The sequence below is a fragment of the Clostridium neuense genome, assembly GCF_045310695.1.
GTDB lineage: Bacteria > Bacillota > Clostridia > Clostridiales > Clostridiaceae > Clostridium_S > Clostridium_S neuense.
On the sequence record NZ_JBJIAA010000001.1, the window covers coordinates 382,105 to 497,447 of the forward strand.

The 115,343-nt window shown below is 31.7% G+C and carries 127 protein-coding genes, 2 tRNA genes, 3 pseudogenes, 1 riboswitch and 1 other annotated feature (2 of these 134 only partly in view); of the genes and pseudogenes, 3 read left to right on the forward strand and 129 right to left on the reverse strand.

Annotation, left to right across the window (positions count from 1 at the left end; genetic code table 11):
- The 43 genes and pseudogenes from ACJDT4_RS01625 to cdaA form a co-directional block, all read right to left on the reverse strand.
- Positions 1 to 630: the 5' portion of an Ig-like domain-containing domain gene (locus ACJDT4_RS01625; RefSeq protein ID WP_406785783.1), read on the reverse strand. The gene continues 51 nt to the left of window position 1, outside the view; only the first 630 of its 681 coding nucleotides appear in the window; it begins with the start codon at positions 628 to 630; its stop codon lies beyond the left edge, outside the window.
- A gap of 18 nt (positions 631 to 648) precedes the next feature.
- Positions 649 to 2,223 (reverse strand): DUF5050 domain-containing protein, encoded by a 1,575-nt coding sequence (locus ACJDT4_RS01630; protein ID WP_406785784.1) that lies wholly within the window; start codon positions 2,221 to 2,223, stop codon positions 649 to 651.
- A gap of 119 nt (positions 2,224 to 2,342) precedes the next feature.
- Positions 2,343 to 2,750 carry a hypothetical protein gene (locus ACJDT4_RS01635; protein ID WP_406785785.1) on the reverse strand — a complete coding sequence of 136 codons (408 nt, stop codon included), beginning with the start codon at positions 2,748 to 2,750 and terminating at the stop codon, positions 2,343 to 2,345.
- 11 nt (positions 2,751 to 2,761) lie between these two features.
- Positions 2,762 to 3,418: a hypothetical protein gene (locus tag ACJDT4_RS01640; protein WP_406785786.1), complete on the reverse strand. Its 657-nt coding sequence runs from the start codon at positions 3,416 to 3,418 to the stop codon at positions 2,762 to 2,764.
- Positions 3,419 to 3,444: 26 nt separating this feature from the next.
- Positions 3,445 to 4,296 carry an SLAP domain-containing protein gene (locus ACJDT4_RS01645; protein ID WP_406785787.1) on the reverse strand — a complete coding sequence of 284 codons (852 nt, stop codon included), beginning with the start codon at positions 4,294 to 4,296 and terminating at the stop codon, positions 3,445 to 3,447.
- Between the two features lie 117 nt (positions 4,297 to 4,413).
- Positions 4,414 to 5,493: a hypothetical protein gene (locus tag ACJDT4_RS01650; RefSeq protein WP_406785788.1), complete on the reverse strand. Its 1,080-nt coding sequence runs from the start codon at positions 5,491 to 5,493 to the stop codon at positions 4,414 to 4,416.
- 17 nt (positions 5,494 to 5,510) lie between these two features.
- A complete protein-coding gene (locus tag ACJDT4_RS01655; protein ID WP_406785789.1) occupies positions 5,511 to 5,996 on the reverse strand; it encodes a VanZ family protein in 486 nt (161 codons plus the stop codon).
- Between the two features lie 286 nt (positions 5,997 to 6,282).
- Positions 6,283 to 6,840, reverse strand: a complete 558-nt coding sequence (gene rfbC, locus ACJDT4_RS01660; protein ID WP_406785790.1) for a dTDP-4-dehydrorhamnose 3,5-epimerase — start codon at positions 6,838 to 6,840, stop codon at positions 6,283 to 6,285.
- A gap of 199 nt (positions 6,841 to 7,039) precedes the next feature.
- Entirely contained in the window at positions 7,040 to 7,933 is an 894-nt protein-coding gene (gene rfbD, locus ACJDT4_RS01665) for a dTDP-4-dehydrorhamnose reductase (RefSeq protein ID WP_406785791.1), read from the reverse strand.
- Positions 7,934 to 8,145: 212 nt separating this feature from the next.
- A pseudogene (locus ACJDT4_RS01670) lies at positions 8,146 to 8,409 on the reverse strand (four helix bundle protein); the annotation flags it as partial.
- A gap of 179 nt (positions 8,410 to 8,588) precedes the next feature.
- The gene (gene rfbB, locus ACJDT4_RS01675) at positions 8,589 to 9,641 is read right to left on the reverse strand and encodes a dTDP-glucose 4,6-dehydratase (RefSeq protein ID WP_406785792.1); all 1,053 of its coding nucleotides are present in this window, start codon (positions 9,639 to 9,641) and stop codon (positions 8,589 to 8,591) included.
- Positions 9,642 to 9,656: 15 nt separating this feature from the next.
- Positions 9,657 to 10,529: a glucose-1-phosphate thymidylyltransferase RfbA gene (rfbA, locus tag ACJDT4_RS01680; RefSeq protein ID WP_406785793.1), complete on the reverse strand. Its 873-nt coding sequence runs from the start codon at positions 10,527 to 10,529 to the stop codon at positions 9,657 to 9,659.
- 308 nt (positions 10,530 to 10,837) lie between these two features.
- Positions 10,838 to 11,104 carry a hypothetical protein gene (locus ACJDT4_RS01685; protein ID WP_406785794.1) on the reverse strand — a complete coding sequence of 89 codons (267 nt, stop codon included), beginning with the start codon at positions 11,102 to 11,104 and terminating at the stop codon, positions 10,838 to 10,840.
- Between the two features lie 83 nt (positions 11,105 to 11,187).
- Positions 11,188 to 11,606, reverse strand: a pseudogene (locus tag ACJDT4_RS01690) (P-loop NTPase family protein); the annotation flags it as partial.
- Positions 11,599 to 11,883, reverse strand: coding sequence for a hypothetical protein (locus ACJDT4_RS01695; RefSeq protein ID WP_406785795.1), 285 nt, complete (start codon positions 11,881 to 11,883; stop codon positions 11,599 to 11,601). The gene ACJDT4_RS01695 and the pseudogene ACJDT4_RS01690, both read right to left, overlap by 8 nt.
- A 182-nt stretch (positions 11,884 to 12,065) precedes the next feature.
- Entirely contained in the window at positions 12,066 to 12,323 is a 258-nt protein-coding gene (locus ACJDT4_RS01700) for a DUF2442 domain-containing protein (protein WP_406785796.1), read from the reverse strand.
- A 16-nt stretch (positions 12,324 to 12,339) separates the two neighbouring features.
- Positions 12,340 to 12,534, reverse strand: a pseudogene (locus ACJDT4_RS01705) (DUF4160 domain-containing protein); the annotation flags it as partial.
- Between the two features lie 250 nt (positions 12,535 to 12,784).
- The gene (locus tag ACJDT4_RS01710) at positions 12,785 to 12,946 is read right to left on the reverse strand and encodes a hypothetical protein (protein WP_406785797.1); all 162 of its coding nucleotides are present in this window, start codon (positions 12,944 to 12,946) and stop codon (positions 12,785 to 12,787) included.
- The gene (locus ACJDT4_RS01715; RefSeq protein WP_406785798.1) at positions 12,943 to 13,167 is read right to left on the reverse strand and encodes a hypothetical protein; all 225 of its coding nucleotides are present in this window, start codon (positions 13,165 to 13,167) and stop codon (positions 12,943 to 12,945) included. Before ACJDT4_RS01715 ends, ACJDT4_RS01710 begins: the two co-directional genes overlap by 4 nt.
- Before the next feature lie 197 nt (positions 13,168 to 13,364).
- Positions 13,365 to 14,804, reverse strand: coding sequence for a flippase (locus ACJDT4_RS01720; protein WP_406785799.1), 1,440 nt, complete (start codon positions 14,802 to 14,804; stop codon positions 13,365 to 13,367).
- 2 nt (positions 14,805 to 14,806) lie between these two features.
- Positions 14,807 to 15,907 (reverse strand): UDP-galactopyranose mutase, encoded by a 1,101-nt coding sequence (glf, locus tag ACJDT4_RS01725; RefSeq protein WP_406785800.1) that lies wholly within the window; start codon positions 15,905 to 15,907, stop codon positions 14,807 to 14,809.
- Positions 15,908 to 15,925: 18 nt separating this feature from the next.
- A complete protein-coding gene (locus ACJDT4_RS01730) occupies positions 15,926 to 16,774 on the reverse strand; it encodes a glycosyltransferase family 2 protein (RefSeq protein ID WP_406785801.1) in 849 nt (282 codons plus the stop codon).
- Between the two features lie 39 nt (positions 16,775 to 16,813).
- Positions 16,814 to 17,980: a glycosyltransferase family 4 protein gene (locus tag ACJDT4_RS01735; protein ID WP_406785802.1), complete on the reverse strand. Its 1,167-nt coding sequence runs from the start codon at positions 17,978 to 17,980 to the stop codon at positions 16,814 to 16,816.
- A 31-nt stretch (positions 17,981 to 18,011) separates the two neighbouring features.
- Complete coding sequence (locus ACJDT4_RS01740; RefSeq protein ID WP_406785803.1) at positions 18,012 to 18,893, reverse strand: glycosyltransferase family 2 protein; 882 nt, start codon at positions 18,891 to 18,893, stop codon at positions 18,012 to 18,014.
- Positions 18,884 to 20,200, reverse strand: a complete 1,317-nt coding sequence (locus tag ACJDT4_RS01745) for an O-antigen polymerase (RefSeq protein ID WP_406785804.1) — start codon at positions 20,198 to 20,200, stop codon at positions 18,884 to 18,886. The genes ACJDT4_RS01740 and ACJDT4_RS01745 overlap by 10 nt, the downstream gene beginning before the upstream one ends.
- 6 nt (positions 20,201 to 20,206) lie before the next feature.
- Positions 20,207 to 21,316 (reverse strand): glycosyltransferase family 4 protein, encoded by a 1,110-nt coding sequence (locus tag ACJDT4_RS01750; protein ID WP_406785805.1) that lies wholly within the window; start codon positions 21,314 to 21,316, stop codon positions 20,207 to 20,209.
- Positions 21,317 to 22,435 (reverse strand): glycosyltransferase, encoded by a 1,119-nt coding sequence (locus tag ACJDT4_RS01755; RefSeq protein ID WP_406785806.1) that lies wholly within the window; start codon positions 22,433 to 22,435, stop codon positions 21,317 to 21,319.
- Positions 22,436 to 22,456: 21 nt separating this feature from the next.
- Positions 22,457 to 23,509, reverse strand: coding sequence for a mannose-1-phosphate guanylyltransferase (locus ACJDT4_RS01760; RefSeq protein ID WP_406785807.1), 1,053 nt, complete (start codon positions 23,507 to 23,509; stop codon positions 22,457 to 22,459).
- Positions 23,510 to 23,617: 108 nt separating this feature from the next.
- On the reverse strand, positions 23,618 to 24,307 hold the full coding sequence (locus tag ACJDT4_RS01765; protein WP_406785808.1) for a sugar transferase: 690 nt from the start codon (positions 24,305 to 24,307) through the stop codon (positions 23,618 to 23,620).
- Between the two features lie 168 nt (positions 24,308 to 24,475).
- Positions 24,476 to 25,240: a tyrosine-protein phosphatase gene (locus tag ACJDT4_RS01770; RefSeq protein WP_406785809.1), complete on the reverse strand. Its 765-nt coding sequence runs from the start codon at positions 25,238 to 25,240 to the stop codon at positions 24,476 to 24,478.
- Positions 25,237 to 25,959 carry a CpsD/CapB family tyrosine-protein kinase gene (locus ACJDT4_RS01775; RefSeq protein WP_406785810.1) on the reverse strand — a complete coding sequence of 241 codons (723 nt, stop codon included), beginning with the start codon at positions 25,957 to 25,959 and terminating at the stop codon, positions 25,237 to 25,239. The genes ACJDT4_RS01770 and ACJDT4_RS01775 overlap by 4 nt, the downstream gene beginning before the upstream one ends.
- An 11-nt stretch (positions 25,960 to 25,970) precedes the next feature.
- Positions 25,971 to 26,669, reverse strand: a complete 699-nt coding sequence (locus ACJDT4_RS01780; protein WP_406785811.1) for a YveK family protein — start codon at positions 26,667 to 26,669, stop codon at positions 25,971 to 25,973.
- A 159-nt stretch (positions 26,670 to 26,828) separates the two neighbouring features.
- On the reverse strand, positions 26,829 to 27,707 hold the full coding sequence (locus tag ACJDT4_RS01785; RefSeq protein WP_406785812.1) for an Ig-like domain-containing protein: 879 nt from the start codon (positions 27,705 to 27,707) through the stop codon (positions 26,829 to 26,831).
- Positions 27,708 to 28,059: 352 nt separating this feature from the next.
- Positions 28,060 to 28,278, reverse strand: a complete 219-nt coding sequence (locus ACJDT4_RS01790; protein WP_406785813.1) for a M domain protein — start codon at positions 28,276 to 28,278, stop codon at positions 28,060 to 28,062.
- A 355-nt stretch (positions 28,279 to 28,633) separates the two neighbouring features.
- Entirely contained in the window at positions 28,634 to 29,014 is a 381-nt protein-coding gene (locus ACJDT4_RS01795) for a hypothetical protein (RefSeq protein ID WP_406785814.1), read from the reverse strand.
- 795 nt (positions 29,015 to 29,809) lie between these two features.
- Positions 29,810 to 32,608 carry a beta strand repeat-containing protein gene (locus ACJDT4_RS01800; protein WP_406785815.1) on the reverse strand — a complete coding sequence of 933 codons (2,799 nt, stop codon included), beginning with the start codon at positions 32,606 to 32,608 and terminating at the stop codon, positions 29,810 to 29,812.
- Positions 32,609 to 32,661: 53 nt separating this feature from the next.
- Positions 32,662 to 33,993 carry a hypothetical protein gene (locus ACJDT4_RS01805; RefSeq protein ID WP_406785816.1) on the reverse strand — a complete coding sequence of 444 codons (1,332 nt, stop codon included), beginning with the start codon at positions 33,991 to 33,993 and terminating at the stop codon, positions 32,662 to 32,664.
- 724 nt (positions 33,994 to 34,717) lie between these two features.
- Positions 34,718 to 35,905: an acyltransferase family protein gene (locus ACJDT4_RS01810; RefSeq protein ID WP_406785817.1), complete on the reverse strand. Its 1,188-nt coding sequence runs from the start codon at positions 35,903 to 35,905 to the stop codon at positions 34,718 to 34,720.
- Positions 35,906 to 36,221: 316 nt separating this feature from the next.
- Positions 36,222 to 37,286 carry a butyrate kinase gene (gene buk / locus ACJDT4_RS01815; RefSeq protein WP_406785818.1) on the reverse strand — a complete coding sequence of 355 codons (1,065 nt, stop codon included), beginning with the start codon at positions 37,284 to 37,286 and terminating at the stop codon, positions 36,222 to 36,224.
- A 24-nt stretch (positions 37,287 to 37,310) separates the two neighbouring features.
- Positions 37,311 to 38,216 carry a phosphate butyryltransferase gene (gene ptb, locus ACJDT4_RS01820; RefSeq protein ID WP_406785819.1) on the reverse strand — a complete coding sequence of 302 codons (906 nt, stop codon included), beginning with the start codon at positions 38,214 to 38,216 and terminating at the stop codon, positions 37,311 to 37,313.
- A 115-nt stretch (positions 38,217 to 38,331) separates the two neighbouring features.
- Entirely contained in the window at positions 38,332 to 39,984 is a 1,653-nt protein-coding gene (locus ACJDT4_RS01825; RefSeq protein WP_406785820.1) for an NAD(P)/FAD-dependent oxidoreductase, read from the reverse strand.
- A gap of 96 nt (positions 39,985 to 40,080) precedes the next feature.
- Positions 40,081 to 41,292, reverse strand: a complete 1,212-nt coding sequence (locus ACJDT4_RS01830) for a CdaR family protein (RefSeq protein WP_406785821.1) — start codon at positions 41,290 to 41,292, stop codon at positions 40,081 to 40,083.
- The gene (cdaA, locus tag ACJDT4_RS01835; RefSeq protein WP_406785822.1) at positions 41,265 to 42,110 is read right to left on the reverse strand and encodes a diadenylate cyclase CdaA; all 846 of its coding nucleotides are present in this window, start codon (positions 42,108 to 42,110) and stop codon (positions 41,265 to 41,267) included. Before cdaA ends, ACJDT4_RS01830 begins: the two co-directional genes overlap by 28 nt.
- Before the next feature lie 280 nt (positions 42,111 to 42,390).
- Between cdaA and ACJDT4_RS01840 the strand changes: the two genes are divergently transcribed.
- Together ACJDT4_RS01840 and ACJDT4_RS01845 are read left to right on the forward strand one after the other, a co-directional pair.
- A complete protein-coding gene (locus ACJDT4_RS01840; RefSeq protein WP_406785823.1) occupies positions 42,391 to 43,383 on the forward strand; it encodes a hypothetical protein in 993 nt (330 codons plus the stop codon).
- Between the two features lie 51 nt (positions 43,384 to 43,434).
- Positions 43,435 to 43,555: riboswitch (cyclic di-AMP (ydaO/yuaA leader) on the forward strand.
- A gap of 3 nt (positions 43,556 to 43,558) precedes the next feature.
- Complete coding sequence (locus ACJDT4_RS01845; protein WP_406785824.1) at positions 43,559 to 44,134, forward strand: cell wall hydrolase; 576 nt, start codon at positions 43,559 to 43,561, stop codon at positions 44,132 to 44,134.
- Between the two features lie 53 nt (positions 44,135 to 44,187).
- Here ACJDT4_RS01845 and ACJDT4_RS01850 read toward each other — a convergent pair whose 3' ends face one another.
- The 5 genes from ACJDT4_RS01850 to ptsP all read right to left on the reverse strand — a co-directional run bounded on the left by ACJDT4_RS01850 (position 44,188) and on the right by ptsP (position 49,428).
- Complete coding sequence (locus ACJDT4_RS01850; protein WP_406785825.1) at positions 44,188 to 45,048, reverse strand: NAD(P)/FAD-dependent oxidoreductase; 861 nt, start codon at positions 45,046 to 45,048, stop codon at positions 44,188 to 44,190.
- A 15-nt stretch (positions 45,049 to 45,063) separates the two neighbouring features.
- Entirely contained in the window at positions 45,064 to 45,381 is a 318-nt protein-coding gene (trxA, locus tag ACJDT4_RS01855; protein WP_406785826.1) for a thioredoxin, read from the reverse strand.
- A gap of 311 nt (positions 45,382 to 45,692) precedes the next feature.
- Entirely contained in the window at positions 45,693 to 46,271 is a 579-nt protein-coding gene (locus tag ACJDT4_RS01860; protein ID WP_406785827.1) for a 5' nucleotidase, NT5C type, read from the reverse strand.
- A gap of 77 nt (positions 46,272 to 46,348) precedes the next feature.
- Entirely contained in the window at positions 46,349 to 47,566 is a 1,218-nt protein-coding gene (locus tag ACJDT4_RS01865; protein ID WP_406785828.1) for a tetratricopeptide repeat protein, read from the reverse strand.
- Between the two features lie 233 nt (positions 47,567 to 47,799).
- Entirely contained in the window at positions 47,800 to 49,428 is a 1,629-nt protein-coding gene (gene ptsP, locus ACJDT4_RS01870) for a phosphoenolpyruvate--protein phosphotransferase (protein WP_406785829.1), read from the reverse strand.
- 363 nt (positions 49,429 to 49,791) lie between these two features.
- Between ptsP and ACJDT4_RS01875 the strand changes: the two genes are divergently transcribed.
- Positions 49,792 to 51,798: a sigma 54-interacting transcriptional regulator gene (locus tag ACJDT4_RS01875; RefSeq protein WP_406785830.1), complete on the forward strand. Its 2,007-nt coding sequence runs from the start codon at positions 49,792 to 49,794 to the stop codon at positions 51,796 to 51,798.
- 56 nt (positions 51,799 to 51,854) lie between these two features.
- On the opposite strand, the gene ACJDT4_RS01880 is transcribed toward ACJDT4_RS01875, so the two are convergent.
- The 81 genes from ACJDT4_RS01880 to ilvN all read right to left on the reverse strand — a co-directional run.
- The gene (locus ACJDT4_RS01880; RefSeq protein ID WP_406785831.1) at positions 51,855 to 52,202 is read right to left on the reverse strand and encodes a hypothetical protein; all 348 of its coding nucleotides are present in this window, start codon (positions 52,200 to 52,202) and stop codon (positions 51,855 to 51,857) included.
- 92 nt (positions 52,203 to 52,294) lie between these two features.
- Positions 52,295 to 52,852, reverse strand: coding sequence for a Fe-S-containing hydro-lyase (locus ACJDT4_RS01885; RefSeq protein ID WP_406785832.1), 558 nt, complete (start codon positions 52,850 to 52,852; stop codon positions 52,295 to 52,297).
- An 11-nt stretch (positions 52,853 to 52,863) separates the two neighbouring features.
- The gene (locus ACJDT4_RS01890; RefSeq protein WP_406785833.1) at positions 52,864 to 53,706 is read right to left on the reverse strand and encodes a fumarate hydratase; all 843 of its coding nucleotides are present in this window, start codon (positions 53,704 to 53,706) and stop codon (positions 52,864 to 52,866) included.
- A gap of 473 nt (positions 53,707 to 54,179) precedes the next feature.
- Entirely contained in the window at positions 54,180 to 54,833 is a 654-nt protein-coding gene (gene cwlD / locus ACJDT4_RS01895) for an N-acetylmuramoyl-L-alanine amidase CwlD (protein ID WP_406785917.1), read from the reverse strand.
- A gap of 294 nt (positions 54,834 to 55,127) precedes the next feature.
- The gene (locus tag ACJDT4_RS01900; RefSeq protein WP_406785834.1) at positions 55,128 to 56,126 is read right to left on the reverse strand and encodes an inorganic phosphate transporter; all 999 of its coding nucleotides are present in this window, start codon (positions 56,124 to 56,126) and stop codon (positions 55,128 to 55,130) included.
- On the reverse strand, positions 56,119 to 56,745 hold the full coding sequence (locus ACJDT4_RS01905; protein WP_406785835.1) for a DUF47 domain-containing protein: 627 nt from the start codon (positions 56,743 to 56,745) through the stop codon (positions 56,119 to 56,121). The genes ACJDT4_RS01900 and ACJDT4_RS01905 overlap by 8 nt, the downstream gene beginning before the upstream one ends.
- A gap of 408 nt (positions 56,746 to 57,153) precedes the next feature.
- On the reverse strand, positions 57,154 to 57,546 hold the full coding sequence (gene rpsI / locus ACJDT4_RS01910) for a 30S ribosomal protein S9 (protein WP_406785836.1): 393 nt from the start codon (positions 57,544 to 57,546) through the stop codon (positions 57,154 to 57,156).
- A 24-nt stretch (positions 57,547 to 57,570) separates the two neighbouring features.
- Positions 57,571 to 58,005 carry a 50S ribosomal protein L13 gene (gene rplM / locus ACJDT4_RS01915; RefSeq protein WP_406785837.1) on the reverse strand — a complete coding sequence of 145 codons (435 nt, stop codon included), beginning with the start codon at positions 58,003 to 58,005 and terminating at the stop codon, positions 57,571 to 57,573.
- Positions 58,006 to 58,187: 182 nt separating this feature from the next.
- Positions 58,188 to 58,922, reverse strand: a complete 735-nt coding sequence (gene truA, locus ACJDT4_RS01920; RefSeq protein ID WP_406785918.1) for a tRNA pseudouridine(38-40) synthase TruA — start codon at positions 58,920 to 58,922, stop codon at positions 58,188 to 58,190.
- A 14-nt stretch (positions 58,923 to 58,936) separates the two neighbouring features.
- Positions 58,937 to 59,743, reverse strand: a complete 807-nt coding sequence (locus ACJDT4_RS01925) for an energy-coupling factor transporter transmembrane component T family protein (protein WP_406785838.1) — start codon at positions 59,741 to 59,743, stop codon at positions 58,937 to 58,939.
- Positions 59,736 to 60,599: an energy-coupling factor transporter ATPase gene (locus ACJDT4_RS01930; protein WP_406785839.1), complete on the reverse strand. Its 864-nt coding sequence runs from the start codon at positions 60,597 to 60,599 to the stop codon at positions 59,736 to 59,738. The genes ACJDT4_RS01925 and ACJDT4_RS01930 overlap by 8 nt, the downstream gene beginning before the upstream one ends.
- Positions 60,584 to 61,429, reverse strand: coding sequence for an energy-coupling factor transporter ATPase (locus tag ACJDT4_RS01935; RefSeq protein WP_406785840.1), 846 nt, complete (start codon positions 61,427 to 61,429; stop codon positions 60,584 to 60,586). Before ACJDT4_RS01935 ends, ACJDT4_RS01930 begins: the two co-directional genes overlap by 16 nt.
- 81 nt (positions 61,430 to 61,510) lie before the next feature.
- Positions 61,511 to 61,852: a 50S ribosomal protein L17 gene (gene rplQ / locus ACJDT4_RS01940; protein ID WP_053242575.1), complete on the reverse strand. Its 342-nt coding sequence runs from the start codon at positions 61,850 to 61,852 to the stop codon at positions 61,511 to 61,513.
- Between the two features lie 94 nt (positions 61,853 to 61,946).
- Positions 61,947 to 62,894, reverse strand: coding sequence for a DNA-directed RNA polymerase subunit alpha (locus ACJDT4_RS01945; RefSeq protein ID WP_406785841.1), 948 nt, complete (start codon positions 62,892 to 62,894; stop codon positions 61,947 to 61,949).
- A 64-nt stretch (positions 62,895 to 62,958) separates the two neighbouring features.
- Positions 62,959 to 63,579 carry a 30S ribosomal protein S4 gene (gene rpsD / locus ACJDT4_RS01950; protein ID WP_406785842.1) on the reverse strand — a complete coding sequence of 207 codons (621 nt, stop codon included), beginning with the start codon at positions 63,577 to 63,579 and terminating at the stop codon, positions 62,959 to 62,961.
- 32 nt (positions 63,580 to 63,611) lie between these two features.
- A complete protein-coding gene (rpsK, locus tag ACJDT4_RS01955; RefSeq protein ID WP_406785843.1) occupies positions 63,612 to 64,007 on the reverse strand; it encodes a 30S ribosomal protein S11 in 396 nt (131 codons plus the stop codon).
- A 15-nt stretch (positions 64,008 to 64,022) separates the two neighbouring features.
- Positions 64,023 to 64,394, reverse strand: coding sequence for a 30S ribosomal protein S13 (rpsM, locus tag ACJDT4_RS01960; protein ID WP_406785844.1), 372 nt, complete (start codon positions 64,392 to 64,394; stop codon positions 64,023 to 64,025).
- Positions 64,395 to 64,515: 121 nt separating this feature from the next.
- Positions 64,516 to 64,629 carry a 50S ribosomal protein L36 gene (gene rpmJ / locus ACJDT4_RS01965; protein WP_003720928.1) on the reverse strand — a complete coding sequence of 38 codons (114 nt, stop codon included), beginning with the start codon at positions 64,627 to 64,629 and terminating at the stop codon, positions 64,516 to 64,518.
- A 15-nt stretch (positions 64,630 to 64,644) separates the two neighbouring features.
- Positions 64,645 to 64,863: a translation initiation factor IF-1 gene (infA, locus tag ACJDT4_RS01970; protein WP_053242580.1), complete on the reverse strand. Its 219-nt coding sequence runs from the start codon at positions 64,861 to 64,863 to the stop codon at positions 64,645 to 64,647.
- 7 nt (positions 64,864 to 64,870) lie between these two features.
- A complete protein-coding gene (locus ACJDT4_RS01975; RefSeq protein WP_406785845.1) occupies positions 64,871 to 65,149 on the reverse strand; it encodes an RNA-binding protein in 279 nt (92 codons plus the stop codon).
- 12 nt (positions 65,150 to 65,161) lie between these two features.
- Positions 65,162 to 65,911, reverse strand: a complete 750-nt coding sequence (map, locus tag ACJDT4_RS01980) for a type I methionyl aminopeptidase (RefSeq protein ID WP_406785846.1) — start codon at positions 65,909 to 65,911, stop codon at positions 65,162 to 65,164.
- Positions 65,908 to 66,564 carry an adenylate kinase gene (locus tag ACJDT4_RS01985; RefSeq protein WP_406785847.1) on the reverse strand — a complete coding sequence of 219 codons (657 nt, stop codon included), beginning with the start codon at positions 66,562 to 66,564 and terminating at the stop codon, positions 65,908 to 65,910. Before ACJDT4_RS01985 ends, map begins: the two co-directional genes overlap by 4 nt.
- Before the next feature lie 30 nt (positions 66,565 to 66,594).
- Entirely contained in the window at positions 66,595 to 67,878 is a 1,284-nt protein-coding gene (secY, locus tag ACJDT4_RS01990) for a preprotein translocase subunit SecY (RefSeq protein ID WP_406785848.1), read from the reverse strand.
- Positions 67,879 to 68,319 carry a 50S ribosomal protein L15 gene (rplO, locus tag ACJDT4_RS01995; RefSeq protein WP_406785849.1) on the reverse strand — a complete coding sequence of 147 codons (441 nt, stop codon included), beginning with the start codon at positions 68,317 to 68,319 and terminating at the stop codon, positions 67,879 to 67,881.
- 17 nt (positions 68,320 to 68,336) lie between these two features.
- Positions 68,337 to 68,516: a 50S ribosomal protein L30 gene (gene rpmD, locus ACJDT4_RS02000; RefSeq protein WP_406785850.1), complete on the reverse strand. Its 180-nt coding sequence runs from the start codon at positions 68,514 to 68,516 to the stop codon at positions 68,337 to 68,339.
- Between the two features lie 12 nt (positions 68,517 to 68,528).
- On the reverse strand, positions 68,529 to 69,026 hold the full coding sequence (gene rpsE, locus ACJDT4_RS02005) for a 30S ribosomal protein S5 (protein WP_406785851.1): 498 nt from the start codon (positions 69,024 to 69,026) through the stop codon (positions 68,529 to 68,531).
- 17 nt (positions 69,027 to 69,043) lie between these two features.
- Complete coding sequence (gene rplR, locus ACJDT4_RS02010) at positions 69,044 to 69,406, reverse strand: 50S ribosomal protein L18 (RefSeq protein ID WP_406785852.1); 363 nt, start codon at positions 69,404 to 69,406, stop codon at positions 69,044 to 69,046.
- Positions 69,407 to 69,427: 21 nt separating this feature from the next.
- Entirely contained in the window at positions 69,428 to 69,967 is a 540-nt protein-coding gene (rplF, locus tag ACJDT4_RS02015; RefSeq protein WP_406785853.1) for a 50S ribosomal protein L6, read from the reverse strand.
- A gap of 25 nt (positions 69,968 to 69,992) precedes the next feature.
- Positions 69,993 to 70,397, reverse strand: a complete 405-nt coding sequence (gene rpsH, locus ACJDT4_RS02020) for a 30S ribosomal protein S8 (RefSeq protein WP_406785854.1) — start codon at positions 70,395 to 70,397, stop codon at positions 69,993 to 69,995.
- Positions 70,398 to 70,425: 28 nt separating this feature from the next.
- Positions 70,426 to 70,611, reverse strand: a complete 186-nt coding sequence (locus tag ACJDT4_RS02025; protein WP_406785855.1) for a type Z 30S ribosomal protein S14 — start codon at positions 70,609 to 70,611, stop codon at positions 70,426 to 70,428.
- Between the two features lie 16 nt (positions 70,612 to 70,627).
- Positions 70,628 to 71,170, reverse strand: a complete 543-nt coding sequence (rplE, locus tag ACJDT4_RS02030; protein WP_406785856.1) for a 50S ribosomal protein L5 — start codon at positions 71,168 to 71,170, stop codon at positions 70,628 to 70,630.
- Between the two features lie 22 nt (positions 71,171 to 71,192).
- On the reverse strand, positions 71,193 to 71,513 hold the full coding sequence (gene rplX / locus ACJDT4_RS02035; protein WP_406785857.1) for a 50S ribosomal protein L24: 321 nt from the start codon (positions 71,511 to 71,513) through the stop codon (positions 71,193 to 71,195).
- Between the two features lie 17 nt (positions 71,514 to 71,530).
- Positions 71,531 to 71,899, reverse strand: a complete 369-nt coding sequence (gene rplN / locus ACJDT4_RS02040; RefSeq protein ID WP_406785858.1) for a 50S ribosomal protein L14 — start codon at positions 71,897 to 71,899, stop codon at positions 71,531 to 71,533.
- Positions 71,900 to 71,923: 24 nt separating this feature from the next.
- Positions 71,924 to 72,178 (reverse strand): 30S ribosomal protein S17, encoded by a 255-nt coding sequence (gene rpsQ / locus ACJDT4_RS02045; RefSeq protein WP_084757022.1) that lies wholly within the window; start codon positions 72,176 to 72,178, stop codon positions 71,924 to 71,926.
- 30 nt (positions 72,179 to 72,208) lie between these two features.
- The gene (gene rpmC, locus ACJDT4_RS02050) at positions 72,209 to 72,403 is read right to left on the reverse strand and encodes a 50S ribosomal protein L29 (protein WP_053242596.1); all 195 of its coding nucleotides are present in this window, start codon (positions 72,401 to 72,403) and stop codon (positions 72,209 to 72,211) included.
- Entirely contained in the window at positions 72,393 to 72,836 is a 444-nt protein-coding gene (gene rplP / locus ACJDT4_RS02055) for a 50S ribosomal protein L16 (protein ID WP_406785859.1), read from the reverse strand. Before rplP ends, rpmC begins: the two co-directional genes overlap by 11 nt.
- A 17-nt stretch (positions 72,837 to 72,853) precedes the next feature.
- Positions 72,854 to 73,522, reverse strand: a complete 669-nt coding sequence (gene rpsC / locus ACJDT4_RS02060; protein WP_406785860.1) for a 30S ribosomal protein S3 — start codon at positions 73,520 to 73,522, stop codon at positions 72,854 to 72,856.
- A 16-nt stretch (positions 73,523 to 73,538) separates the two neighbouring features.
- Positions 73,539 to 73,874 carry a 50S ribosomal protein L22 gene (gene rplV / locus ACJDT4_RS02065; RefSeq protein ID WP_406785861.1) on the reverse strand — a complete coding sequence of 112 codons (336 nt, stop codon included), beginning with the start codon at positions 73,872 to 73,874 and terminating at the stop codon, positions 73,539 to 73,541.
- A gap of 20 nt (positions 73,875 to 73,894) precedes the next feature.
- On the reverse strand, positions 73,895 to 74,176 hold the full coding sequence (gene rpsS / locus ACJDT4_RS02070; protein WP_406785862.1) for a 30S ribosomal protein S19: 282 nt from the start codon (positions 74,174 to 74,176) through the stop codon (positions 73,895 to 73,897).
- 71 nt (positions 74,177 to 74,247) lie between these two features.
- Positions 74,248 to 75,081 (reverse strand): 50S ribosomal protein L2, encoded by an 834-nt coding sequence (gene rplB, locus ACJDT4_RS02075; RefSeq protein WP_406785863.1) that lies wholly within the window; start codon positions 75,079 to 75,081, stop codon positions 74,248 to 74,250.
- Between the two features lie 52 nt (positions 75,082 to 75,133).
- Complete coding sequence (gene rplW, locus ACJDT4_RS02080; RefSeq protein ID WP_406785864.1) at positions 75,134 to 75,433, reverse strand: 50S ribosomal protein L23; 300 nt, start codon at positions 75,431 to 75,433, stop codon at positions 75,134 to 75,136.
- On the reverse strand, positions 75,433 to 76,053 hold the full coding sequence (gene rplD / locus ACJDT4_RS02085; RefSeq protein WP_406785865.1) for a 50S ribosomal protein L4: 621 nt from the start codon (positions 76,051 to 76,053) through the stop codon (positions 75,433 to 75,435). The genes rplW and rplD overlap by 1 nt, the downstream gene beginning before the upstream one ends.
- Before the next feature lie 23 nt (positions 76,054 to 76,076).
- Entirely contained in the window at positions 76,077 to 76,706 is a 630-nt protein-coding gene (gene rplC / locus ACJDT4_RS02090; RefSeq protein ID WP_406785866.1) for a 50S ribosomal protein L3, read from the reverse strand.
- Between the two features lie 61 nt (positions 76,707 to 76,767).
- Positions 76,768 to 77,076, reverse strand: coding sequence for a 30S ribosomal protein S10 (rpsJ, locus tag ACJDT4_RS02095; protein ID WP_053242605.1), 309 nt, complete (start codon positions 77,074 to 77,076; stop codon positions 76,768 to 76,770).
- A 339-nt stretch (positions 77,077 to 77,415) separates the two neighbouring features.
- Positions 77,416 to 78,609, reverse strand: a complete 1,194-nt coding sequence (gene tuf / locus ACJDT4_RS02100; protein WP_406785867.1) for an elongation factor Tu — start codon at positions 78,607 to 78,609, stop codon at positions 77,416 to 77,418.
- A 24-nt stretch (positions 78,610 to 78,633) separates the two neighbouring features.
- Entirely contained in the window at positions 78,634 to 80,700 is a 2,067-nt protein-coding gene (gene fusA, locus ACJDT4_RS02105; RefSeq protein ID WP_406785868.1) for an elongation factor G, read from the reverse strand.
- 97 nt (positions 80,701 to 80,797) lie between these two features.
- Positions 80,798 to 81,268, reverse strand: coding sequence for a 30S ribosomal protein S7 (gene rpsG, locus ACJDT4_RS02110; RefSeq protein ID WP_406785869.1), 471 nt, complete (start codon positions 81,266 to 81,268; stop codon positions 80,798 to 80,800).
- Between the two features lie 168 nt (positions 81,269 to 81,436).
- A complete protein-coding gene (gene rpsL / locus ACJDT4_RS02115) occupies positions 81,437 to 81,814 on the reverse strand; it encodes a 30S ribosomal protein S12 (protein ID WP_406785870.1) in 378 nt (125 codons plus the stop codon).
- Between the two features lie 126 nt (positions 81,815 to 81,940).
- Positions 81,941 to 82,180: a ribosomal L7Ae/L30e/S12e/Gadd45 family protein gene (locus ACJDT4_RS02120; RefSeq protein WP_406785871.1), complete on the reverse strand. Its 240-nt coding sequence runs from the start codon at positions 82,178 to 82,180 to the stop codon at positions 81,941 to 81,943.
- Between the two features lie 119 nt (positions 82,181 to 82,299).
- Complete coding sequence (gene rpoC / locus ACJDT4_RS02125; RefSeq protein WP_406785872.1) at positions 82,300 to 85,830, reverse strand: DNA-directed RNA polymerase subunit beta'; 3,531 nt, start codon at positions 85,828 to 85,830, stop codon at positions 82,300 to 82,302.
- Between the two features lie 21 nt (positions 85,831 to 85,851).
- Complete coding sequence (rpoB, locus tag ACJDT4_RS02130; RefSeq protein ID WP_406785873.1) at positions 85,852 to 89,559, reverse strand: DNA-directed RNA polymerase subunit beta; 3,708 nt, start codon at positions 89,557 to 89,559, stop codon at positions 85,852 to 85,854.
- Positions 89,560 to 89,898: 339 nt separating this feature from the next.
- The gene (gene rplL, locus ACJDT4_RS02135) at positions 89,899 to 90,267 is read right to left on the reverse strand and encodes a 50S ribosomal protein L7/L12 (RefSeq protein ID WP_406785874.1); all 369 of its coding nucleotides are present in this window, start codon (positions 90,265 to 90,267) and stop codon (positions 89,899 to 89,901) included.
- Positions 90,268 to 90,318: 51 nt separating this feature from the next.
- Positions 90,319 to 90,825: a 50S ribosomal protein L10 gene (gene rplJ, locus ACJDT4_RS02140; protein WP_406785875.1), complete on the reverse strand. Its 507-nt coding sequence runs from the start codon at positions 90,823 to 90,825 to the stop codon at positions 90,319 to 90,321.
- A gap of 55 nt (positions 90,826 to 90,880) precedes the next feature.
- Positions 90,881 to 91,012, reverse strand: a sequence feature (ribosomal protein L10 leader region).
- A gap of 36 nt (positions 91,013 to 91,048) precedes the next feature.
- Positions 91,049 to 91,738 (reverse strand): 50S ribosomal protein L1, encoded by a 690-nt coding sequence (gene rplA, locus ACJDT4_RS02145; protein ID WP_406785876.1) that lies wholly within the window; start codon positions 91,736 to 91,738, stop codon positions 91,049 to 91,051.
- Positions 91,739 to 91,805: 67 nt separating this feature from the next.
- Positions 91,806 to 92,231 carry a 50S ribosomal protein L11 gene (gene rplK, locus ACJDT4_RS02150; RefSeq protein ID WP_234123285.1) on the reverse strand — a complete coding sequence of 142 codons (426 nt, stop codon included), beginning with the start codon at positions 92,229 to 92,231 and terminating at the stop codon, positions 91,806 to 91,808.
- A gap of 40 nt (positions 92,232 to 92,271) precedes the next feature.
- Entirely contained in the window at positions 92,272 to 92,793 is a 522-nt protein-coding gene (nusG, locus tag ACJDT4_RS02155; protein WP_406785919.1) for a transcription termination/antitermination protein NusG, read from the reverse strand.
- Between the two features lie 46 nt (positions 92,794 to 92,839).
- Positions 92,840 to 93,064, reverse strand: coding sequence for a preprotein translocase subunit SecE (secE, locus tag ACJDT4_RS02160; RefSeq protein ID WP_406785877.1), 225 nt, complete (start codon positions 93,062 to 93,064; stop codon positions 92,840 to 92,842).
- A gap of 44 nt (positions 93,065 to 93,108) precedes the next feature.
- A complete protein-coding gene (gene rpmG / locus ACJDT4_RS02165) occupies positions 93,109 to 93,258 on the reverse strand; it encodes a 50S ribosomal protein L33 (protein ID WP_053242928.1) in 150 nt (49 codons plus the stop codon).
- Positions 93,259 to 93,478: 220 nt separating this feature from the next.
- Positions 93,479 to 94,672 (reverse strand): elongation factor Tu, encoded by a 1,194-nt coding sequence (gene tuf / locus ACJDT4_RS02170; protein ID WP_406785867.1) that lies wholly within the window; start codon positions 94,670 to 94,672, stop codon positions 93,479 to 93,481.
- A 102-nt stretch (positions 94,673 to 94,774) separates the two neighbouring features.
- Positions 94,775 to 94,850, reverse strand: a tRNA-Thr gene (locus ACJDT4_RS02175).
- 10 nt (positions 94,851 to 94,860) lie between these two features.
- Positions 94,861 to 94,935: transfer RNA gene (locus ACJDT4_RS02180), tRNA-Gly, on the reverse strand.
- Between the two features lie 86 nt (positions 94,936 to 95,021).
- Positions 95,022 to 95,663: an RNA polymerase sporulation sigma factor SigH gene (sigH, locus tag ACJDT4_RS02185; RefSeq protein ID WP_406785878.1), complete on the reverse strand. Its 642-nt coding sequence runs from the start codon at positions 95,661 to 95,663 to the stop codon at positions 95,022 to 95,024.
- Between the two features lie 64 nt (positions 95,664 to 95,727).
- Positions 95,728 to 96,255: an NYN domain-containing protein gene (locus ACJDT4_RS02190; protein WP_406785879.1), complete on the reverse strand. Its 528-nt coding sequence runs from the start codon at positions 96,253 to 96,255 to the stop codon at positions 95,728 to 95,730.
- Between the two features lie 4 nt (positions 96,256 to 96,259).
- A complete protein-coding gene (rlmB, locus tag ACJDT4_RS02195; protein ID WP_406785920.1) occupies positions 96,260 to 97,027 on the reverse strand; it encodes a 23S rRNA (guanosine(2251)-2'-O)-methyltransferase RlmB in 768 nt (255 codons plus the stop codon).
- A 15-nt stretch (positions 97,028 to 97,042) separates the two neighbouring features.
- Positions 97,043 to 98,368 (reverse strand): FAD-dependent thymidylate synthase, encoded by a 1,326-nt coding sequence (locus tag ACJDT4_RS02200; protein ID WP_406785880.1) that lies wholly within the window; start codon positions 98,366 to 98,368, stop codon positions 97,043 to 97,045.
- A 23-nt stretch (positions 98,369 to 98,391) separates the two neighbouring features.
- On the reverse strand, positions 98,392 to 98,799 hold the full coding sequence (locus tag ACJDT4_RS02205; RefSeq protein WP_406785881.1) for a Mini-ribonuclease 3: 408 nt from the start codon (positions 98,797 to 98,799) through the stop codon (positions 98,392 to 98,394).
- Positions 98,800 to 98,984: 185 nt separating this feature from the next.
- A complete protein-coding gene (trpA, locus tag ACJDT4_RS02210) occupies positions 98,985 to 99,776 on the reverse strand; it encodes a tryptophan synthase subunit alpha (RefSeq protein ID WP_406785882.1) in 792 nt (263 codons plus the stop codon).
- Positions 99,766 to 100,950: a tryptophan synthase subunit beta gene (trpB, locus tag ACJDT4_RS02215; RefSeq protein WP_406785883.1), complete on the reverse strand. Its 1,185-nt coding sequence runs from the start codon at positions 100,948 to 100,950 to the stop codon at positions 99,766 to 99,768. The genes trpA and trpB overlap by 11 nt, the downstream gene beginning before the upstream one ends.
- Entirely contained in the window at positions 100,950 to 101,564 is a 615-nt protein-coding gene (locus ACJDT4_RS02220) for a phosphoribosylanthranilate isomerase (protein WP_406785884.1), read from the reverse strand. Before ACJDT4_RS02220 ends, trpB begins: the two co-directional genes overlap by 1 nt.
- Positions 101,565 to 101,658: 94 nt before the next feature.
- Positions 101,659 to 102,444, reverse strand: a complete 786-nt coding sequence (gene trpC, locus ACJDT4_RS02225; RefSeq protein ID WP_406785885.1) for an indole-3-glycerol phosphate synthase TrpC — start codon at positions 102,442 to 102,444, stop codon at positions 101,659 to 101,661.
- Between the two features lie 4 nt (positions 102,445 to 102,448).
- Positions 102,449 to 103,450: an anthranilate phosphoribosyltransferase gene (gene trpD / locus ACJDT4_RS02230; protein ID WP_406785886.1), complete on the reverse strand. Its 1,002-nt coding sequence runs from the start codon at positions 103,448 to 103,450 to the stop codon at positions 102,449 to 102,451.
- Complete coding sequence (locus tag ACJDT4_RS02235; RefSeq protein WP_406785887.1) at positions 103,440 to 104,018, reverse strand: anthranilate synthase component II; 579 nt, start codon at positions 104,016 to 104,018, stop codon at positions 103,440 to 103,442. The genes trpD and ACJDT4_RS02235 overlap by 11 nt, the downstream gene beginning before the upstream one ends.
- Positions 104,019 to 105,446: an anthranilate synthase component I gene (gene trpE / locus ACJDT4_RS02240; RefSeq protein WP_406785888.1), complete on the reverse strand. Its 1,428-nt coding sequence runs from the start codon at positions 105,444 to 105,446 to the stop codon at positions 104,019 to 104,021.
- A 457-nt stretch (positions 105,447 to 105,903) separates the two neighbouring features.
- Positions 105,904 to 107,571, reverse strand: a complete 1,668-nt coding sequence (ilvB, locus tag ACJDT4_RS02245; protein WP_406785889.1) for a biosynthetic-type acetolactate synthase large subunit — start codon at positions 107,569 to 107,571, stop codon at positions 105,904 to 105,906.
- Between the two features lie 5 nt (positions 107,572 to 107,576).
- Positions 107,577 to 109,235: a dihydroxy-acid dehydratase gene (gene ilvD / locus ACJDT4_RS02250; protein WP_406785890.1), complete on the reverse strand. Its 1,659-nt coding sequence runs from the start codon at positions 109,233 to 109,235 to the stop codon at positions 107,577 to 107,579.
- A 300-nt stretch (positions 109,236 to 109,535) separates the two neighbouring features.
- A complete protein-coding gene (gene leuB, locus ACJDT4_RS02255; protein WP_406785891.1) occupies positions 109,536 to 110,609 on the reverse strand; it encodes a 3-isopropylmalate dehydrogenase in 1,074 nt (357 codons plus the stop codon).
- A gap of 262 nt (positions 110,610 to 110,871) precedes the next feature.
- Complete coding sequence (gene leuD / locus ACJDT4_RS02260; RefSeq protein ID WP_406785892.1) at positions 110,872 to 111,363, reverse strand: 3-isopropylmalate dehydratase small subunit; 492 nt, start codon at positions 111,361 to 111,363, stop codon at positions 110,872 to 110,874.
- Positions 111,364 to 112,632 carry a 3-isopropylmalate dehydratase large subunit gene (leuC, locus tag ACJDT4_RS02265; RefSeq protein ID WP_406785893.1) on the reverse strand — a complete coding sequence of 423 codons (1,269 nt, stop codon included), beginning with the start codon at positions 112,630 to 112,632 and terminating at the stop codon, positions 111,364 to 111,366. It abuts the gene before it with no gap.
- Position 112,633: 1 nt separating this feature from the next.
- A complete protein-coding gene (gene cimA, locus ACJDT4_RS02270) occupies positions 112,634 to 114,214 on the reverse strand; it encodes a citramalate synthase (RefSeq protein ID WP_406785894.1) in 1,581 nt (526 codons plus the stop codon).
- A gap of 69 nt (positions 114,215 to 114,283) precedes the next feature.
- On the reverse strand, positions 114,284 to 115,276 hold the full coding sequence (gene ilvC / locus ACJDT4_RS02275; RefSeq protein ID WP_406785895.1) for a ketol-acid reductoisomerase: 993 nt from the start codon (positions 115,274 to 115,276) through the stop codon (positions 114,284 to 114,286).
- Between the two features lie 42 nt (positions 115,277 to 115,318).
- Positions 115,319 to 115,343: the 3' end of an acetolactate synthase small subunit gene (gene ilvN / locus ACJDT4_RS02280; protein ID WP_406785896.1), read on the reverse strand. It continues 476 nt past the right edge of the window; only the last 25 of its 501 coding nucleotides appear in the window; the start codon falls outside the window, past its right edge; the stop codon is at positions 115,319 to 115,321.

Genomic DNA, 115,343 nt, shown 5'->3' on the forward strand with positions numbered 1-115,343 from the left:
CAAACAGTTTCCTATCTTATTACCATCCGCATCATAAAAATACACATTTACATTTTGGAAATCACCAAGCACAGCAGCTTCTTTACCTATAGGTACATTATCATCCTTTTCATCCTGCCCCTCAACTCTATAGGTGCTTGCGTTTGATAAAGTAGTGGAATTAACTGACACAGTAGCTATAACACCGCTTCCATAATTAAAAACCTGAACTTTAAAACTAGCTGTATCAACTAATTGACTTTTTATTGTAAACTGCATCTTATAATCTTGACCTATTTTATTTCCATTTTGATCTGAGAAATCCTTACTAATAGTTAAAACATAGGTCTTTCCAAGAACATAGCTTCCACTTTTAGGTTTTACTATTACCTGTTTTTCATTTGATGGGTTAACACTTAAATTCAAATCTACTGAATTTCCATAACTATCCCTAACATATATATAATCTGAGGTTACATAGTCATAGTTAACCTTGTTTGTAAAATTAACACACCATTCTTTATCTGGTGAAACACCTGTTTTTGTATTTGATACAATTTCAGCATGTACAAAACTTTTAGAAAAAACAATAACAAGTAAACAGAAAAGCGCAGTAATACTAACCTTCATTAAATTGAATGATCTTTTCATAATTTTTCCTCCTACTGCTTATTTCATGACAGTTCTTCCACTTCCATCTTTAGCTATAGATGTTAATGTGCTCATATTAGCAGGTGCAAAATAAACATTAGGATCAATTGCATTAACATATTCCACAACATCATTTGCTAATTTTGTACCTTTAGTTAACGGAACTGGAGTAAGCACTTGTTGTCCACCTGTACCATCAGCACCTATCTTATAGAGTCTGTCTCCATCCGAGTCATTTTTGTAATATATAGTATCTCCACATACATTGAGATTAAATACCTTATCGTCACAAAGCTTTTTATTTTCTATGCCATCTGTATCCATTCTATATAATTTTTCATTATCAGAATAATTTCTATAATACATATAACCATTTACAACATTTAAATGCTTAGCTTGAACATCACTTACCTTTGTTGCAGCATATCCATTCAAGTCGATTTTGTATATTTTATTATGATCCGATTGGTTTACAGCATATATATAATTCTTAACAATATTTATATCAGTATACTGGCTAGTACTTATACAAGAATCATAGTATCCATCTACATTTACTCTATGCAAACTTTTATCTCCACTATTTATGTAATAAATCCAGTCTCCAGCAACAATAACATCTTCCATTCCTGCTGTATTGGAATAAACTAAACTTCCCATTGTTCCAACATTTTTTGTACCGGACATAATTGGCACTGCATCGGAACCATCAACCCTCATTTTATATATTCCTGTTGTAGCTGGAACTGTTTTAGTTGCAGGCGTAGTATGCACATAATAAAGCTCATCACCAACAACATTTATGTATTTAGCATCGTGTGCTGATGTAAGCTGTTTTCTATCAACTCCATCACTCTTTACCCTAAACAAATTTCCACCTGTACCTCTATAATAAATCCATTGATTATCCTCATCAGTAGCAACAAGCCCAGAATTATTTATATTTCCACTACTATTACCTAATACATATTGCAAGTTAGAAATATTCTTTGGAATTGCTCCAGTTGAAGTTGACACATCTAAAGTTCCCCTTGCAACCAAATTATTTCCTGTAGAATCAGCATAAAAATAAACATTAACAGAACTGTCTGAAATAGTTGTTTGAATAAAATCACCAACTGCTTTTATATAACTGCTTCCAGAAACCCTAAAATATCTAGCATCTGGAACAGTTGCACTAGTAACTGTGATCTTTTTAAATAAACTTAACCCATTACCAATTTCAACCTTTGCTACTGCCATAAATGGACTAACAACATGTTCCAAATAGTCAGAACCACTTCTTGCTATGTACTGTTCTCCATCACCATCTTTATATGTTATAGTTGGTACGGAATCAATAACACTTGGAGAAACATATGCGTTTGAAAACAAATCCTTCACCGTACTACTATTTACAACATAATACACATTAGACCCATTTAATATTTGCGTGTTTACTTCCCCATAATTAGCTGGCTTAACAATATAATCAATAGAATACGCTTTATTTCCTATTACTATGGAATGGCTTGGTATTGCCATAGCGCTTACCGAAGAAGAATATGCTGTGACAGAAATAGCTGCTATTATACCTAATAATTTTTTGCTCATTACAATTCCTCCATAAAATAATGTTTTACAAACATTGCTTTTTACTAAATTTATCGTCTTTTTTCTATATAACTTTAAAAAAAATCTCTATATATTGGATATATAGAGATTTGCTTCAATTAATCTATACTTATAACTGAAAAATCTGATGAATCATTATTGCCTGTACTACTATATGCACTAGGATCAAAATTTGATTGTACATTAGCAGTATTAGCTATACAATTTTTAAAAGCTGTAGCAGTATCTAAACCTGCAATCTTATTTTTCTGAAAGTCATTTAAAAGACTTGTATAACTATAATACTTTCCACCAAACTCATAAACAAACTTATCTTCATTGCTCATTACGTCATTAATAAAATCACTAAATTCACTATCTGATAAGGATGATATGGTATAAATTTTTTTAGTATTTGTGTTATAAAAATCTCTATTTTTAGCAAATACGCTTCCTGAAATTGTGCCTACTAATAAAGCACATGTTAATGTAAATGTACAAATTTTTTTGATAAAACTTTTTTTCATAAAAATACCCCCTAAAAGTTCGCTTCTAATTTGTTTCCACTTTTATCTTGCAAAATAATTTTACCTGTTTTAAAGTTTTGATCTATGTTTTTAACTGCAAAAACATCATTATTAGCTTTTAAAACTTGGTTACTTGATAATTTTATTTCCTTACCATCTAATAAAACTTGAACTTTATTAACATTATTTAAATTATGCAATTTAAATCTTATACATTTTAAAATAGGATCATACATAGGTTTAGTTTCGAAATAGATTTTACTATCATCGGCTTTACTTCCCAAATTTACATCTTCAACTTCTTCATTTTTAAATTCAGCCTTAACATTTACTTTCTTATTTGGATTTTGCTTTTTTAAATCATTAGCTGTATTTAGAGCTAATGCCTTTAATTCAGTAACGCTAGCACTATCTTTTCCTTTGATTGTAACTGTTATGGTATCTCCATTTTCAGTTCTTTTTACATCTTTAACATTTTTATTACTCTTTAAATTGTCGTTATTATTGCCGTTAGCTTTACTATTTTTAGTAGATTTATTAACATTATTTACTGAAGCACTTTTGCCTTTATCATTATTACTGTTGTTAAATCCAACAGCAGCAACTATAGAAGCAATTAATGCCAAAACTACTACTACACATAAAATAACTTTAGTTTTCTTTTTCATATAAATAATAGTCCTCCCTAGTCATATCAATTAAAAGCTATTCTCCACTTGCTAAGATCATAGTTTTCTTCAATTATATTTTGTTTACTTAATATTAAATTAAAAATTCTAGCCTTTTTAGGCAAAACATTTAAATCTTCAAGCTTAAATTTTCCACCAGCAACCCTACTGTTATTCTTATCAAAAACAGAAATAGGAACTTCCTCTAACTTAATTTCCTTATCATAACCATTTCTTGCTATTATAGTTATCATAATATTTCCATCTTCATTTTCTAAAAGATCAACAGCTGATAATGTTACTGTATTCACTTCAATTTGGTTTAAATCCTCTAAATATCTGTTAAGCATAGCAACCTGATCACTTGGCAAATTTTCTGGAAGCTCTTGAAATTCAGTTGTTATGCTTTTAAAAGCCTTAACTCCACCAGAAAAACATATCTTTAAGTTTTCAAAGTCGATATCATCTAAATTTACTCCATCCACATCAAAAAAAAGCTTAGTTACTCTAGCAGAATAAGGAGGAATATCACCCAAATTAGCTAAATTAAATTTTTGATGTATTATAAGGTTGCCATCTGCATCCTGTATTCCTAAATATACCTCTTCGAAATTTACACTTTTAGGCAAGGCATTTCTTATAAAAACTTTAGTTTCTATTTTGCCTTCAAAATAAACAAAGTACTCGCTCGTTAAATTAACTTGTCCATCTTCGATTTTAGGAAGTTTTGCAATTTCATCTTCCAAGTACTGTATTTGTACATTTGACATTCTTGCTTTTTCTTCATCGGTAAGAGCAAGTTTTATTTTTGAAACTTCTTCATCCTTAACTTTGACTTCAACTTGTTTACTTGTTTTTTTCTTTCCTAAAATCCCCATATTGCCTCCCAATGTTATTTATTTTAACAACACGTTTAATTATATCATATTAGTTTTCTAAATAAAATACATATGCTGCTGTTATGCTTTCATTTTACAAGTTTTTTGCAAACACCATCACTTTAGCATACTGCTAACTTGAGCAAAATACATAGGTTTAATACTAGTTTTTAATGCATCTTGAACCTCATCTCTTTGAGTTTGATTTAAAGCCTTAACCTGAGGCAGTATTAAGCTGGAATTTATTGTTCCTGAAGCCGCCTGAGCCTGCATAGCATTAATTACAGCTTTTGAAGCACTATCCTTTACTTTACCGGCTGCCTCTCCTAATTCCTCACTAAGCTCTGTTGCCGTTTTAGTGTCTATTTTTTTTGTCCCCTGGCTTGGTGTAACAATACTGCTGTTTCCACCATCACTAGGCTTTCCATTGTCAATATCCTGGACTATTTTTTTTATCTCACTATTTGAAACACCACTAAGCTTAGTTTTTATATTATTTAACGCATTTGGATTATTTTCAATATACTTAATTGCCTCTTCTACCTTTGTCTTATCACTTGCATTTAAATTTTTAACTGTGTTTAAAAGTTCATCTCTAACCTCAGCTGCTTTGCTATTGCTCAAATTTAATTTCAACTTTTCCACACCTATATTTAAGTTATTATCTTTTATCTCTATTGAATTTATTGTAACAGGTAATGCAGATTTATTAATGTATATGCCGTCATCTTCAATAGTAAATTTACTGCTATACATAGCCTTTAATTTATTTAAGATAAAGTTCTTTGGAAGTGGTATTGCTCCAAGCTTAAAGGAATCAGGTAAATATACTATACATCCTTCTTTAAGCGCAACCTTTCCAGTGGAAGATACTAAAAAGTTCTGCCCTTTATAAGCTGTTGGTATTTTAATATCAAGCTTATTTTGAGACATATTTACATAAATATTTTTAATAGTAACCCCTTTATGGGTTTGTGCCTCAAAGGAATTTGAAATAACACTATTTATATCATCACTAGAAAGCGAAACTGTTCCCCCAGCTATAACTGCATCCTTAAGTTTATTGTAAGCATTGGTACTTCCAGATACACTTTGAGTATATCCTGAATTCCACTTTAGCATTATACCAAACAAAAGTATAATTAATATTATAATTGCCAAAAATATAGGCAACTTTCGTTTCTTTTTTCTTGCCATGTTTCTTATTCATCTCCTCAAACTTTTTTCTTTTTCCTTTTCAAAATAACATAATAGATAAAATAGCTAAGCCACATTCCAATATTAGCTCCAACGAAATCTATAAGAACATCCTTTACCTGTGAAGTTCTTCCTGGTACATAAAGCTGATGAAATTCATCTAGCACGGCATATAAGAGACAAATAAACAAAATATATACTATGGCTCCCCTTCCCTCCATTCCAAAATGGAAAAGCAAAACAGTCACCAAAGCTGCAAGCACACAATATTCAAAGGCATGAGCATTTTTTCTTATAAATAAGTTTATATTTTCATCCCTTTGATTTTGTGGAAGTTTACTATAATCTTCTTTACTTTCGCCCTTTATACTTCTTAATTCTTCCCTAATAGTATTTACAATATTAAAACTTTTTGAATTGGATTTATCTCCATTTTGCGAAGAATTATAAAAAATAAAGCAAAACCAAACAAGACAAACTCCAATAAAAATAACTTTCTTCATCAAATCCTCCAAACTTAAATCAGTGCACAATCATAAAAAATAACTCTCTCTTGTATAAAAAGGATAATGGGCTGCTGTCCAAACCCCGCTTTATAAATTATATCACATATAAAAGTTGTATTCAGTGAAAAGTTGTTACATTTTCGTAAAAAAAGTGGTACACACAAATGCACCACTTAAACTTATTTTATAATCTTTAAATTCACTTCAGAAATATCTTCCGTCATCTTCGCTGTATGTTCATAAATCGAATATAGAAGAAAATCATCCTGAACTGTTAACTGATTTAAAATTCTATTTTACATTCTGAAAGCCTTGGATGCTTTTTATCTTTATCGGAAAATATGAGTTCTTCTATTTCTTCTGTTGGCCATTTTATATTTATATCTGGATCATTCCAGATGATTCCGCCTTCACTTTCTGGGTGATAAAAATCTGTACACTTATAGCAAAATTCCGCTTCATCAGATAACACTAAAAAACCATGTGCAAAACCTTCTGGCACATAAAATTGTTTTTTATTTTCTTCTGAAAGTACAACTCCAACCCACTTTCCATATGTCTTAGAGTTCTTCCTTAAGTCTACAGCAACATCAAAAACTTCTCCTCTAGTTACCCGCACAAGTTTCCCCTGCGTATGCTCTTTCTGAAAATGGAGTCCTCTTAAAACTCCCTTTTTAGACTTTGATTGATTATCTTGGACAAAAACCATATCTAGTCCTGCTTCTTTAAACTGATTATAATTATAGGTTTCCATAAAGTATCCGCGGTTATCTCCAAAGATACCAGTTTCTATTATGTATACCCCTTGTATTTCTGTTTCTTTAAAATTAAATTTACCCAAACTACTTACCTCCATTAGATGAAGAGTAGAGAGTAAAGCGTAGAGAGTAGAGTGATGGTTAATTTTTCTGCTACTTGCAGAAAAATTTTAAAGACTATAAATTCTTTTTAATTCAGCGCAGCTAAATTATTAAGTTGTAAGATTTATCTGACGCAAGGAAGACAAATCATCCTTCACTCTACTCTTTACTCTCTACTCTTTACTCTAATTTAAGTTTATCCACATTATTTATAAATTGCCTAATCGCTTCTTGCCAAGGTCTCATTTCATCTCCAACGGTTGCCCTCAGCATCATGTTATCTAAGGATGAAAATGCTGGTCTTTTTGCTGTTCTTCCTAATTCACCTGAAGTTATAGGACTTACTGTACAGTTTATTTTGCTTAAGCTTATTATTTCCCGGGCAAAGTCATACCAACTGCACTCTCCTGTTCCTGTGCAGTGATATATTCCGTATTCTTCTGTCAAAACTATCTTCAATATATGATAAGCAAGATCTTCTGCATTAGTTGGATTTCCTCTTTGGTCATCTACTACATCAAGATGCCCTTTTTCTTTTCCTACCTTCATTATTGTGTAGACAAAATTTTTGCCATAATATCCATAGAGCCATGCTGTTCTAACTATAAAGTATTTGCTGCAATTTTCCCTTATATACTGTTCACCTAAAAGTTTTGTTTTTCCATATACACTTACGGGACTTGGCAAATCATATTCTTTAAATGGAACATTTCCTTGACCATTAAATACATAATCTGTTGAAACATGAAGTAATTTTGCATGAACTTTTTCGGCTGCAATAGCTAAATTTCTTGAGCCTATTGAATTAACTTTAAAGGCTGCATCTGCATCGCTTTCACACTTATCTACATTAGTATATGCAGCACAATTTATTATTGCATCTGGTTTAAATGAAGAAACATAATTTATAACTTCATTTAAATTTGTTATATCAAGTTCATCATAATCAACATATTTTATTTCAGCTTTCGAATACACTTCGTCTATTTTTCCCATTTCTGATTTTCCAGCCTCTAATATTTTTCTGAGCTGAGTTCCAAGCTGACCCTTGGAACCGGTTATTAGTAATTTCAAAATTATCACCCCATTAAAACAGAATACAGAGTACAGAGTACAGAGTACAGTGAATGTTAATTTTTCTGCTATTCGCACAAAAATTTTCTAACTTATAGATACATTTTAGTTTAGCTGCGCTAAACTTTTTTGTGCTATAGACTTATTTCACACATTAAAGACAAATCAGCCTTAACTGCACCTTTCCTCTAGTATCTGTAATCTGGGTTTTATTATAAATTTAAGTGCTTTTTAGTTGTCGATACTGTAGCACTTAGCATTCTGCAAAGTTCTCTACACTTGTATAAAATTTGTGGTTGTCTATCCTCTATATAACCAGTTTCTATAAACAATTCAATCCAGTATTCTGTTTCATTTGCTTCTTTTAGTGCTATATTCATCTTGTTCAAAAAATCCTTTTTACTTTGGGCACTTACGCCTTCTTTTACATTAGCTCCAATACTTGTACCTGATCTTAGAATTTGTTTTGATAGAACCATTTATGAGAACTTTATTCAAGAAACAAATCATATATAGATAGACACAAGGTTGACACCATTTTTTAACTGTCTATTTATTTCGTTCAGCAAAGCTGAACATCATTAGTTATAATTAAAGATTTATCTGAGAAAATCGAAAGATAAATCATCCTTCGTTGTACTCTGTTCTCTGCACTCTAAATTTTGTAGTATTTTTTATAGTATTCCTCGTATGTGCCTGAGGTCAAATTGTCCATCCAGGATTTGTTGTCTAAGTACCATTTTATTGTCTTTACAATTCCAGCTTCAAAGGAGGTTTCTGGATACCAGCCTAATTCTGTTTTTATTTTTTCTGGATCTATTCCATATCTTCTATCATGACCTTTTCTGTCTTCAACATACTTTATTAAACTTTCATCTACACTTGAATCTACATTGTCATGCACATATGAAATTATAGTTTTAATTATATACAAATTATTTCTTTCATTATGCCCGCCTACATTGTAAACTTCACCAATTCTTCCTTTATCCAGCACCATATCTATAGCCTTGCAGTGATCTTCAACATATAGCCAATCTCTTATATTTAAACCATCTCCGTAAACTGGTAGTGGCTTTTTGCTTAGGCAATTATTTATCATAAGTGGAATTAACTTTTCTGGAAATTGGTATGGTCCGTAGTTATTTGAACATCTTGTTGTGTTAAGAGGCATCTTGTAAGTATCATAAAAAGCTTTTACCATTAAATCTGCTGAAGCTTTTGATGAAGAGTATGGGCTATGTGGATCAAGTGGTGTTGTTTCCATAAAGTAGCCTTCCTTTCCAAGTGAACCATAAACCTCATCTGTAGATACTTGGAGGTACTTCTTTCCTTCCTTGTATCCATTCTCAGTTTCCCAAGCAGTTTTTGCAGCATTTAAAAGAGTAACTGTTCCAACAACGTTAGTTTTTGCAAATACCTCTGGCTCTCTTATGCTTCTATCAACATGAGATTCTGCAGCAAAATTCACAACATAATCTATATCGTATTTTTTAAACAAACCTTCTACAAGCGGTTTGTCGCATATATCACCTTTAACAAAAGTGTAGCCCTGATTTTTTTCAACCTTTTTTAAATTTTCCAAGTTTCCTGCATAAGTTAGCTTATCAAGATTAATTATGTGAATATCTTTATGCTTTTTTAACATATAGTGGACAAAATTTGAGCCTATAAAACCCGCTCCACCTGTTACTAAATAAGTTTTCATTATATCAAGCTCCTTTTATTCTTCATCACTTACTAAATTAATAAGATACTGACCATAATCTGTTTTAGCTAAAGGTTCCGCTAGCTTTAAAAGCTGCTCTTTATTTATATAGCCTTTTCCATAAGCTATCTCTTCAAGGCAAGCTATATATCTTCCCTGACGAGTTTCAATAGCCTCTACAAAATTTGCTGCACTTAAAAGATTACTGCACGTACCAGTATCCAGCCATGCCATACCTCTTCCAAAAAGCTCTACCTTTAACTTTCCTCTTTTTAAATACTCATTATTTACATCTGTTATTTCAAGTTCTCCTCTAGCTGATGGCTTTATATTCTTTGCAATATTAACAACTTCATTGTCATAAAAGTAAAGCCCCGGAACAGCATAGTTGGATTTTGGATTTTCTGGTTTTTCTTCTATGGATATTACATTATTATTAGAATCAAATTCAACAACACCATATGCCTTTGGATTTCCTACATGGTAACCAAAAATTGTTGCTCCTTCTTTTCTATTTGCTGCATTTTGAAGTCTTTCTGTAAATCTATATCCATAAAAAATATTATCTCCAAGTACAAGAGCAACATTATCATTTCCAATAAACTTTTCTCCAACTATAAAAGCATCTGCAAGTCCTCTTGGCTTATCCTGAACTGCATACTCAAAATTAATCCCCAGCTGGCTTCCATCGCCTAAAAGCTCTTTAAAACATTCAATATCCCTCGGAGTTGAAATTATAAGTATGTCCTTTATTCCTGCAAGCATCAAAACAGAAATAGGATAATATATCATTGGCTTGTCATATATTGGTAGTATTTGCTTTGATACTGATTTTGTAAGCGGATAAAGTCTTGTACCAGACCCCCCGGCAAGTACTATTCCTTTCATAGTTATCTCCTTTTAATCTCTTATTATTATGCTTTAATTATAACGTTTTAGGTAAGAGTTATCAACCTATATTCAGTTCACGATGGATATTAAAATTATATAACAAAAAAACACAGCAGAATAATGTTCCTACTGTGTTCTTTTCATACTAAAATTTATTTAATAGCCCTAATCTGACTTATAACTTTATCATGTTCATCAACTTCTTGAGTTAACTTTGTAACTTTTCCTTGAAAACGTTACATCAATTGTAAAATAATAATTTAAATGTAAACAAGTTCCTATAGCTTAAGGACTTCTATTAAATCTTATACCGGTCTACGTTTTAATACAGTTATATCTACTTCATGTCTTCCTAAAACTTCTTTTACTGCATCAATATTTTCACCTATGCTTTTTAAATGACCACTAATATGTGCTGTATCATTACTTATTTTATCTATTTCAGCTTTATTTACTTCTACTTTATGTCCTAAAGCCTTTAATATATCTGTATTTTCCTTAAGTTGAGATTTTATAGGCTTAAGCTCTTCCCTTAATAGCTCTTGTATGGCTTTTAAGTCTTCTTTATTCATATTCTCACCTACTTTAAAAATGTTATGATTTATTATATAATTAATTTTGTTCTTTTAATATAAAAAATTCTATCCTTTCACTTAAAATTATATGCCAATTGATTAACCTTACCATAATCTGTCTTTACATTATTATCTATCATTTCTTCTGGATAATGATCATAAGCCAAATATCCATCAAGAAAATACATTGTCATATCTGGATTAAAAACAGATTTGCTATTTGCATTAAATTTATATCCATTATAATACTCCGTCATATCCTTACAGATTTTACTTTTAAGTTCTACATCTTTTAACCAAACTTCATCCATAACCCATGAAAGTTCATCTCTAGTAGATCCAAGCATAGCATTAAGATTTTTATCTAAAGTATAGTTTCTTGTTATGTTAAACCCTCTAACATTATAGTGCTTACACCTGTCATAAATATCTTGGAAATATTATCCATAGTGGTATCTTTTATTGCTTTATAAAAGGCTTTAACAAAACCTTCACCATGAAACTTCTAAGGCAAAAAATTGTGGTACTTTTTTTAGCTCCGCCTTAAATCCCTTTTCTATTAGAAACCGAACTATTTTATCTCCAATTTTTTTATTTATCACAGCATCATTTTCCGAAATTATAACTAAGGTACTGCTTGCACCTCTTTCCGCAGCTGTTTTTATATAAGAATTAGTCTTCTCAATGTAGCTTTGAACTAAATTATTAATATTTATATTTTTTATAGCCTCTTCTGTTTGTTTTTTTCTTTCTGCCGCTGTTAAAAATTCTTCCATTTAATATTCACTCCAATCTATAATACCTTCTACATATAGTAATATTATATCCAATTTTCTTTAATACTTCACCCCTTTTTCCATTCACAGTTATGGATGATTTTCTTCCGTTTCACTTCAGAAAATATTAAATTGTATAAAAATAGAGTTAAGAAATAAAATACTTAACTCCACTATAGCTATTAAATTATAGCTTTCTCCCTGCCTATCTTCTTACTTTCTAAATATATAGTATCCGGACATAAATCTTGTTCATGTATCCACTGCACTGTACCCATAAAAGGTTTTACAGTTTTAAATAAATTCCAATCTTTTAATTCTTTAAATATACCTGTATCAAAATATGGTTTTACATCAAATATACCTATTTGACCATCAGTAAATGTTACAGTAATTGTAAAATCCTTATTAGGAACTACATCTTTTACTCTTGGATTCATAACTTCACCCCATTTCTTATTTCAAAGGATCAATTTTATAAATGTTTTCGCCTTTGAGCGCAAGTTCCCAGTCAGCCATAAGTTCATCATTATGAATTTCTATCCATGCTTGTATGAGTTTCATCTTGCTAGATTTAATTTCACCTTCAAGCAATTCTCCAGCTGGTATTGAAATCACAGCCTCTTGCCCTTGGTAAGTAACATGAATATGTGGTACATGATGTTACCTATTGTCCATATAATACATCGAAATAATTATGCCATAAAACATTGATAATATAGCCATTCATGCGCTCTCCTCTTATATTTTTTATACTTTAATATTATTATATCCAATTTTCTTTATTATTTCATTATATTTTTTCAGTTTACAGTTCACAATTATGCTTAATTTTGTAAGCGGTGGAACACATACCGTAACTCAAAAAGTCAGCTTCACATCAATCTGCGAAGCTGACTTTTTAATAAAATCCTTCTTTTGCAATTTTCTTTATATAGTTATATTGTTTTCGTATAAGCTTTTTAAAATCCGAATCTGACAGTTCATTATACAAAGCAATACCTTCTTCATAAAGGCATTCCTTTATCAATTCGCAATAATCATCGGCTATATGACGCATCATAGTTGCTTTAAAACTTTCATTAGTCCTTCTAAAGAATCTTGATTAAAGTTGCTTGGGACAGTTACCTGTATGTCTTTAGAGAATATCTGGAAATCATTCGATTTCCAGTGATTAATCTCTGACTTATATACATTTGAAACAACAGAAGTAACTTCTGCAAACTCTGTTTCGTTATCTAATTGCTGCTTTTTGCTTATTTTACGATTCCAATAATGATACATATTCTTGCTGATTTCGTTAATTTTACGCCATTTTGAAACTGACATTCCATTTTAAGTTCTTTCCATAATTCTTTGCTTCCAGAGAACTAGATTTTCAGTTATAGATCTCAAAATAAAACCTCCCATATCTTTACTTTACAAAAGTATATCAAATGAGAGGTTATTTTTCATGACGGCATTTGTTATATAGTTTACAATCAAATCGTTTTTTTTAGAAATTTTCGTTTAACTATATTTATAATATAATTATTAACATTTGATTTTAACATTACCAGTAAAACAAAATAAGTTAGCATACCAACCACTACTTGTACAACAGTAGTCTTAATACTAGTTTTCATATAATTACCAATTATTCTTAAAAATAACAACATAATACCTGATGCCAAAAAATACTTCCATATATTATTGAACATACTCTTAATAGCTATATACTCTCTCATCAAATAAAATTGAACTAGTGTAACAGCAAATTCTGCTATAACAGAAGCTACTGATGCACCTAATGAAGCATATTTTTTAATTAAAAATAAATTAATTATAAAATTTACAACCGCACCCACAGTGACTGAAATAGTAAACTCCTTGACTTTACCAACAGGAAGCATAATTTGCATCCCCAAAACATTGCTCCAAGCTATTGCAACAATAATAGGGCTTATTATAATTATAAGACTGCTGCACTTTAAGAAATCATTTCCGAAAAACCAAGGCACAAATTCATTAGCAATACCAATCATTCCAAACATCATCGGTATTGCTAAATATGATGAAAATTCAAAGGATTTAACTAAATATTCTTTAACCTTTTTAAGATCTCCTTTAGCAAAAGTATTTGTCACTCTTGGAAGCATTACTGTCCCCATAGATGTTACTACTGCCAAGGTCATCTTAACAATTTTTTGCGAATTATCATAAAATCCAACTTCCGATGGTGTTGAAAACATTCCAACCATAGTTTTATCTAAGACTACATATATTTGAATAGCTATTTGAGGTATAAAAAGTTGCACAGCAGGTATAAAATGTTTATTGATATCATTAAATGTTAATTGAATTTTATTAATGTAGCTTTTCATATACATCCACATTATGCCTTGTCCTATTAAATCTGATATACATAATATAAGAACATACTTATTTAAATCACTTTTATTTTTAACAAATATAAAAATACATACAACACCAATCATTTTAACTATAAAATTTCTTGTTACAGTTTTTTTAAAATCCTCAATGCCCATAAAAAACCATGAAATATCCAAAGTAGCGGATAATATAGCTAATGATTGAATAAAATATATTGATGTATACTTACTTTTAATGATAAAAATAAATACTAAAAAAGCAATATATGCTAAAGCTGTTGTTATAAGTTTTAGTATAAATATTCCCCAAAAAGTTTTACTAAGTTCATCTTTCTTATCTCTAACATAAGCTATAGTTCTATTTCCATATAGACTTATTCCTATAGTTCCAGCCAATACAAAATATTGCACTATTGAATTTGTGTATGCGTTTATTCCTACACCATTACTTCCCAGTATCCTTGAAACATATGGAACTGTTATAAGTGGAAGTATTAAAATTAAAAGTTGATATACAACATTGTATATGTAATTTTTAGCAATGCTCATTATTAATCTAATCCCCTAATTTTATTTTCAAACAAATTAAACGCACTCTTTATAGCTGCATCTATATTGTAATACTTATACTCAGCTAATCTACCTATAAAAAATACATTTTTTAATTTTTCAACTTCATTCCTATATAAATTATATTGATCTAAATATTCTTTTTGTGGAACTGGATAATAAGGTTCTCCATCCCAAGTAGGATATTCTCTTGCTATAGTTGTTTTTTTATTTTCCTGCCATGTTAATTTTTTATATTCTGTTATTCTTGTAAAATCGTAATCATTAGGATAATTTACTACTGCCTCATCTTGATAAGATTCTACATTTAAAGTTTCTAATTCAAATTTAACGCTTCTATACTTAAGTTCTCCATATTTATAATCAAAATAATAATCAACAGGACCTGAATAAATTAAATATTTATATTCTAAATTTTCTATTATATCTTTATAATCTGTATTTAAAAGCACATGAATTTTAGGATTATTTATAATATTTTCACACATCTTTGTATATCCATATTTAGGCATTCCCTGATACTTATCTGTAAAATATCTTGTATCACGATTATATCTAACAGGAATTCTTGATATAACAGATTTATCTAATTCATTAGGATAAACATCCCACTGCTTTTTTGTATAATTCTTAAAAAATTTTTCGTATATGTCTTTTCCAGCCTTACTCAAAACAACATCTTCTGAATTTCTTATTTCATCAATATCTTTAGCTTGTTCCTTTAAAAAATCTTCTATTTCATTATTAGATAAATTTAAATTATATAACTTATTAACGGTTTCTGTTGTTATTGGCATTGGAATATAGTTTCCATCAATATATGTAAGAACCCTGTGTTGATAATAATTCCACTTTGTAAATTTACTGAGATAATCCCATACATCTTTATGATTAGTATGGAATATATGTGGTCCGTACTTGTGTATTAAAATTCCTTCTTCATTGTAATAATCATAGCAATTTCCACCTATGTGATTACGTTTTTCTATTACTAAAACATGCTCATTTAATTCTGTTGAAATTTTTTGTGCAAGTGTTAATCCTGATAAACCTGCTCCAATTATAACGTATTTAAAATTCATATTTTTAACTCCTTTAATTTAAGGTAAAACTTTTATTCCACTAATATTTAAAATTCCATCAATATAACCCCTTAAAAAAATTAATTTTTGATCTGTATTAAGTAATACAATTTTCAAAAAAATTTTAGGGTTTGTAATAAATATTTGTCTATATCTTTTAATATCACTAATCTTATACATTAAAATAGAATTTCTTACCAAATAATATATTCTCCAATCATTCATAATAGGAAATTTAATAAGTTTGCCACAAATTTTTTTCTCATAAAATTTTCTCTGTTCAAATGACTTATGATTTATTATTGAATTTTTAACTTTAATTATCTTATAACCAAATCTTTTAATTCTGTTGGCATATTCAACATCATCATGGTATATAAAAAAATCTGCTCTAGGGAAACCAACTTTGCTAATTACATTTCTCGAAATATAGAATCCAACAAAAATCCAAAAATCAACTTCCTTATAATCATTTTTATCAAAGTCTATATCCATATCGCAATTTGACCATAAACAAACATCTTGTGGTAATCTTTCTCTAACTGATTCTAATTGCAATAGTGCATCTTCATTAGGATAAGCATCATCATCCATTCCCCATATATATTCAAATCCATCATCATAAGCTGATTTTATACCTACATAAAATCCACCCGATCCTCCAATATTATTATGTAATCTTATATACTGTATATTTTTATGTTGCAATAACATCTCTTGTATCATTTTATCCGTTCCATCCGTACTTCCATTATCTACTATATATATTCTATCTAAATTTCTTTTTTGATTTAGCAAACATTTTAAATTAATTGAAAGTTTCTCTTTCCGATTATATGTAACTACTACTGCTGCTATTTTATTCATTTTACTTTAGCACCTCCTGTATAAATTAACATTTTTTAATCAAATTTCATTATCTAAAACATATTCTATAGCCTTGTTGAATCCGTTTGCCATATTTAAATATGTATAATTTTTTATAATTTCAAGTGAATTTTTACACATATTAGCCCTTAAGTTATCATCTATAAGTATTTTATACATTGCCTCAAAAATTTCATTTTCATTACGTTCCTTAACAATAAACCCATTTTTATAATTTTTAACTAAATCATCCCCACATCCAACAGCGTTTGTAACAATAATAGGTTTTCCACACTCCATTACTTCGTTTACAGTTAATCCCCAAGCTTCAATTTGTCCTTTATAAGTTATGCTCGGCAATACAAATACATCACATTGTCTAAAGAAACTAATTCTAATACTAGGATCTATTCTACCACAAAAAAATACATTTTCTAACTTCAACTCTTTGCATAAAATTTCACAATATTTTCTAAACTCCCCATCCCCACATATTAACAAAGCTACATTATTATATTTATTTTTCAATTTAAAAAATGCTTTAATAAGATAATCCAATCCTTTACTTTCCATCAATCTACCAAAATATAAAACTACCTTATAATCATTATTTATACTAAATTTTCGTTTTATATCAACATTTATTGTTAAATTCTGAAATTTTAATTCACTTGCATCTGGTGCTAGAAAAATCTTCCTTTCATTAGCTCCATTTTTCAAAAAGTATTCTTTAGTTTTTGTTCCGGGAACAATATATGCATTGACTTTAGTTACAAATTTTTTGAATATCAACTTTTTAATACTTTTTTTTAAAAAGTCCTTAAATGAGTAGTACTTGTCAGGATCCCATCTTTCCCAAAAATATAATGTTTTCTTTCTTCTCAATTTTGATATAAAAAAAGCAAGAAAAAAATCAATGCATTCTGATAGCGAATCTAATACTGGTATAATTATAACATCATAATCATATTTAAAAAGAATTTTTATAAAAGATCTATAAAAATTCTTTTTATTTAAAACAATGTAGTCTACATCAAGTTGTTTTTCATAATCAATTTTAATCTTATATTGAGTCTCTCCTAAATTAACCTTAGTAAATAAAAATTTAAATTTCCTATTATCTAATCTAGATAATGTATTAAACAATGGTATTCTGTACCACGTTATTGTATTATGTATAAACAATATTTTTGTATCTTCTTCCATAATAAAAGCAGCTCCTATTAACTCACAATAATTACTTTGAATCTTCAATTCCCTTTAAAATAGCTTTAGCCAGATATATTTTTCCATTGCAAATATACTTAATACATTTTAAAATTCTAGTAATATAAAAAAATATTTGAGAACTAATAAATCTACAATTTTTAACCTTTTTTTTATATTTATTCATAAATACAATTCTATTTCTAGTTCCCCATTCGACAGAAAATTGTGATTCTTCCCCTCCTGACGATAATCCAACTTTATGATAAATAACACTTTTAGGATTATACAATATTTTGTATCCAAAATCTTTAACTCTAACACAAAAATCCAAATCCTCAAAATACATAAAATATTCTTCTGGTAGCATACCAACTTTTTTAAATACATCTTTTTTTATCAACATACAACACCCTGTCATAAAATCTATCTCTTTTTCAAAATCACACTGTCCATTATCAAATTCTTTCATTCCAAAATGAATTCCAATAAACTTAAACCAATCTATTTTGCCACCTCCATACCATATCCTGTTTTTTTCCTTATGATACATTATTTTGCATCCAACTATTCCCGCATTTGTTTCTTTTATGAATGTTAAAATCATATTGTTCAAAAAATCATCTTTTACAATAGTATCATTATTTAATAATAGCACAAACTCCGCATTATTTTTAAGTGCATAATTTATACCAAAATTATTTCCACCCGCAAAACCTAAATTACTTTTCATACTAAGTATTGTGCAATCTTCTAAATAGAATTTTAGCTTTTTAACAGAATCATTTGTTGAATCATTATCTATAATAACAATTTTGTAATTGTCATACTTTATTTTCCTCAGGCTATTTACACAATCAATTGTATCCTTATACCCATTATAATTAACTATTATTATATATACTAAAGGCATTTTTTTCTCCTTCTTAACTTTAAACTGTATTTTGACTTTTTTATCTTATAAAAGAACTCGCAAAAAATGAAACATACTATATATATATATTGTGTTCCCACCTTAAATGAATTAACAAATACATTCCATAATAAAAAATTTAGTGCATTTGAATATAAAAGAATATTAAATACGGATGAATGCTTATTACTATTTATTAGCTTTATTAAACTGATTGACAACAAAAAAAACAAAAACATATATACCAAATATCCTAAATATCCATAATCATTAAATGCATCAACTATAAAACTAGATACATTCAACCCAACCAAATCGTCCAAATATGGAATATACTGTTGTTTATTATCTATCCATTCCTTATATCTATTTCCTTCCCCAATAATATTAGCATTAAATTTTACTATAGGATACAAAAGTTCATTAAAATACATATTCTCAACACTTTGATTTTCTATGCTAAACCTAGCATTTTCTAATGGACTTGTTAAATATATATATAGTTGAGTAAAAGCAGTCGGATAATTTTTTTTCATCATATAATGCTCATTCAAAGTATGATGAAAAAAATTATCCATAACATACTTGTTCCTTATATTACCAACATAATTAAACGCAAAAATAAATATAAAAATTATTGCTAATACCTTTATTTTAATATTTCTAATTCCATGCTTACAATGTATTTTTAAAAAATATAAATTATAAATTTCAAATATAAATACTGTTAATACGAAATAAAATAATGGGCCTCTACTTAATGTCAAACCAGAACATATAACAGCAATCGAACACAATAATAAATTTTTTATCCTTTTATTTTTCCTATAAATTAAATATTGTATTTGAGCAGCAATTACTGCAATAAACACACCATATCCTAAAGTTGTAATAGATTGCTTATTTATTTTATTTTCACTTAAAATAGCTATACCATTAATCTTAAAATTTATTCCTAATGAAATTATTGCTATAATTAAAAACACTATGCTTAACTTTCCATATACATTTTCCCAATTTTCCTCGTAAAATCTATTAACTAACTTTCCTATATTGTCATTTTTTATACAAATAATTCTACTTCCTATAAAAAATATTATTACTATTGGTAGTACTAATAAATTAATATACAAATCAGGATTGTATAAATTTGACAATGACAAATTATATAAAATTAAAGTAACCGTCCACATAATAAATGACAATTTATTAGAATCTGCCACAAATAATATGTTGTATTTTTTATAATCCTTATAAATACTTAATATTAATATTATAGTTAGAATTGCATTTATAAAATATAACAATTTTTATCATCCTTCTAAGTAGAATTTAACCATATTGTTACCACATTTATTCCAAGAGTAACTTTTCAAAATTTGGGATTGGTTTTTTATAATATTGTCCTTAAAATATTGATTATTTTCAATTTTTAATATTAATTTTGATATTTCTTTATAATCAAATGGATCAAATAAACATTCTTTCATTTGTATAACTTCCGGTAACGAGCTGACATTAGATGCAATTGTAGGAATTTTAAAACTCATCGCTTCCAAAGGTGGCAATCCAAATCCCTCATAAAACGATGGATATACAAATAAATTAGCATTTTTATATAAAAATTTCAATTCATCATCATTTATACCTCCAGTAAATACTACTCTGTCACTTAAATTTAAGTTATCAACTATTTTATAAACTTCCTCATATAACCAACCATTTTTCCCTGCTACAACTAATTTATAATCACTAATTTTATTTTTTATTAAATCAAATGCCTTTATAATTCCATCTATATTCTTTCTTGGTGATATAGTACTAACCGTTAGTATATATTTACTATCTTTTAAATCCAAAATATTTTTATTAATATTATTGCAATTAATATGCTCTTTAGAAAAATCATTAAAACCATTATAAATAACGCTTATCTTATCATTAATTTTAGGATAATACTTTAGCATCTCACTCTTTGTAAATTCAGTTATAGCTACTATTTTATCAGCCTTTTTTATAGATAAATTTGTAATAAAATTTTTCCACAAAGTTGTCTTCCATGTAAATGCATCTTTAACACTTTTAAAAGCTAAATCATGAACTGTTATAATTACCTTATTCTTTGCAAAAATTGGAGCCATTGTATCAGGATAATGTATAACGGCATTAGGATACTTTTTTAAAATTAACTTAGGTAATTTAAATTGTTCATAAAAATTTCTCTGTTTAGCATTCTTTATATTTTTAACAATTATTAAATCCTTTATATCTGCAAAACTAAATGAATTTTTATCTTCTTCCCTTATGACTATTTTAAAATCAACTTTATGCTGGTCATATATAGCTTTTGACAATTCATGACAATATCTTCCTATCCCTCCACTCAAAGATGTTTGAAGGGCATTAAATACAACTTGTCTCATTTATAGCACCTTCCACTTCTTAGTACTTAAAAATTCGTCATGTTTTTCGTTAACAAAATTTCTAATTTTCATTTCAAATATTTTCTCATCAAACTCTTCTGCATGTTTTCTTATACACATTTTGTCAAAACTCAAACTTTGAAACCTATTAACTGCATCTTTCAAATCTTCTGCAGTTTGTTGCTTAAAAAACACACCAGTTTTTTGTTCAACCACAGTTTCTAAAGCTCCACCTTTTCCGTATGCAATTACAGGTCTACCACTAGACTGCGCTTCAAGTGGTGTTATTCCAAAATCCTCTTCGCCAGGAAATATAAACGCTCTACACTTAGAATAGTAGTCTTTTATAACTTCATCAGGTTGCCTTCCTAAAAATTTAATATTATCCTTAGCCATGGCCTTTAATCTATTTAAATCTTTTCCATCACCAATTACAACTAGTGGCAATCCCAACTCATTAAATGCTTGTACGGCTAAATCTATTCTTTTATAAGGAACTAATCTTGAAACTATCAAAAAATAATCCTCATCAGTATCGCTTATATTAAACAAATTACATCTTACTGGTGGATGAATAACCACGCTCTCTCTTCTATAATGTTTCCATATTCTTTTTGCTACATTTTCAGAATTTGCTATAAAATAATCAACTCTATCTGCTGATACTCTATCCCACATCCTTATGTAATTCATAACATACTTAAGTAATTTTCCTTTAAGCTTATTTAATCCCCATTCATTTGCATATTCATAATAATATTCCCATGCATACCTCATAGGAGTATGGCAATAGCAAACATGCATAGTATCAGGATTTGTTATAACACCCTTTGCACAAGATGAACTGCTGCTAAGCACTATATCATATTCATTTAAATCAAAACTTTCAAATGCCATAGGCATAAATGGCAATAACATTTGATGACCTCTTCTCAAATTCTTTGGACTCTGGAGAAAAGATGTTCTAACATCAATATTTTTGAATTCATTATCCAAATTATCTGGATTATATAATGTAGTGTATATTGGTGCATCTTTATATATTTCTTTAAAATTTATTATAACTCTTTCAGCTCCACCCATATTAGTGAGCCAATCATGTACTAATGCAACATTCATTACGGTATACCTCATATCTAATTATTTTACAACTTTTTTCTTAATCTCTTTAATTCTCTCAATATCCTCTTTCTTACCAACAAAAATAATGTCATCACTTTCCACAACAAACACATCAGAAAGCCCCACAACTACTATAGGCTTTTCATTTCCAACAACAATATTATTTTTACCGTCAATGTTTTTTATATCACCAACAAAAACATTATTATCTTCATCCTTCGTTCTATATCTTTCAACAGAATACCAGGTTCCAATGTCATCCCATCCAAAATCACATGGTATAACATACATATTTTCTGCCTTTTCCATTATTCCATAATCTACAGAAATATTCTCAACCTCAGGATATTTTTCTTCTAAAACTTCTTCAAATTCATTTTCCCTGCAGGCTGCTATTTCGTTTAAAACTTCATAAGTTTTAGCTAAATACATTTTTGTAAGCTGAAGCACATTTTTACATTTCCATATAAACATGCCACCATTCCAAAGAAAATTGCCTTCTTTTAAATATTCTTTAGCTTTTTCAGTATTTGGCTTTTCAACAAACTGCTCTACATTTTTTATTTTATAATCATCTATGTTTTTTTCCTTACTTCCGCATTTTATGTAGCCATACCCTGTTTCTGGTCTATTGGGTTTCATTCCAAAGGTAACAATTGCTTCTTCATTTTTATGTATAAATTCATCAGCAGCCTTTATTGTCTTTAAAAATTCCTCTTCATTTACTATTAAATGATCCGATGGAAGCACTATCATTGAAGAATTTTCATAATATTTATTTATCATAAACGCAGATAAACCAATACAAGGTGCTGTATTTCTGCCAACAGGTTCTACAATTATATTTCTAAGTGGCAAACTAGGAAGCTGCTCTCTTAATAAATCCACATATCTTTTACCTGTAACCACAAATATTCTCTCAAGTGGTATAAGCTTTAAGAGCCTCGCCACCGTCATTTGTATCATAGTTCTATCGCCAATAAGCTTTAAAAATTGCTTTGGTTTTTCATCTGTAGATAACGGCCAAAATCTTTCACCTTTACCTCCAGCCATAATAAGTGCACAAAGCATAATCTACCCTCCAAACATAAGTCTATGTTAGCTCTCAACTACTAACTCTTATAATTATCAACTGTCAACAACCAACTATCCACTCTCAATTGTCAACTCTCAACTGTTCTATCTTGCATGCTCGTCCCCAAATAAAACAAAAAACGTCTTAAATATGAGCTTTAAATCAAGTAAAGTATTTCTATCTTTTATGTATTTTATATCAAGCTTCATCCATTCTTCAAAACCAATATCATTTCTACCCATTACCTGCCAATAGCAAGTTAGACCAGGTTTTACCATGAACTTTTGTTTTTGCCAATTATTAAACTTTGCCACTTCTTCAGGCAAATTAGGTCTTGGCCCAACAAGAGACATCTCACCCTTTAACACATTAAAAAGCTGTGGAAGTTCATCTATACTTGTCTTTCTTATAAACTTGCCTACACTTGTAACCCTTGGATCTTCTTTCATCTTAAACATAGGACCAGACATTTCATTTTTATTTTTAAGCTCACATAATAAATCTTCAGCATTTACTACCATAGATCTAAATTTATACATTTTAAAAATCTTCCCGTGTTTTCCCACTCTTTCCTGAGAAAAAATAACTGGACCTTTTGAATTTATTTTTATAGCAATGGAAATTATAAGCATAAGGGGACTTAAAAAAGTTATTCCTAAAACCGAACAAATGATATCAACAAATCTTTTTATAAAATAATATGTAAAACTACAATTATAGTTAATATACTCTTCATGTGAATCCTTCTTTTTGCTGCTATAGTTTTCCTCTACTTCCAATTCCATATTTTGCATCTTACCCCCCCTAAGCTTAGATAATATTATAATTATCCTTTTATAATTATATCACAACCCCAATTTACTTTAAAGGTTACAGCCACATTACCATTAATTTCATAACAAAATATACTAATATAATAAGAAAGTTTTCCAGCTAAATTCAAATGGAAAACTATAAAATAATTACCAAAACGGAAATAACTTTTTTCTCTTTTTTATTAATTCCATTTTTATATTTAACTTTTCATTATTTATTAAAGATAAAGAGTTTTTATTAATGCTACTATAAATCCCTTCATCAATATTTTTAATTTGTTCAAGTGCTTCTCTTATCTTGGGACATCTTCTGCCAGTTGTATGGGCATCCGAGCCAATAAAATTACAAATGCCGTTTTTAATTAAATTTTCAGCAGTCTTCTTTACTTCTTTGCCAAAGCCTCCTGTTATACTTGTACTTGTTATTTGAAATAAACAGCCTTCTTTAATAAAATCGTTTATTTCCGTGTTATCTTTAATAACAAATTCGTAGCGTTCAGGATGGGCTATAATTGGTACCACATCCAAAAGCTTCAGCTCATATATATTATCCATTAAATCCCTTGGCCTTACCCCAACAAGAGAGGTTTCTACAAGCATATATCTACTATTATTTATTGTACCTATTGTCCCAGACTTATATAAATCCGAAGAATATTTATCCAAAAATATCTCTTGCCCGGGCAATATTTTTATATCTATATCCGCTTCTATTGCAAGTTCATTTAAATTTTTTATATGATTTTGAATATCACTGAAATTACACTCGTATCTATTCCTATAAAAATGAGGAGTAGCTATTAAAATTTTTGTACCATCCTGATGAGCAATTTTAAGCATTTCAAGTGAGGTTTCAACATCCTTTGAGCCATCATCCACAGCTGGAATAATATGAGAATGTATATCTATCATTTTGCTTTCTTCCTTTTTTTCTTTTTACTTCCATCATCATCGGCATAATAATATCCATAACCGTAACCATAACCTTTTCCATAACCATAGCCAGACTTAGTCTTTGTTTTTGTAAGCACAACTCCAACTATGTTTGCTTTTACATTCACAAGAAGTTCCTTTGCCTTCACTGCCGCATCCTTATCTGATTGTCCTGATGCTACAACAAGAAGCACTCCATTTATAAAAGTTGATAATATTTGTGCATCCGTTACAGCTATTACAGGTGGCGCATCAACAAGCACACAATCATAATCAGCCTCACACTGCTTTATAAATGACTTCATCTTATTTGAAGATATCATTTCAGCTGGATTAGGAGGTATTGTTCCAGAAGGTATTATACTTAAACTATCGTTATATTTTACAACAACCTCTTCAAGGGTTGCTTCACCTACAAGATAATCCGACAAACCTATCTTATTTGATATAGAAAATTTCTTATGAACAGACGGCTTTCTAAGGTCACAATCTATTAAAATAACCCTTTTTCCTGCTTGAGCCATGGTAAAAGCAATATTTCCTATTGTTGTACTTTTACCTTCGGATGGACCAGAGCTCGTTACAAGTATGCTTTTCAAATCATTATCGAAGGATGAAAATTGTATATTAGTTCTAAGCGTTCTGTACGCTTCAGTTACAGGTGATTTTGGTTCATTTTCTACTATAAAAACAGACATTAATTATCCCCCTATTCCTGCATATCTGGCTGATCTGGTATTATACCTATAACCGGAAGTTCCAAATATTTATTTACGTCATTTTCAGATTTTATTGTATTGTCCATATATTCAAGCACAAAAGCTAGTCCAATTGATACAAACAAACCCAAAACAAATGCTATTGCTATGTTGAGCACCTTTTTAGGCTTTATTGGTGCTTTAGGTACATCTGCCTTATTCATTACAGACAACTGCACTCCAGAGGTTGGGAATATTTCCTTAGACTTATCTATAAAAGTATCTGTAAGTGAATCTGCGATTTTATAGGCTTCTTCAGCATTTTTATCTGTTATGCTTATGTCCATTATCTGAGTTCCCTGCTGACTTGAAGCATTTATCATTTTTCCAAGCTGATCCTCTGTTAAATTTAAATCTGCCTTTTCTATTGTTGCCTTTAAAATAGGCTTTGATTTAACTATCTCTATGTAAGTTTTCATTAAATTTTGATACATCGTAACATCATTGTTATCTAGCTTTTCGTTCTTATCCTGCTGTGGTCTTCCAACTATTATGCTTGTATTAGCTTGGTATGTTGGCTTTATCACAAAAAAACTAAGCAAAGCTGAAACTATGACAGCCGCTATAGTTATTAAGCATATCATCTTTTTTCTTTTAATTATAATATAAAAGAAGTCTTTCAAGTCCAATGTCATTTCCTGTTCTTCCAAAAAGTTTCCCTCCCACATGTTTAGGCATAAGTAAAAATGCAAAATATAAACTGCATATTTTATTGCTAATTTGTATATTATACCTTTAATATAATACTACATAATCCTCAATACTTTCAATGAATTTTTTGTAATATCTTAGTGAATTCTCATGTTTTATTAAAGCATTGCTTTTGCTTCAAGTAATTCATCCAGCGAAAAATTACTAAGCATTATACCTTCCAAATCATTTTGCTGTGCAGTTGTAAGTGCATGCCAAGCATCCTTTGCTGGTTGTGAATTTAAAGTACTAGATGGATTTGCTATTTTAGCATCTACAGCTGTCTTTAAAACTACTATTACATTTCTCTCATTACTATCTGATATTTTTGCTTCTACATTTCCAAGATCAGTACTAAATTGTTTCAAAAAAGCTATATCAGCAACAATAATATTAACTGCAACTTTATAATTAGTATTCTTTAAAGTTCCACTAAGATTTATAGTTCCTGCTTTTGAAATGTCACTTTGCGATAGATTGTCCCAAGTTATATCAAAAGATTTTGTTGTTCCATCTGTTAAAAGTGCATTTATGCTGCCTGGAAGAGTAGGCATAGTCCCTACAGCTGTATTTATATCTTTTATAGCATCAGTGCTTTTTATAGCTGCTGTGGTAAAATCAAGCTTAGCATCTTGTGCAAGATTTTTTCCATTTAAGTTAACAATTTTGCTGCTGACTGTAACAGTATAATTTTTATTAACATCATAACCATTTGAAGGTGCAGCTATTTGAAGAGATTTTTTATCGCTATTTAAGGTTACTGCTGCATTTACATAAGTATTTGTATCATCATCGAGAACCTTAACATTGTCTCCAATAGTTTTTTCATCAACCTCATTACTAAATTTAACCGTCCAAGTTTTATTTAAAGCTACATTTGTCCTGGCCGAAAAGGTTTTAACAGCTTGACTTACATCTGCTGCTTTAATCTTAAATGAATTTAAATTTAAAATTGCAAACGCAAGAGCTGCTGTTGCAATAACTTTATTAATCTTCATAATATATCACCATCCCACAATAATTTTATCATAGAGTGCAGTAATTAACAATTAATTCTTATTATTAATTCCCTGTATATAACCCTATATCTTATTATATAATGAAAAACATTCCAAATAAAAATTAATTATAAAAAAATAAGTACTAAATTAATGTACTTACTTAACAGTTGAGAGTTGACAATGGAGAGTTGATAGTTATTTGTTGACAGTTTTTTAGTTTTGCAGTTAACAGTTTATTTATAATACTATTAGCCTTAACTCAAATTTAAAATCAGCAACTAAATAATTCTCATTCTAATTTTAAGTAATCTAAAACAAGCATCAGACTAATGTATTTACTTAATAATTTTCATTTTATTGATCTACTTTTATTAATCACATCGCCGATTTTATTAATTACGCCCTCACTATGTGCAACTTTGAGGTTAAGGTTATCTATTTCAGCTTTATGAGTATTATTACTATGTTCAATTGACCTCACTATAGAATATATTTCATTCTGCCTTTTATCTAAGCTATCCAATTTATTTAACATTAATTCAAACATTTGTTTTGTTTCTTTATCCAATTATTTCACCGCCCTTAACAGTTGAAAGTTAACAATTGATAGTTGATAGTTATTTGTTGACAGTTTTTTAGTTTTGCAGTTAACAGTTTATTTATAATACTACTAGCCTTAACTCAAATTTAAAATCAGCAACTAAATAAATTTCATTATAACTTTAAGTAACCTAATTTTATCATTAAATTTATGGCACTTCAAGATACAAAAATTAACAGTTGAGAATTGACAATGAAGAGTGGATAGTTATTTGTTACAATCAATTAGTTTTGTAGTTATCCGTCAACACATAATACCTATAAATTCAACTGATAACTGCCAACTAAAAAACTCTCAACCTCCAACTATCCACTGTCCCCTGTCAACTCTCAACTGTAATGTTTGCCACGTTTTTGTTCTTTTTTACAGCCTGAACATTTATTTTCATACCTTTATAAGTCTTTTTAAGCTCATCAGCATACTTTTGTGCTAATGCTTTAGCATCCTTATCACTGACATTATTCTTAAGCATAATAGCCCCACATACCATACCATTCTGCAAATAAATTTGTCCATCTAAAACCTCTTTTTCGCTTTTTAAGTCTTTAGTGTAATTTTTATCCTGTACAATCTTTCTAGGATCTTTAACAGGCTTTACAGCTTCATGTTTTCCTTTTGCATTTCCACAACCAGCCAGCATACCTATAATTAATATGCTTATAATTAAAAAATTTATAATTTTTAATAATTTATTTTTTCTCAAAACTATTACCTCCTCAATTTCTTGTTATATCCTTTCATTATATAGTTGTAAAATTAACTTAATAAGCTTTTTATGCAACTTCTACTTGTTCTAAGCTAGAAAATAAAGTAATTTATCCAAAAGCACATTATAAATTAATATTTTAATTTATCAAAGTACCTAAATTTCTAATTTTTGATTAAAGCTTTCCTTTTTCACTAACAGATATTTAAGCAAATTTCTCTAAATAATTTAATATTATCTATTGTGAATCCCAATTACTAAAGAATGCAATTCTTTATAAGTAACTTTAATCTTATACTTCACCAATAAAATCTCAGTTACTAAATCTCTAATTCATATTTTTTTGTAGCTGACTGATATTCTCTTCCATTATATTTGTTTAAATAATTATAAACAATGGCTCTTTATTTAGCAATATTCAGCTAGTTATAGTATATCACAATTACTGTTCTACCTCTCTTTAAGAAATATTCTTCTTAATAAATACAGAATTTAATTCACCACTCTTCTACCTTTATCTTAAGAACTATTTGTTAATTTTTTAATACAAGTGGCTTATCTGATATATTTAAATTAACAAACTCGATTTTATACAACACGCATATTTATCAAGCTTATTATAAAAATCCAACATATTTGCTTTATCGAAGTTAAAAACAAAATAACTTTCTAGTTTTCATTAACATTTCTCCAATAACCAAATCTTAGTTTTGATTTATAATAACCATTATTAAGTTTTAAATATAAAAAGCATTTTAGATAAAAAAAAGAGGGATAACCCCTCTTTTTCTATTAGTGTAGATTAGTTATTGTTATTGTTCCATCAGTTTCATTTCCTGAGGCATCAATCATAGTAACTGGTATTGTTAATGTACTACTTGCACCAGCTAAACCTTTTAACTGAGCTTCAGTAACAGATGCACCATTAACACCAGTATTAGTTAAACCAACTAACTGTGAAAGGTTAATTTTTGCATAACCATTACTATCTGTAGTGAAAGTTTGTGCTGGAACTACCTTATTATTAAGAGTTAATTTACCTATTGAAACTGTAGATTTTTCACTTGCATCAAATTCAACATCTGACATAGATGCAGTAGCTAAAATTGTTTTTGCATCTATAGTAACATATTTTCCTGATGTAACTGTTGCAGGAGCATTACCATTTAAGTCAGTCGTAGCATCAACAATTAAAGGTGCTACTCCATCTGCAATTGTGCTTATTGTATTTCCAGCATCTGGTGCAGTATATGAACCACCATTAATAGTAGCAAAAGCACCAGCAGCTAACTTAACACTAAGTTTAGTTGAATCTGTTCCTAAATCTACATAACCATTAGTTGCATCATTACCAGACACTGTAAGTGTAACAAGGGCACCATAAGTTCCATCGCTAAATGTCTTATTTGCATATGATGCATTAGTAAGTTTAACACTCTTACCTGCAGCATCGGATCTTGTAATAGTTATATTATCCTTGTATACTCCTGAAAGAGGTTGTTTTACTACAAATGTTATTGTTGTGTTAGAAGTTGCAGTAAATGAATCAGTTTTAACATCAGCAATTGATACACCATCTGCTGTCATTGTATTTTTAGAAGGACTAGATTCATATGATAAATTTTGAAGTAAGTTGCCATATGAATCTCTAACAGAACCAACTATCAAAGAATCACTAGCAGATAACGTTGTTCCTGTTGCAAATGTTGTTCCTGTTGCAAATGTAATTATAGCAACAGAATTGTTATTTGTAGCTGTTATTGTAGCTGTTGAAGGTAATGCTTTTCCATCAAATTGATAGTTTGTTGGATCAAGTATAGAACCTGTACCAGAAACAGCCATTGCTTTATCAAAGTATACTAACACTTTGTTTGCAGTTTTATTATAAGTTACTTTATTAACTCCTGGATTGCTAGTATTAAGAACTGTTATTGTATATGACTTAGAATCCATTGCATTAGCTACTGGATAAGTACTATCAGTAATTCCGCCAATAGTCAATGTATAAGTTCCTGCTGGCAATGATCCAACTCCAATTTCGTAATATCCCTTTGTAGTTGTAAGATCTGATATTGAAAGTGGATGTCCAGAAGCATCAAAATATCCTGAAGGTGAAGTAACAACATTTCCTGAACTATCTTTCAATGTATATTTTGTACCATCTAAACCATTAGAAATATTATTTTTGCTATATGTTACATCAATAGCTCCTGCATCTTTATTGAATACTACATTAGTTGCTGTAGGCTTTGTAGTATCTGTTGAAAGTACTCCAGTAACGCTTGTACTTGTAAATTTATTTCCCCATCCATCTAAAATATATGATGTTGAATTAGTTGTTATATCAGCATCGTTATTTACATAGAATGTAGTTGTTCCAGCTGGTAAAGCTGTTCCAAATGTAACATCATATACATCTGCATATTGTGTTCCATTTATTGAAAATTGTGTTGCAGCTGAATCAACTGCTGTTGTTTTTGCCAAATTATCATGAACATTATTATAGCCCCAATAAAAATCAGCACCATTTAAAGCTACTGGTTTGCTAAATTTAAACTGTACAGTAGTTGAGTTTGCACTAGCCAATTTAACGCTTGCTACACTTACAGTTGGAGCAGTTGCATCATATACTGCATTTACAGTAAGAGTAGTATTAGCTACTTTATAACCATTATAAGCAGCAGGCAATGTACCAGTTGTTGAAGGTGATACTACTAATGAATGTGGTCCTGCTGGCAAAGATGTTCCTAAATCTAATATTACACTATCGTCTGATGGATTTGAAGTAACTGAAGCTACAGAATAAGCTCCGTTATCTATCAAATAATCAGTAGTATTAGTTGTTTTTATAGGTGCAGAAAATGTAACTTTAACTTCTGTTGGGCTAATTAAAGTTGCACTAGTTGCTTGTGGAAATGCATTATCAGCTACTGTAAATGCAGTTGCTGCAGAGTTGTTTAAGAAGTTACCATTTGTATCTTTAACTCCATTTACTGATAATGTATTAGAACTTTGATTAGTTAATCCATCTCCAGCTACTGTTATAACAACTGATTTACCATCAGCTTGCAATTTAGCTATATCAGAATTATTCACTAATGCTGCTCCATTAATTGTGTAATTTGTAACTGTTTCAGCTGTTGTTTTATCAACTGTATTATTAAATGTTACTTTTACTTGTTTTACATTAAGAGAAGTTACAGAACTTACAGCTAAATTTGTTACTACTGGTGGAACTGGATCTGGTACAACTGGTGTATCAGCTATTGCTTTAGCGAAAGCAGTTGTTACAGTTGCGCCAGAAGCATTTCTATCAGTAGCATAATTATCTGATAAAGTTTTATAATTGTAGTACTTTCCACCATATTCATAAACAAGCTGACTTGGATGATTCATTGATGCATCTATTAAAGCATTCAATGTAGCATCCTTTGAAGTATAATCAGAATTTGAGAAAGTTGTAAGTGGTGTTGTTGATGTATCATAGAAATCTCTATTTGCAGCTTTTACAGGTGTAGTAACTGCTACAGCTAATAATGAAGCTAAAGCTGGAACTGAAAGAACTGCTAACATTTTTTTATTCTTATTCATTAAAAATTCCCTCCTTGAGTTTTGGTTATATAAGATTATTTTTATTAATTAACTTATTTTGCAGTAACTTGATTTCCTTGTGCATCTACAAGTACTATTGATGTTGGTTCATCATCCAATACTAATCTTACTGTAGTTGCATCTGGTGCACTAAATTTAGCTTCTTTTCCATTTATAAGAACTTTGCTTACTAAACTTGAATCATTTACTGTTACTTGTTGTACTCCCATAAATGGGTTGAAGTCAGCTACTTTTGTAACTGTTAATGTTTTTGTTGTTGGAGTACTACCACCCTTTGCAGTAACTTGGTTACCATCTTTATCTACAAGTACTATTGTTGTTGGTTCATTGTCTAATACCATTCTTACTGTAGTTGCATCTGGTGCACTAAATTTAGTTTCTTTTCCATCTACAAGAACTTTGCTTACTAAGCTTGAATCATTTACTGTTATTTGTTGTACTCCCATGAATGGGTTGAAATCAGCTACTTTTGTAACTGTCAACTTTGATTGAACTGGAGCAGCAGCAACTGTAACAGTTGATATAGCCCATCCATCTCTTGCTCCGCCTTTATTAACTTTTGCTTCAGACCAAGCAATTACTTCATAAGTTCCTGCTTCTGCTGGAGTCCAATCAACACTTGACTGGAATGAATCATTTAAAAATGTATAATTTTTAATATCTGAACCATCTGTTCCAGATTTTCTAACTATGAATTTGTATTTAGCTCCATCTTTTTGTGAAGCAAATCCTTTGAATGTTGTTTTTTGACCTGCTACGAGAGTACCAGGAGTAAACATAAAGTCTCCACTCATAACATCATCATATTTTTGTTTATCACTACTGCTCTTAACTTGTAATTTTGCTGAAGTTGCTACATCAAATTTTTGTTCTGTACCTGTGCTGCCAGCAACGCCACTTCCATCAATTTTAAGACCATTGCTCTTTGCTCCATCAGTGTTTGCTACTTTAGCATATACAGCTATAATGTAGTTTCCTTGTTTAAAAGAAAATCCATCTACTAAAGGTATTGTGTATAGTGAATTGTTACCATCTGTAGCTTCTGCGTATCCTGGCTTACCATCTGCGCCTTTTGATACAACCTGCCATTTTGCATTTGGATCTGATACTTGTTTAACCCACATCTCATATTGTACTTGTCCATTATAAGCTGTAGATACTACACAACTATCCCTATCTCCATCAAATGCTAGTGATTTTTGTGCAAAGAAATAACTAAAACTTTGAACTGTACTACTAATTGGTGCAGTTGCAACTACTGGTGTTGCTGAAGTTGTTGCAGCCTTTGCTGGTTTAACAGCTACTATTGAAGATGAAACCAAAGCTGCTGTTAAAACTAAACCTAATGTCTTTTTGAAATTCATTTACAAATCCCTCCTACTTATTAATGTAAATAACTAAATTAAATATAAATAAAAAGTTAATATCTGCAAAACTAAGCAGCAAATATTATCTTAGTTTAAACTACTATTAAATCTCACATATATGTAATATAATTGTTCCATTAAAGCTAAATCTTATATTACATTAATGCAGCTTTCCAGTTTTACCACATTAGTATACACTACTTGTACATATTTTTCAATAAAAAATCAAATTTGTATACATATATTTCACATTTCAAGATTATTACTATATAAATCAAAACACTACACTTTAATGATTATATATCTTTTCACATAAAATATCAACATAAGTTTGGTATTACATCCTGTCATATCCATGGATATTGGACTTTTTTCTATTGTCTTATAATTATATAATAATATAGATTTTTCAGCAATTGTTTACTTTTATATTTTAGCCTTAATTTTTTATAACTAATTATAATTTTTATATCATTACCTTTAAAGTTATCGTACATATTATCACTTAGTTTATAAGCTCTTAAGCACTTTTCTCCTAGTAATTTATGCTGTCACAGGTAAACTTTGAACATCAAACAATTTTTTTACCATCCTGCGGTAAAGTCTTAACTTTAGTGCATACATTTGCCAAAAAATTTCTCACTAAAATTAAGTCATGCATAAGTATTATCATGAATCTTAGAAATTTATCATGGAATATTTAAAAATAAAATCACTTAAATTATTTATTAGCATCAGCATTTATATTTCGTTCTACCACAAAAGTAGATTTGAAAAACTTCTTATACACATAAGAAGATAATTTAACACCACCCAAATCAATATACTTATGAATAAAATACGAAATGAGCATTATTAATGGCACTGATAATGCAAACGTAATAATAAATGCAACATGATAATTTAAAAAGCGTAATAATTTCATAAATACAAATCCTGAAAATGAGCAAAGCACTATCAAATGAGAGAGATACATAGGAAATGATATTTGACCAAGAAAATAAAATAGCTTGCTTGAAAATAATTTTTTTAAGCTTTGCAAGTTTAATAATGCTAGCATAATGAAAAATGCACCTGTTATATGGTAAAACATAATTGAATCTGCGAAGTTAATAGTCATAAATTTATAAATCGTTCCATCTGTAGAAACAAGAGGATACGAACCCAGAAATATTCCGATAATAAGAAAAATTATACCCAAAAGTCGGCTATTTAATATTTTAATATGCTTATAATTATTATATAAATCACTTAAAATCATTCCTAAAATAAAAGCCAAATAGTATGTTTTAATAAATAGCAAAACAATTATTATGTAAAAAATATATCTGTTCCTAAGTCTACCTAATATAGCTGCTATGGAATATACCAAAAATGAACCTAAAAATTCGTAAGTCATAGTCCATAGACTTACATAATATGAATATTGATTTTTAATAAATACACCATATGTTGCCTGCTTAATCATTCCTAAAAAACTTGGTTTAAATGTCCAGCACTGAGACACACTATTAACTGCTAATGTAGTTTTTGCTACAGTACTATTATTAAACAGTGACAACTTCATAAAAATATATGCTACACTCATCGTGAACAATATTGGCACCATCAATCTTATATATCTTTTTGAAGCACCCGAAATAATATACTCATAATCATGTGTCAAAAAAAACTTATAAGTTAAAACATATCCACTTAATATAAAAAATATACATACTGATAAGTTGCCATCATATAATATATTAAATATTGTTTTAGATAATTTTAACTCTATAAGTCCACTAGTATGACTATATTTTCCTAACGTACTAAATAAAGCAGGATAAAATGCAAGCATAAAATGATCTACAATAACTATAAATGCTGCTAATCCCCTTAACCCATCAAGATACTTAATTTTACTTTTCAAACTAACACCCCTAAAAATTCCAACCTATACAAATAATTTTTCTAACCTAAATATAGTATGGTGAAATCAGGCAAAAAAAATTACTTTTCTTTGTATGTATAATTTAGCACCACATATGTATTGAAAAAGCGAATTGTAATAATATAAAAGGAGAATGTGATTGAACCTTTTTTGCATATCAAAATATGCCAAAATCAAGCATACTATTATTTATATATAAAACTTTATTGATTGCAAAATTATAATTAATCACATTCTCCTATAAATAGGTTTAAAATATATTCACTACATAACAAAGTAGATTTATTTTCATAAATTAGTATTGTTTAGCCTTTTCTTCTCCTCTTAAAACTCTAAGTCCACCTTCGGCAAGAGCTAAAAGTTCATCTTCACCACCGTATTGTACTACAGGAGCTATAAATTTAACCCTATCTGTTATTGCTTTGCATACATGCTCATTATAAGCAATTCCACCAGTTAAAAGTATTGCATCTACTTGTCCACTCAAAACTGCTGCACATTTTCCTATTTCTTTTGCAACTTGATATGTAAATGCTTCATATATAAGTTTGCAATCTTTATCTCCTTCAAGAGCTTTGTCTACTACAGCTTTAAAGTCAAGAGTGTTTAAATATCCAACAACTCCACCTTTACCATTTATCTTTTTCATAACTTCTTCATAAGTGTACTTTCCGCTGAAGCACATTTTTACAAGATCTCCTATTGGAACTCCACCGCTTCTTTCTGGTGAGAATGGTCCCTCTCCATCAAGTCCATTGTTTACATCAACAACTACTCCCTTTTGATGTGTTCCAACTGTTGTTCCGCCGCCCATGTGAGCTACTATAAGGTTTAAATCCTCATACTTTTTGCCATTTTCTTTTGCATATCTTCTTGCTACAGCTTTTTGATTTAATGCATGGAAAATACTTTTTCTTGGAATGTCTGGCATACCAGATACTCTTGCAACATCGCTTAATTCATCAACAACTATAGGATCTACTATATATGCTGGAATGTCTAAGCTTTTTCCTATTTCTTTTGCTATTATTCCTGCAAGATTTGCTGCATGCTGTCCTTGAACTCCTATTTTAAGATCATTTATCATAGCATCGTTAACTTCATAAGTTCCGCTTACTAAAGGCTTTAACATTCCGCCTCTTCCAACTATTCCGTTTAAAGTTTTTATATCTATGTTGGCTTCTTTTAAAGCATCAAGTATAACATCTTTTCTAAACTCAAATTGATCAAAAATTGTCTTGTATTTACCTATTTCCTCTGCTGAATGTCTTAAAGTTTTTTCAAATACTTCTTTTTCATCGTCATATACGCCTATCTTTGTTGATGTTGATCCAGGATTTATAATTAATAATCTATACATTATTTTCCCTCCAAGCCTAACTAATTATTTGTGGCTAGCAACAAGTGCTGCAAGTGCTATTGAATACATTTTAGTTTCATGACTATCTGCTCTTGAAGTAAGTACAACTGGTGCTGCTGTTCCAACAAGAAGACATCCATTTTTAGAATGAGTTGTATAAGTTAAAGTCTTGTACATAACATTTCCTGTTTCTATATTAGGCATCAAAAGTATATCTGCTTTTCCTGCTACAGGTCCAGTAACTTTTTTATGTTGTGCTGCTTCTTCTGATAATGCTATATCAAGTGCTAAAGGTCCATCAACTATGCAGCCCTTTATCTGTCCTCTGTCGCTCATTTTTGCAAGCATTGCTGCATCAAGTGTTGCTGGCATATTTGGATTTACAACTTCAACTGCACAAACTGGTGCAACCTTTGGCTGTTCTATTCCAACTGCGTGTGCTACTTTAACTGCATTGTTTATTATTTGAACCTTGTCTTTTAATTCAGGATACATGTTGAAAGCAACATCTGTTAAGAACAATAATCTGTCAAAAGCTTCTGTTTCAAATATTGCTACGTGTGACATTAATTTTCCTGTTCTAAGTCCAACTTCTTTGTTAAGTACTGATCTTAAGAAAGTAGCTGTATCAACAAGTCCTTTCATAACCATATCTGCTTTTTTACTTGATACCAATTCTACTGCTTTAAGAGCAGCTTTTTTTACGTCTGGTTCATCAACTATTTCATATTGTTTTATGTCCATTCCTATTTTTAAAGCTATAGATACTATTTCGTCATGATTTCCTACAAGTATTGCATCTGCAATTCCATTATCCTTTGCATCTTTTACTGCTCTAAGTACTGCCTCATCCTGTGCTACTGCTACTGCTACTTTTTTCATTTCATTTTGCTTTACTTTTTCGATAATTTCATTAAAACTTTTAATCATTAAGCTCTCTCCTCTTTTTCGTTATAATTTGTATATTGAAATAAAATTGTATGCATATTATCGTTTATATATATTTTAACAAACTTTTTCATGAAAGCTTGTTTTTTCAGAAAATTCAGTGCATTGTATATTTTGCCATTAAACTTTCTGCAACTTTAATGCCATCAACAGCTGCTGATATTATACCTCCTGCAAAGCCCGCTCCTTCTCCTGCTGGATAAAGTCCTTTAAGAGAAATGCTTTCAAGCTCAGAATTTCTGCATACTTTAACTGGTGCAGAAGTTCTTGTTTCTATGCCTGTCATAATAGCATTATTATCCATAAAACCTGTTATTTTTTTATCAAAATTCTCTAATCCCTCTTTTAGCGAAGCTATTACATAAGTTGGTAAGCATTCCTTAAGATTAGAAAATGTATAGCCTGGTTTATAGGTTGGAGTAACTGAGCCTAATTTAGTGCTTTTCTTATCCTTCATAAAATCTCCAACAAGTTGAATTGGAGCACAGTAGTTTTTACCACCAGCTATATATGCTAGATGCTCATAATATCTTTGAAACTCCATTCCCCAAAGAGGATAGTTATCTTTACTAAAATCCTTTAAGCTTGGCATATAACTTTTATATAATTCAATTTCACTTTTAAAGTCTTCCTCATTAACTGAAACCACAAGAGCAGAATTTGCATTTTCTTTATCTCTTTTATAATTGCTCATACCATTTGTAACAAGCCTTTCATTTTCCGATGCTGCAGCTACAACCTCTCCACCTGGGCACATACAAAAGCTGTAAACTCCACGTTTTGTTTCCCTTGTCGTATATGCAAGTCTATAATCTGCTGCCCTAAGTCTTGGATGATCCTTATATTTTCCATATTGATTTTCATTTATAAGCTCCTGCTTATGCTCTATTCTTACGCCTATTGCAAAAGGCTTAGTTTCCATAACTATTTGATTTTTATAAAGCATTTCATAAGTATCTCTAGAGCTGTGACCTATGGCCATTATTAAACATTCACAGGGAATTTCTTCTCCATTTACAACTACAGCTTGAAGCTTACCGTTTTTTATTATTAAATCCTGTAGCTTACTTTTAAATAAAATTTCGCCTCCAAGACTTATGATTTTCTCTCTTATGTTTTTAACAACTTCTTTTAATATATCTGTTCCTATATGTGGTTTTCCAACATAGGCTATCTCCTCTGGTGCTCCGTTTTTTACAAATTCATCTACTACAATACTGCATCTATAATCCTTTATTCTTGTCGTAAGCTTTCCATCTGAAAAGGTTCCAGCTCCCCCTTCTCCAAACTGAACATTGGATTCTGTATTTAAGCTTCCCTTCTCCCAAAAGGTGTTAACAGTCTTGGTTCTTTCTTCTACCCTCTCGCCTCTTTCTATTACAAGCGGCGAATACCCATTTTGAGCTAAAGTCAAAGCTGCGAACATTCCAGCAGGGCCCATGCCAACGATAATAGGTCTATGCTTTAGTTTTTCATTTCCAAATTTAAAAGGTTCCTCTGCAATTTCTTTTTCTTTGATTACATCTCTATCATGTATTTTCTTTAATATTTTATCTTCATTTTCGCAGTTAACTTCCACTGTGTAATTAAATTTTATTGCATCCTTACGCCTTGCATCTATAGATTCCCTAAGTATCTTTAGGCGTTTGATATCCTTCTCTGAAATTTTAAGCTTTTTGGCTGCCTTTCTATTTACAGCTTCAATTTCTTCATCTATATCTATGTTTATATTGCTTATTCTTAAACTCAACCTTTATGCTCCTCTCTTAAAAACTACATATAAGTTTCAAACTGAATGAAATATAGAGTAAAGTTATAGTAATTTTCTACAACTCTACTCTTGGCTCTATTTCTTACTTATAGTAACAGTAACCTTATCTGGAGTTTGTGATACTTTTTTTACCCCCTCCGGCAGTGTTATATTTACCGGCAAATCATGTGTACCTTCCTTTAAGTTACTTAAATCTACAACTGCTTTTACTGAATCACTACTAATATTAGTTCCTCCAGAGACAACTACTGTTATGGTAGAAGGTTTTATTTCAGCCTTCAAGCTTTGATCTAGATTAGTCGAACCTATATTTACACTAAGCGTTGTATTCGTATTTGTCGGATTATTAGCAGCTTGTTCTGTTGTTATCTTTATAGTTACCGTACTGCTTCCTACAAGTCGTACATTTTTAGGGACATTTAATTTAGCCTTTACTTCTGTATCCCCTGTTATGCTGCTTAAATCAACCTCTTCTGTATCTATACTATTTATATCTGCAAGTTCGCTTTCACTTCCTATTACATCTACATAGTTTTGCTCAGGATAAACAGATTTTATACTTATTTTCGATGAAGGCTGCCCTTTAGTCTTTACATTTACAGCCACACTTTTAGCTTTTCTTATAGGTACACTGACATTTATGGTGCCAGGCTGTACCTTAACATCACTTATAAGATTCCCCTTAGCATCAACTGGCTGAGGTACAACCTTAAGCTCCGCATCACTGGTTAAATTGCTTACATTTACATTAACCTCTACATGATCTACTAACTGTATATTTTTTGCCGGACCACTTACAGTTACATTTCTTGGATTAACGGTAGCATCTGATGAGTAAAGCCCTATTTGAGGTCTGCCTTGTATGTTTGTAGTTACAGGAACAGTTTTTTGTGTGTACTCATCTAAATTAATATCAACCCATAAACTATCTGTCTGCACCACATTTATATTATCAGGATATTTTTCAATTTTTACAGGTATTCTGTTATCACCCTTCTTTAAAGCATAAGAGCTTAAATCTGCAACTAATTTAAAATCACTGGCCTTAACTGAATATACATCCATTGCATTGCCTTTTATTGTTAGATTTATATTAAAGTTTTGATTTGGTGAAAGGACAAGATTATTTTGTTTGAGCAAATCCTGATTCAAAACTTGTACCGTAACATTTTTAATCTTATATGTTTTTATAGGATTTTCATAATTATTTATATAAAGCCATAGACAAAAAGAAGCTATTAAACAGGCTATTCTTATAACTATTTGTTTTTTCCCGCTTTTCTCCATCTTTTCACCTTCTCCTTTAAAGCCGTTTTTCTGCTATATCTAATCCTTATTATCCTCATTAATATAGCTTTTAATTTTTCCTTACTATAATCTCTAGTTAATTTCCCATTTATAGCAAGAGATATGTTTCCAGTTTCCTCAGATACTATTATTACAAGTCCATCTGAGTTTTCCGATATGCCAATTCCTGCTCTATGTCTTGTTCCAAGCTTTTTATTTAAATCATTATTTGAAGTAAGTGGTAAAAAACATCCCGCTGCTGCTATTCTGCCATTTCTTATTATAGTAGCTCCATCATGTAAAGGTGTATTTACAACAAATATATTTTCTAAAAGTGCCGCCGAAACTATTGCATCTATCTTTGTTCCTGTACTTATTATATCCTCTAATCCAGTTTTTTGCTCTATTATAATAAGTGCTCCAGTTTTTTGTTCTGATAGGTTCCCAACACTGTTTACAATTTCATTTATTATCTTTTCATATTCTGCTTCATTTTCAAGTATATGATTTTCATTAAAAGCACTTCTGCCTAATTGTTCAAGTGCTCTCCTTATCTCAGGCTGAAATATAATGATTATAGAAAGAACACCTATTGTTATTGTTCTTTGCAATATCCAATTTAACATTGTAAGGTGCAAAAAATCGCTTATTGGAATTAAAAGTATAATTAAAAGTATTCCTTTTAAAAGCTGTACTGCTCTTGTTTCTTTTATAAGCATGTAACCTTTATAAAAAATGTATGATACCACGATAATATCCAGCACAGACCAAATTGTCATTCCTTTGATTGCGCTGTTTGCAATATGCATAAACTCCATATTTTCACCTCCTGTTCTTAATTTTTTTAACTTAATTGTAAAAAACATGATTGAACAAGCCTTAAAAAGTTCAGTAAATTCATATATATAATTATACACTACGTAAAGTTATTATAGTATAGCGAAATTATTATTTAAAATACCTTTTACAATTTTGCATTACCTTTTTCATATAATTCACAATCTTTTCCATAAAGTGTAATGCAAAAATTTATTCTTCATATAATCTTACTATAGGAGAATGTAAAAAATATAGATAAGCATTTAGGGAGGAATTATTATGAATATCAAGTCCATAAAACCAAAAACTCTTTTGTACATACTGCCTATCCTTGCAATAGTATTCTTAACAATTTTTATAGTTTATAGTCTATTTAATGTAAATAAGTATACCTCTAGTGAAAAAGCAATAGAAGGGATAACAAAGGAAATAACAAAGTTAAATGAGGCATCCTCAAACTTAAATTCAAAGGAACTAGATTCAAAGCAAACCGGAAAAGATATAGGAAAAATATCAGCTTCATTAACTGCAGAAGCTAATAAATTATCCAAGCTAAGCATAAATGATAAATATAAAATGGTAGTTTCCGATTTAAAGAACGGAATTAAAAACAACATTTTATTGTACAAGCAGCTTCAGTCCTGTGTAAACAATCCAGATGCTCCAGATATAGATACTGCAATGACATCACTTAATACTTACAGAGATTTATCCACAAAATATTATTCTAAAATTACAATAAACAATAAAAAGTTTTCTCTTCCCTCTGCTACTTTAAAATTTATAGATGCCTTTCAAACTTACTTTAGCGTAAGAAAAAGAACAAAAATTGATAAAAGCTTCCAAGCCTCAATGAGTAGTGATTTTGATATCACTATGGATAATGTGTGTGATCAATTTAAGCTTATAATGACCGATTTTTCTGACTATGCTACTAAGGCGAGAAAAAAGATAATAAGTTATGATTATGCTTTTGATAAAATAAGTAAAAACGATGCTGAATTTGTAAATTTAAAAAATAATTTTCAAAACATATCTGTTCCTTCAGGTAGACTTGAATCCTATAAAGCTTTTAACTTAGTTTTAAATGATTATATTTCTTATATGAATTATTTTACTTCTGCATTAAACTATGAGGCAAACTTAAAAGACAATGATTCGGCTTCCTATAAAGTAAATGATATATATAGTCAGTCTAAAGATGCTTTTAAAAAAGTTGATACAGACTATAAAAACTTTGAAAAAAAATACATTTCAGAAAAAAACAAATAAATTTTCTTTATTTTATTTTAACTCATGAATTATTTTTATGTTTTTGTGCATAATATCAATAGCCTAAGTTTAACAAAAACGGGGAAACCAAGTTTTGGGGTGAATCACATTTATGTGTAGGTTATGCCTTTACCGAACCCGTCAGCTAACCTCGTAAATAAAAGGAGGAAATTTAATGAAAAAAACTTTTTGGGCTATTGTTGTATTTATTCTTGTGGGAAGTTTTATATTTTCAAATCCCGTAAAAGCATTTTCACCAATTAAGGAGGGTTCAAAAGAGTATAAACTTTTACAATTTAAAAACAATACTAATGCAAAAAATTTGTATGATGAAAAGGTTGATGCAGTACAGGTTTTTAACTTTAACGGTCAATCAATTTACATTACAAATAAAGATGTAGACTTAATGGCTAAAGTTGTATACGCTGAAAGCTGCTCTGAACCTTATGAAGGTAAAGTTGCAGTTGCATCTGTAATTTTAAACAGACTTCAAAATCCGGAGTTTCCAAAATCGGTTACAGATGTTGTTAAACAAAAGTATGCTTTTTCCTGCGTCAAGGATGGAGACATTCCAGTAACACCAACCAAAGAATGTTACTCCGCAGTATTTGATGCTTTATCAGGAAAAGATCCTACTCCAAAAGCAATTTACTTCTATAACCCACAGTTATCAACATCCTCATGGATGAATAATATAAAAAAGTATAATGTAAAAATTATAGGCAAACATGTATTTTTTGTAGTACCTTAAAATACATTAAAGAGTAGTGTTTAGAAGTTCATTCTTAACTCTACTCTTTAATTTTACTCTCTATTCTGGTTTAAATATTCTACTGCATTAAGCGCAGCAACTTGACCTTCACCAGCTGCCTTCATATATTGATAAGGCCTTCCAGTGCAATCTCCTGCCGCATAACATCCTTGAATGTTAGTTTCCATTTTTCTGTTAACCTTAATATGCTTATCTTCCATTTCAAGTCCTGGGACAAGTTGTTCCGGAGGAGCACTATCCTTTAATACAAAAACTCCATCAGTAGCTATCTCTGTAGATCTCAAAATTAGCTTTTCAACTTTATTCTGTCCTATAATTTCAACAGGAGAATCCTTTACAAGCTCTATATTTGAGTTAAGCTGATATTCATCCTTATACATAGGAACATAATATACTTTAGATGCAATTTCACTTACATAGTTAGCTTCACTTTCAGCTTCCTTATTATAGCCTATTATTGCAACAATTTTTTCTTTATAAAGTGGTGCATCACACGTAGCACAGTATCCTACACCTCTTCCAAGAAGTATATCCTCTCCCTTTACTGGTTTTGTATGTTCCATTCCAAGGGCAAGAATTACTGTTTTGGCTTCATAGTTCTCCTTACTTGTCATAATTGAGAAATACTCACCCATAGCGTATATGTTATTGACTTTTTCCGCATTTATAGCTATATCCATTTTATCTATATGCTCTTTAAATTTATTTTTAAGTTCAGTACCTGGTAATCCAAAAAAGCCTAAGTAGTTATTAATTTTAGGTGCTAAAACTAAGCTCTTACTTAAATTATCATTTCCAAAAACTATCGTCTTCTTATTTCTAATTTTTGCATTAATGGCAGCTTCTAATCCTGCTGGTCCACTGCCAATAATAGCTATATCGTACCTATCCATATTGCTATACCAAATTTATATGTGTTTTTCTATTTCACTTATTATTGATTGCTTTGGTCTAAAACCAACAAGTGTATCTACAGGATTTCCGTTTTTAAAGATCATAACTGTTGGTATACTTGCAATTCCAAATTTACTTGCTGTATTTGGATTATCATCTACATTTACTTTTACAAACTTAGCTTTTTCGCTTAATTCTTCAGATGTTTCATCTATAACTGGTCCAAGCATTTTGCAAGGTCCACACCATGGGGCCCAAAAATCAACTACTACTAATTTTTCTGGTTCAGATACTTCACTTTCAAAATTTAAATCTCCTATTTCTTTTACCATAATTTATTCCTCCTTATATACCCCCATAGGGTATGCTCTTATTTATATATTTTACCACTTAATAGTACAAAGTCAATAATTTTTTCCTTAGAGGTTTAACTTATGCTTTTATTATACGGTACAAAGTTAAAGTTATACATGCATCACAAAAAAATTTAATGCACAATTCACAACTAATGAGGATTTTCCTCCATTTCACTACAAAAAATTTTTAAATATAATTTTTGCAGTGTTAACGTAGAAAAATACCTCTTAATTATGCTTTGTGCATTTTATTTTTAAATATATCATATTGCTTTTCACCACAGAAGTTAAATTGCATTTTCAGCCAAAATTAAATTGTTAACTGCATCTTCAATATCAATCCAATCATAAACTCGTATTATATTGTGATGTGATATTTTTCTATTATATGTTGTATCTATCAAAAACACTTTAAACCCTGCATTTGAAAGTTCCTCTGCATTATAAGGATTATCTTCAATAAAGACATCACATTTGAGTTCCTTAGCCTTTTTTACCTTATGATGTGTTCCTAATACAAATAATCTATCAAATTTAATATTTTTTCTATTTAAATAGGAAAAAGTGAGCATTTCAAGAGACTTCTCTCTAGCTGTTACAAAGAATACATTGTTGCTTAAATAAAACTTGTTTATTACATCCCTTGCTTTAAATCTTAATACATCTTTACTGTGATATTTAAATTTGTATTTTTCATAAAATTCATCATAATCACTTTGTGAAATTCCAATAACTTTTGAATACTCATATTGTGTAAAATCTTCATGCCTAACTATTTTATTAAAATGTTCAGCAGTTTTATCAAGCCAGTAATATGGATTGGTCAAGGTTCCATCAATATCAATACAAATATTTAAATTTTTCATATACAACTCTCCTTGTACAAAATTATATTTATATTGATATTATATTATTCTTATATTAAAGCCTCATTAACTTAATGTTAATTTGAAATTATGTTTTTTATTATAGAATTATTGTATATGGAATTTGGATAGCTATTTACAAGATTGCTTGCATAATTCTTAGCCTTTCCCTTATCTATATCTTTATAAATAACAGCAAGCTCATATAAAACAGTTTCTTCATAGCTCCCCGTTTTATAATTCGAATCATACAGTGTATAATATTTTATTGCGTTTTCTATATCACCTGAATTTTTATATGAAGTAGCCATAAAATATATTATATCCTTGTATAAATAATTGCTGCTTCCATAAGCATATGCTTTTAAAAAGTACTTTTCTGCATTTGCATAATCGCTTTTCTTAGCGTAACTACTTGCTGTTCCATAAAAATATGCTACTCCATCATTTTTAAGAATTTCTAAAGCTTTGTTAAGTATAACCTTGTCATTTATCCTAACATCTTTATCTTTAAAATTTTCTTCATAATAATATATTTTTTCATAGTCCTTATTGTTTATTGCATTCTGAAGTTCTGCCTCATCAAACTTAATTTGAGTTTTTACTTCCTTCTTTACTACCTTTTTGTTTTCTTTTTTAACAACCACTTTCTTTGGCTTTTTTAAAGAAACCTTAGGGGTATTTCTTAAATGTCTATTGTATATGTATATACTTCCTAAAACAATTAAAACTACTAACAAGGCTGCAGCTGCTGGTTTAAATAAAAGCCTAAAATTAAAATTTTTCTTTATAGCTCCAATATCCTCTAAATTTCTTTTGGTCTCAAGAGCCTTTTCATTTGTCTTATCTAGTTTTAATACCTTTTCCAAATACCTATTAGCTTTATCATAATCTCCCTGCTTCACAGCACATATGGCAATATTGTTACTTACATTTATAGAATTATAATCACTATTTTCACATCTCTTAAGCAATTCTACAGCTTCATTTATCTTCAATTTTTCTATACATTTTAAAGCTTTTAAAAAATATTGAAATAGCCTTTCATCGTTATCAATCCCTTGAAGATATTTTTCTGCTGCTTTATCTTTATTAACCTTCCAGTTAAGCTGCCATATTTTTTTAGCTTCCTTTAAATCTCCTTTAAGATAAAAGATTAGACCTTTAAGATCCATGGCCGCTTTATTCCGTGCATCCTCAGCTATACTTTTTTCACATACTTCAACTGCCTTATCAATTTTTCCACTTTCAAAAAGTGATAATGCTTTTTTATAAAGTTTATTAGACTTATTCATGTAATCACCCTTGTTCTATGTATAAATTTCACAAAAGATATTTCCCTATGTATTGTTATCGCCACTTTTTCAGTTTACTTCACAATTATACTTTATATTTTTGAAAGTGTCATCTAAAGGTCTTCTATATTTAAAGCTTTTATTGTATTCTAGTAAAAAAATTGGAGCAAACAATATGATTATTGCCTACTCCATTTATATATATATATATTTAGTAATATAATGCAATCATTTTAAGCTTTCATTATTAATTCTTTTGCAGTAAGAATAGATGAAGCACTCATTGAGAACTCATCAAGTCCATATTCAACAAGAGTTGGTATTGCCTTTTCATCTCCAGCCATTTCTCCGCACATTCCACACCATTTTCCTTCTTTATGTGCTGATTCTATAGTCATCTTTATTAACTTTAGAACTGCAGGATGCATTGGATTGTATAAATATGATACTTTTTCATTCATTCTGTCTGCTGCAAGTGTATATTGAATCAAATCATTAGTTCCAATACTAAAGAAATCAACATGCTTTGCAAGTTCTTCTGAATTTACTGCTGCTGCAGGTATTTCAACCATTATTCCTGTTTCAAGGTTTTCATTAAATGATTTTCCTTCTTTAGTAAGCTCATTCATACACTCTTTTAAAACTTCTTTTGCTTCAAGGAATTCCTCAAGTGAAGAAATCATTGGGAACATTATCTTTAAGTTTCCATAAACTGATGCTCTTAAAAGTGCTCTTAATTGAACTTTAAATATATCTTTTCTTCCAAGGCAAAGTCTTATTGCTCTAAAGCCAAGGAATGGATTCATTTCTTCTGGAAGTGGAAGGTATGGTAATTTCTTATCTCCACCTATATCAAGAGTTCTTATAACAACAGGCCTTTTACCCATTTTTTCTACAACATGCTTATATGCTTCAAATTGTTCGTCTTCTGTAGGCATTGATTCTCTATCCATATAAAGAAACTCTGTTCTAAATAATCCTACACCGTCTCCACCGTTTGCTAAAACAGCTTCTACATCTTTAGCCTTTCCTATGTTTCCACAAACCTCTACTCTTTTACCTGCTTTTGTTGTTGTTTCTATACTTATAAGCTTTTTAAGCTCTTCTTGCTTCTTTTCAAATTCTTCTTTTCTAGCAGTGTATTCACTTAAAGTTTTTTCATCTGGATTTATTATAGCTTCTCCTTCAATTCCATCAACTATAACTGTATCTCCATTTTTAACTGAAGAAACTATATCCTTTAAACCAACTATAGCTGGTATTTCTAAAGTTCTAGCCATTATAGCGCTGTGAGAAGTTCTACCGCCTATATTAGTTAAGAATGCAACAACCTTATCTTTGTCAAGCTGTGCAGTGTCTGAAGGTGTCAAATCATTTGCAACCACAATAGTTCCCTTTTCTATATCAGAAAGATCTCCAGAACCATTACCAGTTAAATTGTTAAGTATTCTTCCTCCAACATCCTTTATGTCAGCAACTCTTTCTTTAATATATTCATCTTCTATTCCAGCAAATATAGTCATAAAATTATCGATTACATCGCTTAACGCTTTTTCAGCATTTATTTTTTTATCTTCTATCATAGACTTTGCTTGACCTGCAAATTCAGGATCATCTAGAAGCATTATGTGGCTTTCAAATACTGCCGCTTTATCAGCACCTAAATCCTTTTCTGCTTTTTCTTTTATTTTAATAAGCTGTTTTCTTGAATCTTCTACAGCAGTTTCAAATCTTGCTTTTTCTTCCTCTATATTAGATATTGCTTTTTCAACTATTTCAACTTCTTTATCAGCCTTTATAAAAACATGTCCTATAGCATAACCCTTTGAGGCAGCTATTCCTTTTTTTATATTATTGGGCATTATAAAATTCCTCCTTAGATAGATAGTGTTTCACCTCTTTATATAAGCAAAAACTATGCCAAACTTATTTTAAATTACTTTTGTTAATTTGTTTTTTACACATTAAACCTACATTTAACATGAATAAAAAAATATTCACTTTATTTTATTATTATTATATACAATTTGAATTTAAATATTATAAAATAAATACTTGATAATTTTTATCAATGTTTAAGCTTAAAATATACTTCATTTATATTTTTTCCAAAATATTTGTGGATATGTGCTATTTATAGTAGTAAAATATAATTGATAAAAATTATCATGTTTTTTAAAGCAAGCTGATAATTTTTATCACAAAATGTAAAGGGTGATTAAATCGTGTTTAAAAATTGTGTCTCAGTAAATATAAAAAATGGAATTCATACTAGAATTGCAGCTATGATTGTTCACAAAGCTTCTTTGATTAAAGAAAAATTCAATATCAATCTGTATATACGAAAAATGAGCTCCAACGAACCAATTGCCATAAGCATGCTAGCACTTGTTTCACTAAAAATTCAAGAAAATGAACTTGTAGAGTTATCTTGTTTTGAAGACACAAAAAATGGTGAAAGAGCTGTTCTTGAATTGAGTAACTATATTACCATTGAGTTAAGTGATAAAAACAGTGCATTTTCAAACATAGATGCTATAATACAAGAAAATGTTATAGCCAATGAACAAATTCTCGAGAATTTACCTGTTGGCGTTGTAGTCGTTGATTCAAATTCTAACATCACTTATATGAACCATTATGCATTAAAATATATAAACAAAGACATAAATGATGTGCTTGGATTTCCTATACAAGATATAGTTCCAAATTCAGAGCTTCCTTTAGTCATGAAGACAAGAAGCAAAGAAATAGGTAAAATATATCATATAAAAAATAATATAATTATTTCAAATAGTTCACCTATAATATCAAACAATAACTTACTTGGTTCTGTGTCAGTTTTTCAGGATATGTCCGAGCTTATAGGTCTCAAGGAATTAAACGAAAAATTTAAAAAAATACTTGAAACCTCACATGATTTAATATGCTTTGTGGATGAGCATAGAAAGATAAGCTATATAAATCCTGCATACAAAACAAGTTTTCATATTACCGAAAAAGATATCATAGGAAAAGATTTAATGGAAATTTCTCCAAATGGCTGCAGAATGAAAGTATTTAATTCTAAAAAACCAATGGAAGATATGCTTGTTAGCAAAAATGATGTAAATATAATGTGCACCGTAGAACCTATTTTTATTGATAATTATTTTAAAGGAGTCATTTCTATATCTAAAACTGTAGATCAAATAAAGGATATAGCAAAAAAGCTTGAACAATCTGAGGAAGAGTTAAGTTATTATAAAAGTGAACTTATAAGACATACGAAATTAAGCGGTTCCTTTGATAATATTATAGGCAGCAGCAGTTCTCTTAAAGACACTTTAATTACTGCCGCAAAAGCATCAAATTCAACCTCTACGGTATTAATAAGAGGAGAAAGTGGAACTGGTAAAGAACTTATTGCCAAGGCAATACACACTAATAGTTCAAGAAAAAACAAACCTTTTGTCAGAGTAAATTGTGCTGCAATACCTGAAAATCTACTCGAAAGTGAGCTTTTTGGATACGAAAAGGGTGCCTTTACAGGTGCATTTAAAAGTAAGCCTGGAAAACTTAATATAGCTGATACAGGTACTTTATTCTTAGACGAAATTGGTGATATGCCAAGGTCCATGCAGGCAAAGCTTTTAAGAGTTATTCAAGAAAGAGAATTCGAAAGTGTTGGTGGCCTTACTACTCAGAAGGTAGATATAAGAATTATTGCTGCCACAAACAGAAATCTAGAAGAAATGATAGAAAAAAGAGAGTTTAGAGAAGATTTATATTATAGGTTAAATGTTATTTCTATATTTTTACCACCTCTTAGAAAAAGAAAAGAAGATATAAACCTTCTTGTAGAGCATTTTATTAAAAACATAAGCAAAAAGCTTAATAAACCAATAAAAACCATAGATAAAAACTGCTTATACTATTTAACTAACTACCAATGGCCTGGAAACATAAGAGAACTCGAAAACGTAATAGAGCGTGCAATAAATATGTGTGATAGCGATATTATAAGTTCTAAAGACTTGCCTATATATATATCAAATATTGAACCTCAAACTGATTCAATAACTATTGATGAAAATAATCCTATTCTAAAGCTTGAAGATTACGAAAAAAAAGTTTTAGAACTTGCAATGAAAAAATATAAAAGCTTTAATAAGGTTGGTAAAGTCCTTGGAATAACTCATAGAACAGTTGCACTAAAATGCAAAAAATATAACATAGAATTAGACAAATAATATACTTTTGAGCCAAAATATTTCTTATAATATTTTGGCTCAAAAAATTTATTGCCTTAATTATATTTAACTACATTAACAAAGATATTACACTTTAAGAAGTACTTACCTACTACTTTATCGGATATTGTTTTAACTGTCTCATAGCTTTTATTAATTACCATAAAAAATACTGGTCCATAATCAGTTACTGCAAATATTTTTAAAAATATATCCTCTTTAAACGAATCTTCCGCTATGGTTTCTATTAACTCCATCATGCTGTCATCCGGTAACTCATTCCTGCTGCTTAGTGAATTTTTTATATTTATTGTCATAACCGTCATTTTATATTTATTGCTTAAGTACTTCTCTACAGAAACCTTATCTTTATATTGACTTAAAGTTTTCGAATCATAATCCATACATCTCTGAGAAACTAATTTCTCAATCTCCTTTCTAAACTTTAAATATATTTACATTTAATATAATATCATATAATTTTGCAATTATACAGCTATTTAAAGTTACTTAGAAATTCTTTTTTTCCTTCTTCATAAAGATTATTACCTTTTGAATCTATTATTACAATTGCCGGAAAGTTAACTACTTCAAATCTCTTTATTGACTCTGGTCCTAAATCTTCATATGCAATAACTTCAGCCTTAACTATGCTCTTTGAAATAAGTGCTGCAGCTCCACCTATAGCTCCAAAATAGACTGCCTTATTCTTAATTATAGAATCTATAACTTCCTTAGACCTAAGGCCTTTTCCTATCATTCCTTTTAGCCCAAGCTCCAAAAGTCTAGGAGTATAAGCATCCATTCTTCCACTGGTAGTTGGTCCAGACGAGCCTATAACATGATTAGGTTTTGCTGGTGTTGGCCCAGCATAATATATGATTTGATTCTTTAAATCAATAGGAAGCTTTTTATTTTGATCAAGTAGCTTAATAAGTCTTTCATGTGCAGCATCTCTTGCGGTATATATTGTTCCACTTATAAGAACCCTATCCCCCATCTTTAAATTCTCTATTTCTTTTTCATCCACTGGAGATTTTATCGTAATTTCCATTCTATTTCCCCCTATATTATTTCACTCTTGTGTCTTGTTACATGACAGCTTATATTAACAGCCACAGGAAGCCCAGCTATGTGAGTTGGATACTTTTCTATATTTAAACCAATTGCTGTTGTATTTCCACCAAAGCCTTGAGGCCCTATTCCAAGTTTATTTATTTTTTCTAATAATTCTTTCTCAAGCTCCGCATACTTTTTATCATTATTACTAACATTTATAGGTCTCATAAGAGCCTTTTTAGCTAGAAATGCAGCTTTATCAAAGGTTCCACCTATGCCAACTCCAATTATCATAGGTGGACATGGATTTGGTCCCGCTTCTTCTACAGTTTTAATTATGAATTCCTTAACACCTTCAATACCTTCTGCTGGCTTTAGCATTTTTATCTTACTCATATTTTCCGAGCCAAAACCTTTTGGAACAACTGTAATCTTTATTTGATCTCCTTTTACAATTTCATAGTATATCGCAGCTGGTGTATTATCACCTGTATTTACTCTATCAATTGGATCTTTTACAACTGATTTTCTTAAATAACCTTCTATATATCCTTGTTTAACTCCCTTATTTACTGCATCTTCAATTAATTCTCCAGTAACATGGACGTCTTGTCCTATTTCCAAGAAAACGCATGCCATACCTGTGTCCTGACAAATTGGAACTTGTTCATTCTTAGCTATTGCTACATTTTTAATTATTTTATCAAGCATATCTTTAGCTATATCCCAATTTTCATTATCATAAAACCTTTTAAGACTTTCTTCTATATCCTCTGGCAAATTATAATTTGCTTCAATACAAAGCTTTTTTACTACTTCAGTTATTTTTTCTGAGCTTATTTCTCTCAATTTTTTGCCCCCAATCTTTTATATATTATTACTATAAGTTAATTCAAGTTTCATACTTTAAAAAAATTGCGAAGTAACAATGCTTCGTCGCGTTAAAAAAGTTCATCCATACCTCCGGAATTTTAGGCTTGAATCTTTGTAGTTAATTAATTTTTTACACCATATATTGCTTTTGATTTCTATTGATTAACCATGTTTACAGAGAGTTTTTCGTAGAGAAACGGAGAAAAAGTTACCTTGTATTTCCGGTTTAGCGAAGTAACAATATTGAAGAGATGATTTAAATTAAAGCTAATAACTCTTAGGTGATGATTGTTAAAAGGCTTAGAAGGTTAAATCTGTTTGAGCCAAAGGCGAGTATAAACATATGTGGGGTTTGGGCTCTGCCCATTATCCTTCTAGAACTCAAAGTAAGCACTTTTTTTAAATAGTCACATAGAGTTATAGTTTTAATTTAATATCTCAAGATATTGTTACTTCGCACTTTTTATAAATTCCTCTATTGATCTTCCAATGCTTTCTGCTATTTTTTGCTGATAATTTATGTCTTTTAATTTTTGTCTTTCTGCATCATTTGATAGAAAACCACATTCAACAATTACAGAAGGTATATCCTTTCCATATCTTAATATTTTATATGAATTTTTAGCTGGTTTTTCCTTTCTTTTATTGTTCTTATCTAAATCATTAATTATATTTCTTTGAATTATTCCTGCTAACTCTTCACTTTTTTCATTGTCTCCATACCAAACTTGAGCTCCATAATACTGTGTTTGAGGAAACATATTCAAATGAATACTTACAAAAACATCACAATTTGATTTTAATTTTATTTTACATCTGTTTTCTAAATCTTCAAGCTTTTTTTTTCTTATTTTACCACTTTCAGTATAAAGCCCTTTATCCTCTTCCCTTGTCATAATAACCTTACACTTTTTATTTTCAAGATATTTCTTTAACTTAAGGCTTATACTTAAATTTATATCCTTCTCGCAGGTACCGTCCTTTGCTTGAGCTCCACCATCTATTCCTCCATGCCCTGGGTCTATCAATATTGTTTTAGATGGTTCTTTAAAGTTTTTTGCATATATAAAGTTACATGGAAAAATAGACGATAAAACAATCATAAAAATTATTGCTATCTTCACTTTACAGTCTATAAAACGCAAAATATGACCCCCTAAATGATATTTTATTATTTAAGCCTATTTTGCACTTTTACCCTAAATTTTATTTAGGTAACATTATCCAAATTTTCTATTTGCATAATGTTAATATATATATAACTTTTATATAACAATATATTAATATTTGTGATTTATAATATGTACAATAAAAAAGGGTTAACAGCTGCGAATACGGCAACTACTATAACCCTTTAACAAACATTATGTATTATATATAAGTAACAAAACCTTTATTTATATAAATTTAACTAAGAGCGTAAGTAATCCTGCAATTCCTGCGCAAACTGGCATAGTTATTACCCAAGCTATTACTATGTTCTTAGCAAGCATCCACCTTACAGATGACATTCTGTTTGATGCTGCAACCCCCATAATTGAAGTTGAAATTATTTGAGTTGTACTTACAGGTGCGTGAAACATTGTAGCTGAAAAAATTACTGCCGCTGCTCCAGTTTCGGCTGCAAAACCATTTACAGGCGCTAATCTAGCCATGTTCATTCCCATGGTTTTAATGATTTTATAACCTCCAAAGGAAGTTCCAAGTGCCATAGCAATTGCACAAACAGCTTTAACCCAATCAGGTACTGAAAATGTACTTAAAGATCCTGCACTTAAAAGTGCTAGAGTAATAACTCCCATGGATTTTTGAGCATCATTACCACCATGATTAAGTGCCATAAACATTGCTGAAACAATTTGTGCCTTTGAAAAAAATTTAGAAACAAATGTAGGTTTAGATTTTCTAAAAATCCATTGAAGTAATATCATAACAAGATAACCTATTATAAAGCCTATTACTGGAGATAAAAATAACCATAATACTATTTTTTCCATAAAGGTTATCCAATTAACCACAACAAAAGATGACTTGTACACTACAGCTGAACCTATAAGTCCACCTATTAGCGCATGAGAAGAACTACTTGGGATTCCAATATACCAAGTAAGAAGATCCCATATAATAGCTGCAATTAATGCAATTAAAACAACCTTTGGCGATATTTTAAATGGATCTACTATACCATCACCAACTGTTTTGGCTACCTTATCATTAATAAAAGCTCCCAAAAAATTTAAACATGCAGACATTATAACTGCTGATCTCATGCTTAAAACTCTTGTAGAAACTGATGTTGCTATAGCGTTAGCACTATCATGGAAACCATTTATAAAGTCAAACGTTATAGCTAAAATTACAATTACTATAGTCATTAATAAAGCTGAACTAAGCATTTTTCATAGCAACTCCTTCTACAACGTTTGCCACAGATTCGCAGGCATCGAGTACATCCTCCATGTATTGATATACTTCTCTCCATTTAATTAAATTGAGAACATCATCTTTTTTATCTGTAAACAAAACTCTTATTGCCCTTCTAAAACTAAGGTCACCTTCTTCCTCAATTTTGTTTATTTCTATAATAATATTCTGAAGTTCTTTACTTTTATTCATAAATTTAAATTCCTGCATAAGATCTATAATCTTATTACAAGATCTTACAACAAGCTCTGCCAATTCTTTTGCATCATCTGTAGATTCATGTATGTCAAACATTACAAATCTGCTAGACGCAACCTCCATAAAATCTACTATATCATCCATAAGATTTGCTACCATATAAATATCTTCTCTGTCAAAGGGGGTTACAAAGGTTTTATTGAGTTCGTTTAAAATATTATGCTGCTGATAATCACTTTTATGTTCCATCTCTTTTATAACTTTGAGTTTACTTTCACCATCTTCTGGTTCATTAACATAATCCTTAAATAATAACGCAGTTTCATGAATTATTTTTGCATTTTCGATAAACAAATTAAAAAATTTGTCGTCTTTGGGTGATAAACTAAACATAAAATTCCTCCTATATTTTATTTATTTTATATAAATATTATTATGTTAATAACAAAAACAATAAATATTACTAATAAAGATATCTAAGTGTATAATTAAATTTAGTTTTAGAAGATACTACTTTTTTAAAGGATTGTTTACTCGATGGGACTAAAGTAAAATTAACTCTAAGCCATAATATTATATCATATAAATTTATATAATAGAATATATCATTTTTCAACTAATTATTCATATTATACGTTTAGTTTAAGATAGAATATAATTTATTAACTTTAGGCCTATTTCATTAATAATTCTTTATACTTATAATAAATTTATTATAAAATTTTATTTTTATCCATAAAATTTTATACTCTATTCAAAAAAAAGAAGGCATTAAGCGCCTCCCTTTCTTTAAATGCTCTATTATCTCTTTGAGAATTGTGGTGCTCTTCTTGCCTTCTTGAGACCATATTTCTTTCTTTCCTTCATTCTTGGGTCTCTTGTTAAGAATCCAGCTCTTTTAAGTTCTGGTCTTAAAGAATCATCAGCTTTTAATAAAGCTCTTGCTATACCATGTCTTATAGCTCCTGCTTGACCTGTGAATCCACCACCATTAACACTTACTATTACATCAAATTTTTCTTTAGTACCTGTAAGTACTAGTGGTTGATTGATTATAACTCTTAAAGTTTCAAGTCCGAAATATTCTTGTGAATCTCTTTTATTTATTGTAACTTTACCTTCACCAGGTACAAGTCTTACCCTTGCTATTGCTTCTTTTCTTCTTCCAGTTCCTATATACTGTACTTTTGCCATTTTACTTCCTCCTTCCAGTTACTTCTAATATCTTAATTCCAATGCTTCTGGCTTTTGAGCTTCGTGATCATGTTCTGAACCTTTATATACTTTTAATTTCTTAAGCATTTTTCTTCCTAAAACACCTGCAGGAAGCATTCTTCTAACTGCTTCATAGAATACAAAGTCAGACTTTGTAGCTATAGCCTTTCTATAAGGCATTTCCTTTAATCCACCTGGATAAAGTGAATGATGTCTAAGCATTTTTTGATCTAATTTTTTACCTGTTAAAAGTATTTTATCTGAGTTTATAACAATTACGAAATCTCCTGTATCTACATTTGGAGTATATGTTGGTTTATTTTTTCCTCTTAATATTGTAGCTATTTGACTAGCTGCTCTTCCTAATGCCATTCCTGAAACGTCAACAACATACCATTTTCTTTCAACTTGTTCTGGTTTTGCTAAATACGATTTCACGTTTTTTCCCTCCTAAAACTTCTTTTGCGCATTCTATGTCTAAGATCCGGGGCTAGTGGATCTTTTTATCAATTTTACAAACATAACTATTATAATACAATTAACCTGGTGTGTCAATAATCAAATAAGATTTTATTGGCATATAACCATATGGAACTCGGATGCATTTCTATTGAAATCCATTAATAAAACACCTTTTCAAGGCAAAGTCCCCTTGCTGGAACTACTTTACCCGCTTTATTTCTATCCTTCGATTCTATAATCTCTTCAATATAATGAGGGCTAATTTTCTTTTCCCCAACCAAAAGAAGTGTTCCAACTATAATTCTTACCATATTATATAAAAATCCATCACCAGCTACATATATTTTTATATAATCTCCATCCTTTTCAACTTTTATTTGCATTATAGTTCTTATATTATCCTTAACAGAACTTCCCGTACTTTTAAAAGCTGAAAAATCATGTTTTCCCAAAAAATATACGGATGCCTTTCTCATAGCTTCAATGTCAATATTTCTACTGTATTGATATGCATAATTTCTTCCAATTGCAGCTCTTTCGCTTCTATTTAGTATGGTATAACTATACATTTTTCCCTTACTGCAATATCTAGAGTGAAAGGAGCTATCTACCTCTTCTGAATTTAGTATTACAATATCTTCTGGGAGCCTATGATTTATTACTATTCCCATTTTATCCGGCGGTATAGTGGAATTTGTAGAAAAGTTACAAACATACATCTTTGCATGTACTCCTGAATCTGTTCTACTGCAGCCTATAAGCTTTACTTGTTCTCCTGTTATTTCATTTATAGCTTCTTCTATAGTTTGCTGTACAGTGCTGTTATTACGCTGTCTTTGCCATCCACAATAATTCGTTCCATCATATTCTACTATAAGCTTAATATTTTTCAAATTAACCACCTGAACTATTTCCAAAAATTACTCCATACTGATATTGCAACCAATATACATACAGAAAAAACTGCAATATAATCCTTAGAGGTAATTACAAGTTTCTTCATTCTTGTTCTTCCCTCTCCACCTCTATAGCATCTTGCTTCCATTGCCATAGCAAGTTCATCTGCTCTTCTAAAAGAACTAATAAATAGTGGTACAAGTATTGGCACTAAACTCTTAGCCTTATTAAATATATTTCCAGAATCAATATCTGCTCCTCTGGCCATTTGCGCTTTCATTATTTTATCAGTTTCATCTATAAGTGTTGGTATAAACCTCAGCGCTATAGTCATCATCATCGCAAGTTCATGGGCTGGTACTCCTATTTTTTTCATAGGATTTAAAAGTTTTTCTATACCATCGGTAAGTTCAATGGGTGATGTTGTTAAAGTAATTATTGAAGTTCCTACAATAAGAAATATAAGCCTTAAGGACATAAATGCTGCTAAAATAAGTCCTTCTTTATAAACATGTATGAATCCCCAATGAAAAAGCGGACTGCCCTTTCCTGGTGTCATCAAAATGTTTATAGCACCTGTAAATATAACTAATATAAATATTGGCTTTAATCCTTTATATATATAACTTATATGAACTTTAGAAATTAGAATTACAAACATAGTGAAAGCAACAATAAAAATATATCCTTTAAAATTATTTACCAAGAACAAGTCAACTATATATACTAGTGACAACAGTATTTTAATTCTTGGATCTAATTTATGGACAAAAGAATTACCTGGTACATACTGTCCTATCGTTATATCCTTAATCATTCTTTGCACTCCCTAACACTTTAAGTATTTCAGCTTTAGCTTGTTCTACAGTGAATACTTTCTCAGATATATCAAATCCTCTTTCCCTTAATTTCCTTACCAGGTATGTTACTTGGGGTACAGCTAATCCAACACTCTCTAAAGTATCTACTTCTGTAAATATCTCCTCTGGTGAACCATTAAGTATACATTTAGCATTGTACATTACAAAAATTTTGTCTGCTACTTTTGCCACATCTTCCATACTGTGTGAAACTAAAATTATAGTCATTCCATACTCTTTTTGAAGTTTCTTAATTTGATAAAGAATTTCGTCTCTTCCACTTGGATCTAACCCTGCAGTAGGCTCATCAAGTATTAATATTTTAGGTTCCATAGCAACTACTCCTGCAATGGCTACCCTTCTTTTTTGACCTCCACTTAAATCAAAGGGAGATTTATCTTTAAAGGTTTCATAATCCAATCCTACTATATTCATAGCCCTCTTTACTCTATTATGTATTTCTTCTTCGCTAAGTCCTAAATTAGTAGGTCCATATGCTATATCCTTCTCTATAGTTTCTTCAAAAAGCTGGTACTCTGGATATTGAAAAACAAGTCCTATTTTTTTTCTTATATCACTCATCTTGACTGATTTATCCGTTATATCGGTGCCATCCACCAAAATTTTTCCTGATGTTGGTTTCAAAAGTCCATTAATATGCTGTATAAGAGTAGATTTTCCTGACCCCGTATGACCTATGAGTACATTAAATTCTCCATCGTTTATTGTAATATTTACATCATCTAAAGCTTTTTTTTCAAATGGAGTTCCTGGCATATATATATGTGTTAAATTTTCTATTTTAATCGACATAATTCATTCACCATCTCATCTATAGTAAGTATATCCTTCTTTATAGGAATACCAACCTTGTTTAATTCATACGATAATTCGGTCATCTGCGGAACATCTAAGCCTATATTTTTCATAACTTCAACATTACTAAAAACCTCTCTAGGCGTTCCTACTTTAATTATCTTTCCCTTATCTATTACAACAATTCTATCAGCATCAACAGCTTCTTCCATAAAATGAGTTATAAGTACAATAGTCATATGACTGTTTTTATTTAAATCCTTTATTGTTTTCATCACTTCTTGTCTTCCTGATGGGTCAAGCATTGCTGTAGATTCATCAAATATTATGCATTCAGGCTGCATTGCAAGTATTCCAGCAATAGCAACTCTCTGCTTCTGACCTCCAGACAAAAGGTGTGGTGCGTGTCTCCTATATTCATACATTCCAACTTTTTTTAAAGAAGCATCAACTCTTTTTCTTATCTCACTTGGCTCAATTCCAAGATTTTCTGGTCCAAAAGCTACATCTTCCTCTACGATAGTTGCAACCAGCTGATTATCTGGATTTTGAAATACCATACCAGCGCTATGCCTTACATTCCACGTATTTTCAGGCTTTGAAGTCTCAAGTCCATCAACAACAACTTTACCACTTGTGGGAACAAGTAAAGCATTAAAATGTTTAGCAAGAGTTGATTTACCAGAACCATTTTTACCTAATATAACAAGAAATTCACCTTTATTAATGTCAATACTTACTCCATTAACTGCAATACTGTTCTTATCTTTATTTTCATTATGGTATTCATAAACTACATTTTCACATTCTATCATCTTTTCACACATACGAACACCCCAATTACAGCAATTTCACTGTACTTATTAAAATAGGGACTAAGTTATTGAACTACTTAATCCCCTAATTTATTATACTAATTCTAAAACTACTTGTTCTGCTCCGTCTCCTCTACGTGGTCCCATCTTGTATATTCTAGTGTAACCACCTTTTCTTTCAGCGTACTTTGGAGCTACTTCATCAAATAATTTTTTAACTACATCTTCTTCTGTTACAAAAGCAAGAACCTGTCTTCTAGCATGTAAATCTCCTCTTTTAGCAAGAGTAATCATTTTTTCTGCTAAATTCTTAGTTTCTTTAGCCCTTGTTTCAGTTGTCTGTATCTTACCATGCTTTAAGAAACTTGTAACTAAATTTCTAAGCATTGCTCTTCTCTGATCAGTAGGACGACCTAATTTACGTTGTATTGCCATGCCTTTACCTCCCAACTTATGCATATTCTAACTTTATGTTATTCTCATAAAGTCTAAAATTCTTAATATTATTAGTGAAGATTATCAATTAAAATTAATCTTCTAGTAACTTTAATGATAAACCAAGGCCTTTAAGCTTTTGTTCAACTTCTTCAAGAGACTTTTTGCCTAAGTTCCTAACCTTCATCATATCTTCCATAGATCTTTGAGTTAACTCTTGAACAGTATTTATTCCTGCTCTCTTTAAGCAATTATAGCTTCTAACTGAAAGATCAAGTTCTTCTATAGTCATTTCAAGAACCTTTTCTTTTTTATCTTCCTCTTTTTCAACCATTATTTCCATATCATCTGCATGGTCAGTAAGAGTCATAAATAGTTTAAAGTGTTCTATCAATATTTTTGCAGCTAAACTAATAGCTTCTTCTGGTCTTATTGTTCCATTTCCCCATATCTCTATGGTTAATTTATCATAGTCAGTTATCTGACCAACTCTTGTATTTCCAACAGTAAAGTTAACTCTTTTTACAGGGGAATATATTGAATCAACCGCAATAGTACCTATTGGCATATCATCTCTTTTATTTCTATTTTGAGTGACATATCCTCTGCCTCTATTTACCTCGATTTCCATATATAGCTTTCCATCATCATCAAGAGTTGCTATATGTAAATCTTTGTTAATTACTTCAACATCTCCGTCTGTTTTTATATCATTTCCAGTAACTTCACCAGGTCCCTTTGCATCTAAATATATTGTTTTAGGGCCATCACCATTCATTGTCAAGCATAAAGCTTTAATGTTAAGAATTAATTCTGTAACATCTTCTTTTACACCCTTAACAGTTGAAAATTCATGAAGTACTCCCTCAATTTTTACTGAGTTAGCAGCAACTCCGGGCAATGATGAAAGAAGTATTCTTCTCAATGAATTACCAAGTGTAATTCCATATCCTCTTTCAAGAGGTTCAACGACAAATCTGCCATATGAACCATCTTCTGTAGACTCAACACATTCTATTTTTGGTTTTTCTATTTCTAACATTTATATGAACCCTCCTTAAAAATAAAATGGCAACCTATTTGAGGGCAACTGATTCTACTTAAAATTATTTGCTGTATAACTCAACAATTAATGTTTCATTAACTGGAACATCAATTTCTTCTCTATTTGGCTCAGCTACTATTTTAGCTTCAAAATTATCGTAGTTAGCGCTAATCCATGCTGGTAAAGTTTTTGGATTTTCTGCAAAAGTTTTGAATTTTTCAGTTCCTCTACTCTTTTCACTTATAGATACAACATCATTAACTTTTAAAGTATATGAAGGTATATCAACTTTCTTGCCATTTACAAGAAAATGTCCGTGAGTAACTAATTGTCTAGCTTCACTTCTTGAACTTCCATAACCAAGTTTATAAGCTACGTTATCAAGTCTCAATTCCAAAAGTTTCAATAAGTTTTCACCAGTTATGCCTTTAATTTTTTCTGCTCTTTTATAGTAAGTTCTAAATTGAGTTTCAAGAACTCCATAAATTCTTTTTGCTTTTTGCTTCTCTCTTAATTGTAATCCATAGTTTGAAATCTTCTTTCTATCCTTACCATGTTGTCCTGGTGCATATCCTCTTCTTGAAAATGCGCACTTATCTGTATAACATCTATCTCCTTTAAGAAATAACTTCAAACCTTCTCTTCTGCATAATCTGCAGACAGCTTCAGTATATCTTGCCATTAAAAATTACACCTCCTGTACTTTTAAAATTATTAAACTCTTCTTCTTTTAGGTGGTCTGCATCCATTATGTGGAATTGGAGTTACATCTTTAATTAAAGTAACTTCTAATCCTGCAGCCTGTAATGATCTTATAGCAGCTTCTCTTCCTGCTCCTGGTCCTTTTACGAATACATCAACACTCTTTAGACCATGTTCCATAGCAGCTTTTGCTGCTGTTTCTGCTGCCATTTGTGCAGCAAAAGGTGTGCTCTTTCTTGATCCTTTATATCCAAGTCCACCAGCACTTGCCCATGACAATGCATTTCCTACTGCATCAGTTATAGTAACAATTGAGTTATTAAAAGTTGATTTTATATGTGCACAACCATGTTCTACATTTTTTCTTTCTTTTCTTCTTCTTGTCTTTTTAGCTTTCTGTACAGCCATCTTCATCCCTCCTTATTACTTTTTCTTCTTAGCTCCTACAGCTCTCTTTGGACCTTTTCTAGTTCTTGCATTAGTTTTAGTCTTTTGACCTCTTACTGGAAGTCCTCTTCTATGTCTTATTCCTCTATAGCAACCTATTTCTATTAATCTCTTAATATTTAAAGCAACTTCTCTTCTTAAGTCACCTTCAACTTTAATATTTTTATTTACATAATCTCTGATTGCATTTACTTCAGCTTCAGTTAAATCTTTAACCCTAGTGTCAACATTAACACCAGTAGCTTTAAGAATTTTTCTTGAACTTGGTAAACCTATGCCAAATATATAAGTCAAACCAATTTCTACTCTTTTTTCTTTAGGTAAATCAATACCTGCTATTCTTGCCATTAAATTTACACCTCCTAGGTTTTTACAAATAATGTTTTTAAATATATATTAACAGTCTTAGGCAGCATAGCATAAAGCTAGCTGGCAGCCGTTCCTAAAACTTGTATTAGCTTAATCTAGTCTAACCTTGTTTTTGCTTATGTTTAGGATTTTCACAAATAACCATTACTTTTCCTTTTCTTCTGATAACTTTACATTTTTCACACATCGGCTTAACTGATGGTCTTACTTTCATTGATAACCCTCCTTTTTATTTAGCTCTCCATGTGATTCTTCCTCTTGTTAAATCATATGGCGAAAGTTCAACTGTAACTTTGTCACCAGGCAATATTCTTATGAAATTCATTCTTAATTTTCCTGAGATATGTGCTAATATTTTTTGACCACTTTCAAGTTCTACTTGAAACATAGCATTCGGTAAAGACTCTAAAACCTTACCTTGCATTTCTATTACATCGTCTTTTGACATAAGGTAATCAAACCTCCTTATTAGTGCATACTGATTGCAGAAACTTTTTAACAGTTACGTTGCTGACATTTTTTCCAGAAATCAGATTATCTCTTATTTCTTCTGAAACAATCTTTGTAACGGAAAGATGTTTAAGCTTTTTCTTTTTAGGCTTTTCAACTTTTCTTAGTGAGCCGTCAGAAATGTATACGTATTGTTCATCTAAAATGCCTATTATGATAAAACAATTTTCTTTATCTCTTCCTGCTTTTGAGTAAACAACTTTGCCAATATAATCATTGCCCATTCATTCACCTCATTAACACAAAGTTAGTATTTCCGACCCACCATCCAATATGGCAATTGTATTTTCATAATGAGCAGCTAAACTACCATCTTCAGTGACTACCGTCCATCCATTATCCTGTGTAACTACTTGGTATTTACCAACGTTAACCATAGGTTCTACTGCTATAACCATTCCGTTTACTAATTTAGGTCCTCTACCTGGTCTGCCATAATTAGGCACTTCAGGATCTTCGTGCATTTCTTTTCCTATTCCATGGCCTACGTAATCCCTAACCAAAGAATATCCGAAACTTTCAGCATAAGTTTGAACTGCATTAGATATATCTGTAAGTCTATTTCCAACTACTGCTTTCTCAGCACCTTTAAAGAAACTTTCTTTTGTAACACTAATAAGCTTTTGTGCTTCTTCAGAGACTTTACCAACTGGAAATGTTCTAGCAGCATCTCCCTGCCATCCATTTAATATTGCTCCACAGTCTATACTTATAATGTCTCCCTCTTGTAAATGACGCTTCTTAGATGGTATACCATGAATTACTTCATTATTTATTGAAGTACATATCGATGCTGGAAATCCTCCATAACCTTTAAAAGAAGGAATTCCTCCATGTTTTCTTATATAATCTTCAGCTAATTTATCAAGATCTTCAGTGGTTACACCAGGCTTTACCTTTTCTTCAAGCATTAAAAGAGTTTCTCCGGTAAGCTTTCCTGCTTTTCTCATATATTCAATTTCAGTATTAGTCTTAATTATTATCATTTAACATTCTTCTCTCCTAAGGATTCTTTAATATCCTCGAATACTTTATTGATATCTTGAGCACCATCTACAGGTTTAAGTACTTTTTTGGATTTATAATATTCCACAAGTGGCTGTGTTTGTTTATCATAAACATCTAATCTTTCTTTTACAGTTTCCTCACTGTCATCTTTTCTCTGAACAACTTCTGAGCCGCATAAATCACACTTACCTTCAACCTTTGGTGGGTTGAATTTAATGTGATAACTAGCTCCACACTTGGAGCACACTCTTCTGCCTGTCATTCTTTCAAATATATTTTCCTTAGGTACATCTATCAATATTGAAGCATCTATCACGCTGCCATTATCATTTAAAAATTCATCCAATGCTTCAGCTTGCTTAACTGTTCTAGGAAAACCATCCAGCAAGAATCCATTTTTGCAATCATCTTTTGTAAGTCTATCCTTAACTATATCTATAGTAACTTCATCAGGAACTAAAAGTCCCTTATCCATATACTGTTTTGCTCTTATTCCAAGTTCAGTATTCTGGCTTATATTTGCCCTAAAAATATCACCTGTTGATATATGTGGGACATTGAAATTGCTGCTAATGAGTTTAGCTTGAGTTCCCTTTCCTGCTCCCGGAGGGCCTAGCAATATTAAATTCATTTAATCATCCCCAATAATCAATATACTTATTTATTTTAAGAAACCATGGTAATGTCTCATTACCAACTGTGATTGTAAGGATCTTAGAGTATCAGTTGCAACACCTACAACAATCAGTAGTCCTGAACTTGCAAAATATACATCTTTAAATCCTTTATTGCTCATTTGAACTATTATAGGAGCTATTGCAATAATTCCTGCAAATAATCCTCCTATGATTGATATTTTATCTAGTACTTTTTCTATATACGTTGTAGTTGGTTCTCCTGGTCTTATTCCAGGAATAAACCCAGCAGATTTATGCATATTCTCTGACATTTCCTCTGGTTTGAAAGTTACCTGAGTATAGAACCAAGTAAAGAAAATTATAGCTATAAAGTAAACTACTACATAAGGTATACTATTTGATCTAAATATGCTATATGGGCTACCTGTTATAAACTTAGCAAATGATGATGTAGGCCAAAATTGAGCTATTGTTTCTGGAAATCCCATAACAGACATAGCAAATATTATTGCTATAATGCATGATGCATTCATATTTATAGGTATATGTGAAGACTGCCCTTTTATAACCTTACCACCAGCTGCCTTTCCAGCATACTGCACAGGTATTCTTCTCTCAGCTAAACTTGCTACTACTACAAGTATAAATATAGCAACTGCAGCAACTGCAAAAACTACTAAAGAAACTATATCTACAATTCCAGTTGTTTGCAATTTATATATATTGTAAGCTGAAGTTGGAAATCTTGATATTATACTGGTAAAAATTATAAAAGATGCACCATTTCCAATACCACTCTCAGTAATTCTGTCTCCTATCCACATTAAAAATGTAGAAGAAGCTGTAAGTGTTAGTATTATTAGAATTATACTAAATACATTGTTACTTTTTAAAGCTCCAGAGCTTCTTATCATAGCATATATTCCAAATGCTTCTAAAAATCCCAACACAACTGCTGAATATCTAGTATACTTTTGTATTTTCTTTCTTCCTTCTTCGCCTTCCTTAGATAACTGCTCAAGACTAGGAATTGCTATAGTTAATAACTGAATTATAATTGATGCATTAATATAAGGAAGAACATTCATAGCAAATATACTAAATTTACTGAAAGCTCCTCCAGATATCATATCATAAAAACCTAAAAGCGAACCAGAGTTGCTAGTTAAATTTAAGACTTTTGAGGCATCAACTCCAGGTACGGGAATATAATTTCCCAACCTGTAAATTAAAATCATGCCAATTGTAAATAAAATTCTTTTTCTTAAATCCTTAACTTTCCATGCATTACGTAAGGTTGATAACAACTATACCACCTCTGCTCTTCCTCCAGCTGCTTCAATTTTTTCAGCGGCTGCTTTGGAAAATTTATTAACTTTTACAGTTAATTTCTTTTTGAGTTCTCCGTTTCCTAATATTTTTACTCCGTCATTAACTTTGCTAATTACGCCTTTTTCAAGAAGTAGCTCAATTGTGACTTCTGTATTGTCTTCAAATATATTTAATCTTTCAACATTTATAGATGTGATTTCTTTTGCAAATATATTTGTAAATCCTCTCTTTGGAAGCCTTCTATATAGTGGCATCTGACCTCCTTCAAATCCTGGTCTTACTCCGCCACCACTTCTTGCTTTTTGTCCTTTTTCACCTTTTCCGGCATTTCTTCCTAAACCTGATCCAGTACCTCTACCAATTCTCTTAGGTGATTTTCTAGCTCCGTCAGCAGGTTTTAGTTCATGAAGTTTCATAAAATACACCTCCTTTTTTATGCTTCTTTTACATCTAGAAGATAATCTATTTTTTTAACCATACCTCTAATTTGAGGAGTATCTTCATGCTCAACTGTATGACCTATTTTTCTAAGACCAAGAGCATTTGCTGTAGCTATATGATCTTTTTTTCTTCCATTTAAACTCTTTTTAAGTGTTATTGAAATTTTAGCCATGTTTTACTCCTCCTATCCTAAAATTTCTTCAACAGTTTTACCCCTTAAAGCGGCAATTTCTTCAACTGTTCTTAGTCTTGATAAACCGTTAAGTGTAGCGTTAACCATATTTCTTGCATTATTTGATCCTAAGGATTTTGCTCTTACATCTTTAAGTCCAGCAAGCTCAAGTACGGCTCTTACAGGACCTCCAGCTATAACTCCTGTTCCTTCAGAAGCAGGCATTATAAGAACTTTTCCTGTTCCAAACTCTCCATATATTTCATGTGGAACTGTTGTTCCAACCATAGATACATGAATTAAGTTTTTCTTAGCATCTTCTATTCCTTTTCTAATTGCTTCAGGTATTTCAACTGATTTTCCTGTTCCAACGCCTACATTGCCGTTTTCGTCTCCTACAACAACTAAAGCACTGAATCTGAAATTTCTACCACCCTTAACAACCTTAGCAACTCTATTTATAAATACAACTTTTTCTTTAAGATCAAGTGTACTAGGATCTATTCTCATTTATTTCCCTCCTTCTATTAGAATTCTAATCCAACTTCTCTTGCGCCTTCTGCAAGTTCTTTGATTCTTCCGTGATATATGTATCCACCTTTATCAAAAACAACTTGTTTTATGCCTTTTGCTAAAGCTTTCTTTGCAATCTCTTCTCCAACAACTTTTGCTGCTTCTTTGTTGCTTCCGATTTTCAAAGAAAAATCTTTATCTAAAGTTGAAGCTGATACTAATGTATTAGCATTTACATCATCTATAATCTGTGCATAGATGTTTTTCTCACTTCTGTATACTGCAAGTCTTGGTCTTTCAGGAGTACCAGATATTTTTTTACGTACTCTTAAATGACGCTTTTGTCTAGCCTCAGATTTATTTTGTTTGCTGAACATTATCCATTCACTCCCTTCTTATTATTTACCAGTTTTACCTTCTTTACGCCTTATAACTTCATCTTTATATTTAATTCCTTTTCCCTTATAAGGTTCAGGTTCTCTCCATGTTCTAATATTTGCTGCAACAGCACCAACTAATTCTTTATCTACACCTTTTACAAGTATAGTATTTGCATCTGGAGTTTCATAAGTTACTCCTTCAACAGCATCTATTTCAACTGGATGTGAATATCCTAAGCTCAGTGTTAATTTCTTTCCTTTAAGTTGTGCTCTGTAACCAACACCAACTAACTCTAAAGTTTTAGTAAATCCTTCTGTAACTCCGATTACCATGTTATTTATTAAAGCTCTTGTAAGTCCGTGAAGTGCTCTGTGATTCTTATCATCACTTGGTCTTGTAACTACAACTTGAGTATCTTCAACAGTAATTTTAATATCTTTATGCATAGCCTTAGTAAGCTGACCCTTTGAACCTTTAACAGTAACAACATTGTCTGGTGTTACCGTAACAGTTACACCATTAGGTATCACTACAGGCTGCTTTCCTATTCTTGACATATTTACACCTCCTGTTCTCTACTTACTACCATACGTAGCAAAGTACTTCTCCGCCTAATCCTAATTTTCTAGCTTCTTTATCAGTAACTATTCCTTTAGAAGTAGATATAACTGCAATTCCAAGTCCGTTTAAAACTTTTGGAGTTTCTTCTTTTCTGCAGTAAACTCTAAGACCTGGTTTTGATATTCTTTTAAGTCCAGTTATTGTTCTCTCCTTGCCTTTTCCATATTTCATAGATAATCTAAGCATAGGTACAACACCGTCTGTATATTCCTCTATATCCTTTAAATAACCTTCACTAAGCAATATATTTACTATAGCTTTTTTTATTTTTGATGAAGGTAATTCAACAACTTCATGTTTAACTATATTTGCGTTTCTTATACGTGTTATTAAATCAGCTATTGGATCTGTAGTAACTCCGCTCATAATTATGCCTCCTTTCAATCAATAAATATTACCAACTTGCTTTTTTACAACCAGGTATTTCACCTTTGTACGCAAGTTCTCTAAAACAAACACGGCATACTCCGTATTTCTTTAATACTGAATGTGGTCTTCCACATATTTTACATCTTGTATAAGCTCTTGTTGGATACTTAGGTTCTTTTTTCCATTTTTCTATTAAAGCTTTACGCGCCATCTTATTCCCCTCCTTATTATTGAGCGAATGGCATTCCGAGTAATCTTAATAATTCTCTTGCTTCTTCATCAGTCTTTGAATTTGTAACAAAGATTATATCCATGCCTCTAATTTTATCTATTTTATCATATTCTACTTCTGGGAATATCAATTGTTCTTTTATTCCTAAAGCATAATTTCCTCTACCATCAAATGCTTTGCTTGAAACTCCTCTAAAGTCTCTAACTCTTGGAAGTGCTACATTTATTAATTTATCAGCGAACTCAAACATTTTGTTCTTTCTTAAAGTAACTTTACAGCCTAAAGGCATGTGTTCTCTTATTTTAAAATTAGCTATTGATTTTTTAGCTCTTGTTAAAACAGGTTTTTGACCTGATATAAGCTGCATATCTGCAACAGCTGATTCTAAAACCTTCTGATTTTCTTTAGCTTCACCAACACCCATGTTAATAACGATCTTTTCGAGCTTTGGTACTTCCATTATATTTTTATATCCGAACTTTTCCATCAAAGCTGGGACAATTTCTTTTTCATATTTTTCTTTAAGTCTTGGAATCATTAAATTGACCTCCTTTCAGAATTTAAAATGCTTCTCCACATTTCTTACATACTCTGACTTTTGTTCCATCGTCAAGTATCTTTTTACTAATTCTAGTAGCAGTTTTACATTTTGTGCAGTATAACATAACTTTAGAAGTGTTTATTGGAGCTTCTCTATTTATTAAACCGCCCTGCATATTTTGTTTATTAGGTTTCTGATGTTTTACAACTATGTTTACATCCTTAACCAATACAGTACCTTTTTTAGGATATACAGCCAAAACTTCTCCTATTTTGCCTCTATCCTTACCTGATATAACAACAACAGAATCTTGCTTTCTGATATGCACTTTATTTGCCATTCAAAGACACCTCCTCACTATAGAACTTCAGGTGCTAATGATAATATTTTATTAAAATCTTTATCTCTTAACTCCCTTGCAACAGGCCCAAAAATACGAGTTCCTTTTGGTTGCTTATCGTCTTTTATTATAACAGCAGCATTTTCATCAAATTTTATGTATGAACCGTCTGCTCTTCTTAATCCCTTAACTGATCTAACAATTACAGCCTTAACAACTTCACCCTTTTTGACAACTCCACCTGGTGTTGCACTTTTAACGCTAGCAACTATTATATCACCGATGTTTCCCCATTTTCTCTTGGAACCACCTAAAACTCTTATACACATAATTTCTTTTGCTCCAGAATTATCTGCAGCCTTTAACATAGTCTGCTCTTGTATCATATAGACACCCTCCTTTCGAACAAATTATTTAGCTTTTTCAACTATTTCTACAAGTCTCCATCTCTTATCTTTAGATAATGGTCTTGTTTCCATTATTAACACTTTATCATTAACTTTGCATTCATTATTTTCATCATGAGCTTTAAATTTAGTTGTTCTGTTCACAGTCTTACCATATAAAGGATGACGCACTTTTGTTTCAACAGCGACAACTATTGTCTTATCCATTTTATCGGATACTACTCTTCCTATTCTTGTTTTTCTGTTTCCTCTTTCCAACTGCATAAGCCTCCTTTCAAAACTACTGTTTTAAGCCCTCAACTCTTCTTCTCTTTGGATGGTCTTAATCTGGGCTATTGATTTTTTTACTTCCCTTATTCTCATTGGATTTTCAAGTTGACCAGTAGCTAACTGAAATCTTAATCTAAACAATTCTGATTTTAAATCATCTAACTGAACTTTTAAATCTTGAGGAGTTTTTTCTCTTAATTCATTAGCCTTCATTAATTTCACCACCCATTTCCTCAAAGTCCTTCCTTGAAACAAACTTAGTCTTTATAGGAAGTTTATGTGATGCAAGTCTAAGAGCTTCTCTTGCTTGCTCTTCTGTAACACCAGACATTTCGAATAATATTCTACCTGGTTTTACAACTGCTACCCAATATTCTGGTGAACCTTTACCAGAACCCATACGAGTTTCTGCTGGTTTTTCAGTTACTGGTTTATCTGGGAAAATCTTTATCCAAATTTTTCCCCCTCTTTTAAGATATCTATTAATAGCTATTCTGGCAGCTTCTATCTGATTACTTTTAATCCAACCACATTCTACTGCTTGGAGACCGTAATCACCATATGCGATAAAATTGCCTCTTGTAGCTTTGCCTTTCATTCTACCACGTTGTACTTTACGATGTTTAACTCTTTTAGGCATTAACATAACGTATTCCTCCTTCCTTATGCGTTAACTTCTTCCTTCTTCTCTACATTTTTAACTGGAAGAATTTCACCTTTGTATACCCATACTTTTACTCCTATTTTTCCATAGGTAGTATCTGCCTCTGCGAATCCATAATCTATGTCAGCTCTTAATGTCTGTAATGGAATAGTTCCATCATGATACTGTTCTGTTCTTGCTATTTCAGCACCTGCAAGTCTTCCAGCACAAGCTGCTTTTACACCCTTAGCACCAGATCTCATTGCTCTCTGAATTGTTTGTTTCATTGCTCTTCTAAATGATATTCTTCTTTCAAGCTGCTGAGCTATATTTTCTGCCATAAGTTGTGCATTTGCATCAGCATTTTTAACTTCTACTATGTTAATTAATACATTTGCATTGCTAACTACAGTAGTTAATCCTTTTTTTAATGCTTCTATTCCTTGACCGCCTTTTCCTATAACCATACCAGGCTTAGCAGTATATATGTTAAGTTTAACTTTCTTTGCTGCTCTTTCTATTTCTACTTTAGAAACTCCAGAGTTAACAAGTTTACTTTTTATATATTTTCTTATTTTATTATCTTCAACAAGATAATCTGCAAAATTTTTGTTGTCTGCATACCATTTTGCATTCCAATCTTTAATAACTCCAACTCTAAAACCATTTGGATTTACTTTCTGACCCATCTATTTCCCTCCTTCTTTATTCTCTTTCTTTTACAACCAATGTTATGTGACTTGATCTTTTCTTTATAGGAAAAGCTCTACCTTGTGCATGAGGTTGAAATCTTTTTAATGTTGAACCTTGGCAAGCATAGACTTCTGACACATATAATCTATTTACATCTAAGTTTAGATTGTTTTCTGCATTGGCCACAGCAGATTTTAATAACTTATTTACAACAATTGCAGCATCTTTAGGTGTGTACTGCAATATAGCAAATGCTTCCTTAATATCTTTTCCTCTTATTAAGTCAAGAACGATTTTAATCTTTGTTGAGGACATTCTAATGTGTTTAGCTATAGCTTTAGCTTCCATAAAAGCTACCTCCTTCCATACTATTTAACTGATGTTGTCTTTTCCGTATTTCCATGACCCTTAAAGGTTCTTGTAAGAACGAATTCTCCCAACTTGTGTCCTACCATATCTTCACTTATATAAACTGGCACATGTTTTCTACCATCATGAACTGCTATAGTATGACCTATCATTTGAGGAAAAATAGTCGAACTTCTAGACCAAGTTTTTACAACTTTCTTTTCTCCATTTTTGTTCATTGCTTCTATTTTTTCTAGTAATGACTCTTTCACAAAAGGTCCTTTTTTTACTGATCTACTCACTTAATTGTCCTCCCTTCATAACTTCATATGAACATAGTATTGAAGAGAACATAAGAATTCTCTTCAAATTGCTATTTTTCATTTCTTCTCTTAACAATAAGTCTGTCTGAGTATTTCTTATGCTTTCTTGTTTTATATCCAAGAGCTGGCTTACCCCATGGTGTAACTGGTCCTGGTCTTCCAACTGGTGACTTACCTTCACCACCACCGTGTGGATGGTCATTAGGATTCATTACAGATCCTCTTACAGTTGGTCTTATGCCCATATGTCTCTTTCTTCCAGCCTTACCAAGGTTAACAATTTCGTGTGTTAAGTTTGATACTGTTCCTATAGTTGCTCTACATTCAAGTCTAACATATCTCATTTCACCACTTGGAAGTCTTAACTGAGCATATTCTCCTTCTTTAGCCATAAGCTGTGCAGAAGAACCTGCTGCTCTAACTAATTGAGCACCTTTTCCAGCTGCTAATTCAACATTATGAATTACTGTACCAACTGGTATGTTTATTATTGGAAGTGTATTTCCAACTTTAATATCAGCATCTGGTCCTGATACAATAGTAGTTCCAACTTGTAATCCAACTGGAGCAATTATGTACCTTTTTTCACCATCAGCATAAACAACTAATGCTATATATGCTGATCTGTTTGGATCATACTCTATAGTTGCAACCTTAGCTGGAATACCATCTTTATTTCTTTTAAAATCTATTATTCTATAGTTCTTTTTAACTCCACTGCCTCTATGACGAACAGTTATTTTTCCCTGAGCATTTCTTCCTGCTTTACTTTTTAAAGCAACTAACAATGATTTTTCAGGAACATCAGTTGTTATTTCTTCAAAAGTAGGCATAGTCATTTGCCTTAATGAAGGGGAAGTAGGTTTAAAACCCTTTACTGCCATGTTTATTCCTCCTTTTTTTCGCTTTTCTGGCTTTTAGCCACTAACTGCTTTATTACTGCTGCATTCCTTCAAAGAATTCTATAGCTTTGCTATCTGCTGTTAACTTAACTATAGCTTTTTTATAGTCTGGTCTTTTACCAACATGAACCCCAACTCTTTTTGTTTTTCCGAGTACATTTGCAGTTTTGACATCTTCAACTTTTACACCAAAAACTTCTTCAACTGCTTTCTTTATTTGAGGTTTATTTGCATGAACATCTACTATAAAGGTGTACTTCTTGTTTGCCATTTCTGTCATACTTTTTTCTGTTATAACTGGTCTTCTTAGTATATCATGGCTATTTGTATACATTATGCATACACCTCCTCAATTTTTGATACAGCATCCTTAGTTATTATAAACTTTTCATATTTTAATATATCATATACATTTATATTATTTGCTGGAACTACTGCTGCACCAGGTATATTTCTTATTGATTTATATACATTTTCATCTGATTCAGAAACAACGATAAGTGCTTTTTTAGCTTCAAAAGCTTTTAAAAGTTTAATTGCTTCTTTTGTTTTTGGTGCGTCAAATTTCAAATCTTCTAAAACAACAATTTCATTATCAGCAACCTTACTTGATAAAGCAGAAATCATAGCAGTTCTTCTCATAGACTTTGGAATTGAAACTCTATAATCTCTTGGCTTTGGTGCAAACACTATACCACCATGAATCCATTGTGGTGAACGTATTGAACCTTGTCTTGCTCTACCTGTTCCTTTTTGTCTCCAAGGTTTTATTCCGCCTCCAGAAACTTCTGTTCTAGTTTTAGCACTTTGTGTTCCCTGTCTTTTGTTTGCAAGTAATGCAACTACAACTTGGTGTAATGCATCTGCATTTACTTCTGCTCCGAAAACTTTTTCGGACAATTCTATATCTCCAACTTTTTGTCCTTCATTATTAAATAATCCTACAGTAGGCATTCTGCATCCTCCTTTCCTTAAATTTAAGCTTTAACTGTGCTCTTAATTACTACAAATCCTTTATTTGGTCCAGGTACTCCACCTTTTATTAATATAAGATTCTTTTCAGGTATAACCTTAGCAACTTCTAAATTTAGGACTGTAGTATTTACATGACCCATATGTCCTGGCATTATTTTGTTTTTAAATGTTCTTGATGGATCTGATGATGCTCCCATTGAACCAACTGCTCTATGGAATTTAGAACCATGGCTCATTGGTCCTCTATGTGCATTCCATCTTCTAATAGTACCTTGGAATCCCTTACCTTTTGATACTCCAGATACATCTACTTTTTCTCCTGCTGAGAACACATCAGCCTTTATTTCAGTACCAACTTCATAGGCACTTAAATCATCTAATTTTAATTCCTTTACGAACTTCTTAACAGCAGTATTTGCTTTTGCAAAGTGTCCTTTTGCTGGCTTATTGCTTCTATTTTCTTTAACATCTGCAAAGCCAACTTGTATAGCTTCATATCCATCATTTTCAATTGTTTTCTTTTGAACAACCACACATGGACCTGCTTCTATTACTGTTACAGGAACTATTTTACCTTGTTCATTAAAAATTTGAGTCATACCAAGTTTTTTTCCTAGTATTCCACTTTTCATTTCAGCACCTCCAAACGTATTAGCGGATTGCTAAGCAATCATAACCGTTATTATTTAAAAATTATAATTTGATTTCGATATCAACACCTGCTGGTAAATCTAATCTCATTAAAGCATCAACAGTCTTTGGTGATGGGTTTACTATATCAATCAATCTCTTATGAGTTCTTATTTCAAACTGTTCTCTTGAATCTTTGTACTTATGTGGAGATCTTAATATTGTAACAACATCTTTTTCTGTTGGTAAAGGCACAGGACCTGATACTTTAGCACCTGATGTCTTTGCTGTTTCAACGATTTTTTCAGCTGATTGATCTAATATTGTGTGATCAAAAGCCTTCAATCTGATTCTTATTTTTTGCTTTGCCATTTTATTCCCTCCTTTTCATCGCACGTTTGAACTTCTTACGTACAACAACGGACCTTCTGTAAACTGTGCCACGTGTTCCATACATACCACTAAACGCAATTACAAAATACCGTCGCCCGGTTCGTGACCGTGACATACTCAGCAAGAATTCCCCGTAAGTCCAGCTACCTCTTGCTTCATCGCTACTTTCACATAACAACTCTTATATTATACACCGCTTTTGTGTCTTTTGCAACATTTTTTTAAAACAAAAAATAGGGAGAGCGTCCTCTCCCCATTTTCGTCAAATTCTTATCTAATCAATAAGTAATCTGCTTATATTTACATATTGTAATTTTACTATTCTAAAATAGTAGTAACAACTCCTGAACCTACTGTTCTTCCGCCTTCTCTTATTGCAAATCTTAAGTTTTCATTCATTGCTACTTTTGTTATTAATTCAACTGTCATGTCTATGTGGTCTCCTGGCATTACCATTTCTACTCCTTCTGGTAACTGGATTGTTCCTGTTACGTCTGTTGTTCTGAAGTAGAATTGTGGTCTATATCCGTTGAAGAATGGTGTATGTCTTCCGCCTTCTTCTTTCTTTAATACGTATACCTGACCTACAAATTTATGGTGTGGTGTTACTGATCCTGGTTTTGCTAATACCTGACCTCTTTCGATGTCTTCTCTTTGTACGCCTCTTAATAATGCTCCGATGTTATCTCCTGCCATTGCTTCGTCTAGTAACTTTCTGAACATTTCTACTCCAGTTACTACTACTTTTCTAGTTTCATCACTTAATCCTACTATTTCTACTTCGTCTCCAACGTGTAATATTCCACTTTCAACTCTTCCTGTTGCAACTGTTCCTCTTCCTGTGATTGTGAAGATATCTTCTATTGGCATTAAGAATGGCTTATCTGTTGCTCTTTCTGGTGTTGGGATATACTCATCTACTTGTGCCATTAAATCTTTTATTGGTTTTATTGCTTCTGCATCATCTGGATTTTCTAATGCTTTTAATGCACTTCCTACTACGATTGGTGTGTCATCGCCTGGGAATCCATATTCATTTAATAATTCTCTTACTTCCATTTCAACTAAGTCGATTAATTCTGGATCATCTACTTGGTCTGCTTTATTTAAGAATACTACTATATATTGTACTCCTACTCTTGATGCTAATAGTATATGCTCTCTTGTTTGTGGCATTGGACCATCTGCTGCACTTACTACTAGTATTGCTCCATCCATCTGTGCTGCTCCTGTTATCATGTTCTTTACATAGTCAGCATGTCCTGGACAGTCTACGTGTGCATAGTGTCTATTTTCTGTTTCATACTCAACGTGTGCTGTGTTGATTGTTATTCCTCTTTCTTTTTCTTCTGGTGCTTTATCAATTTCGTCATACTTAAATGCTTGTGCTTTTCCTTCTTTTGCTAGTATTGTTGTGATTGCTGCTGTTAATGTTGTCTTACCATGATCTACGTGTCCTATTGTTCCTATGTTTACATGTGGTTTGTTTCTTTCAAATTTTTCCTTTGCCATTTCTGGTTCCTCCTTAATAATAAACTATTTATTTTTTTCTCCAACTATTTGTTCCTGAATATTCTTAGGAACTTCTTCATAGCTATTAAGTTCCATACTATATGTTCCTCTACCTTGTGTTCTTGATCTAAGAACTGTTGCATAACCAAACATTTCTGAAAGTGGTACAAATCCATTTATTACTTCTGCACCAGCTCTTGGTTCCATTCCTTCAATTCTTCCTCTTCTTGCATTAATATCTCCGATAACATCTCCCATGTATTCCTCTGGAACTGTTACTTCAACTTTCATGACTGGTTCAAGAAGTACAGGATCTGCTTTTGACATAGCATTTTTAAATGCCATAGAACCTGCAATTTTAAATGCCATTTCAGAAGAATCGACATCATGGTATGAACCATCTACTAACTTAACTTTGAAGTTAATAGTAGGATATCCTGCTATAATACCACTTTGAGAAGCTTCCTGAATACCATTGTCAATAGGCTGTATATATTCTTTTGGTACAGCTCCACCAACTATAGCATTTTCAAATTCATAATCACCATCAGTTGGCATCATTTCAATTACGGCATGACCGTACTGTCCACGTCCACCAGACTGTCTTATGAATTTTCCTTCAGCTTTAACAGCTTTTCTAATAGTTTCTTTATAAGCAACCTGTGGATTACCAACATTACATTCAACATTAAATTCTCTTTGAAGTCTATCAACTATTATTTCAAGATGGAGTTCTCCCATACCACCTATAATAGTTTGACCTGTTTCCTGATTAGTATATGTCTTAAATGTTGGATCTTCTTCGGCTAATTTTGCAAGAGCAATTCCCATTTTCTCTTGATCTGCCTTTGTTTTAGGTTCTATAGCAACTTCAATAACTGGATCTGGGAATTCCATGCTTTCAAGAATTATTGGATGTTCTTCATCACATAAAGTATCTCCAGTAGTTGTGGATTTCAATCCCACTATAGCACCTAATTCACCTGTTTCAAGTTCTTCAACATCCTGTCTGTGATTTGAGTGCATCTTAACAAGTCTTCCTATTCTTTCTTTCTTACCTTTTGTAGAATTTAAAACATAACTTCCACTATGCATTACTCCTGAGTAAATTCTAGTAAATGCAAGTCTTCCTACAAATGGGTCAGTAGCAATTTTAAATGCCAATGCAGAAAGTGGTTCATTGTCGTCTGCTTTTCTTTCATCTTCTTCACCTTCAAGATTTGTTCCCTTTACAGGAGGTATATCTAATGGAGATGGTAAGTACTCAACAACTGCATCTAACATCTGTTGAACTCCCTTATTCTTGTATGAAGAACCACAAGTTACAGGAACAAATTCATTAGCAATAACACCTTTTCTAATTGTTGCATTTATTTCTTCAACTATTATTTCTTCACCTTCAAGGTATTTTGCCATAAGATCTTCATCTAATTCTACTACTGATTCAATCATTTCTGCTCTGTATTTTTCTGCTAATTCTTTCATATCGTCAGGAATAGGTTCTGCTTCCATAACTGTTCCTAATTTATCTTCATATATTACAGCTTCATTTTTAATAAGGTCTATTATACCTGTAAAGTTATCTTCTTTACCTATAGGTAATTGTATAGGCACTGCATTAGCATGAAGTCTGTCTCTCATCATTTGAACTGATCTGAAGAAATCAGCTCCCATTATATCCATTTTATTTATATAAGCCATTCTTGGAACATTATACTTTTCTGCCTGCCTCCAAACAGTTTCGGATTGTGGTTCAACACCACCTTTAGCATCATACACAGCAACAGCTCCATCAAGAACTCTTAAAGATCTTTCAACTTCTACTGTAAAATCTACGTGTCCTGGTGTGTCTATTATATTAATTTCATGATCCTTCCAGTAACAAGTAGTTGCAGCTGAAGTAATTGTTATACCTCTTTCCTGTTCCTGAACCATCCAGTCCATTGTAGCAGCACCTTCATGAACTTCACCTATCTTGTGAGTTTTTCCAGTATAAAAAAGTATACGTTCAGTTGTTGTTGTTTTTCCGGCATCAATATGTGCCATTATTCCTATGTTACGAAATTTTGACAAAGGATATTTTCTAGCCAATTTTTTTCCTCCTCTCATTGTGCTAATTAATCTGATAAAACTGCTTTAGCAAATGCTAAAACAGTTTTATGCAATATACAAATAAAATATATTTGTACTAATATCTGTAATGTGCAAATGCTTTATTAGCTTCTGCCATTTTATGAGTATCTTCTCTCTTTTTAACTGCAGCTCCTGTATTGTTTGAAGCATCAAGTAATTCTCCAGCAAGTCTCTGGTACATATACTTTTCTCCTCTTTTTAAAGCTGCATCTAACAACCATCTTATTCCTAAAGTCTGCCTTCTTTCAGGTCTAACCTCTATAGGCACCTGATAAGTAGCACCACCTATTCTTCTTGCTTTAACTTCTAGTAAAGGCATTACATTATTCATAGCTGCCTCAAATACTTCCATAGCTTCTTTATCAGTTTTTTCTTTTAAAAGATCAAAAGCGTTGTAGCATATTTTTTGCGCTACTCCTTTTTTTCCATCTAACATTATGTTGTTAATTAATTTTGTAACAACCTTACTGTTATATAATGGATCTGGTAATACATCTCTTTTTGCAATATGTCCTTTTCTTGGCACTTTTCTTCCCTCCTTAACAATTTGATTTAAGTTCATCGGTACTCGACACAGTATGTCGTAAAATGCTTTGCTTCTGCAATTTAAATAGCATATTAAAATATGTACAACAAATTTTAATATAAAAATAATCTATATATAACGCCGAAGACATAGCACTAACTAAAAACCTTACTTTTGCTTTGGTTTCTTAGCACCGTATTTTGACCTAGCCTGTTTTCTATCAGCAACGCCAGCAGCATCTAATGTGCCTCTAACTATGTGATATCTAACACCTGGTAAGTCCTTAACCCTTCCACCTCTTATAAGAACAACACTGTGCTCCTGTAAATTGTGGCCAACACCTGGGATATATGCAGTAACTTCATATCCATTTGTAAGTCTAACTCTGGCAACCTTTCTTAAGGCTGAGTTAGGTTTTTTAGGAGTCTGAGTTTTTACAACTGTACAAACTCCTCTTTTTTGTGGACATTCTTTTAATGCTGGTGCAGTGGATTTAACTATTGATGTCTTTCTGCCTTTTCTTACTAATTGACTTATAGTTGGCATGTTTACACCTCCTCCTTATAAAATTCTATCTATATTAATTTAGTGAATAGCATAACAAAACATATAAAGACTTATAAAATATATAATCTTATAAACTTTATACGGATTTAGATGCAAAACAACATCTTATTTAAGAACAACTGCTGTAGATGCTTTTACATCTATATTGCACATTTTTCCTAATTCCTTCATAGTATCTACATACACAATTTGCAGGGAGTGCTCTTTAGATAACTTTTCAACATTTTTAAACAATTCTGTGTCTGCATCTTTTGCAAGGTACACAATCTTAACTATTCCTTCGTTTATAGCTTTGATTGATTGCTTTACACCTACTACTCTTTTACCCGGCAACCTATTTACCATTGTGCTTACCTCCCCTATATTAATGGTAGAGACAAAGCAATGCTTTGACTCTACAATAAATATAATCACACAAATTGTATTTTATCATTTATATTTTGCCATGTCAACAAAACAAATCTTTAACCTTCTACTTTATCAGTTAAATTTTCTTCTTCATTAACTTCTGGATCTATTTCTATGCTCTTATATCTAGTCATTCCAGTACCAGCTGGAATAAGTTTTCCTATGATTACATTTTCTTTCAAACCAACCAAAGGATCAACTTTTCCTTTTATTGCCGCATCTGTAAGAACTCTTGTTGTTTCCTGGAATGAAGCTGCTGATAAGAACGAATCTGTTGCAAGTGCAGCCTTTGTTATTCCAAGCAATGCAATTCTGCCCTTAGCAGGTTCTAAGCCAAGGTCTTCAACTCTTCTATTTTCTTCGTTGAAATCAAACATATCAATCATAGTTCCAGGAAGTAATTCTGTATCTCCTGAATCTTCAACTTTTACTTTTCTAGTCATCTGCCTTACCACAACTTCTAGATGCTTATCATTTATATCAACACCCTGTAATCTATATACTTTTTGAACTTCTGAAAGCAAATAATTTTTAACTGCATTTACTCCTTTAATTCTAAGTATATCGTGTGGGTTTATTGAACCTTCTGTTATTTCATCTCCAGCACTTATGACTTCTCCATTAGATACCTTTAAACTTGAACCAAATGGTATATCATAGCTTACTTCTTCTCCAGATTCAGTTGTTACATAAACAATTCTCTTCTTTTTAGTTTCCTCTATTCTTATAGTACCAGAAACTTCACTAACTATTGCAAGACCCTTTGGCTTCCTTGCTTCGAAAAGTTCCTCAACTCTAGGAAGACCTTGAGTTATATCTGAACCTGCAACTCCACCAGTATGGAATGTTCTCATTGTAAGCTGTGTACCAGGTTCACCTATTGACTGAGCCGCCACAATACCTACAGCTTCTCCTATGCCTATCTTTTGTGCTGTTGCCATATCCATTCCATAGCATTTTGCACAAACTCCATATTTACAATCACAAGTAAAAATTGACCTGATTTTTACTTTCTTTATATCTGCTTTTTCTACTTTTTCAGCAAGATTAATATCCATGTAGGTATCCCTTGGTACAATAACCTCTCCATTAGCCGGATTAGTTATATCCTCTGCAGAATATCTACCAGTTAATCTTTCAGCCAAAGATTCTATAACTTCATTACCTTCTTTAATTTCTGAAACTTCAAATCCTTCTTTTGTTCCACAATCTTCATTTCTAACAATTACATCCTGACTTACATCAACAAGTCTTCTTGTAAGGTATCCTGAATCTGCCGTCTTAAGTGCTGTATCAGCATTACCCTTTCTAGCTCCATGAGTAGAAATGAAGTATTCTAATACGTCAAGACCTTCTCTGAAGGATGATTTTATAGGGAACTCGATAATACTACCAGATGGACTAGCCATAAGTCCTCTCATACCTGCGAGCTGTTTTATCTGGCTCTTAGAACCTCTAGCTCCTGAGTCCGCCATCATAAATATAGGATTAAATTTATCAAGATTATCCATAAGAGCATTTGCAACATCTTCTGTTGTTTTTGTCCATGTAGCTATTACTCTTTCATGTCTTTCATCATCTGATATGAATCCTCTTCTGTACATCTTAGTTATCTTATCAACTGAACTTTCAGCATCTTCCATAAGTCTCTTTTTATCTGGTGGAACAGACATATCCGAAGTAGATACTGTGATAGCACTGATAGTTGAATAATGATATCCTTTTGCTTTTATCTTATCAAGCATAATAGATGTTTTTGTAGGACCATATTTTAAATAACATTTATCTATTATTTTACCTAAATTCTTCTTTCCAACAAGGAAGTCAATTTCCATAAGAAGCTCATTTCCTGGTATACTTCTATCTACAAAACCCAAATCCTGTGGAATAGAATCATTAAATATTAATTTTCCAACAGTTGTTGTTATTATACCTATAACTTCTTTTCCATTTACTACTCTTGAAAGTTTAACTTTAACTTTTGCATGAATATCAATTTCACCTAATTGATAAGCCATTATAGCCTCATCAACACTTGAGAATGCTTTTCCTTCTCCCTTTACTCCATCTTTGTCTATAGTCAAATAATATGAACCAAGTACCATATCCTGAGTAGGTACGCAAACTGGCTTACCATCTGATGGTTTTAATATATTATGTGCAGCAAGCATTAAGAATCTAGCCTCTGCCTGTGCTTCTACTGATAAAGGAACATGCACAGCCATCTGGTCACCATCAAAATCTGCATTATACGCAGTACATGCTAACGGGTGAAGCTTTATAGCTCTTCCTTCTACAAGTACAGGTTGAAATGCTTGAATACCTAATCTATGAAGAGTAGGCGCACGGTTCAAAAGAACTGGATGATCTGATATTACTTCTTCAAGTACATCAAACACTTGGTCTTGAACTCTTTCTACCATTCTCTTTGCACTTTTAATGTTATGTGCTATACCTGATTCAACAAGTTTCTTCATTACAAATGGCTTAAATAACTCTAATGCCATTTCTTTTGGGAGTCCGCATTGGTACATTTTAAGATCTGGACCAACAACTATAACTGAACGTCCTGAGTAGTCAACACGTTTTCCAAGAAGATTCTGTCTAAACCTTCCCTGCTTACCTTTTAACATATCTGATAAAGATTTTAAAGGTCTATTTCCAGGTCCTGTTACAGGCCTTCCTCTTCTTCCATTATCTATAAGTGCATCTACTGCCTCTTGAAGCATTCTTTTTTCATTTCTAACTATAATATCTGGTGCACCTAAATCAAGGAGTTTTTTTAATCTATTATTTCTATTTATAACTCTTCTGTACAAATCATTTAAATCTGAAGTAGCAAATCTACCACCATCAAGTTGAACCATTGGTCTTAAGTCTGGAGGTATTACAGGTACAACATCCATAATCATCCATGATGGTTTGTTTTTCGACTGTCTAAATGATTCAACAACCTCAAGTCTTCTTATAACTCTTATTTTCTTTTGCCCAGTACTATTCTTTAAGTCACTTTTTAACTCTTGTGATAATTGTTCTAATTCTATTTCTTCAAGAAGTTTTTTTACTGATTCTGCTCCCATTCCAGCTTCAAAACTTCCTTCACCATATTTATCTATAGCTTCTCTATATTCTTTTTCATTGAGAAGTTGTTTTTTCAATAATGGTGTTTCTTTAGGCTCTAATACCACATAAGAAGCAAAATACAATACTTTTTCCAAAGCTCTTGGAGACATATCAAGTATAAGTCCCATACGTGAAGGTATTCCTTTAAAATACCATATATGAGACACAGGGGCAGCAAGCTCTATATGCCCCATTCTCTCACGTCTTACTTTAGCCTTAGTTACTTCAACACCACATCTATCACAAACTATTCCTTTATATCTAATTCTCTTATACTTTCCACAGTGGCATTCCCAATCTTTAGTTGGCCCGAATATTCTCTCGCAGAAGAGACCATCTCTTTCAGGTTTTAGTGTTCTATAATTAATAGTTTCAGGCTTTTTAACTTCTCCCCTTGACCATTCCCTTATTTTTTCAGGTGAAGCTAAACCTATTTGTAATGCATCAAAATTATTTAATTCCAAGGGTACTCCTCCCTTCACAAATTAATGTTCATCATTAAAATCTTCAAGTTCTAAACCTTTTTGAAGATCATCTAAAGGTAAATCATCATAATCGATATCTAAATTTTCATCATCCGGTTCAGATTCATCGCCTTCGACATAGTCATCGGTAACTGGAGGTTCTGGTGAATCTTCATTACCCTCTATATTGATATTTAAATCATCAGTATCATCATCAACAGATTCTTTAAGCTTAATTTCCTCATTTTCATTAGTCAGTACCTTAACATCCAAGCACAACGCCTGCAATTCCTTAATGAGAACCTTAAATGATTCAGGGATTCCAGGTTCAGGTATATTCTCACCCTTAACTATAGCTTCATAAGTCTTAACTCTACCAACAACATCATCAGATTTTACAGTTAAGATTTCCTGCAAAGTATGAGCTGCTCCATAAGCTTCTAATGCCCAAACTTCCATTTCTCCAAATCTCTGACCACCAAATTGAGCTTTACCTCCAAGTGGCTGCTGAGTAACTAATGAATATGGTCCTGTAGATCTAGCATGTATCTTATCATCAACCAAATGTGCAAGCTTTAATATATACATGTATCCCACAGTAACTCTACTATCAAAAGTTTCTCCTGTTCTACCATCATATAGTACAGTCTTTCCGTCTTCATCATATCCTGCTTTTTTCAAGCATTCTACTATTTCAGGCTCAAGTGCACCATCAAATACTGGCGTTGCAATATGCCATCCTAAATTAGCTGCTGCCCATCCAAGATGAACCTCTAGCACCTGACCTATATTCATACGTGAAGGAACTCCAAGTGGGTTAAGGCATATTTGAAGTGGTCTACCATCAGGTAAAAATGGCATATCTTCTTCTGGCAATACTCTTGATATAACACCTTTATTACCATGCCTTCCGGCCATTTTATCTCCTACAGATATTTTTCTCTTTTGAGCAATATAACATCTTACAAGTTCATTTACTCCTGGAGGTAATTCATCGCCATTTTCTCTAGTAAATATTTTTACGTCAACTATTATACCAGCTTCTCCATGTGGAACTCTAAGTGAAGTATCTCTTACTTCTCTTGCCTTTTCTCCAAATATTGCTCTGAGTAATCTTTCTTCTGCAGTAAGCTCAGTTTCACCCTTAGGTGTTACTTTTCCAACCAATATATCGCCTGATCTAACTTCGGCACCTATTCTTATTATTCCTCTTTCGTCTATATCCTTTAATGCTTCTTCACCTACATTAGGAATATCTCTTGTTATTTCTTCAGGTCCAAGCTTAGTATCTCTTGCTTCTGCTTCATATTCCTCTATATGAATTGAAGTAAATACATCATCACGAACAAGCTGTTCCGAAATAAGCATAGCATCCTCGTAATTATAACCTTCCCAAGTTATAAAGCCCATTCTAATATTTCTTCCTAATGCTATTTCTCCTAAATCTGTTGAAGGTCCATCAGATAATACTGTACCCACTTCTACTCTTTCGTTCTTATTAACTATAGGTCTTTGATTTATGCAAGTTCCTGAGTTTGATCTTTTAAACTTTAATAGTTTATAAGTATCAATTCCTCCGTCTTTATCTCTTCTTACTCTAACCTCATTTGCACTTACATAATCAACAACTCCAGCATTTCTTGCCTTAGGAAGTACTCCCGAATCAACTGCTGCCTTATACTCTATTCCAGTTCCAACAACAGGTGCTTCAGGCTTTAACAACGGTACTGCCTGACGCTGCATGTTTGAACCCATTAGTGCACGGCTGGCATCATCATTTTCAAGAAATGGAATCATAGCAGTAGCTACCGATACAATTTGCCTTGCAGAAATATCCATTAAATCAACTTCTGTGTATGGAACTATTAAAACATCATCAGGAATTCTTACAGTTATTTTTTTATCTATAAAATGACCTTCTTCATCTAAAGGCTCATTTGCTTGTGCTATCAAATATTGATCTTCTTCATCTGCAGTAAAGTAACGAATTTCATCGGTTACCCTATGGTCTGTCTTATCAACAATCCTGTAAGGACTTTCTATAAAACCATACTCATTTACTTTTGCATAAGCCGCAAGCGAGTTTATAAGTCCTATATTAGGACCTTCTGGTGTTTCTATAGGACACATTCTTCCATAATGTGAGTGATGAACATCTCTTACTTCAAATCCAGCTCTTTCCCTTGAAAGTCCTCCTGGTCCTAAAGCTGACAATCTTCTTTTATGTGTCAATTCAGAAAGAGGGTTAGTCTGATCCATGAATTGTGAAAGCTGAGAACTTCCGAAGAATTCTTTTATAGACGCTGCAACTGGTCTTATATTTATAAGTGCCTGAGGAGTTATGACTTCTTGATCTTGTATAGTCATTCTTTCCTTGACTACTCTTTCCATTCTTGAAAGTCCAATTCTAAATTGGTTCTGTAATAATTCTCCTACTGACCTAAGTCTTCTATTACCCAAATGGTCAATGTCATCAACATCACCAACTTCATAAGCCAATCCCAATTCATAACTTACAGTTGCATATATATCATCTTTAATTATATGCTTTGGAATAAGTCTATGAATGTTTTTCTTTAACTGTTCTTTTATATTCTCTTCGCCTTCATAATTGTCTAAAATCTCTTTTAAAACTGGATAATGAACCATTTCCTTAATATTCAAATCATTGATATCAAATTTTATGTAATTCTTAATATTGACAAAATTATTACCAATTACTTTAATAACTTTATCATCAACAACTATATCTACAGAATTTATCCCTAAATTTTGAATTTCGAGGGCCTTTTCCCTTGTTATTCTTTCACCTTTTTGTACTAAAATCTCTCCAGTTTCTGAATTTATTACATCCTTTGCTGCTGTCTTATTTATAAGTCTAAGGCTTATAGCCAATTTCTTATTAAACTTATACCTTCCAACCCTTGACAAATCATATCTCTTAGGATCAAAAAACAGAGAGTCTATAAGTGAAACTGCACTATCAACTGTTGGTGGCTCACCTGGTCTTAACCTTTTATATATTTCCAGAAGTGCCTCTTCACGTGTTTTAGTATTATCCTTTTCTATTGTAGATTTTAGCCTTTCTTCATCGCCAAAGTAGTTTATTATTTCTGCATCAGAACCAAATCCCATAGCTCTAACTAAAATTGTAATAGGTAGTTTTCTTGTTTTATCAATTCTAACATAAACAACACTATTGGAATCTGTTTCATATTCAAGCCATGCACCTCTATTAGGAATTACAGTAGATGAATATAACTTCTTTCCTGTCTTATCAACAGTATAATTGTAATAAACTCCTGGTGACCTTACGAGCTGACTTACAATAACTCTTTCTGCACCATTTATAACAAATGTTCCTTGTTCAGTCATTAATGGGAAATCTCCCATAAATACCTCTTGTTCTTTAACTTCACCAGTTTCCTTGTTTAAGAGTCTAACTTTAACTCTTAGTGGTGCCGCATAAGTTGTATCTCTTTCCTTACACTCTTCAATAGAATATTTAATATTTTCCATATCAAGTTTATAACCAATAAACTCTAATACAAGATTACCAGCATAGTCTTGAATTGGATTGATATCATCAAATATTTCTTGAAGACCTTCATTTAAAAACCACTTATAAGAATCTAGCTGAACTTCAATAAGATTTGGCATCTTACCAATTTCATTGAGTTTTGAAAAACTCATTCTTGTTCTCTTACCGACTTGGACAGGATGTATCATTAGCCTTCACCCCTTGTATAAACTAAAATAACCAAAAATGACCTTTCTTTAAGCACATTTTTGGATTGTTTACAATAACTATCTTTTTATTATATCCACATTCACACTAAAAATTCAGTTGAATTAGAATATTTTATAAAAAACATATAAATCTTCGCATTTAGTTATTTTATCACACGAAAGATTAAAAGTCAATATAAATTATAATTTTAATATATTATTGCTGCTTATTGTAATGCAGTTAAATTTTCACACTTATCATATGTTTAACCATTTATAGTTGATGACTCTAAAAAAAGAGCCCCCTTACGAGTGCTCTTTTCTAGTTAATACTTCTAACTATTTTAATTCTACTTTTGCACCAGCTTCTTCAAGTTTAGCTTTCATAGCTTCTGCTTCTTCTTTAGCTACTGCTTCTTTAACTGTCTTAGGAGCTCCATCAACTAATTCTTTAGCTTCTTTTAATCCTAAACCAGTTGCTTCTCTAACTGCTTTTATAACTTTTATCTTCTGAGCACCAGCTTCTGCTAATACTACATCAAATTCAGTTTTTTCTTCAGCTGCTGCACCTGCTGCACCTGCTGCGCCTGCTGCTGCTACTGGAGCTGCAGCACTTACTCCAAATTCTTCTTCACAAGCTTTTACTAATTCATTTAATTCTAATACAGTCATACCTTTTATAGCTTCTATAATTTCTTCTTTTACCATTATATATAGCACCTCCGAATTTTTCATTTCTAATTTATTTTTATAATTTTATTATGCTTGCTCTTCAGCCTGTTTCTTGTCTGAAATTGCACTTAATAAGTAAGCAAGTTTTGATAATGGAGCATTGAAGCTTCCAAGAAGTTTTGCAATAAGAACTTCCTTTGGTGGTACTGATGCAAGTTCTTTTACCTTATTAGCATCAAACTCTTCACCATTCACCAATCCTGCAACAAGTTCCAAAGCTTTATGTTCTTTAGCAAAGTCATTTAATATTCTTGCTGGAGCTGTAACATCATCATAACCTAATGCTACTGCTATTGGTCCTTCAAAGAATTTAGTTATTCCTTCATGACCTAATTCCTTTGCTGCTCTACTAGCTAAAGTATTTTTATATACTTTATATTCAACACCAGCTTCTCTTAATTGTTTTCTAAGTGCAGTATCTTCTTCAACATTTAATCCTTGATATTTAACTAATATCAAAGCTTGAGCCTTATCCATTTTTTCTTTTATTTCAGCAATTTTTTGTTCTTTTAATTCTCTGTTTTTATTTGGCACTGTGTATCCACCTCCTCACAGTATTAAACTGCTCTATTAAAAATTCAAAATACTTTATAATAAAATCAAAGGCCTCTCCGTAAAACTCGAAGAGACCATATATTCATATATATCGGAATCCTCGGTAGGTTGGTTTCCCTTTACGCTTTAAAGCACCTACTATCTACGGAGTATTTACTATTTGACTTTAAAAGTATATAATACTTAAACTAAAAAATCAATACTAATCTAAAACTTTAACTGGATTAACTTTTATTCCAGGTCCCATTGTAGATGAAACTGCTACAGATTTAATATATTGACCTTTAGCTGAAGCTGGTTTAGCTTTTACTATAGCTTCCATTAATACATGAAAGTTTTCAGCTAGCTTTTGAGTTCCAAATGAGCTCTTTCCAATTAAAACGTGAATTATAGCAGTTTTATCAACTCTATATTCAACTTTACCAGCTTTGATTTCTGATAATGCTTTTGCAATATCAAATGTAACTGTTCCTGATTTTGGGTTTGGCATTAAACCTTTAGGTCCTAACACTCTTCCTAATCTTCCTACTACACCCATCATATCTGGTGTTGCAACAACTACATCAAAATCAAACCAATTTTCATTTTGTATTTTAGTAGCATATTCTTCTGCGCCTACATAATCTGCTCCTGCATCTTGAGCTTCTTTTGCTTTATCGCCCTTTGCAAAAACTAATACTTTTACTTCTTTACCTGTTCCATGAGGTAATACTATAGCACCTCTTACTTGCTGATCTGCATGTCTTGGATCTACACCAAGTCTTATTGCAGCTTCAACAGTTTCATTGAATTTAGCTTTAGATGTTTTTACAACTAAATCCATTGCTTCTTCTGGTGTGTACAAAGCATTTTTATCAACGAGCTTTGCACTCTCCACATAATTCTTTCCCATTTTTATTCCTCCCTCGTGGTAATAATGGCACAACAAAAGTTATACCTCCCACAATTTTAAAGACGTATTATTTTTCTACTTCTACACCCATGCTTCTTGCAGTTCCAGCTATCATGTTCATAGCAGCTTCTAATGATGCTGCATTTAAATCTGGCATTTTTGTTTCAGCAATTTGCTTAAGTTGGTCTTTAGTTAATTTTCCAACTTTAGTTTTGTTAGGAACACCTGAACCACTTTCTATTCCTAATGCTTTTTTAATTAATACAGCTGCTGGAGGAGTCTTTAATATAAAACTAAAAGATCTATCCTGATAAACTGTAATCACAACTGGTATTGTTAATCCTGCCTGATTAGCAGTTTTAGCATTGTATTCTTTACAAAATGCCATGATATTTACACCGTGTTGTCCAAGTGCTGGACCAACTGGTGGAGCTGGAGTTGCCTTTCCTGCAGGCAATTGTAGTTTTATTAAACCTACTACTTTCTTTGCCATAAAACATACACCTCCTAATGTAATTAAATCATTGGATATTTTAATCCAATTTTTCTATTTGATTAAAATCAAGTTCAACAGGAGTTTCCCTGCCAAACATGTTAACTAAACCTTTAATCTTATGCTTTTCAAAGTTTATTTCCTGAATTAATGCAACCTGATCTAAAAGTGGTCCCGAGATAACTTTTACATTTTCTCCAACCTTAACATCAATATCAACAACCTTTTCCTTTATACCCATAGATTCAACTTCTTCATCTGTCAAAGGAACTGGTTTTGATCCAGGTCCAACAAATCCGGTACATCCTCTTGTATTTCTAACAACATACCAAGACTCATCAGTCATAAGCATTTTTATAAGTACATAACCAGGGAATACTTTTTTCAACGTTATTTTCTTTTTTCCATCTTTTTCTTCAATTTCCTCTTGTAACGGAACTTGTATATCAAAGATAAGATTTTGAAGATTTCTATTTTCAATAGTTTTTTCAATATTAGCTTTTACCTTATTTTCATACCCTGAATATGTATGAACAACATACCATCTAACTCTTTCACTCATAATCAAAGGAACAGGAACACCCTGAACCTATAACCTCCCTTTCATCTTACTTAAAGATCACCCTAAAGAGGTTATTAAAGCCATAATCCAACACTGCCACTAGTGCTATACATATAGCACAAAATACTATTACCGATATTGTAGATTTTTTAGTATCTTCCTTTGAAGGCCACGTAATTCTATGTGTTTCATTTGCAAGGTCTTTAAAAAATCCAATGAAACCTTTTAATGGTGATTTCTTTACATTATCATTTTTTACATTAGCAGCCATTTTTATTCACATCCTAAAAGTTATTACAAAATACGGTCAATTACCTATTTTGTTTCTTTATGAAGTGTATGTTTGTGGCAAAATGGACAATATTTTCTCATTTCTAACCTGTCTGGATTATTTTTTTTGTTTTTCATTGTATTATAATTTCTCTGTTTGCAATCTGTACATGCTAATGTTACTTTTACTCTCACAATCTACACCTCCCAGTTACTGCAGAAAAACTCAATTTTTCTGAAAATATGCACTACCTTATTAATTTATCATAATGTAGTATATATGTCAACTAATTTTTCTAGCATTATTTTTTAATTATGTAATATTTATAAATAAATTGTCTTAATAACGATATAAAAAATCTCTATAATCATACACGAACGGATTAGGCTCACCCAATCCGTTCGTAAGAGTAATTTATTCTAAAATAGTAGTAACAACTCCTGAACCTACTGTTCTTCCGCCTTCTCTTATTGCAAATCTTAAGTTTTCATTCATTGCTACTTTTGTTATTAATTCAACTGTCATGTCTATGTGGTCTCCTGGCATTACCATTTCTACTCCTTCTGGTAACTGGATTGTTCCTGTTACGTCTGTTGTTCTGAAGTAGAATTGTGGTCTATATCCGTTGAAGAATGGTGTATGTCTTCCGCCTTCTTCTTTCTTTAATACGTATACCTGACCTACAAATTTATGGTGTGGTGTTACTGATCCTGGTTTTGCTAATACCTGACCTCTTTCGATGTCTTCTCTTTGTACGCCTCTTAATAATGCTCCGATGTTATCTCCTGCCATTGCTTCGTCTAGTAACTTTCTGAACATTTCTACTCCAGTTACTACTACTTTTCTAGTTTCATCACTTAATCCTACTATTTCTACTTCGTCTCCAACGTGTAATATTCCACTTTCAACTCTTCCTGTTGCAACTGTTCCTCTTCCTGTGATTGTGAAGATATCTTCTATTGGCATTAAGAATGGCTTATCTGTTGCTCTTTCTGGTGTTGGGATATACTCATCTACTTGTGCCATTAAATCTTTTATTGGTTTTATTGCTTCTGCATCATCTGGATTTTCTAATGCTTTTAATGCACTTCCTACTACGATTGGTGTGTCATCGCCTGGGAATCCATATTCATTTAATAATTCTCTTACTTCCATTTCAACTAAGTCGATTAATTCTGGATCATCTACTTGGTCTGCTTTATTTAAGAATACTACTATATATTGTACTCCTACTCTTGATGCTAATAGTATATGCTCTCTTGTTTGTGGCATTGGACCATCTGCTGCACTTACTACTAGTATTGCTCCATCCATCTGTGCTGCTCCTGTTATCATGTTCTTTACATAGTCAGCATGTCCTGGACAGTCTACGTGTGCATAGTGTCTATTTTCTGTTTCATACTCAACGTGTGCTGTGTTGATTGTTATTCCTCTTTCTTTTTCTTCTGGTGCTTTATCAATTTCGTCATACTTAAATGCTTGTGCTTTTCCTTCTTTTGCTAGTATTGTTGTGATTGCTGCTGTTAATGTTGTCTTACCATGATCTACGTGTCCTATTGTTCCTATGTTTACATGTGGTTTGTTTCTTTCAAATTTTTCCTTTGCCATTTCTGGTTCCTCCTTAATAATAAATGGTTCACCAATTCCATGATGAAATTCACAGTTTTATTCATGTAAACTGTTCCTGGTGTATTGTATGTAATTAACCTTTGGAGCCCACGGCCAGATTTGAACTGGTGACCTCCACCTTACCAAGGTGACGCTCTACCTGCTGAGCTACATGGGCAATATCCATTTGGAGCGGGAAACGGGTATCGAACCCGCGACACCCAGCTTGGGAAGCTAGTGCTCTACCACTGAGCTACTCCCGCATATTTACGCAAATAAATTTAACATTTAATAATCACGTAACAATTACTTATTTTACTATCAAGAATTTTCTTTGTCAATACAAAGCTTATCTTTTTTCGAGACACTTTTCTAACTTCCTTTTTACACGCTGGAGCGCATTATCTATCGACTTCGCACCTCTATCCAAATCACAAGCTATTTCCTGATATGATTTTCCTTCTAAGTAATACATAAGTACTTCCATTTCTAAATCAGATAATACTTCTCCTATACCATTTTTAATTTTTTTAACTTCCTCTTTACTTATGATAAGTTCTTCTGGATCAGCCACCTTTAAGCTAGATATTACATCAAATAGGGTTCTATCAGATTCTTCATCATATATCGGCTTATTTAGGGAAATATAAGTGTTTAATGGTATATGCTTTTGCCTTGTAGCCGTCTTAATTGCGGTTATTATTTGCCTTGTTATGCATAGCTCTGCAAAGGCCTTAAACGATGATAGTTTATTTGGCTTAAAATCTCTTATAGCTTTATATAGTCCAATCATTCCCTCTTGACATATGTCTTCCTTATCTGCACCTATAAGAAAGTAAGATTTAGATTTAGCTTTCACGAAATTTTGATATTTATTTATTAGATACTCCTGAGATTTTGTATCTCCTGACTTTGCCATCATAACTATCTCTTCATCTATTTTATCTTCATATTCAGCATCAGCACTATTTACAATCGCATCATTATCCAACTATATCCCCCCCCAAGTATAATTACTTTAACATTGTAATTATATATTAGCACTATTTTACAAGTCAACTATTTTTATCATTTTTTCTAATTTTATCCAACTTCTCATAAATACTAGTATCAAGCCGATCTTCTATTCTATTGTATTTTTTTTCACTAGCAATTTTTTGTGCTTTTGAACTTATTTTAACTTTAACATTTATAACCTCATTATAAAACTCGATAGATGACATTCTTGTAGACCCTCTTTGAAAAACAATCTGCTGTTCTAGATTATCGGACGTAACAACACAAACTTCATACTTTCTTCCAATTCTATTCACATATTTCTCAATAAAACTGTCTGCTGTTTCTGCTTCTTTTGTATATACTACAATTAAATTTTTTGTAACTTTAGTTTTTTCCCCAAAATTTCCTTGTATTAGATGTCCATCAAAAACCAAAAAAATCTTATAACCTTTAAACTCAGAATAGTCTATTAAAATTTCAATAAGCTTTTCTCTTGCACTTTCTAAATTTATGCCATTTTTTATTTTTTTTAGTTCTCCCCAACTATTTATTACGTTATATCCATCAACAAATATTGTTTTCAAGGTTTTACCCTCTTTTTATTCTTTGCTTAAGAATTTCATACATAATTATTCCTCCTGCAACAGATGCATTCAAAGATGAAATTCTTCCTACCATTGGTATTTTTACAAGAACATCGCACTTTTGCTTTGTAAGCCTCATCATTCCTTGTCCTTCACTTCCTATAACAAGTGCAGCCGGTCCAGTTAAATCTGCATCAAAGCAATATTCCTTTCCTTCCATTTCAGCACCATAAATCCATATGTTATTTTCCTTCAATTTATCTATGGCAGAATTAATATTATTAACCTTAGCAATCTTCATATGCTGGGCAGCTCCTGCTGATGTCTTATAAACCACAGAGGTTACTCCTACATTTCTTCTTTTAGGAATTATAATTCCATGAACACCACAAACCTCTGCTGTTCTTATTATAGATCCCAAATTATGAGGGTCTTCAATCTCGTCTAAAATCACTATAAATGGAGCTTCATTTTTCTCCTTAGCATATTCTAAAATATCATCAAGTTCGTAATATTTATATGGTGTTGTTTCAGCTATTACTCCTTGATGCGAATGCGTTTGAGACATTTGATCAAGCTTTTTTCTATCTACAAATTTAACTGTTATTCCTTTTTCTTTTGCCTTTGCTAAAACTACATTTATAGAACCTTCCTTTGTGCCACTTGCTACAAATAATTTTTCAATAGTTGTATCACCCTTTAAAGCTTCTATTACAGCATTTCTTCCTTCTATCAAATTTTCTTTTTCCATTTCTTTCTCCCTTCTAAAGATGTGATATCCATTGCATTAGTGTTCTGCAAATTTTTCTTTCATAAGAACTTGTTTCCCGCAGGTTAGCTTTCCTTCCTTGCATTTCCCATATACACAAGGCGGCAGTGCCTTTATGTAAAGTACTTTTGAAAGTTTTCTTAACTCATTTAACTTTTTAGTAGATAGTTCTCTTATTTCCCACTGTGCATTTAGGCAAATTCGTTCTGACAACATTTTAACATCTATTCTTGCATTTGTAGATATTATTAATTTAACTTGATCACAATTTAGCAAAAAGCTTAAAGCAATATCACTGCTATAATTTCTAGCAATATATAATCTAAAGTCTTCAAATTCACTAACTATCTGCATAAACTCATCATAAAAAGCTGATTTTTTTATAGTTTCTGGAACAATTACTTCTCTGCTTCTATCTGTAATAATATCAACTAATTCTTCACGATAATTTTCTGATAGTCTATGCCTTATTTGCTGATGATAAGTAACCATGCTGCACATCATTCCAAAGGTAGTTCTAGCTTGTTCTGCTATACTATCATGTCCATAGCCAAGCACTCTATCTGTTACCTCTTGAGCTTTTTTTAATCCATCATTGCCCCACAATTCCATAACCTCGGAAGGAGTTTTTCCGTGAGTACTTGTTATCGCTCCAACTCCAACCTTTAAATCAAGGTTTTTAAATGAATTTAAAAGCACCATATTATTTTTACTATCTATTTTATCAAATTCAGTTTTATAAAAACTCTTTTCTTTGTCATAATTATTTTTTTTATTCAAATTCATTAATAGTGAACCCAAATTATGCGGCAGCAATTTTACAAATTCAACTTTAATATCTTTAAAAATATTTTCATACCTAACATCATTAAATAAATAAAATAAGTCTAATAATTTATTTGCGCTCATTGCCACACTAATATTAGTTTTTGCAGCTAATGGAATAATATATCTAGCATCTTCAATAGGTATTCCATATAAATAGTTTTCAACCTTAGGTCGACCTTTAATTTCACTATCCTTAAGTTTAGACATTTTATCATATAACAAAAAAGCCTTGCTTATAAGCTGTTTTGCTTTTGCATAATCTTCACCCTTAAGCTTAGGAATTATATATGAATCTTCCTTCATTGTTACATATCTTTGACTTTGCTGAACATAAGAAGCTTTTAGTTCGCAAATAAGAGTACTCTGAACTCTATCTATACCTTCAAGTACAAAGGCCACATTAGCGTATTTTAAAAGTTCTTTTAAATCATCTTTATATATATTGTCTTTTCCTTGTTTTTTTATCCATTCTTCTAATTTATCTAAGCCTACTTCTTCAAAATTTGTTATTCTCAAGTTAAACTCACCCCTAAAAACTTCTATATGTCAATTACTCTGCCTAAAAGATAATTTAATCTTTCCATTTGCTCAGTTATGTACAAATATCCAATAAGAGCTTCAAATCCAGTAGCAGTTCTATATTCACATATATCTGCGTTCTTAGGTGAAGTCCCAGATTTAGCATTTCTTCCTCTCTTATATATGCTTATTTCTTCCTCAGTAAGCTCTTCTAAAAGCTTTTTCATAAATTCACTTTGAGCATGTGCCTTTACAAATCCTATAGCCTTTACATGAAGCTTATGTACATTCATATTCACATTTTTATCTACCAAGTATATTCTAATAAAGTTTTCATAAACAGCATCGCCAATAAAAGCCAATACTAATGGATTAAGCTGATTTGCTCTGTCTTTAGAAAATTTATTTCTAAAAATTTCAAAGTCCATTAAAAATTATCTCCTTATATTTTAATTTCTAAAGATGATTATATCATACTCAAGGACTATATATAAGTTAAACTATTTCTATTATTTAAATTGGCTAAAATATTTTATTAGATTAAAGAGCACAAAATACAGTAAAGGTATATTTCCTAAGCTATACTCTGCACTCTTCAATCCATATTACATTTTTATAGTACTTCTTTAATAGAATAAACAAATTTTCCAACTTTATTTAACATTTTTTCTTTGTCAGTCTCTTCCTCTATTATTTTCATTATAGCGCTTCCTATGATAACTCCATCACAATAACTTTTTATGTTCTTCGCCATCTCAGCATTGGACACACCAAAGCCTATACACTTAGGAACCTCAGTATACTTTGATACTAAAGAAATGTATTCCTCTAAGTTACCAGCTAATTTACTTCGCATACCTGTAACCCCATTTGTTGATACGCAGTATATAAAGCCACTAGCTTCTTTTACAATACTCTTTATTCTATTTTCTGATGTTGGTGCAACAAGTGGTATGATATGAACACCATATTGAGAAGCTACTTTTACAATTTCACCTCTTTCTTCAACAGGTAAATCTGGTATTATCACTCCATCAGTGCCTACTTCCTTAGAACTTTTCATAAATCTTTCTACACCATATTTATATACATTGCCAAAGTAAGTCATATATACTAATGGCACTTCCGTCTTCTTTCTAACATTTGATACCATTCCCATTATGTCATCTATCTTTATACCGTTTTTGAGTGCTTTAGCAGATGCTGTTTGAATAATTGGTCCGTCGGCAATTGGGTCTGAATACGGTATCCCAAGTTCTATTATATCGCTTCCAGAAGAGGCAATTTTCAAAATAATATCTTCAGTTGTATTTATATCAGGATATCCACTTGTAACAAATGCTATCATTGCTTTTTTATTTAACTCTTTTAATTCCTGGAATTTTAAATCTATCCTATTTTTCATGATCTAATCCCTCCATATTTTCCATAACAGTGTTCACATCCTTATCTCCTCTTCCAGAAAGATTTATAACCACAATCTTATCCTTAGGAAGCTTCGGAACAAATTTCATTGCATAAGCTACAGCATGAGAACTTTCAAGTGCTGGTATAATTCCTTCCTTCTCTGATAAATATAAAAATGCTTCAAGTGCTTCTTTATCTGTAACTGTCTCATATTGTGCTCTACTTGAATCTTTTAGATATGAGTGCTGTGGACCAACCCCAGGGTAATCAAGTCCTGCTGAAACAGAGTAAGCTGGTGTTATCTGTCCATCTTCATCCTGAAGCACATATGTCATCATTCCATGTATTATACCTACACTACCCTTAGTAAGTGTTGCTGCGTTCATATTTGTATCTACACCTAACCCAGCTGCTTCAACTCCTATAAGCTTTACTCCTTCATCTTCTATAAAATTATAAAATGCTCCCATAGCATTACTTCCACCACCAACACATGCAATTACATAGTTTGGAAGCTTATTTTCTGCTTCTAACATTTGCTCTCTTATTTCTTCTCCTATTATCTTTTGAAAATCTTTAACTATTGTAGGATAAGGATGCGGTCCCATTACAGAACCAATTACATAATAAGTACTTTCTATGTTCGTTACCCAATTTCGCATAGCTTCGTTTATAGCGTCTTTTAAAGTACAAGAACCTGATTTTACTGAGTTAACCTTAGCGCCCAAAATTTTCATTCTAAATACATTAAGTGCTTGTCTTTTAACATCTTCTTCTCCCATAAACACTTCACATTCGAGTCCAAATAAAGCTGCTGCTGTGGCCGTTGCAACCCCATGTTGTCCTGCCCCAGTCTCAGCTATTACTTTTTTCTTACCCATTCTTTTTGCAAGAAGAACTTGACCAAGAGCATTGTTTAACTTATGAGAACCAGTATGATTTAAATCTTCTCTCTTCAAATACACCTTAGCTCCACCTAAATCTTTGGTCATATTTTCTGCAAAATAGAGTGGAGTTTCTCTTCCAACATACTGCCTGAGATAGTATTTATACTCATTTATGAAGCTTTCATCATTAATTGCCTTGTTATACTCCACTTCAAGCTCTTCTATAGCATTCATTATAGTTTCTGGAACGTATTGCCCCCCATATATTCCAAATCTTCCATCCATTAAAATTTCCTCACTTTCATTATAAAATTTCTTATTTTAATTTCATCTTTAAAGCCTTTAGTTTCTACACCACTTGATACATCTACTGCGAACGGATTAAGTTTTTTTATGCATATTTCAACATTATCTTCATTTAGACCTCCTGCTACAATTATTGGCTTTTCGATATAATTTTTTATTTTTTTAAGTAAGCTCCAATCGAATACTTGTCCTGTTCCACCGATTTTATTTCCACTTTTACTATCAATTAGAAAAGCATCCGCACAGCATTTTCTTATAATTTCAATATCCTTTTCAGAATTTAAACTATATGCTTTCCACACTTCATAACCTTTAAATTTTTTAATATATTCATTACCTTCATTGCCATGGAACTGAAGTATATCAAGCTTTAATGTATTTGCAATATTTTTTACCTTTTCATAATCCTCATTAACAAAAACACCTACTTTTTTTATATCCTTCTGTAGTCCTTCCAAAAATAAACTTGCACTTTCAACGTTAACCTTTCTACTGCTATCTGCAAACACAAGTCCTACATAATCTGGCATATACTTATTTACTATTTCTACATCTTTTTTGCTTTTTATGCCGCAAATTTTTACTTTTACCATGTTTCCCCCTTTTACATTTATTTGAATATTCCGACTTATTTCGTAATAAAAAATTTTTTTGTAAAACTATATGAATTTTCACTATGAGCAAATATTACATTTTTTTTGCTTCCTCTAAAAATTGACTTATATAAGCTTTTTTATTTATATTTCGCATAAATGCCTCACCAATAAGCACAGCACTCACTCCCAGTGAAGCAACATATTTAATGTCCTCAGCAGTTTTTATGGCACTTTCCGAAACCGTTACAGTCTCCTTAGGTACATACTTTAAAAGCTTCTCTGTTGTTCTCAAATCAGTTGAAAAATCTCTTAAATCTCTATTATTTATTCCTATAACGCTGCATCCAGCCTCCACCGCAAGCTTTACATCTTTTTCATTATGCACCTCTGTTATAGAATGTAAGCCAAGCTCTAATGCCTTTTTATAGAAATCTTGAAGTTTATCCTTAAGTACCGCAGCTATTAATAACACCGCATCTGCACCTATAGCCCTTGCTTGATATAGCTGATACTTATCCACAATAAAGTCCTTTCTAAGTACAGGCTTTGTTGATATCTCCTTTACCTTGTTTATATATTCATCTTTACCAAGAAAATATTTTCTCTCTGTCAAAACAGATATAGCATTAATATCAATTTTTTCATAAAGCCTTGCAATTTTACATGGATCAAATTCTTCAAGTATTATACCTTTTGATGGTGAAGCCTTCTTAATTTCTGCTATTATTGATATTTTTTCTTTGTTTATAGCTGCTTTAAAATTTCTTATTGGTTTATCACATTCATAGGCGAGCTGCTGCATTTTTTCCTCGTTAATTATGCTTTTTTCTTCTTTTAACTGCTTTAATTTATTAGCTACAATTTCATCTAATATCATTCTTTCACGCTCCTATAAGCTCCTCATATTTCTTATATGCAGATCCATCATCTATAAGCTTCTCAGCAAGCTTTACTCCAGTTTTCAAGTCATCTACAGCCTTACCAACATAAAGTGCTGCTGCACTGTTTAAAACAACTATATCTCTCTTAGGTCCTTTTTTACCTTTTAATATATCTAAAATAATATGTGCATTTTCCTCTGGCGTTCCACCTTCTATGTCATTTAAAACTGATCTTTTAATTCCAAATTCCTCTGGACTAATTGTATAACTTTTCATCTCATTGTTTCTTATTTCAGTAATATAAGTTTCACCTGTAGTTGTTATTTCATCAAGTCCGTCACTTCCGTGCATAACAATTGCTCTTTCTCTTCCAAGTTTTAAAAGTACCTTCGAAACCACATCTACAAGCTTTTTATCATATACGCCTAAAACTTGACCCTTTAAATCGCAAGGGTTAGTAATTGGTCCAAGAATATTAAATAACGTTCTAACGCCAAGCTGCTTTCTAACTGGTCCTACATTTTTCATTGCTTTATGATAGACCTGCGCAAATATAAACCCCATCCCTTTTTCATCAATAGATTTTTCTACTTCTTTCTGATTAAGCTCTATATCTATATTAAGTTTACTTAGAACATCTGCACTTCCACTTTTACTTGATACTGATCTATTGCCATGCTTTGCTACCTTCACTCCACCTGCCGCTGCTATGATTGAAGCTGCTGTAGATATATTAAAGGTTTTAGCTCCATCGCCGCCTGTGCCACAGGTATCAATGGCATATGATGATTTTAATTCAACCCTCAAAGCATGTTCCCTCATTGCCCTTGCAGCACCCGTTATCTCTTCTGCAGTCTCACCCTTCATTTTTAAAGCCACTAAGAATGCCGCCATTTGAGCTGGCTCCACACTTCCATCCATTATTTTATTTACTGCCTCATAGGCTTCATCTTCTGTCAAGTTTTCATATGCAGTTGCCTTCTTTATTACTTCACTTAACATTACAAATACCTCCTAAAAAATTTTCTATTATCTTTCTTCCACCTTCAGTAAAATATGATTCTGGGTGAAATTGAAGTCCATATACCTTATAATCAACATGCTTTATTCCCATAATTACTCCATCTTCAGTTTTAGCTGTAATTTTAAGACTTTCTGGCAACTCTTCTTTGTCTGCAATAAGCGAATGATATCTCATTACTTTAAGTGGGTTTTTTACTCCTTCAAAAAGACCTTTACCATTATGCTTTACTATTGATGTTTTCCCATGCATTATTTCATCTGCACCTACAATCTTTCCACCAAATGCTTCTGCAATAGCTTGATGTCCAAGGCATATGCCAAGCATTGGAACCTCTCCAGCAAAACTTCTAACGGCATCTACTGATATTCCAGCATTATTAGGTGTTCCTGGTCCTGGAGAAATTATTATTCCTTCTAAGTCCATTTCCTTTATATCTTGGATCGTAATTTCATCATTCCTAACAACCTTTATATCCTTATATATCTCGCCAACATATTGGTAGAGGTTATAAGTAAAGGAATCATAATTATCTATCATAAGAATCATTTATATCACTTCCCTTAAAATTCTTGACTTATTGAGACTTTCCTGATATTCATTTTCAGGTATTGAATCATAGACAATTCCCCCGCCTGCCTGTGCATATGCCTTTTGATCCTTTATTACAAGCGTTCTTATTGCTATGCATGTATCCATATTGCCATCAAAGGAAAAGTAACCAACTGCGCCTGCATAACATCCTCTTTTCACATTTTCTAATTCATCTATTATTTCCATAGCTCTTATCTTAGGTGCTCCAGAAACTGTTCCTGCAGGAATACAAGTTTTAAGTGCATCAAAGCAGTCAAGCCCTTCCTTTAGCTTCCCTGAGACCTCAGATACTATGTGCATTACGTGAGAATAGAATTCAACCTCCATGAGTTTATCAACACTTACAGTTCCAAATTCACTAATCTTCCCTATATCATTTCTCGCAAGATCAAGAAGCATTGAATGTTCTGCTATTTCTTTTTCATCATTTATAAGTTCATTTTTTAATTTTAAGTCCTCTTCTTCATCCTTCCCCCTAGGTCTAGTTCCCGCTATGGGGTTAGTTATAACTTTATTACCATACACACTTACTAGACTTTCAGGGGATGACCCTGTTATTTGAAAATCGTCAAAATCTATATAAAAAAGATATGGAGATGGATTTTTAGAGCGAAGCTTTCTATATATATCAAAAGGCTCTTCATCTATATCCATAGTAAATCTCTGCGATAAAACTACTTGAAATATATCACCTTTCCTTATATATTCCTTAGCTTTAGAAACTATTTTACAAAACTCATCTTTAGTAAAATTAGACGTTATATTTTTATCAACGCTGCTTCGTTTAATATCATGCATTCCTTTGCTTGTTTTTACTTGTTTTTTCATTTTTTCTATTTCAACAGATACCTCTTCGAAGGATATATTATCTTCTGAAAATACATTATAAATGTATATAACCTTATGAGTTAAGTGATCATATCCAACTATTTTTTTATAAAACATTAAAATTGCTTCAGGTATATTTTGTTCATCTACATTATCATCTGAAATCCTTTCATACTGTTTTATAATGTCATAGCCTATATATCCTATAGCTCCTCCAGAAAATGTGTATTCTGTCTTTCCCATACTGTGCTCTTTTACAAGTCTTTTTACTGTATCTAAGACCTTTCCTTTTTCTTCAGTTACTACTTCTCCTTCTTTTACAAAAATCTTTTCTCTATAGCTTTTCACAATTGCATAAGGATCTGTTCCTACAAAGGAATATCTACCCTTAGGATTATTAAAGTAATTGCTTTCAAGAAGAAACTTATTTTTACCCTGCATATTAAAAAATATTGATATAGGAGTTATTTCATCACATTCTTCTTCATAAATGACTTGAAATGATTTTTTGCCTTCCTTTAAACTATTAAATTCTGTTTTTGAAATGTTATACACTATTAACCCTCCTTAAAATACATAATATTTTGAATTTTCCGCTAATTATTTTTTCTACTTTATATTAATTACTCATCTTTTTATATACGCAAAAAGACCACTTCATCCTTTTATGGGACGAAGTGGTCGTGGTACCACCCATATTTAGCTTAATTGCAAATACGCAAATAAACCCTCTATCCAGATACGGAAAATTCATTTAAACATAAGAATATCGATATCCTATCCTTTTAACGGTGGACTCTCCGAATACCACTACTTAAGTCATTCACAATTAATGATAACCAATTTCGCAGTATTACCTCACAGATCCATTCACTAAAGGCTTTAGTATCTAGCTCCCACCATTCCAGACTCGCTTACATAATAAAAACCAATTTCCTTTTAGCTACTACTTCTGTTCTACGGTTTATTGCTTTAACAATTTAAATTACTATATTATTATAATACATCAAATTTAATCCAAAGTCAACATATTTTCTATACTTGCTCCAGGTGGAACTATTGGAGTTGCCATAGCATCTTTATCAACATAAAAATCCACTACTACAGGTCCATCATAAGCAATGGCTTTTTTAAGAGCTTCTTCAACTTCTGCATTTGTATTTGCCCTTATGCCAAGTGCACCATACCCTTCTGCTATTTTTACAAAATCCGTTTGTCTTTCTAGTGTAGTACTTGAAAATCTCTTTTCATAAAATAAATCCTGCCACTGCCTCACCATACCAAGTACACTATTATTAAGTAAGATTATTTTAACTGGTAAATTGTATCTTACAACTGTGGCAAGCTCATTACAGTTCATTCTGAAACTTCCATCGCCTGCAATATCAAATACCATTTTATTTTTTCCTACACTTGCTCCTATTGCAGCCCCAAAACCATATCCCATAGTTCCTAGTCCTCCTGATGTAATAAAAGTTCTAGGCTTAGTATATAGATATCCTTGAGTTGCCCATATTTGGTTTTGACCAACCTCCGTAGTAATTACAGCATCTCCCTCTGTAAGCTCATAAAGCTTTTTCAATACATACAGAGGATTTACAGATTCTTCTGGTTCTACTCTAACTGATTTAGAATTATCCTTGTTTATAAGTCCATAAGCAAACTTAGTCCATTCATTTTCTTCTCTAGCTTCAAGTTTGTTATTTAATTTTTCTAACACTCTCTTTATATCGCCAATTACAAAGGAATCAGCTTTAATATTCTTAGATACCTCAGCTTCGTCTATATCTATATGAAGAATTTTAGCGTTTTTAGCAAAAGTTTTTGCATTGCTTGTAACCCTATCGCTAAAGCGAGCCCCCATCGCTATTACAAGATCACTTTCACAAATGCACTTATTTGAAGCTGAAGTTCCATGCATGCCCACAAGCCCTGTAAACATAGGATTCCTTCCGTCAAAAGCTCCAAGCCCCATCATAGTAGTACATACAGGACACTTCAATTTATTTTGAAATTCTTGAATTACTTCCTTGGCATCAGATATATTGCAACCTCCACCAACAACTATAACAGGCTTTTTGCTTTCTTTTATAGCTTCAACTGCCCCTTTAATCTCATTTTCACTAATCTCGCTGTTATCCTTCTTTTCTTCTATTACTACACTCTTATAATCATACTTTGCCCCAGTAACATCCTTAGGTATATCAATCAAAACAGGTCCAGGTCTTCCTGACTTTGCAATAGCAAATGCTCTTCTTATTATATCTGGCAAATCTTCAACTCGTCTTACGCTGAAGTTATGCTTTGTTATTGGCATTGTTATACCTGTAATATCAACCTCTTGAAAAGAATCCTTTCCAATAAAAGGTGTAGCTACCTGCCCCGTTATTGCTACCATAGGCACTGAATCCATATATGCAGTTGCTATACCTGTAACAAGGTTAGTAGCCCCCGGTCCTGAAGTTGCAAGACAAACTCCAACCTTTCCTGTTGCCCTTGCATAGCCATCTGCTGCATGAGCTGCTCCCTGCTCATGTGAGGTCAATATGCATTTTATATCAGGAAACGAATAAAGTGCATCATAAATGTTCAAAACAGCCCCACCAGGGTAGCCAAATATGGTATCTACTCCTTGTTCTTTTAAACATTCAAGAATAATCCTTGAACCGGTACACTCCATTCCTATCACTCCTTTATACTATGAAAAACAGCTCCTGTATTTGCTGAAGATACACCTTTTCTATATACATTTAAGTATCCTTTAACAGGCTTTTCTACAACTTTAGGTTTTCTATTTTTTAATTCTTCCTCTGGTACTAATAAATTTATATATTTGTTTTCTATATCTATCTCAATGAGGTCACCTTCATGAACATATGCAATAGGTCCACCTTCTGCTGCTTCTGGCGATACATGACCTATAGATGCTCCCCTTGTTGCTCCTGAAAATCTTCCATCTGTTATAAGTGCTACGGATTTATCAAGTCCCATTCCAGCAAGTGCTGCAGTAGGTGAAAGCATTTCCTTCATGCCAGGCCCACCCTTTGGTCCTTCAAATCTTATGACAACAACATCTCCAGGATTAATTTTACCTTCTCTAATTGCCTTAGAAACCTCTTCTTCACTGTCAAATACTCTAGCCGGTCCCTTATGCTTCATCATTTCTGGAGCTACAGCGGCTTTCTTTACAACTGCCCCATCTGGTGCTAAGTTTCCTCTCAATATTGCAAGTCCTCCTGTAGCACTGTATGGATTATCAAGTCTTATAACATCGCTATTCTTTACAACTGCCTTTTCAACATTTTCTTTTAAGGTTTTTCCCGTTACAGTTAGGCAGCTTTCATTTAAAAGGCCCTTCTTTATGAGTCCATTTACAACTGCTGGAATTCCTCCTGCCATGTGTAAATCTTCTATATGATGATGTCCTGCTGGACTTAATTTACATACGTCTGGTACCTTTTCACTTATTTCATTTATTTTATCAAAGTTAATCTCAACATCACATTCATATGCTATTGCAGGCAAATGTAAAAGCGAATTTGTAGAACACCCAAGTGCCATATCCACAGCTACAGCATTCATAAAAGCATCTTCCGTTAAAATATCACTTGGCTTTATATCTTCCTTTACAAGTTCAACAACTCTCATTCCAGATTTTTTAGCAAGTCTTAATCTATCTGAGAATACTGCTGGTATCGTTCCATTATAAGGAAGTGCCATTCCTAAAACTTCAGATAAACAATTCATTGAATTAGCAGTAAACATTCCTGAACATGAGCCGCATGTTGGGCAAGCTGAGTTTTCCAAATCACAAAGTTCCTCTTCAGTCATTTTTCCAGCATTTACAGCACCAACCGCTTCAAATACAGAACTCAAATCTGTAGTTTTTCCATTAGTTTTTCCTGCAAGCATTGCACCTCCACTAATTACTATTGAAGGTATATCTACTCTTGCTGCTGCCATAAGCATTCCTGGAACTACCTTATCGCAATTTGGTACAAGCACTAGCCCATCAAAAGCATGTGCTTTGGCTACTAATTCAATACTATCTGCAATTATTTGTCTTGAAGGAAGTGAATAGCTCATGCCTGTATGATTCATTGCAATTCCATCACATACACCTATTGTTCCAAATACTACCGGAACTCCTCCTGACATTCTTATACCATCCTTAACCGCTTGAACTATTTTATCAAGGTTCATGTGTCCTGGTATTATTTCACTATATGAACTTGCTATTCCTATAAGAGGTTTATTCATTTCCTCATCAATAAAACCTAAAGCCTTAAATAGTGATCTATGAGGAGCTTTCTCTACACCGCACTTAGCTGCATCTGATTTCATTATTATCCCTCCACTCTTTTTTTCAGAGTAGAGAGTAAAGAGTAGAGTGTAGAGTGATTGTTGATTTTCTTTCGTTTCACTACAGAAAATCTTATAACTTAACGCTGACGACAATATTTTAAAATAGTACATAATACTTTCGTTCAGCATGCTGAACATCATCTGTTCTTATATAATTTAGATTTATCTGACGCAAGGAAGACAAATCATCCTTCACTCTACTCTCTACTCTCTACTCTCTACTCTTAAATATTTAAGTTTCCTTTAAATATTCCATGTAACTTCATAATACAATTACTTTTAAAGTTCCTCGAGAACAAGTTCTCCCATTTTCTTAGTTCCAACTTTTGTTGTTCCTTCTGTGTATATATCACCAGTTCTATATCCTTTTTCAAGAACCTTTTCTACTGCATTTTCTATGTCTCTTGCTGCTTCGCTCATATTAAAAGAATATTCAAGCATCATTGCTGCTGATAATATCTGTGCAAGTGGATTTGCAAGATCCTTTCCTGCAATATCTGGTGCAGAACCGTGAATTGGTTCATACATTCCAAAGCTATCATTTCTCAAGCTTGCTGATGGAAGCATTCCTATAGAGCCTGTTATCATTGAAGCTTCATCTGACAATATGTCTCCAAATATATTACTTGTTAATATTACATCAAACTGTGATGGATCACGTACAAGCTGCATTGCAGTATTATCTACATAAAGATGATTTAATTCAACTTCTGGATATTCTTTTGCTACTTCAACTACAGTTTCTCTCCAAAGTCTTGATGACTCTAATATATTTGCCTTATCTACAGAGGTAACCTTCTTTTTTCTCTTCATTGCAGCTTTAAATGCAACGTGTGCTATTCTCTTTATTTCATTAACATTATACTTTTCAGTATCATATGCATAGTTTACGTCCTCTTCTGCTCCTCTTCCTCTTTCACCGAAATATATTCCTCCTGTAAGTTCTCTTACAACAAGTAAATCTATTCCTTTGTCAATTATAGCTTCCTTAAGAGGTGATGCTGATTTCAAAATATTATAAACCTTTGCTGGTCTTAAATTTGCGTAAAGTCCAAGTCCTCCTCTTAAACCCATAAGAGCTTTTTCTGGTCTTTTATTTCCAGGGAGGACATCCCACTTAGGACCTCCAACTGCTCCCAAAAATACAGCATCGGATTTTTTACATTCTTCAAGCGTTTCCTGTGGAAGTGGTACTCCAAATTCATCTAATGCGCATCCACCAGCTTTTAAAGTTGTAAAATTAAATTTAGTATTGTATTTTTCTCCGACTTTCTCTAAAACCTTTATAGCTTCTCTAGTTATATCAACGCCTATTCCATCTCCAGGAATGACGGTCACCTTGTATTCGTTCATAAATTAACACTCCAAACTTTTTATTTTTATAAGTACTTGTAAGCTTTGCAATTTCTAGAGTACAGAGTACAATTGACAGAGGACAGTGAATGTTGATTTTTCTCCGCTATCACTTCAAAAAATCTAAAACTTAATGCTCTCGCATGGCTTAAAATATAATATTCAGCGCAGCTGATACTAATAAGTTCTAAGATTTACCTGAGAGAAACGAAAGGCAAATCCACATTCACTGTACTCTGTACTCTGTCATCTGTACTCTGCTCTAGAAAATTCCTTTCTTAACACAGTTAGTAAGTCCATCATTTTTCATTATTTCAATCATGAATTCTGGAAATGGTTGAGCTTTATATTCCTTATTTAAAGTAAGATTTTTAATTTTTCCTTCTATAAAATCAACTTCAAGTTTGTCCCCTGTACTTGCATCATCTACTGCTTCCTCGCATTCAAGTATTGGGAAACCTATATTAACTGCATTTCTGTAGAATATTCTTGCAAAGCTTTTAGCTATTACACAGGATACTCCTGCTGCTTTTATACATATTGGAGCATGCTCTCTTGATGAACCACATCCAAAGTTCTTTTCAGCTACAACTATGTCCCCTTTTTTTAGTTTCTTTAAAAAATCAACGTCCAAATCTTCCATGCAGTGTTTTGCAAGTTCTGCTGGATCTGATGTATTTAAATACCTTGCTGGAATTATAACATCTGTATCTATATTATCTCCGTATTTTAAAACGCTTCCTTGTGCTTTCATTTATAATACCTCCTCTGGTGATACTATTTTCCCTGCTATTGCTGAAGCTGCTGCTACTGCTGGGCTGGCAAGGTATACTTCGCTTTTAGGATGTCCCATTCTTCCAACAAAGTTTCTATTTGTAGTTGATATTGCTCTTTCTCCTTCTGCAAGTATTCCCATATGCCCTCCAAGGCAAGGTCCACAGGTTGGTGTACTTACAACTCCGCCTGCCTCTATAAATATTCTTACAAGTCCTTCTTCCATAGCCTCAAGATAAATATTTTGTGTCCCTGGGAATACTATGAGTCTTACTCCCTTTTTAACTTTTTTACCTTTAAGTATAGCAGCTGCAGATCTAAGGTCACTCATTCTTCCATTTGTACATGAGCCTATTACTACTTGGTCAATTTCTACTTCTCCTGATTCATCTACAGTTTTTGTGTTTTCTGGAAGATGTGGAAAAGCAACTGTTGGCTTTATAGTGCTTAAGTCAATTTCTATAACTTGACTATATTCAGCATCTTCATCCGCTTCAAACTTCTTTAATTCCCTATCAGTTCTGCCCTTCATATATTCAACTGTTTTTTCATCTACAGGAAAGATTCCGTTTTTAGCTCCAGCTTCAATTGCCATATTTGCAACTGTAAATCTATCATCTATAGATAAATTTGCTACTCCTTCACCTGTAAATTCCATTGATTTATAAAGAGCTCCGTCAACACCTATCATTCCTATTATGTGAAGTATTAAGTCTTTTCCAGAAACCCACTTATTAAACTTACCCTTTAGCACAAATTTTATTGCTTCCGGGATCTTAAACCATGCCTTTCCAGTAGCCATTCCAACTGCCATATCCGTACTTCCTACTCCTGTTGAAAACACTCCAAGCGCTCCATAAGTACACGTATGAGAATCTGCACCTATAATTACATCTCCTGGTACTGCTAGGCCCTTTTCTGGTATGAGTGCATGCTCTATTCCCATTTCTCCTATTTCAAAATAATTTTTTATTTCTTTTTCATTTGCAAATTCCCTTATCATTTTGCAATGTTCCGCTGATTTTATATCTTTATTAGGTGTAAAGTGATCTGGAACTATTGCAATTTTATTTTTATCAAAAACCTTCTTAACATCCATTGTTTTAAAAGCTTTAACCGCTACGGGTGTAGTTACATCATTTCCAAGTACAAGGTCAAGCTTTGCAGTTATAAGCTGTCCTGCCTCAACATAATCAAGTCCTGCATGAGCCGCAAGTATCTTTTGTGTCATTGTCATCGGTTTTTTCATTTTAATTATCCTCCTTGTTAGATCGTATTAATTTATATTCTACGGAATCTACTAATGCAAGCCAGCTTGCTTCTATTATGTCATAAGACACTCCTACTGTAGTCCATGTTGAAACTCCATCTGTAGACTCAATAAGTACTCTAACTTTAGCACTTGTTGCTTTATTTCCGCTTATTACTCTAACTTTATAATCTCGCAAATAAACATTTGATAAATCCTTATAAAAAACTTCAAGTGCCTTTCTAAGAGCATTATCAAGGGCATTTACTGGTCCTTTTCCATCTGCTGCTGTAATTTCTAAAACCCCATTTACCTTTATTTTTACCATAGCTGTAGCACTGTGATCTGTAGTACTTGGTTTATCAATGATAACTTTATATTCTATAAGTTCAAAGGATGGCTTGAATTTTCCGAGTTCTTTTCTAACCAACAATTCAAAGCTTCCCTCGGCACCTTCAAACTGATATCCTGCATATTCTAATTCTTTTAATCTTTTCATTATAGATTTAGTTTCTTCTGAATTTTTATCGAGGCTAGGATTTAACCTTTTTATAGCAGAAAGTATTGTCCCTCTACCTGCAACTTCAGACATTAAAATTTTTCTTTCGTTTCCTACTTTATATGGTGATATATGCTCAAAAGATATAGGATTTTTCTTAACAGCATCTATATGCATACCACCCTTATGTGCAAAAGCACAATTTCCAACATACGCTTCTCTTTCGTCTGGTATTACATTACTTACCTCACATATATAGTTATAAGTTGGAGTTAAATATTCTAGCTTTTCATCTGGTAAAGCTTTATAATCAAGTTTTAACTGTAAATTTGCTATTATTGTTGAAAGATTTGCATTCCCACACCTTTCTCCAAAACCTGTAAAGGTTCCTTGGACATGTCTAATTCCGCTTTGAACTCCAACCACGGAATTGGCTACGGCCATACCACAATCGTTATGACAATGTATACCTAAGTTATCAAATCCAAGCTCTTTAACCAAATATTTCGAAATTTCTTGAATTTCATTTGGAAGAGTTCCTCCATTTGTATCGCAAAGAACAATCCAATTTGCTCCTGCTTTCTTAGCCGTATAAAGTACCTTTAGTGCATATTCTCTATTGTGTTTATATCCATCAAAGAAATGCTCTGCATCAAATATTACCTCTTTTTTTAAACCTACAAGATATTCTATACTTTCCTTTATCATGTTCAAGTTTTCTTCTAAAGATGTTTTTATTATATCCACAACATGAAAGTCCCACGCTTTTCCAAATATACACACTGTATGAGCACCACTATTTACTAAATCATTAAGGTTTTTATCTTCATTTACCTTTAGACCTGGTCTTCTTGTACTTCCAAATGCACATATTTTAGCATGCTTAAACTTATAATCTTTTATTTCATTAAAAAATTCTCTATCCTTTGGATTTGAATTTGGATTTCCAGCTTCAATATAATCCACTCCCAATTCATCAAGCTTTTTTGTGATTTTTATTTTATCTACTACGCTAAACGAAATTCCCTGTGCTTGGGAGCCATCTCTAAGGGTACTATCAAAAATATAAACTTTCTTATCCATATTTCACCCTTCTAACTTATTAAGAATAAAACTTGTATATCCATAAAAGACATACAAGTTTTGAAACAATTACTTTTTCATCCAAGACATCATTTGTCTAAGTTCAGCTCCAACTTTTTCAATCTGGTGCTCTGCATGCGTTCTCTTTGATGCATTAAAATATGGTCTACCAACTTGATTTTCAAGGAGCCAATTTCTTGCAAACGTTCCATTTTGTATATCCTTCAAAACTGATTTCATTGCCTTTTTAGTATCTTCAGTTATAATCTTTTCACCTGTAATATAATCACCATATTCTGCTGTATCACTTATTGAATATCTCATTAAGTTAAGTCCGCCTTGATTAATTAAATCAACTATTAATTTCATTTCATGGCAGCATTCAAAATATGCCATTTCTGGTTGATATCCTGCTTCTACCAAGGTTTCAAAGCCAGCTTGAATAAGCGCTGTAACTCCTCCACATAAAACAGCCTGCTCACCGAACAAATCAGTTTCAGTTTCCTCTTTAAATGAAGTTTCTATAACTCCTGCTCTTGCTCCACCTATTCCAAGTGCATAAGCAAGTGCAACCTCTTTTGCTTGGCCTGTAGCATTTTGATGAATTGCTATAAGGCATGGAACTCCGTGTCCTTCTAAGAATTGACTTCTTACAGTGTGTCCAGGTCCCTTTGGAGCAATTAAGAATACATCAACATCTGGTGGTGGAATTATTTGTCCAAAATGTATTGCAAAACCGTGAGCAAATACTAATGCTTTTCCCGCAGTAAGGTTAGGTTCTATACTTTCCTTATATAGCTTAGCCTGTTTTTCGTCGTTTATTAAAATCATTATAATATCTGCTTCTTTAGCAGCCTCTGCGGAAGTTTTTACTGTTAACCCTGCTGCTTCTGCCTTAGCCCATGATTTACTTCCTTCGTATAAACCAACAACCACATCCACGCCACTTTCATGTAAATTAAGTGCATGTGCGTGTCCTTGACTTCCGTATCCTATTACAGCAACTTTTTTACCTTTTAAATAATCAAGATTACAATCCTGTTCATAATATACTTTTGCCATTGTAAAGCCCCCTAAATATTTTATTATATTAGTATTTATATTTTATATTGATTTCATACCTCTTTGT

Excerpts from the sequence above, each read along its gene's own strand:
- ACJDT4_RS01630 (WP_406785784.1), bottom strand. The coding sequence starts at position 2,223 with ATGAGCAAAAAATTATTAGGTATAATAGCAGCTATTTCTGTCACAGCA.
- ACJDT4_RS01635 (WP_406785785.1), bottom strand. The coding sequence starts at position 2,750 with ATGAAAAAAAGTTTTATCAAAAAAATTTGTACATTTACATTAACATGT.
- ACJDT4_RS01640 (WP_406785786.1), bottom strand. The coding sequence starts at position 3,418 with ATGAAAAAGAAAACTAAAGTTATTTTATGTGTAGTAGTAGTTTTGGCA.
- ACJDT4_RS01645 (WP_406785787.1), bottom strand. The coding sequence starts at position 4,296 with ATGGGGATTTTAGGAAAGAAAAAAACAAGTAAACAAGTTGAAGTCAAA.
- ACJDT4_RS01650 (WP_406785788.1), bottom strand. The coding sequence starts at position 5,493 with ATGGCAAGAAAAAAGAAACGAAAGTTGCCTATATTTTTGGCAATTATA.
- ACJDT4_RS01655 (WP_406785789.1), bottom strand. The coding sequence starts at position 5,996 with ATGAAGAAAGTTATTTTTATTGGAGTTTGTCTTGTTTGGTTTTGCTTT.
- rfbB (WP_406785792.1), bottom strand. The coding sequence starts at position 9,641 with ATGAAAACTTATTTAGTAACAGGTGGAGCGGGTTTTATAGGCTCAAAT.
- rfbA (WP_406785793.1), bottom strand. The coding sequence starts at position 10,529 with ATGAAAGGAATAGTACTTGCCGGGGGGTCTGGTACAAGACTTTATCCG.
- ACJDT4_RS01685 (WP_406785794.1), bottom strand. The coding sequence starts at position 11,104 with ATGAATAAAGAAGACTTAAAAGCCATACAAGAGCTATTAAGGGAAGAG.
- ACJDT4_RS01695 (WP_406785795.1), bottom strand. The coding sequence starts at position 11,883 with ATGGAAGAATTTTTAACAGCGGCAGAAAGAAAAAAACAAACAGAAGAG.
- ACJDT4_RS01700 (WP_406785796.1), bottom strand. The coding sequence starts at position 12,323 with ATGAATCCAAGAGTAAAAGATGTAGTTCCTAATAAGGATTTTACAATT.
- ACJDT4_RS01710 (WP_406785797.1), bottom strand. The coding sequence starts at position 12,946 with ATGATGCGTCATATAGCCGATGATTATTGCGAATTGATAAAGGAATGC.
- ACJDT4_RS01715 (WP_406785798.1), bottom strand. The coding sequence starts at position 13,167 with ATGTATCATTATTGGAATCGTAAAATAAGCAAAAAGCAGCAATTAGAT.
- ACJDT4_RS01720 (WP_406785799.1), bottom strand. The coding sequence starts at position 14,804 with ATGAGCATTGCTAAAAATTACATATACAATGTTGTATATCAACTTTTA.
- glf (WP_406785800.1), bottom strand. The coding sequence starts at position 15,907 with ATGAATTTTAAATACGTTATAATTGGAGCAGGTTTATCAGGATTAACA.
- ACJDT4_RS01730 (WP_406785801.1), bottom strand. The coding sequence starts at position 16,774 with ATGAATAAAATAGCAGCAGTAGTAGTTACATATAATCGGAAAGAGAAA.
- ACJDT4_RS01735 (WP_406785802.1), bottom strand. The coding sequence starts at position 17,980 with ATGGAAGAAGATACAAAAATATTGTTTATACATAATACAATAACGTGG.
- ACJDT4_RS01740 (WP_406785803.1), bottom strand. The coding sequence starts at position 18,893 with ATGCCTTTAGTATATATAATAATAGTTAATTATAATGGGTATAAGGAT.
- ACJDT4_RS01750 (WP_406785805.1), bottom strand. The coding sequence starts at position 21,316 with ATGAGACAAGTTGTATTTAATGCCCTTCAAACATCTTTGAGTGGAGGG.
- ACJDT4_RS01755 (WP_406785806.1), bottom strand. The coding sequence starts at position 22,435 with ATGAATGTTGCATTAGTACATGATTGGCTCACTAATATGGGTGGAGCT.
- ACJDT4_RS01760 (WP_406785807.1), bottom strand. The coding sequence starts at position 23,509 with ATGCTTTGTGCACTTATTATGGCTGGAGGTAAAGGTGAAAGATTTTGG.
- ACJDT4_RS01765 (WP_406785808.1), bottom strand. The coding sequence starts at position 24,307 with ATGCAAAATATGGAATTGGAAGTAGAGGAAAACTATAGCAGCAAAAAG.
- ACJDT4_RS01770 (WP_406785809.1), bottom strand. The coding sequence starts at position 25,240 with ATGATAGATATACATTCTCATATTATTCCAGCTGTGGATGATGGCTCA.
- ACJDT4_RS01775 (WP_406785810.1), bottom strand. The coding sequence starts at position 25,959 with ATGTCTGTTTTTATAGTAGAAAATGAACCAAAATCACCTGTAACTGAA.
- ACJDT4_RS01785 (WP_406785812.1), bottom strand. The coding sequence starts at position 27,707 with ATGAAGATTAATAAAGTTATTGCAACAGCAGCTCTTGCGTTTGCAATT.
- ACJDT4_RS01800 (WP_406785815.1), bottom strand. The coding sequence starts at position 32,608 with ATGAATAAGAATAAAAAAATGTTAGCAGTTCTTTCAGTTCCAGCTTTA.
- ACJDT4_RS01805 (WP_406785816.1), bottom strand. The coding sequence starts at position 33,993 with ATGAATTTCAAAAAGACATTAGGTTTAGTTTTAACAGCAGCTTTGGTT.
- buk (WP_406785818.1), bottom strand. The coding sequence starts at position 37,286 with ATGTATAGATTATTAATTATAAATCCTGGATCAACATCAACAAAGATA.
- ptb (WP_406785819.1), bottom strand. The coding sequence starts at position 38,216 with ATGATTAAAAGTTTTAATGAAATTATCGAAAAAGTAAAGCAAAATGAA.
- ACJDT4_RS01830 (WP_406785821.1), bottom strand. The coding sequence starts at position 41,292 with ATGGAGAAAAGCGGGAAAAAACAAATAGTTATAAGAATAGCCTGTTTA.
- cdaA (WP_406785822.1), bottom strand. The coding sequence starts at position 42,110 with ATGGAGTTTATGCATATTGCAAACAGCGCAATCAAAGGAATGACAATT.
- ACJDT4_RS01840 (WP_406785823.1), top strand. The coding sequence starts at position 42,391 with ATGAATATCAAGTCCATAAAACCAAAAACTCTTTTGTACATACTGCCT.
- ACJDT4_RS01845 (WP_406785824.1), top strand. The coding sequence starts at position 43,559 with ATGAAAAAAACTTTTTGGGCTATTGTTGTATTTATTCTTGTGGGAAGT.
- ACJDT4_RS01850 (WP_406785825.1), bottom strand. The coding sequence starts at position 45,048 with ATGGATAGGTACGATATAGCTATTATTGGCAGTGGACCAGCAGGATTA.
- trxA (WP_406785826.1), bottom strand. The coding sequence starts at position 45,381 with ATGGTAAAAGAAATAGGAGATTTAAATTTTGAAAGTGAAGTATCTGAA.
- ACJDT4_RS01860 (WP_406785827.1), bottom strand. The coding sequence starts at position 46,271 with ATGAAAAATTTAAATATTTGTATTGATATTGATGGAACCTTGACCAAT.
- ACJDT4_RS01865 (WP_406785828.1), bottom strand. The coding sequence starts at position 47,566 with ATGAATAAGTCTAATAAACTTTATAAAAAAGCATTATCACTTTTTGAA.
- ptsP (WP_406785829.1), bottom strand. The coding sequence starts at position 49,428 with ATGCCCAATAATATAAAAAAAGGAATAGCTGCCTCAAAGGGTTATGCT.
- ACJDT4_RS01880 (WP_406785831.1), bottom strand. The coding sequence starts at position 52,202 with ATGGATTATGATTCGAAAACTTTAAGTCAATATAAAGATAAGGTTTCT.
- ACJDT4_RS01885 (WP_406785832.1), bottom strand. The coding sequence starts at position 52,852 with ATGGAAATTACGATAAAATCTCCAGTGGATGAAAAAGAAATAGAGAAT.
- cwlD (WP_406785917.1), bottom strand. The coding sequence starts at position 54,833 with ATGATTGTTTTATCGTCTATTTTTCCATGTAACTTTATATATGCAAAA.
- ACJDT4_RS01900 (WP_406785834.1), bottom strand. The coding sequence starts at position 56,126 with ATGCTTAGTTCAGCTTTATTAATGACTATAGTAATTGTAATTTTAGCT.
- ACJDT4_RS01905 (WP_406785835.1), bottom strand. The coding sequence starts at position 56,745 with ATGTTTAGTTTATCACCCAAAGACGACAAATTTTTTAATTTGTTTATC.
- rpsI (WP_406785836.1), bottom strand. The coding sequence starts at position 57,546 with ATGGCAAAAGTACAGTATATAGGAACTGGAAGAAGAAAAGAAGCAATA.
- ACJDT4_RS01925 (WP_406785838.1), bottom strand. The coding sequence starts at position 59,743 with ATGATTAAGGATATAACGATAGGACAGTATGTACCAGGTAATTCTTTT.
- ACJDT4_RS01930 (WP_406785839.1), bottom strand. The coding sequence starts at position 60,599 with ATGTCGATTAAAATAGAAAATTTAACACATATATATATGCCAGGAACT.
- ACJDT4_RS01935 (WP_406785840.1), bottom strand. The coding sequence starts at position 61,429 with ATGTGTGAAAAGATGATAGAATGTGAAAATGTAGTTTATGAATACCAT.
- rplQ (WP_053242575.1), bottom strand. The coding sequence starts at position 61,852 with ATGGCAATACAACGTAAATTAGGTCGTCCTACTGATCAGAGAAGAGCA.
- ACJDT4_RS01945 (WP_406785841.1), bottom strand. The coding sequence starts at position 62,894 with ATGTTAGAAATAGAAAAACCAAAAATAGAATGTGTTGAGTCTACAGAA.
- rpsD (WP_406785842.1), bottom strand. The coding sequence starts at position 63,579 with ATGGCAAGATATACTGAAGCTGTCTGCAGATTATGCAGAAGAGAAGGT.
- rpsK (WP_406785843.1), bottom strand. The coding sequence starts at position 64,007 with ATGGCTGTACAGAAAGCTAAAAAGACAAGAAGAAGAAAAGAAAGAAAA.
- rpsM (WP_406785844.1), bottom strand. The coding sequence starts at position 64,394 with ATGGCAAGAATAGCAGGTATTGATTTACCTAAAGAAAAAAGAGTAGAA.
- rpmJ (WP_003720928.1), bottom strand. The coding sequence starts at position 64,629 with ATGAAAGTAAGACCATCAGTTAAGCCGATGTGTGAAAAATGTAAAGTT.
- infA (WP_053242580.1), bottom strand. The coding sequence starts at position 64,863 with ATGTCAAAAGACGATGTAATAGAAATGCAAGGTAAGGTTTTAGAGTCT.
- ACJDT4_RS01975 (WP_406785845.1), bottom strand. The coding sequence starts at position 65,149 with ATGGGCAATGATTATATTGGCAAAGTTGTTTACTCAAAAGCAGGAAGA.
- map (WP_406785846.1), bottom strand. The coding sequence starts at position 65,911 with ATGATAATAATTAAGACTAATACTGAAATTGAATATATGAGAAAAGCA.
- ACJDT4_RS01985 (WP_406785847.1), bottom strand. The coding sequence starts at position 66,564 with ATGAATTTAATATTGCTAGGCCCTCCGGGAGCAGGAAAGGGAACTCAA.
- rplO (WP_406785849.1), bottom strand. The coding sequence starts at position 68,319 with ATGAAACTTCATGAACTAAAACCTGCTGACGGAGCTAGAAAATCACCT.
- rpmD (WP_406785850.1), bottom strand. The coding sequence starts at position 68,516 with ATGGCTAAAATTTCAATAACACTTAAAAAGAGTTTAAATGGAAGAAAA.
- rpsE (WP_406785851.1), bottom strand. The coding sequence starts at position 69,026 with ATGAGAATAGATCCTAGTACACTTGATCTTAAAGAAAAAGTTGTATTT.
- rplR (WP_406785852.1), bottom strand. The coding sequence starts at position 69,406 with ATGTTCAGCAAACAAAATAAATCTGAGGCTAGACAAAAGCGTCATTTA.
- rplF (WP_406785853.1), bottom strand. The coding sequence starts at position 69,967 with ATGTCAAGAATAGGAAAGCAGCCTGTAGTGATACCTAATGGTGTAACT.
- rpsH (WP_406785854.1), bottom strand. The coding sequence starts at position 70,397 with ATGAGCGGAGTTACTACAGATCCAATAGCTGATTTAATAACACGTATA.
- ACJDT4_RS02025 (WP_406785855.1), bottom strand. The coding sequence starts at position 70,611 with ATGGCGCGTAAAGCTTTAATAGAAAAATGGAAAAAAGAACCTAAGTAT.
- rplE (WP_406785856.1), bottom strand. The coding sequence starts at position 71,170 with ATGATTCCAAGACTTAAAGAAAAATATGAAAAAGAAATTGTCCCAGCT.
- rplX (WP_406785857.1), bottom strand. The coding sequence starts at position 71,513 with ATGGCAAATAAAGTGCATATCAGAAAGCAAGATTCTGTTGTTGTTATA.
- rplN (WP_406785858.1), bottom strand. The coding sequence starts at position 71,899 with ATGATACAAGAGCAGACTATGTTAAAGGCTGCAGATAATTCTGGAGCA.
- rpmC (WP_053242596.1), bottom strand. The coding sequence starts at position 72,403 with ATGAAGGCTAATGAATTAAGAGAAAAAACTCCTCAAGATTTAAAAGTT.
- rplP (WP_406785859.1), bottom strand. The coding sequence starts at position 72,836 with ATGTTAATGCCTAAAAGAGTTAAACATCGTAAAGTACAACGTGGTAGA.
- rpsC (WP_406785860.1), bottom strand. The coding sequence starts at position 73,522 with ATGGGTCAGAAAGTAAATCCAAATGGTTTTAGAGTTGGAGTTATTAAA.
- rplV (WP_406785861.1), bottom strand. The coding sequence starts at position 73,874 with ATGGAAGCTAAAGCTATAGCTAAACACATTAGAATGTCCTCAACAAAG.
- rplB (WP_406785863.1), bottom strand. The coding sequence starts at position 75,081 with ATGGCAGTAAAGGGTTTTAAACCTACTTCCCCTTCATTAAGGCAAATG.
- rplW (WP_406785864.1), bottom strand. The coding sequence starts at position 75,433 with ATGTATACAAATAGCCATGATATACTAAGAAGACCAGTTATAACAGAA.
- rplD (WP_406785865.1), bottom strand. The coding sequence starts at position 76,053 with ATGCCTACTGTAGGATTATTTAATAATGAAGGACAAAAAGTTGGAGAT.
- rplC (WP_406785866.1), bottom strand. The coding sequence starts at position 76,706 with ATGAAAAGTGGAATACTAGGAAAAAAACTTGGTATGACTCAAATTTTT.
- rpsJ (WP_053242605.1), bottom strand. The coding sequence starts at position 77,076 with ATGGCAAAGCAAAAAATAAGAATCAGATTGAAGGCTTTTGATCACACA.
- tuf (WP_406785867.1), bottom strand. The coding sequence starts at position 78,609 with ATGGCAAAGGAAAAATTTGAAAGAAACAAACCACATGTAAACATAGGA.
- rpsL (WP_406785870.1), bottom strand. The coding sequence starts at position 81,814 with ATGCCAACTATAAGTCAATTAGTAAGAAAAGGCAGAAAGACATCAATA.
- ACJDT4_RS02120 (WP_406785871.1), bottom strand. The coding sequence starts at position 82,180 with ATGGTAAATAGGTTGCCGGGTAAAAGAGTAGTAGGTGTAAAGCAATCA.
- rpoB (WP_406785873.1), bottom strand. The coding sequence starts at position 89,559 with ATGATACATCCTGTCCAAGTCGGTAAGAGAACAAGAATGAGTTTTTCA.
- rplL (WP_406785874.1), bottom strand. The coding sequence starts at position 90,267 with ATGGTAAAAGAAGAAATTATAGAAGCTATAAAAGGTATGACTGTATTA.
- rplA (WP_406785876.1), bottom strand. The coding sequence starts at position 91,738 with ATGGGAAAGAATTATGTGGAGAGTGCAAAGCTCGTTGATAAAAATGCT.
- rplK (WP_234123285.1), bottom strand. The coding sequence starts at position 92,231 with ATGGCAAAGAAAGTAGTAGGTTTAATAAAACTACAATTGCCTGCAGGA.
- nusG (WP_406785919.1), bottom strand. The coding sequence starts at position 92,793 with ATGAGTGAAAGAGTTAGATGGTATGTTGTTCATACATATTCAGGGTAT.
- secE (WP_406785877.1), bottom strand. The coding sequence starts at position 93,064 with ATGGCTGCTAATGTAAAAAATGATAATGTAAAGAAATCACCATTAAAA.
- tuf (WP_406785867.1), bottom strand. The coding sequence starts at position 94,672 with ATGGCAAAGGAAAAATTTGAAAGAAACAAACCACATGTAAACATAGGA.
- ACJDT4_RS02205 (WP_406785881.1), bottom strand. The coding sequence starts at position 98,799 with ATGGACTTTGAAATTTTTAGAAATAAATTTTCTAAAGACAGAGCAAAT.
- trpA (WP_406785882.1), bottom strand. The coding sequence starts at position 99,776 with ATGAAAAATAGGATAGATTTAAAATTCCAGGAATTAAAAGAGTTAAAT.
- trpB (WP_406785883.1), bottom strand. The coding sequence starts at position 100,950 with ATGGATGGAAGATTTGGAATATATGGGGGGCAATACGTTCCAGAAACT.
- ACJDT4_RS02220 (WP_406785884.1), bottom strand. The coding sequence starts at position 101,564 with ATGGTAAAAGTAAAAATTTGCGGCATAAAAAGCAAAAAAGATGTAGAA.
- trpC (WP_406785885.1), bottom strand. The coding sequence starts at position 102,444 with ATGATATTAGATGAAATTGTAGCTAATAAATTAAAGCAGTTAAAAGAA.
- trpD (WP_406785886.1), bottom strand. The coding sequence starts at position 103,450 with ATGTTAAGTGAAGTAATAAAGAAGGCAACTGCATATGAAAACTTGACA.
- ACJDT4_RS02235 (WP_406785887.1), bottom strand. The coding sequence starts at position 104,018 with ATGATTCTTATGATAGATAATTATGATTCCTTTACTTATAACCTCTAC.
- ilvB (WP_406785889.1), bottom strand. The coding sequence starts at position 107,571 with ATGGAGTGTACCGGTTCAAGGATTATTCTTGAATGTTTAAAAGAACAA.
- ilvD (WP_406785890.1), bottom strand. The coding sequence starts at position 109,235 with ATGAAATCAGATGCAGCTAAGTGCGGTGTAGAGAAAGCTCCTCATAGA.
- leuB (WP_406785891.1), bottom strand. The coding sequence starts at position 110,609 with ATGAACGAATACAAGGTGACCGTCATTCCTGGAGATGGAATAGGCGTT.
- leuD (WP_406785892.1), bottom strand. The coding sequence starts at position 111,363 with ATGAAAGCACAAGGAAGCGTTTTAAAATACGGAGATAATATAGATACA.
- leuC (WP_406785893.1), bottom strand. The coding sequence starts at position 112,632 with ATGAAAAAACCGATGACAATGACACAAAAGATACTTGCGGCTCATGCA.
- cimA (WP_406785894.1), bottom strand. The coding sequence starts at position 114,214 with ATGGATAAGAAAGTTTATATTTTTGATAGTACCCTTAGAGATGGCTCC.
- ilvC (WP_406785895.1), bottom strand. The coding sequence starts at position 115,276 with ATGGCAAAAGTATATTATGAACAGGATTGTAATCTTGATTATTTAAAA.